The organism is Acinetobacter sp. HZNU-JH01 (assembly GCF_037996845.1).
In the GTDB taxonomy this organism is placed as follows: Bacteria; Pseudomonadota; Gammaproteobacteria; order Pseudomonadales; family Moraxellaceae; genus Acinetobacter; species Acinetobacter haemolyticus.
Window position 1 is genome coordinate 57672 of sequence record NZ_JBBMZX010000001.1, and the last position, 115343, is coordinate 173014.

111 protein-coding genes, 1 other RNA gene and 1 pseudogene (1 of these 113 only partly in view) are annotated in these 115343 nt (G+C 38.3%); 55 read left to right on the forward strand and 58 right to left on the reverse strand.

The genetic code is table 11. The features are described from left to right. Positions 1–74 precede the first annotated feature (74 nt). Positions 75–509, forward strand: coding sequence for an HIT domain-containing protein (locus tag AAC851_RS00275; RefSeq protein WP_004639438.1), 435 nt, complete (start codon positions 75–77; stop codon positions 507–509). A gap of 49 nt (positions 510–558) precedes the next feature. Next, positions 559–1998 carry an adenylate/guanylate cyclase domain-containing protein gene (locus AAC851_RS00280; RefSeq protein ID WP_005082689.1) on the forward strand — a complete coding sequence of 480 codons (1440 nt, stop codon included), beginning with the start codon at positions 559–561 and terminating at the stop codon, positions 1996–1998. A gap of 66 nt (positions 1999–2064) precedes the next feature. Here the strand turns inward: AAC851_RS00280 and AAC851_RS00285 are convergent. The 9 genes from AAC851_RS00285 to AAC851_RS00325 all read right to left on the reverse strand — a co-directional run bounded on the left by AAC851_RS00285 (position 2065) and on the right by AAC851_RS00325 (position 9716). Continuing rightward, positions 2065–3443 (reverse strand): IS3 family transposase gene (locus AAC851_RS00285; protein ID WP_340600307.1). Its coding sequence is split into 2 segments (ribosomal slippage): positions 2065–2913 and positions 2916–3443, totalling 1377 coding nucleotides; the frame shifts between segments, so codons are not numbered across the junction. An 86-nt stretch (positions 3444–3529) separates the two neighbouring features. Then, positions 3530–3868 (reverse strand): ISC system 2Fe-2S type ferredoxin, encoded by a 339-nt coding sequence (gene fdx, locus AAC851_RS00290; RefSeq protein ID WP_004639436.1) that lies wholly within the window; start codon positions 3866–3868, stop codon positions 3530–3532. A 17-nt stretch (positions 3869–3885) separates the two neighbouring features. After that, positions 3886–5745 carry a Fe-S protein assembly chaperone HscA gene (gene hscA, locus AAC851_RS00295; RefSeq protein WP_005082691.1) on the reverse strand — a complete coding sequence of 620 codons (1860 nt, stop codon included), beginning with the start codon at positions 5743–5745 and terminating at the stop codon, positions 3886–3888. A gap of 38 nt (positions 5746–5783) precedes the next feature. Beyond that, the gene (hscB, locus tag AAC851_RS00300) at positions 5784–6302 is read right to left on the reverse strand and encodes a Fe-S protein assembly co-chaperone HscB (RefSeq protein WP_005090085.1); all 519 of its coding nucleotides are present in this window, start codon (positions 6300–6302) and stop codon (positions 5784–5786) included. Positions 6303–6451: 149 nt separating this feature from the next. Beyond that, positions 6452–6772: an iron-sulfur cluster assembly protein IscA gene (iscA, locus tag AAC851_RS00305; protein WP_005082695.1), complete on the reverse strand. Its 321-nt coding sequence runs from the start codon at positions 6770–6772 to the stop codon at positions 6452–6454. Between the two features lie 29 nt (positions 6773–6801). Then, positions 6802–7188, reverse strand: coding sequence for a Fe-S cluster assembly scaffold IscU (iscU, locus tag AAC851_RS00310; RefSeq protein ID WP_004639432.1), 387 nt, complete (start codon positions 7186–7188; stop codon positions 6802–6804). Positions 7189–7267: 79 nt separating this feature from the next. After that, the gene (locus AAC851_RS00315) at positions 7268–8485 is read right to left on the reverse strand and encodes an IscS subfamily cysteine desulfurase (RefSeq protein WP_340600308.1); all 1218 of its coding nucleotides are present in this window, start codon (positions 8483–8485) and stop codon (positions 7268–7270) included. 1 nt (position 8486) lies between these two features. Next, complete coding sequence (locus tag AAC851_RS00320; RefSeq protein WP_004639430.1) at positions 8487–8960, reverse strand: Rrf2 family transcriptional regulator; 474 nt, start codon at positions 8958–8960, stop codon at positions 8487–8489. A 108-nt stretch (positions 8961–9068) separates the two neighbouring features. Further along, positions 9069–9716, reverse strand: coding sequence for a hypothetical protein (locus AAC851_RS00325; RefSeq protein ID WP_008941313.1), 648 nt, complete (start codon positions 9714–9716; stop codon positions 9069–9071). 213 nt (positions 9717–9929) lie between these two features. On the opposite strand from AAC851_RS00325, the gene AAC851_RS00330 reads away from it, so the two are divergent. The 4 genes from AAC851_RS00330 (at position 9930) to AAC851_RS00345 (ending at position 14168) form a co-directional block, all read left to right on the forward strand. Beyond that, positions 9930–10385, forward strand: a complete 456-nt coding sequence (locus AAC851_RS00330) for a phasin family protein (protein ID WP_004639427.1) — start codon at positions 9930–9932, stop codon at positions 10383–10385. Positions 10386–10554: 169 nt separating this feature from the next. Then, a complete protein-coding gene (locus AAC851_RS00335) occupies positions 10555–10827 on the forward strand; it encodes an HU family DNA-binding protein (protein ID WP_004639426.1) in 273 nt (90 codons plus the stop codon). 139 nt (positions 10828–10966) lie between these two features. After that, a complete protein-coding gene (locus tag AAC851_RS00340) occupies positions 10967–12838 on the forward strand; it encodes a SurA N-terminal domain-containing protein (RefSeq protein WP_004639425.1) in 1872 nt (623 codons plus the stop codon). Positions 12839–12942: 104 nt separating this feature from the next. Further along, positions 12943–14168 (forward strand): IS3 family transposase gene (locus AAC851_RS00345; RefSeq protein ID WP_340600309.1). Its coding sequence is split into 2 segments (ribosomal slippage): positions 12943–13282 and positions 13282–14168, totalling 1227 coding nucleotides; the frame shifts between segments, so codons are not numbered across the junction. Between the two features lie 57 nt (positions 14169–14225). On the opposite strand, the gene AAC851_RS00350 is transcribed toward AAC851_RS00345, so the two are convergent. Then, positions 14226–15020: a YbgF trimerization domain-containing protein gene (locus AAC851_RS00350; RefSeq protein WP_075315473.1), complete on the reverse strand. Its 795-nt coding sequence runs from the start codon at positions 15018–15020 to the stop codon at positions 14226–14228. 327 nt (positions 15021–15347) lie between these two features. On the opposite strand from AAC851_RS00350, the gene ffs reads away from it, so the two are divergent. After that, positions 15348–15444: signal recognition particle sRNA small type (ffs, locus tag AAC851_RS00355), an RNA gene on the forward strand. A 14-nt stretch (positions 15445–15458) separates the two neighbouring features. Here the strand turns inward: ffs and AAC851_RS00360 are convergent. The 4 genes from AAC851_RS00360 to AAC851_RS00375 all read right to left on the reverse strand — a co-directional run bounded on the left by AAC851_RS00360 (position 15459) and on the right by AAC851_RS00375 (position 18381). After that, entirely contained in the window at positions 15459–15941 is a 483-nt protein-coding gene (locus AAC851_RS00360) for a regulatory protein RecX (protein ID WP_005082704.1), read from the reverse strand. A 111-nt stretch (positions 15942–16052) separates the two neighbouring features. Continuing rightward, positions 16053–17096: a recombinase RecA gene (gene recA / locus AAC851_RS00365; RefSeq protein WP_004639421.1), complete on the reverse strand. Its 1044-nt coding sequence runs from the start codon at positions 17094–17096 to the stop codon at positions 16053–16055. Positions 17097–17267: 171 nt separating this feature from the next. Continuing rightward, positions 17268–17696 carry an RNA-binding S4 domain-containing protein gene (locus tag AAC851_RS00370; RefSeq protein WP_004639420.1) on the reverse strand — a complete coding sequence of 143 codons (429 nt, stop codon included), beginning with the start codon at positions 17694–17696 and terminating at the stop codon, positions 17268–17270. Continuing rightward, positions 17680–18381 carry an HAD-IA family hydrolase gene (locus AAC851_RS00375; RefSeq protein WP_160127016.1) on the reverse strand — a complete coding sequence of 234 codons (702 nt, stop codon included), beginning with the start codon at positions 18379–18381 and terminating at the stop codon, positions 17680–17682. The genes AAC851_RS00370 and AAC851_RS00375 overlap by 17 nt, the downstream gene beginning before the upstream one ends. A gap of 11 nt (positions 18382–18392) precedes the next feature. On the opposite strand from AAC851_RS00375, the gene AAC851_RS00380 reads away from it, so the two are divergent. The 4 genes and pseudogenes from AAC851_RS00380 to AAC851_RS00395 all read left to right on the forward strand — a co-directional run bounded on the left by AAC851_RS00380 (position 18393) and on the right by AAC851_RS00395 (position 24336). Beyond that, complete coding sequence (locus tag AAC851_RS00380; RefSeq protein WP_340600310.1) at positions 18393–19250, forward strand: 3'(2'),5'-bisphosphate nucleotidase CysQ family protein; 858 nt, start codon at positions 18393–18395, stop codon at positions 19248–19250. A 53-nt stretch (positions 19251–19303) separates the two neighbouring features. Next, entirely contained in the window at positions 19304–20038 is a 735-nt protein-coding gene (locus tag AAC851_RS00385; RefSeq protein WP_004639417.1) for a histidine phosphatase family protein, read from the forward strand. A 167-nt stretch (positions 20039–20205) separates the two neighbouring features. Next, a pseudogene (locus tag AAC851_RS00390) lies at positions 20206–22898 on the forward strand (M66 family metalloprotease). 163 nt (positions 22899–23061) lie between these two features. Next, positions 23062–24336: a hypothetical protein gene (locus AAC851_RS00395; RefSeq protein ID WP_340600311.1), complete on the forward strand. Its 1275-nt coding sequence runs from the start codon at positions 23062–23064 to the stop codon at positions 24334–24336. 92 nt (positions 24337–24428) lie between these two features. On the opposite strand, the gene rpsT is transcribed toward AAC851_RS00395, so the two are convergent. Then, positions 24429–24695, reverse strand: a complete 267-nt coding sequence (rpsT, locus tag AAC851_RS00400) for a 30S ribosomal protein S20 (protein WP_004639414.1) — start codon at positions 24693–24695, stop codon at positions 24429–24431. A gap of 213 nt (positions 24696–24908) precedes the next feature. On the opposite strand from rpsT, the gene AAC851_RS00405 reads away from it, so the two are divergent. The 4 genes from AAC851_RS00405 to AAC851_RS00420 all read left to right on the forward strand — a co-directional run bounded on the left by AAC851_RS00405 (position 24909) and on the right by AAC851_RS00420 (position 27364). Then, the gene (locus tag AAC851_RS00405) at positions 24909–25574 is read left to right on the forward strand and encodes an NAD(P)H-binding protein (protein ID WP_125503071.1); all 666 of its coding nucleotides are present in this window, start codon (positions 24909–24911) and stop codon (positions 25572–25574) included. 12 nt (positions 25575–25586) lie between these two features. Then, on the forward strand, positions 25587–26099 hold the full coding sequence (rraA, locus tag AAC851_RS00410; protein ID WP_004639412.1) for a ribonuclease E activity regulator RraA: 513 nt from the start codon (positions 25587–25589) through the stop codon (positions 26097–26099). 12 nt (positions 26100–26111) lie between these two features. Next, on the forward strand, positions 26112–26900 hold the full coding sequence (locus AAC851_RS00415; RefSeq protein ID WP_005090100.1) for a glutathione S-transferase N-terminal domain-containing protein: 789 nt from the start codon (positions 26112–26114) through the stop codon (positions 26898–26900). Positions 26901–27010: 110 nt separating this feature from the next. Further along, positions 27011–27364, forward strand: a complete 354-nt coding sequence (locus AAC851_RS00420; protein WP_004639410.1) for a hypothetical protein — start codon at positions 27011–27013, stop codon at positions 27362–27364. Between the two features lie 276 nt (positions 27365–27640). On the opposite strand, the gene AAC851_RS00425 is transcribed toward AAC851_RS00420, so the two are convergent. Next, on the reverse strand, positions 27641–29170 hold the full coding sequence (locus AAC851_RS00425; protein ID WP_004639407.1) for an acetyl-CoA C-acetyltransferase: 1530 nt from the start codon (positions 29168–29170) through the stop codon (positions 27641–27643). Between the two features lie 224 nt (positions 29171–29394). Between AAC851_RS00425 and AAC851_RS00430 the strand changes: the two genes are divergently transcribed. From AAC851_RS00430 to AAC851_RS00440, 3 genes are all read left to right on the forward strand, one after another. Further along, positions 29395–30786: a 3-oxoacyl-ACP reductase gene (locus tag AAC851_RS00430; protein ID WP_340600312.1), complete on the forward strand. Its 1392-nt coding sequence runs from the start codon at positions 29395–29397 to the stop codon at positions 30784–30786. A 65-nt stretch (positions 30787–30851) separates the two neighbouring features. Continuing rightward, complete coding sequence (locus AAC851_RS00435; protein WP_340600313.1) at positions 30852–31706, forward strand: MaoC family dehydratase; 855 nt, start codon at positions 30852–30854, stop codon at positions 31704–31706. 84 nt (positions 31707–31790) lie between these two features. Then, positions 31791–33044, forward strand: a complete 1254-nt coding sequence (locus tag AAC851_RS00440) for a serine hydrolase domain-containing protein (RefSeq protein ID WP_340601025.1) — start codon at positions 31791–31793, stop codon at positions 33042–33044. Here AAC851_RS00440 and AAC851_RS00445 read toward each other — a convergent pair. Beyond that, a complete protein-coding gene (locus tag AAC851_RS00445) occupies positions 33041–33619 on the reverse strand; it encodes a TetR family transcriptional regulator (protein WP_125503073.1) in 579 nt (192 codons plus the stop codon). The genes AAC851_RS00440 and AAC851_RS00445 overlap by 4 nt on opposite strands. Positions 33620–33746: 127 nt before the next feature. Here AAC851_RS00445 and AAC851_RS00450 point away from each other — a divergent pair, with 127 nt between their 5' ends. Further along, positions 33747–35237 (forward strand): SmvA family efflux MFS transporter, encoded by a 1491-nt coding sequence (locus AAC851_RS00450; RefSeq protein ID WP_340600314.1) that lies wholly within the window; start codon positions 33747–33749, stop codon positions 35235–35237. 80 nt (positions 35238–35317) lie between these two features. Here the strand turns inward: AAC851_RS00450 and AAC851_RS00455 are convergent, their stop codons facing one another. Beyond that, on the reverse strand, positions 35318–36007 hold the full coding sequence (locus AAC851_RS00455; RefSeq protein WP_340600315.1) for an FMN-dependent NADH-azoreductase: 690 nt from the start codon (positions 36005–36007) through the stop codon (positions 35318–35320). 116 nt (positions 36008–36123) lie between these two features. Between AAC851_RS00455 and AAC851_RS00460 the strand changes: the two genes are divergently transcribed. Continuing rightward, positions 36124–37011 (forward strand): LysR family transcriptional regulator, encoded by an 888-nt coding sequence (locus AAC851_RS00460; protein WP_340600316.1) that lies wholly within the window; start codon positions 36124–36126, stop codon positions 37009–37011. On the opposite strand, the gene AAC851_RS00465 is transcribed toward AAC851_RS00460, so the two are convergent. Both AAC851_RS00465 and AAC851_RS00470 read right to left on the reverse strand, forming a co-directional pair. Beyond that, positions 37008–37601, reverse strand: coding sequence for a Maf family protein (locus AAC851_RS00465; protein ID WP_340600317.1), 594 nt, complete (start codon positions 37599–37601; stop codon positions 37008–37010). The genes AAC851_RS00460 and AAC851_RS00465 overlap by 4 nt on opposite strands. Then, positions 37601–37984 (reverse strand): DUF2237 family protein, encoded by a 384-nt coding sequence (locus tag AAC851_RS00470; RefSeq protein WP_004639395.1) that lies wholly within the window; start codon positions 37982–37984, stop codon positions 37601–37603. The genes AAC851_RS00465 and AAC851_RS00470 overlap by 1 nt, the downstream gene beginning before the upstream one ends. Positions 37985–38123: 139 nt before the next feature. Between AAC851_RS00470 and AAC851_RS00475 the strand changes: the two genes are divergently transcribed. Next, positions 38124–39311: a phosphoglycerate kinase gene (locus AAC851_RS00475; RefSeq protein WP_005090121.1), complete on the forward strand. Its 1188-nt coding sequence runs from the start codon at positions 38124–38126 to the stop codon at positions 39309–39311. A 165-nt stretch (positions 39312–39476) separates the two neighbouring features. After that, positions 39477–39704 carry a hypothetical protein gene (locus AAC851_RS00480; RefSeq protein WP_005082755.1) on the forward strand — a complete coding sequence of 76 codons (228 nt, stop codon included), beginning with the start codon at positions 39477–39479 and terminating at the stop codon, positions 39702–39704. Between the two features lie 49 nt (positions 39705–39753). Here the strand turns inward: AAC851_RS00480 and AAC851_RS00485 are convergent, their stop codons facing one another. Next, the gene (locus AAC851_RS00485; protein ID WP_005082757.1) at positions 39754–40137 is read right to left on the reverse strand and encodes a hypothetical protein; all 384 of its coding nucleotides are present in this window, start codon (positions 40135–40137) and stop codon (positions 39754–39756) included. 216 nt (positions 40138–40353) lie between these two features. Between AAC851_RS00485 and AAC851_RS00490 the strand changes: the two genes are divergently transcribed. The 16 genes from AAC851_RS00490 (at position 40354) to ahpF (ending at position 56626) form a co-directional block, all read left to right on the forward strand. Then, positions 40354–40932 (forward strand): nitroreductase family protein, encoded by a 579-nt coding sequence (locus AAC851_RS00490; RefSeq protein ID WP_004639391.1) that lies wholly within the window; start codon positions 40354–40356, stop codon positions 40930–40932. A gap of 44 nt (positions 40933–40976) precedes the next feature. Next, positions 40977–42050, forward strand: coding sequence for an NAD(P)H-dependent glycerol-3-phosphate dehydrogenase (locus AAC851_RS00495; RefSeq protein WP_340600318.1), 1074 nt, complete (start codon positions 40977–40979; stop codon positions 42048–42050). Positions 42051–42179: 129 nt separating this feature from the next. Then, positions 42180–42635, forward strand: coding sequence for a SixA phosphatase family protein (locus tag AAC851_RS00500; RefSeq protein WP_109439860.1), 456 nt, complete (start codon positions 42180–42182; stop codon positions 42633–42635). A 39-nt stretch (positions 42636–42674) separates the two neighbouring features. Then, positions 42675–43814, forward strand: a complete 1140-nt coding sequence (gene gspL / locus AAC851_RS00505) for a type II secretion system protein GspL (protein ID WP_340600319.1) — start codon at positions 42675–42677, stop codon at positions 43812–43814. Beyond that, positions 43814–44293, forward strand: a complete 480-nt coding sequence (gene gspM / locus AAC851_RS00510) for a type II secretion system protein GspM (protein WP_005090261.1) — start codon at positions 43814–43816, stop codon at positions 44291–44293. The genes gspL and gspM overlap by 1 nt, the downstream gene beginning before the upstream one ends. A gap of 118 nt (positions 44294–44411) precedes the next feature. Next, a complete protein-coding gene (locus tag AAC851_RS00515) occupies positions 44412–45419 on the forward strand; it encodes a quinone-dependent dihydroorotate dehydrogenase (RefSeq protein ID WP_004639386.1) in 1008 nt (335 codons plus the stop codon). Between the two features lies 1 nt (position 45420). Continuing rightward, the gene (locus tag AAC851_RS00520) at positions 45421–46014 is read left to right on the forward strand and encodes a CvpA family protein (protein ID WP_004639385.1); all 594 of its coding nucleotides are present in this window, start codon (positions 45421–45423) and stop codon (positions 46012–46014) included. 40 nt (positions 46015–46054) lie between these two features. After that, positions 46055–47593 carry an amidophosphoribosyltransferase gene (gene purF / locus AAC851_RS00525; protein ID WP_005090262.1) on the forward strand — a complete coding sequence of 513 codons (1539 nt, stop codon included), beginning with the start codon at positions 46055–46057 and terminating at the stop codon, positions 47591–47593. Between the two features lie 94 nt (positions 47594–47687). Then, a complete protein-coding gene (locus AAC851_RS00530; protein ID WP_171456350.1) occupies positions 47688–49577 on the forward strand; it encodes a M48 family metalloprotease in 1890 nt (629 codons plus the stop codon). 17 nt (positions 49578–49594) lie between these two features. Then, positions 49595–50392, forward strand: coding sequence for a PaaX family transcriptional regulator C-terminal domain-containing protein (locus AAC851_RS00535; protein WP_035375233.1), 798 nt, complete (start codon positions 49595–49597; stop codon positions 50390–50392). A gap of 123 nt (positions 50393–50515) precedes the next feature. After that, positions 50516–51499 (forward strand): fatty acid desaturase family protein, encoded by a 984-nt coding sequence (locus AAC851_RS00540; protein ID WP_005090264.1) that lies wholly within the window; start codon positions 50516–50518, stop codon positions 51497–51499. A gap of 35 nt (positions 51500–51534) precedes the next feature. Next, on the forward strand, positions 51535–51948 hold the full coding sequence (locus AAC851_RS00545) for a PaaI family thioesterase (RefSeq protein ID WP_005090265.1): 414 nt from the start codon (positions 51535–51537) through the stop codon (positions 51946–51948). Positions 51949–52072: 124 nt separating this feature from the next. Next, positions 52073–52849, forward strand: coding sequence for a M3 family oligoendopeptidase (locus AAC851_RS00550; protein WP_161421929.1), 777 nt, complete (start codon positions 52073–52075; stop codon positions 52847–52849). Positions 52850–52861: 12 nt separating this feature from the next. Then, positions 52862–53992: a toxic anion resistance protein gene (locus AAC851_RS00555; protein WP_004639377.1), complete on the forward strand. Its 1131-nt coding sequence runs from the start codon at positions 52862–52864 to the stop codon at positions 53990–53992. 26 nt (positions 53993–54018) lie between these two features. Then, entirely contained in the window at positions 54019–54939 is a 921-nt protein-coding gene (locus tag AAC851_RS00560; RefSeq protein ID WP_340600320.1) for a hypothetical protein, read from the forward strand. A gap of 121 nt (positions 54940–55060) precedes the next feature. Then, positions 55061–56626, forward strand: coding sequence for an alkyl hydroperoxide reductase subunit F (gene ahpF, locus AAC851_RS00565; protein ID WP_340600321.1), 1566 nt, complete (start codon positions 55061–55063; stop codon positions 56624–56626). Positions 56627–56675: 49 nt separating this feature from the next. Here ahpF and AAC851_RS00570 read toward each other — a convergent pair. Beyond that, a protein-coding gene (locus AAC851_RS00570; RefSeq protein WP_340600322.1) for an IS3 family transposase occupies positions 56676–57901 on the reverse strand; the annotation gives its coding sequence in 2 pieces (ribosomal slippage) (positions 56676–57562 and positions 57562–57901; 1227 coding nt in all). Positions 57902–57985: 84 nt separating this feature from the next. Then, a complete protein-coding gene (locus AAC851_RS00575) occupies positions 57986–58159 on the reverse strand; it encodes a hypothetical protein (protein WP_167365849.1) in 174 nt (57 codons plus the stop codon). A gap of 240 nt (positions 58160–58399) precedes the next feature. Here AAC851_RS00575 and AAC851_RS00580 point away from each other — a divergent pair, with 240 nt between their 5' ends. After that, positions 58400–58657 carry a hypothetical protein gene (locus AAC851_RS00580; protein ID WP_340600323.1) on the forward strand — a complete coding sequence of 86 codons (258 nt, stop codon included), beginning with the start codon at positions 58400–58402 and terminating at the stop codon, positions 58655–58657. A 71-nt stretch (positions 58658–58728) separates the two neighbouring features. Here the strand turns inward: AAC851_RS00580 and metK are convergent, their stop codons facing one another. Beyond that, positions 58729–59895 carry a methionine adenosyltransferase gene (gene metK, locus AAC851_RS00585; RefSeq protein WP_125503311.1) on the reverse strand — a complete coding sequence of 389 codons (1167 nt, stop codon included), beginning with the start codon at positions 59893–59895 and terminating at the stop codon, positions 58729–58731. 382 nt (positions 59896–60277) lie between these two features. Between metK and tkt the strand changes: the two genes are divergently transcribed. Further along, on the forward strand, positions 60278–62266 hold the full coding sequence (tkt, locus tag AAC851_RS00590) for a transketolase (RefSeq protein WP_340600324.1): 1989 nt from the start codon (positions 60278–60280) through the stop codon (positions 62264–62266). 53 nt (positions 62267–62319) lie between these two features. On the opposite strand, the gene AAC851_RS00595 is transcribed toward tkt, so the two are convergent. Then, positions 62320–63545, reverse strand: a protein-coding gene (locus tag AAC851_RS00595; RefSeq protein ID WP_340600325.1) for an IS3 family transposase whose coding sequence is annotated in 2 segments (ribosomal slippage) — positions 62320–63206 and positions 63206–63545 — 1227 coding nt in all. Because the reading frame shifts where the segments join, the coding sequence is not laid out codon by codon here. 178 nt (positions 63546–63723) lie between these two features. Between AAC851_RS00595 and AAC851_RS00600 the strand changes: the two genes are divergently transcribed. Further along, positions 63724–64356 (forward strand): hypothetical protein, encoded by a 633-nt coding sequence (locus AAC851_RS00600; protein WP_340600326.1) that lies wholly within the window; start codon positions 63724–63726, stop codon positions 64354–64356. A gap of 36 nt (positions 64357–64392) precedes the next feature. Here AAC851_RS00600 and AAC851_RS00605 read toward each other — a convergent pair whose 3' ends face one another. Both AAC851_RS00605 and AAC851_RS00610 read right to left on the reverse strand, forming a co-directional pair. Continuing rightward, a complete protein-coding gene (locus AAC851_RS00605; protein ID WP_340600327.1) occupies positions 64393–64803 on the reverse strand; it encodes an OsmC family protein in 411 nt (136 codons plus the stop codon). 109 nt (positions 64804–64912) lie between these two features. Then, on the reverse strand, positions 64913–66004 hold the full coding sequence (locus AAC851_RS00610) for an AOC03_06830 family ribosome hibernation factor (RefSeq protein WP_340600328.1): 1092 nt from the start codon (positions 66002–66004) through the stop codon (positions 64913–64915). A 270-nt stretch (positions 66005–66274) separates the two neighbouring features. Here AAC851_RS00610 and AAC851_RS00615 point away from each other — a divergent pair, with 270 nt between their 5' ends. After that, positions 66275–66856: a YceI family protein gene (locus AAC851_RS00615; RefSeq protein ID WP_075315502.1), complete on the forward strand. Its 582-nt coding sequence runs from the start codon at positions 66275–66277 to the stop codon at positions 66854–66856. 79 nt (positions 66857–66935) lie between these two features. Here the strand turns inward: AAC851_RS00615 and AAC851_RS00620 are convergent, their stop codons facing one another. From AAC851_RS00620 to AAC851_RS00630, 3 genes are all read right to left on the reverse strand, one after another. Continuing rightward, positions 66936–67442 (reverse strand): GNAT family N-acetyltransferase, encoded by a 507-nt coding sequence (locus tag AAC851_RS00620; protein ID WP_227553867.1) that lies wholly within the window; start codon positions 67440–67442, stop codon positions 66936–66938. Positions 67443–67506: 64 nt separating this feature from the next. After that, positions 67507–67764, reverse strand: a complete 258-nt coding sequence (locus tag AAC851_RS00625; protein ID WP_004638831.1) for a YjhX family toxin — start codon at positions 67762–67764, stop codon at positions 67507–67509. Between the two features lie 258 nt (positions 67765–68022). Next, complete coding sequence (locus tag AAC851_RS00630; RefSeq protein WP_004638832.1) at positions 68023–68556, reverse strand: lecithin retinol acyltransferase family protein; 534 nt, start codon at positions 68554–68556, stop codon at positions 68023–68025. 159 nt (positions 68557–68715) lie between these two features. Between AAC851_RS00630 and AAC851_RS00635 the strand changes: the two genes are divergently transcribed. Beyond that, entirely contained in the window at positions 68716–69450 is a 735-nt protein-coding gene (locus tag AAC851_RS00635; RefSeq protein ID WP_075315504.1) for a phosphodiester glycosidase family protein, read from the forward strand. Between the two features lie 38 nt (positions 69451–69488). On the opposite strand, the gene AAC851_RS00640 is transcribed toward AAC851_RS00635, so the two are convergent. The 4 genes from AAC851_RS00640 to putA all read right to left on the reverse strand — a co-directional run bounded on the left by AAC851_RS00640 (position 69489) and on the right by putA (position 75479). Continuing rightward, positions 69489–69716, reverse strand: a complete 228-nt coding sequence (locus AAC851_RS00640) for a hypothetical protein (RefSeq protein WP_017394697.1) — start codon at positions 69714–69716, stop codon at positions 69489–69491. Between the two features lie 248 nt (positions 69717–69964). Next, complete coding sequence (gene trmA, locus AAC851_RS00645) at positions 69965–71050, reverse strand: tRNA (uridine(54)-C5)-methyltransferase TrmA (protein ID WP_340600329.1); 1086 nt, start codon at positions 71048–71050, stop codon at positions 69965–69967. A gap of 82 nt (positions 71051–71132) precedes the next feature. Then, on the reverse strand, positions 71133–71615 hold the full coding sequence (locus AAC851_RS00650) for a GrpB family protein (protein WP_340600330.1): 483 nt from the start codon (positions 71613–71615) through the stop codon (positions 71133–71135). Positions 71616–71714: 99 nt separating this feature from the next. Further along, positions 71715–75479: a trifunctional transcriptional regulator/proline dehydrogenase/L-glutamate gamma-semialdehyde dehydrogenase gene (putA, locus tag AAC851_RS00655; protein WP_340600331.1), complete on the reverse strand. Its 3765-nt coding sequence runs from the start codon at positions 75477–75479 to the stop codon at positions 71715–71717. Positions 75480–75679: 200 nt separating this feature from the next. On the opposite strand from putA, the gene AAC851_RS00660 reads away from it, so the two are divergent. Both AAC851_RS00660 and AAC851_RS00665 read left to right on the forward strand, forming a co-directional pair. Further along, complete coding sequence (locus AAC851_RS00660) at positions 75680–76171, forward strand: Lrp/AsnC ligand binding domain-containing protein (protein WP_340600332.1); 492 nt, start codon at positions 75680–75682, stop codon at positions 76169–76171. 121 nt (positions 76172–76292) lie between these two features. Then, positions 76293–77450, forward strand: a complete 1158-nt coding sequence (locus AAC851_RS00665) for an IS4 family transposase (protein ID WP_008942576.1) — start codon at positions 76293–76295, stop codon at positions 77448–77450. Positions 77451–77497: 47 nt separating this feature from the next. Here the strand turns inward: AAC851_RS00665 and putP are convergent, their stop codons facing one another. The 5 genes from putP to AAC851_RS00690 all read right to left on the reverse strand — a co-directional run bounded on the left by putP (position 77498) and on the right by AAC851_RS00690 (position 83479). Next, positions 77498–78994 carry a sodium/proline symporter PutP gene (gene putP / locus AAC851_RS00670; protein ID WP_125503163.1) on the reverse strand — a complete coding sequence of 499 codons (1497 nt, stop codon included), beginning with the start codon at positions 78992–78994 and terminating at the stop codon, positions 77498–77500. A gap of 568 nt (positions 78995–79562) precedes the next feature. Next, a complete protein-coding gene (gene gcvH / locus AAC851_RS00675; protein WP_340600333.1) occupies positions 79563–79937 on the reverse strand; it encodes a glycine cleavage system protein GcvH in 375 nt (124 codons plus the stop codon). A 96-nt stretch (positions 79938–80033) separates the two neighbouring features. Further along, positions 80034–81059 (reverse strand): AraC family transcriptional regulator, encoded by a 1026-nt coding sequence (locus AAC851_RS00680; RefSeq protein WP_125503161.1) that lies wholly within the window; start codon positions 81057–81059, stop codon positions 80034–80036. A gap of 129 nt (positions 81060–81188) precedes the next feature. Further along, positions 81189–81629 carry a MaoC family dehydratase gene (locus AAC851_RS00685; RefSeq protein WP_004638852.1) on the reverse strand — a complete coding sequence of 147 codons (441 nt, stop codon included), beginning with the start codon at positions 81627–81629 and terminating at the stop codon, positions 81189–81191. Further along, positions 81629–83479 carry an ABC transporter ATP-binding protein gene (locus tag AAC851_RS00690; protein ID WP_125503159.1) on the reverse strand — a complete coding sequence of 617 codons (1851 nt, stop codon included), beginning with the start codon at positions 83477–83479 and terminating at the stop codon, positions 81629–81631. The genes AAC851_RS00685 and AAC851_RS00690 overlap by 1 nt, the downstream gene beginning before the upstream one ends. Positions 83480–83669: 190 nt before the next feature. On the opposite strand from AAC851_RS00690, the gene AAC851_RS00695 reads away from it, so the two are divergent. Together AAC851_RS00695 and AAC851_RS00700 are read left to right on the forward strand one after the other, a co-directional pair. Beyond that, entirely contained in the window at positions 83670–85193 is a 1524-nt protein-coding gene (locus tag AAC851_RS00695; RefSeq protein ID WP_340600334.1) for a non-contractile tail sheath protein, read from the forward strand. A gap of 285 nt (positions 85194–85478) precedes the next feature. Further along, complete coding sequence (locus AAC851_RS00700; protein WP_155771039.1) at positions 85479–85655, forward strand: hypothetical protein; 177 nt, start codon at positions 85479–85481, stop codon at positions 85653–85655. A 150-nt stretch (positions 85656–85805) separates the two neighbouring features. On the opposite strand, the gene AAC851_RS00705 is transcribed toward AAC851_RS00700, so the two are convergent. The 10 genes from AAC851_RS00705 to AAC851_RS00750 form a co-directional block, all read right to left on the reverse strand. Continuing rightward, positions 85806–87065: a mechanosensitive ion channel family protein gene (locus AAC851_RS00705; RefSeq protein ID WP_075315510.1), complete on the reverse strand. Its 1260-nt coding sequence runs from the start codon at positions 87063–87065 to the stop codon at positions 85806–85808. Positions 87066–87182: 117 nt separating this feature from the next. Further along, entirely contained in the window at positions 87183–87719 is a 537-nt protein-coding gene (locus tag AAC851_RS00710) for a DUF2058 domain-containing protein (protein WP_100833708.1), read from the reverse strand. Positions 87720–87722: 3 nt separating this feature from the next. Then, on the reverse strand, positions 87723–88403 hold the full coding sequence (locus AAC851_RS00715) for a YoaK family protein (protein ID WP_004638863.1): 681 nt from the start codon (positions 88401–88403) through the stop codon (positions 87723–87725). Positions 88404–88409: 6 nt separating this feature from the next. Further along, positions 88410–89612: a serine/threonine transporter SstT gene (sstT, locus tag AAC851_RS00720; protein WP_075315511.1), complete on the reverse strand. Its 1203-nt coding sequence runs from the start codon at positions 89610–89612 to the stop codon at positions 88410–88412. A 192-nt stretch (positions 89613–89804) separates the two neighbouring features. Then, a complete protein-coding gene (locus tag AAC851_RS00725; protein WP_335963692.1) occupies positions 89805–91511 on the reverse strand; it encodes a SulP family inorganic anion transporter in 1707 nt (568 codons plus the stop codon). Between the two features lie 68 nt (positions 91512–91579). Beyond that, positions 91580–91897, reverse strand: a complete 318-nt coding sequence (locus AAC851_RS00730) for an ArsR/SmtB family transcription factor (protein WP_004638870.1) — start codon at positions 91895–91897, stop codon at positions 91580–91582. Between the two features lie 531 nt (positions 91898–92428). Next, positions 92429–92995 (reverse strand): TetR/AcrR family transcriptional regulator, encoded by a 567-nt coding sequence (locus AAC851_RS00735; protein ID WP_005080969.1) that lies wholly within the window; start codon positions 92993–92995, stop codon positions 92429–92431. A gap of 373 nt (positions 92996–93368) precedes the next feature. Then, positions 93369–93869, reverse strand: coding sequence for a hypothetical protein (locus AAC851_RS00740; protein WP_125503149.1), 501 nt, complete (start codon positions 93867–93869; stop codon positions 93369–93371). Between the two features lie 24 nt (positions 93870–93893). Further along, a complete protein-coding gene (locus AAC851_RS00745) occupies positions 93894–94955 on the reverse strand; it encodes a linear amide C-N hydrolase (protein ID WP_005090721.1) in 1062 nt (353 codons plus the stop codon). 226 nt (positions 94956–95181) lie between these two features. Next, the gene (locus tag AAC851_RS00750; RefSeq protein ID WP_125503147.1) at positions 95182–96345 is read right to left on the reverse strand and encodes a cupin domain-containing protein; all 1164 of its coding nucleotides are present in this window, start codon (positions 96343–96345) and stop codon (positions 95182–95184) included. 192 nt (positions 96346–96537) lie between these two features. On the opposite strand from AAC851_RS00750, the gene dnaX reads away from it, so the two are divergent. Next, positions 96538–98616, forward strand: coding sequence for a DNA polymerase III subunit gamma/tau (dnaX, locus tag AAC851_RS00755; protein ID WP_125503145.1), 2079 nt, complete (start codon positions 96538–96540; stop codon positions 98614–98616). Between the two features lie 42 nt (positions 98617–98658). Here the strand turns inward: dnaX and AAC851_RS00760 are convergent, their stop codons facing one another. The 3 genes from AAC851_RS00760 to AAC851_RS00770 all read right to left on the reverse strand — a co-directional run bounded on the left by AAC851_RS00760 (position 98659) and on the right by AAC851_RS00770 (position 101411). After that, a complete protein-coding gene (locus AAC851_RS00760) occupies positions 98659–99102 on the reverse strand; it encodes an acyl-CoA thioesterase (protein WP_125503143.1) in 444 nt (147 codons plus the stop codon). Beyond that, a complete protein-coding gene (locus tag AAC851_RS00765) occupies positions 99099–100259 on the reverse strand; it encodes an iron-containing alcohol dehydrogenase (RefSeq protein WP_125503140.1) in 1161 nt (386 codons plus the stop codon). The genes AAC851_RS00760 and AAC851_RS00765 overlap by 4 nt, the downstream gene beginning before the upstream one ends. A gap of 564 nt (positions 100260–100823) precedes the next feature. Beyond that, a complete protein-coding gene (locus AAC851_RS00770; RefSeq protein WP_125503138.1) occupies positions 100824–101411 on the reverse strand; it encodes a cytochrome b in 588 nt (195 codons plus the stop codon). Positions 101412–102317: 906 nt separating this feature from the next. Here AAC851_RS00770 and AAC851_RS00775 point away from each other — a divergent pair. Genes AAC851_RS00775 through AAC851_RS00790 form a run of 4 tightly spaced genes read left to right on the forward strand, consistent with a single transcriptional unit; the run spans position 102318 to position 106034 of the window. Beyond that, positions 102318–102824: a low molecular weight protein-tyrosine-phosphatase gene (locus AAC851_RS00775; RefSeq protein ID WP_004638887.1), complete on the forward strand. Its 507-nt coding sequence runs from the start codon at positions 102318–102320 to the stop codon at positions 102822–102824. Then, positions 102824–103870 carry a UDP-N-acetylmuramate dehydrogenase gene (gene murB / locus AAC851_RS00780; protein ID WP_257787231.1) on the forward strand — a complete coding sequence of 349 codons (1047 nt, stop codon included), beginning with the start codon at positions 102824–102826 and terminating at the stop codon, positions 103868–103870. Before AAC851_RS00775 ends, murB begins: the two co-directional genes overlap by 1 nt. 14 nt (positions 103871–103884) lie before the next feature. Beyond that, positions 103885–105006 carry a YdcF family protein gene (locus tag AAC851_RS00785; protein ID WP_340600335.1) on the forward strand — a complete coding sequence of 374 codons (1122 nt, stop codon included), beginning with the start codon at positions 103885–103887 and terminating at the stop codon, positions 105004–105006. Further along, a complete protein-coding gene (locus tag AAC851_RS00790) occupies positions 105006–106034 on the forward strand; it encodes an alpha/beta hydrolase (protein ID WP_005080949.1) in 1029 nt (342 codons plus the stop codon). Before AAC851_RS00785 ends, AAC851_RS00790 begins: the two co-directional genes overlap by 1 nt. Positions 106035–106062: 28 nt before the next feature. Here the strand turns inward: AAC851_RS00790 and AAC851_RS00795 are convergent, their stop codons facing one another. Further along, positions 106063–107733 (reverse strand): FMN-binding glutamate synthase family protein, encoded by a 1671-nt coding sequence (locus AAC851_RS00795; RefSeq protein WP_340600336.1) that lies wholly within the window; start codon positions 107731–107733, stop codon positions 106063–106065. 341 nt (positions 107734–108074) lie between these two features. On the opposite strand from AAC851_RS00795, the gene AAC851_RS00800 reads away from it, so the two are divergent. Beyond that, positions 108075–108554, forward strand: coding sequence for an SgcJ/EcaC family oxidoreductase (locus AAC851_RS00800; RefSeq protein WP_340600337.1), 480 nt, complete (start codon positions 108075–108077; stop codon positions 108552–108554). Positions 108555–108877: 323 nt separating this feature from the next. Then, the gene (locus AAC851_RS00805; RefSeq protein ID WP_340600338.1) at positions 108878–110050 is read left to right on the forward strand and encodes an MFS transporter; all 1173 of its coding nucleotides are present in this window, start codon (positions 108878–108880) and stop codon (positions 110048–110050) included. 2 nt (positions 110051–110052) lie between these two features. Here AAC851_RS00805 and AAC851_RS00810 read toward each other — a convergent pair whose 3' ends face one another. Then, positions 110053–111543 carry an amidase gene (locus AAC851_RS00810; RefSeq protein ID WP_075315524.1) on the reverse strand — a complete coding sequence of 497 codons (1491 nt, stop codon included), beginning with the start codon at positions 111541–111543 and terminating at the stop codon, positions 110053–110055. A gap of 197 nt (positions 111544–111740) precedes the next feature. Here AAC851_RS00810 and AAC851_RS00815 point away from each other — a divergent pair, with 197 nt between their 5' ends. Continuing rightward, positions 111741–112217 carry a hypothetical protein gene (locus tag AAC851_RS00815; protein ID WP_004638902.1) on the forward strand — a complete coding sequence of 159 codons (477 nt, stop codon included), beginning with the start codon at positions 111741–111743 and terminating at the stop codon, positions 112215–112217. Between the two features lie 47 nt (positions 112218–112264). Here AAC851_RS00815 and accC read toward each other — a convergent pair whose 3' ends face one another. From accC to AAC851_RS00835, 4 genes are all read right to left on the reverse strand, one after another. After that, complete coding sequence (gene accC, locus AAC851_RS00820) at positions 112265–113629, reverse strand: acetyl-CoA carboxylase biotin carboxylase subunit (RefSeq protein WP_004638905.1); 1365 nt, start codon at positions 113627–113629, stop codon at positions 112265–112267. A 17-nt stretch (positions 113630–113646) separates the two neighbouring features. Next, positions 113647–114066 carry an acetyl-CoA carboxylase biotin carboxyl carrier protein gene (gene accB, locus AAC851_RS00825; protein WP_004638908.1) on the reverse strand — a complete coding sequence of 140 codons (420 nt, stop codon included), beginning with the start codon at positions 114064–114066 and terminating at the stop codon, positions 113647–113649. A 25-nt stretch (positions 114067–114091) separates the two neighbouring features. Beyond that, entirely contained in the window at positions 114092–114541 is a 450-nt protein-coding gene (gene aroQ / locus AAC851_RS00830; RefSeq protein WP_100833697.1) for a type II 3-dehydroquinate dehydratase, read from the reverse strand. Positions 114542–115255: 714 nt separating this feature from the next. Continuing rightward, positions 115256–115343 carry the final stretch of an ABC transporter substrate-binding protein gene (locus AAC851_RS00835; RefSeq protein ID WP_100833696.1) on the reverse strand. The gene runs 947 nt beyond the window's last position, so 88 of the gene's 1035 nt are visible here — the last part of the coding sequence; its start codon lies off the right edge, out of view — the gene reads right to left on this strand; it ends in the stop codon at positions 115256–115258.

The following is a 115343-nucleotide window of genomic DNA, read 5'->3' on the forward strand; positions in this document are numbered from 1 at the left end:
ACTGATGAAGAATACTCACATCAGAACTGATGTGATAGTATTGATCATCATTATTCTGCATCATTTATAAAGATATGTTTAGTTTGCATCCACAACTTGCTCAAGATACATTTTTTGTAGGCGACTTCCCGCTTTCAACATGTCGTTTAATGAATGATATGCAATTTCCTTGGTTGATCCTTGTACCTCGTGTACCGGGTGTTACAGAACTTTATGAGCTAAGCCAAGCAGATCAAGAACAATTCTTACGTGAATCTAGTTGGTTATCGAGCCAACTATCTCGCGTATTCCGTGCGGATAAAATGAATGTTGCCGCTTTAGGAAATGTTGTACCACAATTGCATTTTCATCATGTTGTACGTTATCAAAATGACGTGGCATGGCCTAAACCAGTTTGGGGAACAGCAGCAGTACCATACAATAGCGATGTACTTGCACATATGCGTCAGACGCTGATGTTAGCATTACGTGGACAAGGCGATATGCCGTTTGATTGGCGCATGGACTGATCCAAAAATAGAAGAATAACAGTATTCTATAATAAAAAAGGAGGATAGAGTGCCGCTAGATAGGTTGATTGATAAAGAACCTAGACAGTTCGCATATTTTCATCGTTTGATGGGGTATTCGATCTTGTCACTTATTTTGGTAATTTATACATTTACCTCATCGACTGCTAACTATCAACTTTATATCCTCCCTTTATTATTGATTTATTTTTTGCTTTGTCCGCGCTTGGAAAAATGGCTGCAATACAAATACGATAAACAAACTGAGAAGAACGTATTTTTTGCCAATGAAGCAATCATCGTAGCAATTATTTTAGCCGCTTTACATCTGAGTCTAGTTCCAACTTTTGTTATTCTATTTGCCTTATTGTATGTTGGATTAAACAATAAAATCTCCTTAATGGTTTCTTGTTTAATTGGGCTGATCGGTGTTATTACCTTTTATTTCAGTACTTTCTTCATCTTTGGTGCTGAGCAATATTTTGAACCTACTAATCCAGAGTTGACTGTAGTGAGTTTGCTTGGGTTAATGGTTTTTATTGTGATTGGTAACTATTACCAGCATCGTCGTCTTAATATCCTCGGTCAACAGCGTCAGCATTATCATAATCAAATGACGCGTTATATTGCTTTTGCGAATCAGCTGAGTCGTTATGCACCACTGCAGTTATGGCAATCCATTATGCGTGGTGAGGCTGAAGCAAAAATTGAATATAAACGTAAAAAACTAACGATCTTCTTTTCTGATATCCAAGGCTTTACAGAGCTTTCAGAAACGCTGATTCCTGATGATTTAGCATTCTTGCTCAATGACTATTTAAGTCATATGACTGAGATTGCGAAGCAGTATGAGGCCACTGTTGATAAATTCATGGGAGATGCAATTTTAATCTTCTTTGGTGACCCGAACTCACAAGGAACAGAGCAAGATGCAAAATCCTGTGTAGAAATGGCGATTGCGATGCGTCAGCAAATGAAATTGCTACGTGAGCGATGGAAGAAAATGGGTTATCCAGCATTGCACATCCGGATGGGGATTAGTACAGGTTATTGTCACGTGGGTAACTATGGTGCTTCACATCGTATGGCTTATACCATTGTAGGTCGTGATGTAAACTTGGCGGCTCGTTTGCAGTCAGCTGCTGAAGTTGATGAAATTTTAATTGCAGATGACACACATCAACTGATTAAAAATGAATTTTTATGTGTACCTAAAGTGCCAATTTATTTAAAAGGGATTCAAGGTCCTGTTAAAACTTGGCAAGTGATGGAAAAATTCACTGGTAAGAAATCGGATACACAAAAATGGTTTGATTACGATTACAAAGGCTTCCATCTGGTATTAAATTTGGAAGAAGTACAGAATTATGAATATCCTGAACTTGTTGAAATCTTGGAAATGATGATTGATCGAATCAAGACTCAACAAAAGATCACCAATGCGCAGGGTGTTCCAAGGTTAAGTTTGGATGATGAAATAAAACCTTAACTTGTTAATACCCATAAAAAAACCTCATTGTATTATGATCTGACCCCAATAAGTTGGACGGTTTGATTAAGTCGCTTTTAAGGACTGGGTTCTGTACTGTACAGGACTCAGTCCTTTTAATTTAACCTTGATTCTTTCATGGTTATAATAGTGTATATATTCTTTCACTGTCTGTTCTAGTTCATCAACTGAATTAAATTTCTCTCCATAGAAACATTCAGATTTAAGTATGCCAAAGAAGCTTTCCATCACTGCATTATCCAAGCAGTTTCCTTTACGTGACATACTTTGTGTTAAACCATGCTGTTTCAATTGTTGCTGATAATGACGCATTTGGTATTGCCAACCTTGGTCTGAATGTAAAAGAGGCTTGTCATCGGGCTTGAGCTTACCTAACGCAGTGTCTAGCATGTTTTTGACTAGAGCATAATGTGGTCTGCGCTGGGTTTGAAATGCAATGATTTCTCCATTGAATAAGTCTATGACTGGAGATAAATACAATTTTTCACCACGTACATTAAATTCTGTCACATCCGTAGCCCACTTCAGATTTGGTTGATCCGCTTTAAATTGACGTTGTAATACATTGTCTACAATCTTACTCACTTGCCCTTTGTAAGAGCGATATTTCATCACCCTGATACGTGATTTAAGCTGCATAGACTGCATCAGCCGTTGAACACATTTATGGTTGATGATTCGTCCCATATTCCTTAAGGCAAGCGTAATCCTACGATAACCATATCGTCCCTTATGTTGATGATAAATCGCCTTTATTTGTTGTTTAAGATCACTATATTTATCTTCAAGTTTGCGTTGCTGTTCATGATAAAAATAGGTGCTTCGGGCCATTTGAGCTGCATGCAATAAATGCTTTAGCTCATGATCTTGCCTTAATCCTGATATAAGTTCTGCAAACGCTGCTGTTCGGCTGCTTCTTTTGCTTCTTGTTCCAGTCTTAAGGCTCTCCGCTTTTTTAAAAGTGCAACCTCAGCTCGTAGATATGCAAGTTCTTCAAGCAACTGTTCCTGTGTTTTATCGCGATCTGCTTGAGAATATTGAGTTCTGGTTCTTTGCGGCTTTGGCATCTGTTTGGCTCGTCCTTTAGGTTTGGCTTTTAAGCCATCTATACCATATTCATGATATAGATTTAACCATTGCAGAATGGTTGCTTTTTCTCTGATATGAAACCGTTGTGAAGCCTCTTTAGCTGAAAGTCCTTCATTTAAAAGGCTTTGTACAACTTGAAATTTAAATTCTTGAGAATAGTGGGATTTAGTGGTTTTTACACTTAAACCTGAAATACCATATTGTTCAAAAGCTGTAACCCATTTCTGAACATCCATATGGTCAACACTAAATTTTTGACCTGTAGCAGCCTTTCCAAAACCGGATAAGTAGTACTGGACAACCTCAAGTTTAAATTCTTGAGAATATTTAGCCATAGAAAAGCACCCTTCAAATTAGACTAAAAGTGTCCAACTTTCGGGGTGCAGTTCATTAATGAGGTTTTTTTATTTTTGAAAGTCAGTTAGTGATTTTCAGAAGCATGATTGATGGTGTATTTAGGAATCTCAATCTCTAGATCCTCGTCAACCACTATAACTTGACATGATAGGCGAGAGTCGGGCTCAAGTCCCCATGCACGGTCAAGTAAATCAGCCTCAACGTCATTCATTTCTTCTAAGCTATCAAAGCCTTTACGAACGACTACATGGCATGTCGTGCAAGCACATGACATATCGCATGCATGTTCAATTTTGATGCCTTGCTTAAGTAAGCTTTGGCACAAATTAGCATCTTGTTCTACTTCAAATTCTGCACCTTCAGGGCAAATTTGTGCATGAGGAAGAACTTTAATACGTGGCATATTGATCACCTATACCTTTAGTTTGAGTTTGACCAATCTTCAAGTTTTGTACCTTTTAAGGCATGGTCAATATGTCGGTTCATGCGAAGTGCAGCAAAGGCATCGCTGTGAGTTTTAAGTTGCTGAACAGCGTGTTCAATCGCTTCGAGTTCATCTGTTTTCAGACGAGCTTTTAACGCTTCAGCGGCAAGAATTAAATCACGTGCTTGCTGCTGAGAAAGTAAATCTTTATCTACTTTCAATGCTTGTTCTAAGGCTTCAAGTTCACGTTGCGCTTCAACTTTGGTTTCTTGCAAATGACGAAGATTTTTGTCTTCTTCAGCATGCTGGAAACCCTCTACTAACAATCGCTCCGTGTCAGCTGCGGATAAACCATAAGAGGGTTTTATATCAATCTGCGCTTGTACACCAGAAGTTGTTTCTTTTGCAGATACGGTGAGTAAACCATCAGCATCCACTTGGAAGGTAACTTCGATACGAGCTTGACCAGCAGTCATTGGAGGAATGCCATGTAACACAAAGCGTCCAAGAGAGCGACAATGCTCAACGAGATCTCGTTCACCTTGTACTACATGAATCAACATGGCAGTTTGCCCATCTTGATATGTGGTAAATTCTTGACGTCGTGCAACAGGAATCGCTGTATTGCGAGAAATTAAACGCTCAACTAAACCACCCATTGTCTCTAATCCAAGAGAGAGTGGGGTCACGTCTAGCAATAGTGAACCATCTTGACTATTACCAATCAATTGATTGGCAGTAATAGATGCACCGATTGCAACAACCTCATCTGGATTGATCGTACATAACGGTTCGCGCTTAAATAATTCACGTACTGAATTTTGTACAGCGTAAGAGCGAGTTGAACCACCAACTAACACAACATGTTCGATATCATCTAATTCAAGTTTGGCATCACGTAATACGCGTTTACATACACTTGCGGTTTTATCGAGTGCAACTTGAATAATTGATTCAAAAGTTTGGCGATCTAAAGTTAGACGATCATCTAATAACTTTAATTCAGTTGATTCGTGATCCGTTAAATATTCTTTGGCTTGACGCGCAGCAACCACGAAAACAGCATATTCTTCATCACTTAGTGTCGTGATGTTGAGCTGTTTTTTTGCCCATTTTACGATTAAGCGATCAAGGTCATCACCGCCTAAGGCAGTGTGTCCGCCTGTCGCGAGAACTTCAAAAACACCTTGTGAAAAACGTAATATTGATACGTCAAATGTGCCACCACCTAAATCATAAATCACATAGTTTCGATCGGTACTTAGATTGGTTTCTTGATCAAGACCATAAGCGACTGCTGCGGCAGTTGGTTCATTGAGTAGGCGTAAAACATTCAATCCTGCAAGTTGTGCAGCATCGCGTGTTGCTTGACGTTGAGCTTCATCAAAATAAGCAGGAACAGTAATCACCGCACCATTTATGGGATTATTTAGACTCGCTTCTGCACGGTCTTTCAGTTGTTTTAAAATTTCAGCCGAAACTTCAACTGGTGTTTTTCGACCAGCAATAGTTTCAAAAGCAGGCATTTCATTTTCTGCACCAACAAGTGTGTATGGGTGCTGAAACTTAATATCAGCTTGCGAACGACCCATAAAACGCTTTACAGAGACAACAGTGTTTTTGGGGTCAGTCAACATAAATGGTTTGGCTTCATAACCAAACGTAGTTGAGTCTTTCGCATAGTGAACAATAGACGGTAAAAGAACTCTGTCTTTGTCATCTTGTAGAACTTTCGGTTTTCCCGATAGCACTGTCGCCACTAAAGAGTGGGTTGTCCCTAAGTCGATACCGATCGCAATACGATGTTGATGCGGTGCGGTTGATTGACCAGGTTCAGCAATTTGCAAAAGTGCCATGCGTGAGATATCCCTTGAAAATAATCAGTAACAGCGGATTAAAAATCATCATCTAGATCAAAGCTTTCTTCTTCATCTAGCATACGATCTTCAGCTTTATCAATATCATTCATTACACGTTGGAAAAAACGTAATTTACGAACGGTATCTCGAGCTTCAGCCCAATCTTCATCGGCATAATCTAGTTTAAACTCTCGAATTAAGCCATCAATCCATTGCTGCACTTCGATTTTTAATGTCCGAAGTTGATCGGGCGATGCGGCTTCATCGAGTTGTTCGCGCATTTCAAGTGCCGATTGTAAGAACTCAAAATCACTAATGGACTGATCGAGGTGATGATCCTGCTTTTTTAAACTCAGCAAATATGCAGCGCGGCTATCAACCTGTGAAAGCACTTTATAGGCTTGATTGATGTCGCTAGACATAATCAAAGCTTGATCTTTATCACTCGCTTTGTCTGGATGATATTGCTGTTGCAAACTTAAAAATTGCTTTTTTAAAGCTGCTAAATCGATATCGAGTGCTTCTGGTAATTGGAACAACTCAAAATGATTCATGGGAGATGAATTCCGTTTTAAATCCCTCTCAACCTTCTTTACAAAAAAGGAAGGGCTTCACAAATTAAATGATGCTATATCATTTGTGGAAGTCCCCCTGTAAAAGGGGGATTCAGAGAGATTTTTGACTTTAGATAAAAATTGAATGATTAAACAGTAAATGATTCACCGCAACCACATTCACCTTTTTGGTTTGGGTTGTTAAACTCAAAACCTTCGTTTAGACCATTTTTTACATAGTCCATCTCTAAACCTTCGAGATAAACTAGGCTTTTTGGGTCTACAAAAACTTTGACACCAAATTGCTCAAATACTTCATCATGTGTGTCGACATCATCGACAAACTCAAGAACGTAAGCCAATCCAGAACAACCCGAAGTTTTCACACCAACACGAATGCCTTCACCCTTACCACGATTTTGCAGGTAATTGCTGATGTGAGTCGCAGCATTTTCAGTTAAATGGATCATGAAAACTCCAATGTATCTTCGGTAATCAATTAAGCTTTCGCTTTTTTGCCACGATAGTCTTCAATCGCAGCCTTAATTGCATCTTCAGCCAATACTGAACAGTGAACTTTTACTGGTGGAAGCGCAAGCTCAGTTGCAATATCAATATTCTTGATTGCTTGAGCTTCATCAAGCGTCTTACCTTTTAACCATTCGGTTACAAGAGAGCTTGATGCAATTGCAGAACCACAGCCGTAAGTTTTGAAGCGAGCTTCTTCAATTACACCATTATCATCAACTTGAATCTGTAAACGCATAACGTCGCCACAAGCTGGTGCACCCACCATGCCAGTACCTACATTTTCTGCATTTTTATCCAAAACGCCTACATTACGAGGGTTTTCGTAATGATCAATTACTTTTTCACTATAAGCCATGTCGCTTCTCCAAACCTCGGGGTCAGCCTAATATTAATATGAGGGTTTAAACGCTATTTTCAATGAAGAATTCAATGAATTAGTGTTCAGCCCATTCAACTGTAGAAAGGTCAATACCTTCTTTATACATATCCCAAAGCGGAGAAAGTTCGCGTAGTTTCTCTACAGCAGCTTTGGTGATTGTTAACACGTGGTCAATATCTGCTTCAGTCGTGTATTTACCAAAACTAAAACGGATCGAGCTGTGCGCTAACTCATCAGACAAACCTAAAGCACGTAAAACGTATGATGGCTCTAAAGTTGCAGATGTACATGCTGAACCACTAGATACAGCAACATCTTTGAGTGCCATCATCAATGATTCACCTTCAACAAAGTTGAAGCTGACATTAAGATAGTTTGCAACGTTGTGAGTCGGGTGACCATTCAAGAACACTTGTTCAAGGTCTTGTAAACCATTCCAAAGTTTGTCACGTAATTTGCGAATACGTTCTTGTTCTGCTTGCATCATTTTTCCAGCAAGCTCAAACGCTTCACCCATACCAACAATTTGATGAGTCGCTAAAGTACCAGAACGCATACCACGTTCATGACCGCCGCCATGCATTTGCGCTTTTAAGCGAACACGAGGGCTGCGACGAACAAATAATGCACCAATTCCTTTCGGACCATAAATCTTATGACCAGAAAAACTCATTAAATCAACCTTCATCGTAGAAAGATCAATTTCTACTTTACCAGCAGCTTGAGCAGCGTCGACATGGAAGAAGGTCTTGTTTGCGCGGGTGAGTTCACCGATTGCAGCAACATCTGTTACTGTGCCAATTTCGTTGTTCACCATCATTAGTGATACAAGGATAGTATCTGGACGTAAAGCCGCTTGAACTATTTCTGGGGTAATTAAACCAGTACGTGGTTCTGGCTCTAAATAAGTAATCTCAAAGCCTTGTTCTTCAAGTTCACGGCAAGTATCTAACACTGCTTTGTGTTCGATTTTACTTGTAATGATGTGTTTGCCTTTAGAACCGTAGAATTGAGCAATACCTTTTAATGCTAGGTTATCCGATTCAGTCGCACCCGAAGTCCAAACGATCTCACGAGGATCTGCTTTGATAAGATTTGCAACTTGTTCACGCGCATATTCTGCTTTTTCTTCAGCTTGCCAGCCATATGCATGTGAGCGCGACGCAGGGTTACCAAAAGTCCCTTCGAACGTTAAACATTCCATCATACGTTCTGCAACTTCAGGCAGTACAGGAGTGGTTGCTGCGTAATCTAGATAAATTGGACGTTTCATGTCAAATACCTGTAACCGATAGAAGGGCTGAATCTAAACTTGGTGAGTTCTGACGTAACGCAACAGTTTGAACATTGTCACGCGCAATCAGGTCAGCAAGAGTGATTTTCGCAAGATAATCGGCAATATGGTGGGAGAGGTCTTGCCATAAGTCATGCGTTAAACACATTGCACCATTTTGGCAGTTACCTTTATGGTCACAACGCGTTGCATCGACAGTTTCATTTACGGCTTCAATGATTTCTAGCACAGTAATTTCACTTGCATTGCGTGCAAGGTGATATCCACCATTTGCACCGCGAACGCTTGAAACTAACCCGTGACGCTTAAGTTTTGCGAATAACTGCTCTAAATAAGCGACTGAGATGGATTGGCGTGCTGCTATTTCCGCAAGCGTGATCGTTTGTTCAGTTGGCTGCAAAGCTAAATCAAGTAGAGCAGTCACTGCGTAACGACCGCGAGTTGTTAGGCGCATGATTCGATACACATGAATAGACTAGATGTCTAAATTTTATGAATTCCGACTAAAATAGTCAAGTTTTTTAATTGCCATTATGCGTGTGAAAAGTAAAATATTTTGGAATTATTGTATCCACATATTATATACAAAAATGGCAACTAAAATAAAGCTTAGTGTCACAAAAGCAATATTGATCATACGTTGACGTTTTTGAAGTCGATGAATGCGATTTTGGTATTGTTTTACCTCAACCAATAACGTGTTGATTTCAGAGCGTTGTTGATCGATTTTTTCCAAAAGAGGAGCGATTCGATGTTGGGATGCGATGGTGTCAGCATCATCATCAAATGCATTAAACCATTGTCTCCAGTTCACCAAGATACTAGATAAGGTAAAGTGAGGAATGAGATCTGTGAATTGTTCGGCTAAAGTCGAATCTCCTAAAATACGAAGATTAGAAATACTTTTTTGATTATTTAGAACAAAAATTTTAATCAAATCGATCAGCGTGCAATTGATTTCAAGGTCAATTTTTCGATCCAAGGCTTTCATGTCAAACAGTAAACCTTTTTCCGTGAACTGAATGTAAAAGTCAAAGAAAGGAATATAGCTGTTAATTCGAATAGTAATTTTATCATCAATTAGCTTTTTGGCTTGCAAACGTAGCCCAGCATCATGCGTCAAGATGAAGGAAAAAAAAGTTTCTAAAACAATGATGACAATGTTTAGCAACAAATGCGGATGTTTATGTCTTTGTTGCGTATCAATCATAAATCTCTTTTTCCTTGCCAAAAAATAAATAACAAAACATCAAGTCTAGTAAATCTTGAGTATCCTTACCCAATTGTTAAAAATAATTTACATGACTATATTGCTTTGTAGAACAGTTTTTTAAAACGATCAAGTCCTAACTTTGATATTATAAAAACATTTTTATGGTTAAATACGACATGCTGTTTGTAACGAGCTTAGGAGTGATGGTTCATGGATAATACAAATATAGACAATGCTAGTGAAGATACTGAAGCAAAAACTAAGTCAAAATCAAAGAGTTCTAAGAAATCTGCGCTCGATTTTAAAAAGTATACACAACAGATCTGGCTAGCTGGTTTAGGCGCTTTTTCGCGTGCAGAAGAAGAGGGCAACAAATTATTCGACTCTTTAGTCAAGGTGGGTGAGGAGCTTGAGTCTAAAACTGTCGATTTTGCAGATAATACTGTCGGTAAGGTAACCGAGAAAGCAAAAGAGTCGGTAACAGATACCAAAGATAAGGTCGAAAAGATTTTAGATAGTGGTGTAAATCACTCGCTGAATCGTATTGGTTTGGTGACACCAAAAGATCTTCAACATATCGAACAACTGTTAGTACAGCTTCACATTAAGGTGGACGCTTTAATTGAAGAAAATGATCAATTGAAGGCTAAATTGAATAAAAAGTAAAAAAATTGCAAGTAACTCGTCCGTTTATGTCGTATTTCGGTATTTATTTTAATTAAAAAAGCCTTTCTAGTATTGCGTTCTCCCCTAAAGCATTGCTATAAAGGCTGCATGGCCTTTTAAACTATAGCCTTGGATCTTAACAAACGATATTAAGAGGATATTTTTTATCATGAATAAATCAGAATTAATTGATGCGATTGCTGAAAAAGGGGGAGTGTCTAAGTCGGATGCTGGTAAAGCACTCGATGCGACAATTGCATCAATCACTGAAGCACTTAAAAAGGGTGATACGGTTACTTTAGTTGGTTTTGGTACTTTTAGCGTAAAAGAACGTGCTGCACGTACTGGTCGTAATCCTAAAACTGGTGAAGAGCTTCAAATCAAAGCAAGCAAAGTACCTAGCTTTAAAGCTGGTAAGGGTTTAAAAGATTCGGTTGCGTAATCTTTCTAAATCAATAAACGCACCATTTTGGGTGCGTTTTTTATTTATCCAATGAAAAAGTTAATTTGATCTTCATTCGGCATTCATTCACTTTGTTTTTTAAGTTAAAATTGCCCCGAAATTAAATATTGGAATATTTATGGAATCATTTCGTACGGTCATTAAAGGTTGGCTTGGCAAAGTCCTGTTAGTTTTGTTTTTGACCCCTTTAGCTCTTGTCGGTATTGAAGGATATTTTAGCGGTGGCAATAAAGCAGATGTTGCCAAATCGGTAAATGGTCAAGATATTTCTAATAAAGAATTAGAAAGTGCAATCAAGAATTATAAAGATCAATATTTGGCCTTGGTTCAAGGCGATGAGTCATTGTTGAATCTGTCAGCGATTCAAGAAAGAGCGATGGATGCACTTGTGGCACGTAGCTTATTGTCTCAGCAGGCTGAAAAACTGGGTATCTCTTTGAGTGATGCACAACTTGAACAGATGTTGGCGCAGCAACCAAGCTTTCAGCAAAATGGACAATTCTCGCAACAGCTTTATGAGAACTATCTACGCTCAGTTGGTTTAACGAATCAGGCACTCATCTCGAGTTTGCGTCAAGATCATGCTCTTAAAATGATCTCATCGAGTCTGATGGACAATGCATTGGTAAGCAAGTCTGATTTACAGCAACTTGCTAATTTGCAAACAGAGCAACGTACATTGCACTTGGCAAGCATCAAGCTAGATGATTATAAAAAGGGTGTTACAGCATCAACTCAAGAAATCACTGACTACTACAACAAGCATAAAAATGAATTCAAGCAAGTTGCAAGTGTTGATGTGGATTATGTGGTTTTAAGCCCAGCATTATTAGAACAAGCTAATTTAGCTGTTACTGATGCAGACTTACAACAGGCTTATGCAGCGTTTGTAGAAAAACAGCAGCAAAGTGTGAAGCGTGAAGTGAAGCATATCTTAGTAACGACGGATGAGCGTGATGATGCTGCAGCACAGAAATTGATTAATGATGTTTACGCGAAAATTCAATCGGGTATGACATTTGCTCAAGCTGCAAGCCAATATTCGGAAGATCCGAGTTCTAAAAATCAAGGTGGTTTGGTAAGTGCTTATGCGCCTGGAGCTTTCTCTGCTGATTTTGATAATGCTGTAAACACTTTAAAAAATGGTCAGGTTTCTAAGCCTGTAAAAACGCAGTATGGTTATCACATTATTGAAGTGCAGGTACCAACAGTAAATATTCCGTCATTTGAATCAGAAAAAGCACGTCTAACTGCTGAAGTTGAGAAAACTAAAGCCGCAAATCTGTTTAGTGATACGGTCAACAACTTAAACGAAATGGTTGTGGGGAGTGATTCACTAGAGGTTGTTGCACAAGAAGTCAAAGCTGCACGTGTTGAATCTGCAAAAGCGATTACTTTGGCAACACAACATCCTATCTTGAGTGATTTGAATGTTAAAGTGAAACTATTCAGTGATGATGTGAAAAATGGTGATCGTAACGCATCATCAAATATTCAATTGGCGAATGGTGATTCAATCTGGATTAAAGTTCGTGATTATCACTCAGCAGGAATTAAACCATTATCTGAAGTGACTACTGAAGTTAAAGCGAAGGTAGTAGAACAGAAAGCCTATAAAGCTGCTCAGGCAAAAATGGCATCTATCCTTGCTGATTTCAAAACTCAGCCTGCTGCACAAGTTGTTGCGAAGTCACAAGTCAATTTTGAGAATGCAGGTACTTTTGCTCGCTCACATGGTTTAAAGCGTGCGATTGAACGTGCTGCATTTAGCATTCCTGCGCCAAGTAAGGAAGGGATGTGGTCTGCAACAACGGCGAAATTGCCAAATGAACTCGTTATCGTTGCTGTTTCAAATGTAGACAGTAGTGTGGCGAGTAGCTTGCCAGAAAAAGAGTTGTTGGAATTAAAACAGTTGTATCAACAATTTCGTGGTCAGCAGGTTCTAGAAGACTACACGGCATATTTAAAATCTCAAGCCGACATCAAGTAAGCTTTATTTGATCGCGATAAAAAAGCCGGTTCAATGAACTGGCTTTTTTATAACTACTGTGTGTCCCGTCCTGAAATAAGTTTACCCCTTAAGAGGCTTATTTTATGGAATATGAAAAAGAACAACGAGTTAAACGAACACAACGAGATTACAGTTTTGCCTTTAAAATGCTGATTGTCCATGAGGTAGAAAAAGGGCAAATCACTTATAAACAAGCTCAAGCAAAATATGGTATTCAAGGAAGATCAACTGTGCTTACATGGTTACGTAAGTACGGACAACAAGATTGGACTTCTAAAGCTATGCCTTCCACTTCAAAACGCCAACTCACCCCTCAACAACGCATTCGCCAGTTGGAAAAACAATTAGCCGCAGAAAAGCTAAAAACTGAATTTATCCAAGATGTGATTTATCACATAGACAAAGAATGTGGGAGTGATCTTGGAAAAAAGTATACCGAGCACGTTTCAAAGATTGGCAAGCCCAAAGAAGACTAAATGTCTCACGTTATTGTGAGTGGATAGGAATCACCCGACAGGCTTACTATCAATCAGAAAAACGTGCTCAAATCAAAGCTCAGGAAACTCAGCAAGTACTTGAATTGGTTATGGAGTATCGTTATTTGATGCCAAGTATCGGTACGCGTAAACTCTATTGGCTGATCAAACCAAAATTGCTAGAACAAGGACTGAAGTTTGGTCGAGATCAGTTATTTAAGGTATTAAAAGAGAATGATTTATTGATACGCCCTAAACGTCGCTATACCAAAACTACAGATAGCAAACACTGGATGAAGAAACATCCTAATTTATTAAAGGATTATTCTCCAATACGGGCAAATGAAGTCTTTGTTAGTGATATTACCTATGTTGAAAGTGCAGAGGGTGTGCATTATCTATCACTTGTGACAGATGCCTATACCCGACAAATTAAAGGTTATAAGTTATCAAGTGATATGCGGGCAGAGAATGTTGTACAAGCCTTACATATGGCAATGAAGTCTATAAAAGATAGAGCAACAACTCTGATTCATCATTTAGATAGAGGTTCTCAATATTGCTCTGAATTATATCAATCGGCACTACAGCATTACGGTATAAGTCCCTCGATGACAGATGGAGGAGACTGTTACCAAAATGCTTTAGCAGAGCGAATCAATGGCATACTCAAACAGGAGTTCTTAACTACACGATGTAAAACGATGAAGGAGTTAGACCATTTAATTTCGGAATCTATAGTGATTTATAACTGCTACAGACCGCATTTAAGTTTAAATATGATTACTCCTAATCAGATGTATGAGAAAGCGAAAACCGAGCTAATTGCTTAACTCGGTTTTAAATGAAATACTGTCAATCTATTTCAGGACGGGACAGTGCTCGAGTTTTTATTTTTTCTGAATAAATTTTGCTTCTTCAGATTGAGGGTATTGAGCTAGTAGCTTGGTTCTATATTGGTTAGCTTGCGCTGTATTTTTATCGACTTCCTTTGCAATGCTGTAGAGCTGATATAAGGCACGAGATGCGCGAGCTGAGTTTGGGTATTGATTCACAACAGTCGTGTAATTTTGTTTTGCTGCTGTGTAATTTACGGGTTCTACTGCGAGATAAAATTCTGCAAGCCAGAAGTATGCATTACCGATATAAATCCCATTTGGGTGGTTTTTGATAAAGTTCTGCATCGGTTGGATAGCTTGTTTTGCACCGCCTTGTTTATAGGCATCTAACGCGACAGTGTACGCAGCTTTCTCTAGCTCGATTTGGTTGTTTACATTCATATTGGATGCAGCGGGGCTTGGCTGCGATTGTGCTGTCGTAGCTGTATTATTTGAAAGTGGCTGTGAAGCATCAATTGGCTCTTCAGTATTTTCTTCTGGTGGATCAATTTTCTGAGACAGTAGCTCTAAGCGTTGATCTAAATCGGTATAGCGGTTGGTAAGTTCCTTTTTTAATTGCTCAATCGCGTTGTCATGCTCTTCTAATTGACCACGTAATTTACGTACTTCTTCTTCGAGACGTTGATTTTTTTGGATGAGCTCCCAGTTTAAATTAGAGCCGACATTTGTGGTATTACTGCTGCTGGCAGTCTGCTGGCTAAGTGCACGAGATTCAATTGGAATATTGGCATATACATATGCACTGCTGAGTAACGCAACAAAGAGTACAGAATGCTTTTTTAGCATGAAAATCTATCCATTCAGTTGAAAATTAAAGCTGTGAGCGAATCAGTCTCCACTTTTTACAGACTAGCACACAGCAAATATGCATTTTGATTTAGTCATTAAAACAGCAACTCATTTAAATGCAATAAGCATTTACAATCTTCAAGCACTTTTGAAGAGAATTGCTTGGTTGTTGTTTAATCTTTGTACATTATTAAAGCTTACTAAATGAAAGCTTTAACTTATTGTTGAGTAATTAGGCAGTTGAACGGAAAAATCACTGAAAAACAGAGACAAGTCTTGCAACTCAAATAAAAATCTCTATACTTTGTCAGGCAATGGTAGCCCTGCTGGTAGCTTCGCAATTGTACTCTATGAACCCCGCCAGGACCGGAAGGTAGCAACGGTAGTAGAACTATGATGTGCCGAAATCTTGCTAGTAGGGTTGCCACCAATTATTTATTCTTCTTCGCTCGTTCGAGCAATTGCTTTTAAAATTACCCCCATATCAAAACCGCGATATTGTAAAAATCGAATTTGTTTTGCTTTGAGTTTTGGGTCTTTTGTAACGTCTTCACCAAATTTTTTTACTTTAAGTTGGTAGGCTTGATCTAGCCAATCCACTTCTTCAAGTTCTTCTGCTATTAATTCTGCATCTAGCTGTTTCGCCTTAAGTGCTTGTTTAATGCGTTGTAAGCCTTTTCCTTTACGAATTTGGCTTGATAGGGTTAAAGCTGCGACACGTTGATCACTCTGATAATTTTTTTCTGCTAGCTCTGTTACTAAAATTGCAACTTCATTTGGATCAATTGCATATTGATTTAGCTTTTCGGTTAATTCTGCTTGTGAGTAATCTCGACGTGTCAATAATGCAAAGGCATATGACCTGAGTCTTTGACCTGTGAGTGTTTTCGGTTTGTCATTTTTTGTCGTGCTAAACATGGCTATTAATTCAATGGTGATTTATTTACGGCTACTCGTGATTTATTCTGAGGCAGATTACCTTGGGTTTAAATGATAGACGAAAAGAAAACGCCCCGAAGGGCGTCTAGTTTAGCTTTCTAGGAGATCTAGCTCATCTTCTTCCACTGCTGCGGCTTCGTTGCTGTTCTTTGTTAGAAGCTGTTCACGAATAAGCTTTTCAATTTCTTGTGCCATTTGTGGGTTTTCTTCAAAATGGCGGATGACATTATTCTTACCTTGACCGATTTTATTGCCTTGATAAGAGTACCAAGCACCTGCTTTTTGAACGATATCTTGTTGAACTGCGAGATCAACCAGTTCACCTAGTTGATTTGTACCTTTACCATACATGATTTGGAACACTGCTTCTTTGAAAGGCGGTGCCATTTTATTTTTAACAACTTTAACGCGAGTTTCATTACCGGTGATTTCATCACCTTCTTTCACTGCACCGATACGGCGGATGTCTAAGCGTACAGATGCATAGAATTTAAGTGCATTACCACCAGTCGTTGTTTCAGGGCTACCAAACATAACGCCAATCTTCATACGGATTTGGTTAATGAAGATCACCATACAGTTTGAGCGCTTCGCATTACCAGTGATTTTACGCAATGCCTGACTCATCAAACGTGCTTGTAAGCCCATATGTGAATCGCCCATTTCGCCTTCAATTTCCGCTTTAGGGGTGAGGGCTGCAACGGAGTCGACAACGATAAGATCAATTGCGCCAGAACGAACCAGCATATCCGCAATCTCTAATGCTTGTTCACCGTTGTCAGGTTGTGAAACCAACAAGTTGTCAATATCTACGCCTAATTTACGTGCATATTCAGGGTCTAAGGCATGCTCTGCATCGATAAATGCACATGTACCACCAGTTTTTTGGCATTGAGCAATGGCTTGCAAAGTCATTGTGGTTTTACCAGAAGATTCTGGTCCATAGATTTCGATGATACGCCCTTTGGGTAAACCACCAATACCAAGCGCAATATCAAGTGTTAGAGAACCCGTTGATACAGCTTCAACTGCTTGTACGGTATTATCACCTAAGCGCATCACTGTGTTTTTACCAAATTGTTTTTCAATTTGGCTTAAAGCGGCTTGTAACGCTTTACTTTTATTATCATCCATCTCAAAACCTCAAAACTTTATATTCTTAACGACTAACCCAAGTGGATGTACTGAATCTCAACTTGTTGGGACTTGGGTATAGTGGCAGATTCTCGTTATTAATTCCACATCTGATCTATGTCAGTACGACACAAAATGACGCGCCCAAATTGAGAAAATCTCAATCCCATCTTATTCATCATGATAAGACCATGATTGAGCATTTTCATGTTTAAAACGATTGATATCACGACGATCTTTTTTACTTGGTCGGTGATCTGGTCGCGCTAGATTATGCAGCTTTCGCTGTGATGCATGCAACTCTCGGCGCTCAATACTTTCTGTTGTTTCTTCATAAAGCTGTTGTGCGATTGGGGCTCCACCACGAACGGACGAAAGTGCTTTGACTACTACGGTTTTTTTATCAAAACCTTGCTGGATGGTAAGCTGCATGCCAATACGTACATCGCGAGAAACTTTTACGCGTTCATTATTGTGATGTACCTTACCACCTTCGATAGCTGCTTTGGCGATAGAGCGTGTTTTAAAAAAACGTGCTGCCCAAAGCCATTTATCAATTCGCATGGCATCCATGCTTTCTGCTTCATGCTGTTTTGGCATCTGTTACCTGTGTGTCGGGTTCAAGATAATCAAGGAGTTCTGTGAGATGATCGAGAGCAAGATATTCTAGTTCTGTCGCGATGCGAGCGGGTTTACTGCTCGAAGGTTGTAAAATGCTATATAACTTTGTGATTCCAAATTTCTCAGCACCTCTTAATACAGCAACTGTATCATCAACAAAGACGGCATTTACTGGATCAAATGCGTGTCGCTGTTGTAGGGCTTTCCAGAAATTGACATCTTCTTTTGCAAAACCCAATTCTTCACTACTGATCATCACTTCAAAATAAGGGCTCAGTGCTACATTTTCAAGTTTCAGTTGTAAACCAGCTTGATCTGCATTGGTTAAAAGCCAACAACGATAGCCTTGAGCATTGAGCTGTTCTAATAACTCATGGCAACCAGAACGTGCTTTAATTTTTTCTTGATGTTCATACTGTAGTTGCAACGTGTCGACACCAACTTTGGTCGTCCAGTACGCCGAAGAATACCAAGATAGTGTATGCTTATGCTGTTGGTAAAATTGAAATAGTGTTTGTTGACTTTGTGCCAGACTACATTGATGGACTTGCGCATGTCGTTCAGGCAAACAATCGTTCCAGATAAAATCATCAAAAGCTAAATCAAGTAATGTGCCATCCATGTCAAACATGATGATTGGCTGTTGTAAATCTGAATATGACATAAGGTTAATCTATGTTTGTTAAAACGCTTGCCACACAAGACAACTTTATTTTGCAACTTGTCCCGGTTATGGCGCAGGCTAGTCAAATATTACTGGAAGAATATCAAAATTATTGTGCGGGTGGTGAGTTTAATATTCAGGAAAAAATAGATGATTCACCAGTGACACAAGCTGATTTAAAGGTAAATCGTTTTATAATCAAGAAACTTGCCGAACTAACGCCTGATTTGCCAGTATTATCAGAAGAAAGCGATTACTCAGCACGTAAAGACTGGGGACGCTGTTGGATGCTTGATCCACTGGATGGGACAAAAGAGTTTATTCATGAACGTGATGAGTTTACGATCAATTTAAGTTTGATTGAAAACCATGAAACGACATTTGCTATTATTGCAGTGCCATGTGAACAAGTCATGTATATCGGCTATCGATCACAATTACCCTATAAGTATAGTTTTAGTAAACAAGAATGGTTTCAGTATCAGGTGGAATCACATTCATTAACGACACCCGTACAAATCGGTTTGAGTCACAATAGCAAAAACCCTAAATATAAAAATTTTATTGAACCGATTTTACAGCACCGAGAAGTTACGCGACGTGAAGCTGGCAGTGCCTATAAATTTTGTATGATGCTTGAAGGTGAGATTGATATATATCCACGATTTCATCCAACCTCAGAATGGGATACCAGTTCAGGACAAGCATTTTTGGAAAGTATTGGAGGTGGTTTGATGACATTAGAAGGAAAACCATTTCAATACAATCAGCGTGAAACAGTATTAAACAATGGCTTCATTGCATTTAGAGATCAAGACTATAAAACAATTGCTTATGATGCATTGCGCCTGTCAGGTATTTTAGATTGAGTGTTATGCTGCTCATGGTATAGTGAGTTAAGTTCTCATTTAAACGATTGAATATGGCCTTGCACTTATTACCCAAAAGCATGTTTGAAGCGATTGATTTACTTCCAGAAGCTTCGACGCCTGTAACGCTATTTACGCGTCATTCTTTGCGTGAATTGGTGAATGGGAAGGGTTTGGCTGGCTACGATTTGCAATTGACTGAACAAGGGCGTGAACTTGCCTATGCTTGGGGGCAATATTTAATTAAGAATACGGATCGAGCGATTCAACATTGCATCTCAAGTCCTATTCAACGATGCGTGGATACAGCTGCTTTGATGATCGAAGGGGCAGATGTAGTTCATAAGTTAGTAAATACTCATACGATAGAGATCGTTGAGCAGCGTTTATTAGTCGAACCAGGTAGTTTTGTGCTTGATATACAGCAAGCAGCTCCTTATTTTCGTAAACAAGGGGCATTAGGTTTTATCAATAGCTTTGTGAATAACGCCTTGCCTGGCATGAAGCACCCAATCACAGGTGTTTTTGATGTGTTGGAGTTGCTATATCACACTCATCCTACACATCAGCATGGTTTAAGTTTAGCCGTCAGTCATGACACCATACTTGCAGCGATTATTGCAGTAATCTCAGGCAAGAACCAAATTGAGCAAGCGGATTGGCCAGATATGATGGAAGGTTTATTCGTGTGGTTTGAAGGGGAAGATTTCGCAAATAGCAAACTTAAATGGATTTGGCGTGGTCAGAGAGAAGAGTTGCTGATTAAGCATTTTCATGATCCTTCATAATCAATAAAACTATCATTTTAGAAATTAGTTTTCCTTAGTTTTTATTAAATTTCCCCTGTGGTTTGTTTTAGGTTGTATTGTTGTAACTATATGATTTTTATAAATTAAATAAATCACATAATTTGTTTTTAACGATAAGTTATCGTGTTTATATTTGGGGAAATGTGATGCAATTACGCCTAAAGTATTTAGCTGTTTGTCTGCTGCCTGCTACTTTATTTGCCTGTGGTGGAGGTGGAGGGGACGCAGGTGACAAAAATAAAAGTGAAAATACCACCATACCTCCTGTTATAAATAAATACCCTGAACCAACGAAAGATGTGGTCGATGATTCTATTATTGGGTTCTACGATTATGATAAATCTGAACAAACACGCGTATTAAGAAATGATTTAAATGGAGATTTCATGGCGATGGTGCAATTTGCACAAAGTCATGTGGTGAATCCAAAAAACAATGAAAAAGATTGGATGCCGAGACTTACGGCTGAAAAAGAAGCTCTTTTATTGGTTACACCTCTCGCTGATATGGGTGACATTCAAGCTTTACAAGCAGAGATTTATGATGGTCAGAAACGTTTAAGAACGATAGATTTAATTGAGCCGACACGAATTCCAGCATCAGATCAATCTAACGCCGATGGCCGCCCAAAGGTAAGCTATTCAAAACGAGCATGGAGTGCAGCATTAAACTGGGATGAAATTCGAGCAGGTTTAAACATCCGAATTATAGATCCTGCGAATAATCGTGCTGGTGATTTGCCAGCAGAAAATATTGATTTTGCTGTACCTGGTGAATTGGTGCTTCATAACATTCGACTGGGATTACTCACTGAGCCACCTAAATCAACAGGTCACTATATGTTATTAGAACCTGCAAAAGCGGGGACGGACTATTTTCAAACGATTCCAGCTGCACGTATGGTGGTCGCGAAGTATGATGATTTAAAGCTAGATAAAGTAATGGTTGCTAGTGGCGTTATTTACGATGCAGCTAGCGACACTACGGGTGACGTGTATAGTGGTGATATGCGTGAAAATACAGCAAAATCTACTTTTGGTGTTGGTATTAATCTCGCTAACTGGGGGATTACCAGTGCATCCATGGCAAGCCAAGAACAACCACAACTTACGCAAAGCGTTGTTGCTCACCATGCTCGTGGTAAATATAGCAATGGTGATGTCACACACGGTTTGAGTGGCGGAAACGGTATGCTGACTTTGATTGATTCGATTGGTAACGAATTTAGTCATGAAATTGGACATCACTATGGCTTGGGGCATTATCCGGGTTCTGTAGGAGACAATATGTTTTGGGCAGCGCATCATGCGGACAGTGGTTGGGGATATATTGCTTTTCGAAATAAGATGCGTGGTAATTTAAATTGGACGTCGACTAAATTATCTGATGGTAAAAATGGTGTACCTAACTTCTTGAATCAATATGCTTATGGTTGGGATGCAATGTCAGGTGGTGGTAGTGCAAGCAGTATCTCAAAATATACGCACTATACTGGTTATAGTACCTATTCAAAGATTCAACCTGCTTTTGATCGTCATGTTTGGGATGAGTCTTCTCCAACAGGTTATAAAAAATGGAATACGATAACTCGACAAATGGAAGTATCACAGCCCAAAGTGCCTTCTTCGAAAAATGTTTGGTATAACAGCAAGGATGGGAACTATTTGAAACCACGGTTGTTTGGTGTTCCTGTTTATACGATCTTAGGGGGGGGTATGATCCAGTCAATCAGGTCGGATTGATTTATCCTGCGGCTAAAGGTAATTGGGGAAATGTATTTAACTTATCAGAAGTTGATACAAATGCTAAGTCGGCAAATTGTTGGCTTAATATTCAATTTCCTAAAAGTTCTCAGAATATAGCTTTAGCGCCACAGCGCGTAAATGCTGGAAGTAATGCAAATAAATTCCACATTAATCTTGCACAAGTTGATGCACCTCAAACTGTGAATTTGTATTGTAGAAAAGCAAATGAAGATGCAACACTACTATCAAGTATTACAATACCCGCATATGAGGTAGTATCAGATCCGTATGTGGAAATTGGCAAACAAGCTGGTTATTCGGCGCTTAGGGCAATTGAGTTACCACGACTTGAACAGGCTTTGCTTGCCAATAAAGGTCGAGTGGTGATGACGCTTTCGGCTGAGTCAAAGTTATTGCTAGAAACCTATCAATCATTTATAGGGCAATTGTCTGCTGACGCTCAGAAGGAAATGCTTCGTTATAATCAGCAGCAAGAAAAAATGTATCGCTTGAATCGCTGGATGAATGTTTATTCTTCAGACTTGCATAAGACTGAACCTGAAGCTGTACAGGCCTTCAATGCATTTGTTGAGAAACTTGGCTTAACCAATGATTTAGAACTCGGTTCTGCGACTCCATTGATGAATAGAACCCATTGCCTTAAAGCTGAGCAATTAGAAAGTGGCGTCTTAAATACTTATATAAGTGGTGCAGTTGGCTGTTCAGGGGATGATTCTGAAAAATGGATCTATGATGCCAATGGCAAAATTCATAATAAGAAATATATAGGCCAATGTTTAACTACTAGTGCGGGTAATGTTGTTAATTTATTGCCATGCGGTAATTTAGCAAATCAGATTTGGACGGTTGATCCTACTGCACAGGCCATCAAACAATCCAACCAATGTTTCGATTTGGAAGGTGGTTATTTGACTAATAATCGAGCACGTCTGATTCGCTATGCTTGTACGGGAGGTAGCAATCAAAAGTGGACGATTCCATTGGTCAACAATAGCTTAATACTTGCAGAGTTAACTGCAAAAAATTTAGTGTTAGCGGAACCGTTGTTAAGAAAAGATGGATTAAAAAAATAGAAGTTTTTTATCCATCTTAGGATGAATCATAGTTGCAAGCAGGGTCTATTTAAGTATGAATAGACTCTGCTTATAAAATTAAAAAATTACTTTTAAAAAAACAAAAAATTCGTCATTATGTATCAATAAAAAAGATAAATTAGACACATAACTGGATAAAAACATGTCATCAAACATGATTTATTTGTGGGAACCTGAAATATTTACGGGTAAAGTTCCTGCAGAAGATGATTCTTATCAAGTGGTATTTGAATTGCATCAACAATATTGCCATACGCCGAGTCATGGCAGAACATTGCTCAGATGGTTGGATTATGTTGCTGATAAGATTAGTGATCCCCAATATCAATGTTTTTTTTCAGTACAAGTTCAACAATGGTTGGATCATGTTCAGCAACAATTTTCCGAGAACTTATGTGCGATTATGCCGATCGATGGGTTTATGTTGGATACGACTCAAAACGATGCGATATATCGTGTTTTTTATGAGGCAGTACATGAAACTGGTGTAGGGTTTTATGAGCCTAATTTTAATATTTGGGCAATTGGTGAATTGCAGTCACCTGAAAATGCTGTAGAGCATATGCTACAACCTTATTTATTAGAACCATTAGATGTGCAAAGTCTAAAACTTGAACAAACAGAGACAGTTGCAGCTTGGCAAATGCCTGATTTTCAAATCCCGCATAATATGGCTGCTGCTGAACAATTCATGTGTCAGTGGTTTGAGCAGCAGACATACACTAAAGATCTAAAACTCGATGTTTTTAATATCGCGCATGATTACATTTCTAATTGGGGTAATATTGGGCGACCTGAATTAGCATTGGATACAGGGTATCGTTGTTTTTTATTAACACAAAAACAGATTGGTGTTTTTTATCAATTAAAAATGGTGCTTAGAAAGCTAACGGTCAGTCCAATGCTATCTTTTGCTATGGACTTTACAGATCGTTTTATTTCGCAGTATTTACAGGAACAGTTATCTGAACGCTTGATCTTTCGTTTACGCTCTATGGATATTTATCATTATTCAGAAGATAAAGGGCGCTCAGATTTATGTTTTTCTTTGATTGGACGTTGGGATACTGTTTCGGATATTCAGGATTTTCTTAAAAATTTAGATGCGTATATTAATTTTATTTTTTTCCATTTGGGCCAAGGTAAGTTAGATGCATTACAGGCTTGGGCATATGGTGATATGCCTGCTGGTTTGATGATTGATATGGATTTTCGTTTTGAGCTAATGATGTTTGCATTGAGCTTGGATGAGGAATATCTAATTGAACGTTATGAAGAATACAGGGAACAATTTACACGAAGTAATGCGCGCGCACATGATCTAGGTCTATTGGAAGAGAGTTATAGTTTTTGTCAAAAGTTAATGAAAATTGTAGAAAGTGAGGGGACTGCTTTAAAACCTTATGTTCGAGGATAATAAATTTAAGCTTAGACACTTAATCAGCTATTTTTACTAAAATTAAAACAATAAAAAAGTCCGATAATTCGGACTTTTTTATATGCAGCAAATTAGTTAGCTAATGCTTTAATTTGAGCATTTAAGCGGCTCTTGTGACGAGCAGCTTTGTTTTTGTGGATGATGCCTTTATCAGCCATACGGTCGATTACAGGAACAGCTGTTTTATAAGCTTCTGAAGCAACAGCATAATCACCAGCAGCGATCGCGTTTACTGTACGCTTGATGTAAGTACGAACCATAGAACGCAAGCTTGCGTTGTGTTTACGTGCTTTAACGTTTTGACGAGCACGTTTTTTAGCTTGAGCAGAGTTTGCCACTCGTGCACTCCTTGAAAATAAGTTGGTCTGGGCGGGCTGAAGTTAAAACCAATACAATATTAGCAACATTCACCAGCCCGTAAACAAGTGCCATATTTTGAGGAAACTATGCCGTGAAGTCAAGTCTTGTCATGTTTTTAAGTGCATTTAACAGGTGATAATCTTAAAAGAAAACGTTACATTAATCTCAATGATCAATCGGAAGAACTATAAATGAGCAAAGCAGATAAAAAAGCAATTATTATTGGCGCAACTGGCTTGGTTGGTCAGGCATTGGTCAGTGAGTTGCAGCAGTCAGATAGTTTTGAAACTATAACGGTTGTTGTTAGGAAAAAATTAGATACATTAGATAGTTATAGTAAAGTTAATCAACTAGTGATTGAAGATTTCTTGTTGTTGAATGATGAAGATGTGAATACATATACGCACGCATTTAGTTGTTTGGGGAGCACGATCAAAAAGGCAGGATCTAAAGAGGCTTTTTATGCAATTGACTATGAGATCAATGCGCATTTTGCAGATTTAATTCAAGATAAAAATATTCATTTTTTGATTGTAAGTGCCTTAGGTGCGAACGCAAATTCACCTGTTTTTTATAATAAAGTCAAAGGTGAATTAGAAGATTATTTAAAAAGTCTGTCAATTTTTAAGCTTTCGATATTTCAACCTTCACTTTTGATCGGAAAACGTAGTGATGTACGATTGTTAGAAGATATGGCACAGACGGCTTTTAAACTGATCGAAAAAAAATGGACGAAGCCGTTTAAATTTAAGCCTGTAACAGCCGAACAATTGGCGCATACTATGGTGGTTGCAGCACGAACACAGTCCGCTGTATTTAAACTGTATGATAATTTAGCGATACAACAAACCCAATAATGGAGAGCTTAAATGACAACTGTACCTTTTGTAACGTGCGATTTGTTAGATGATAATCCTGAAAAGAACTTACAAGTGGTGATTCCTTCTTTAGATGGTAAATTCTTTAAAAGTTATGGAGCACGTAAAAGTTTTGGTGGTGAAGTTGTTACGGTTAAATGCTTTGAAGATAACTCAAGAGTGAAAGAGCTATTGGCAACAGAGGGTACTGGTAAAGTGCTCGTTGTAGATGGAGGAGCTTCAATGCGTTGTGCGTTGATGGGAGATATGATCGCTGAGTCTGCCGTAAAGAATAAGTGGAATGGTGTGGTGATTTATGGTTGTGTGCGCGATGTAGATGCACTCGCAGAACTTGATTTGGGTGTTCATGCATTGGCAGCAATCCCTCAAAAAAGTAATCGTAAAGGCATTGGTGAGGTTGACAGTACGCTGTATTTTGGTGGTGTAACAATCAATTCTGGTGATTATATCTATGCAGATAACAATGGAATTGTGATTGCCAAAGAAAAATTAGTCGACTGCTAAAAGGATAAAAGTATGCTTAAAATGGTGAGCCATCAATTTAAAGTTTTACAATCAGTAGCTGCAACACTTATCGAAGGTGGGCGTGGTGTGTCAGGAACACCATTTCCGAATCAGCCTGAAAAACCAATCAAGCTATATGAATTTGAAGGTTCACCATTTTGTCGACGTGTTCGTGAAGTCATTACGCTTCTGAATTTGGATGTTGAAATCTATCCATGTCCTAAAGGCGGCGAAAAATACCGTCAAATCGTAAAGCAAAAAGGTGGAAAAAAGCAGTTTCCATTTTTAATTGATGAAAATACAGGTGATCAGTTATACGAATCACAAGACATTATTCATCATTTATTTAAGCATTATGGAAAAACGGGGCAAACTCCAAAAAAATATAGTCATTATCCTAAATTACCGTATGTTTCGACTTTGGCTACTGTTGCAAATGCAGCTCGTGGTGTTTGGATTAATAAGAAAATTACTCATCGTCCAGCGCCAGAACAGCTTTTAGAGCTGTGGAGCTTTGAGGCGAGTCCATATACACGTTTGGTTCGTGAAGTATTGTGTGAATTAGAATTGCCTTATGTTTTACATAATGTACCGAAAGAGCGCTGGCAAGATATGGGACCTGCGGTTTTGCGGTTAAAACCAGGAAAATATATTCCATTGCCAAATGGTAAGCGTGAAAAGACTGTTGAAATCATGGGGCGTGATATTCAGGTTCCATATTTGGTTGATCCGAACACGGGTGTGAAAATGTTTGAATCAGCTAAAATTGTTGAATATCTAAAGAAACAGTACGGACAATAAGCTTTGAAAAAGCACCTTTAAGAAGGTGCTTTTTTGTATCATTTGGTTGTTGCATTCATGATTGTTTTGCAGCTTAAATACTTTAGTAAATATTGTGATGTGAACAACTCATGTTAAGTCAGTTATCTAGTTTATTCAAAAGCTCAAAAGAAACACCAGAACAATTGTTTTTGAAAGAGCATGCTTTAGCCTTTGATACGGAACATGGCACTATATTAAATGGTGTAAAACTGAATGAATTGGGTTTTCGCCTTGAGTATTTTTCAAATCGAAAATTAGATCACTTTGATGATTTGGCAAAGTTGTTTGAAATCAGCCCACAGATAAATGAAAAAATTGATTTAGAAATTCATTCGCAACGTTTTGTTGAACGTTTGGGGAATACAGAAGAAAATCTCAAAGAGTTGAAACAAATGATCAAAATTTTGAATGATTATTACGTGAAGTTTAAAAGAGCTAAATAGTTTGGTTTTAAGCCTGAATTAATCAATATATTTTCATATTTACGATAACTAGATAGGCTGTCTTTACCTTTACTTTTCATAGATGAAAAGTAACAAAAATCTTTTGTTGGACTGACGGTACATCCTTGTTACCGCAGTCCAACGAGGCGGCGTCCATGCCGCCAACCACGATAGTAAATGAAAGTTTAAATTTAGATGAGTGAATTTTTTGTAGCTCAGAATATAAAAAAGGGATTAAATCCAAAGATTTAATCCCTTTTTGTGTCAGGCTAGCAGTTATTTTTCAATAATAGCCGTTACACCTTGACCACCAGCAGCACAGATCGAAACTAAGATACGACCTGAACCTTTTTGGTTTAAGATCTTCGCAGCAGTTGCGATGATACGACCACCAGTAGCAGCGAATGGATGACCAGCAGCTAGAGAAGAACCTTTAACGTTTAACTTGCTACGATCAATCGAACCTAAAGGTGCATCTAAACCTAAACGCTCTTTACAGAATTTTTCATCTTCCCATGCTTTCAAAGTAGAAAGAACTTGTGATGCAAATGCTTCGTGGATTTCATAGTAGTCGAAATCTTGAAGTTTAAGACCAGCACGCTCAAGCATACGCGGAACTGCATAAGCAGGCGCCATCAATAAGCCTTCTTTCTTACCAACGAAATCAACTGCAGCTGTTTCAGAGAAAGTTAGGTAAGCAAGAACTTCGTGACCATTTGCTTTAGCCCATTCTTCAGAGGCTAAAAGTACACATGATGCACCATCAGTAAGTGGAGTAGAGTTACCCGCTGTCATCGTTGCAGCTTCGCCTTTACCAAATACAGGTTTTAATTTAGCTAATTTCTCAGCTGTAGAGTCAGCACGTAAGTTGTTGTCACGGCTTAAACCTAGGAATGGTGTAATTAGGTCATCGAAGAAACCTTCTTCGTATGCTTTCGCCATTTTTTGGTGAGAAGAAGCAGCTAAAGCGTCTTGATCTTCACGTGCAATACCCCACTCAAGAGCAGTAATTGCTTGGTGATCACCCATAGACAAACCAGTACGTGGCTCACCATTTTTAGGCGCATCCATAAGATCTTTAATGTTGATTTTAGATAAAGCTTTTAAACGATCTTTACCAGTTTTAGCGATGTTAAGTTCAAGCAAAGCTTTACGTAAACCATCACCGAAAGCGATTGGAGCATCAGATGTTGTATCAACACCACCAGCGATACCCACTTCGATTTGACCTAAAGCAATTTTGTTTGCGACTTGGAATGCTGCTTGCAAACCAGTACCACAAGCTTGTTGAAGATCACAAGCTGGAGTTTCAGGAGCAAGTTGAGTGTTTAAAACACACTCACGAGTCATGTTAAAGTCACGACTGTGTTTTAATACCGCACCAGCAACAACTTCACCTAAGCGTTGACCTTGTAGGTTGAAACGCTCAACCAAACCGTTTAACGCAGCAGTAAACATGTCGATGTTCGAAGCTGTGAAATATGCGCCGTTAGAGCGAGCGAAAGGAATACGGTTACCGCCGATAATGGCTACACGACGAACGGTGTTTTGGCTCATGGTTTTATCCTGTTGAACAGAAGGTTTGGTTGTTTTAGCTGTAGCTGCTTTTGTGGTTGCAGAAGAAGCAGTGCTTTTGGTGCTACGGCTACTAGTTGAACGAGTGCGAGTCGTTTTAGTTGCCGTACTTGCTGCTTTAGGAGTTGTGCTCGTACTTTTACTTCTAGTCGAAGTTGCTTTTGATGTATTTGACACATTCTCTTCAGCAGAATTCTCGACTGCTGGATTTTCTTGAGTTGTTTTGCTCATAAGGCTTTTCCAAGCATAATAGGGATATTCTTAATATAACCATAGCATATTTCAAATATTGCTGTATTGACTAGAATGACGCTTTAGACCACATTCAGGTCAAGACATCTAGACATGAACTCAAGTATGATTTGCTATGAGTCAATCAAACATTGATTTTATGTTATATACCAAACAAAAATCACTTGTTTGTAAAAAATTCATTTGTATGAGAGATAATAACCATGACCGATCAATACCAAGCATTTACACAATCACCTTTGGGTAAATTTGTTGTAAAAAATCTAGGCTTACCATCACCTGTAGTTCTAGATCGTTTTGAAAATGCTCAACCTGTTGTGAATGGTGCAGTATTGCTTGGCGCAGCACCTTCAAGTACAAATTCTGCTGCGATTGCTCAGGTTCTTAGCAATATTCATGCGGATAGTTACGTAGGAAACAATGTTGAATTGCAACAAACAGCTGCAAAAGTAGGTTTGAATCTTCGTCCATTAAATGCAGATGACAAAGAGTCAAAATTTAAAGCAGTTGTATTCGATGCTTCTGGCATTCAGGATTCTGAACAGCTTAAAGCGTTGTATGATTTCTTTAATCCAATCGCTCGTCAAATTTCAAGTTCGGGTCGAGTTATCGTTGTTGGTACAACACCTGAAACGGCTAAAACAGTAAAACAAGCAATTGCACAACGCGCACTTGAAGGTTTTGTCAAATCTGTTGGTAAAGAGTTTAAAAAAGGTATTACTGCTCAAGTTGTATATGTTGATCAAGGTGCTGAAGCGAATCTAGAATCTACGATACGTTTCCTAATTTCTCCACGTTCAGCTTACGTATCGGGTCAAGTGATTCGTGTTTCAAAAGCAGGTGTTGTAGATATTGACTGGGCAAAACCATTGGCAGGTAAAACTGCGCTAGTTACAGGTGCAAGCCGTGGTATCGGTGAGGCAATTGCACAAGTTCTTGCTCGTGATGGCGCGCATGTAATTTGCTTAGATGTTCCACAACAACAAGCTGATTTAGAGCGTGTTGCTGGTTCAATTGGTGGTTCAGTATTGGCAATTGACATCACTGCTGCGGATGCGGGTGAAAAAATTAAAACTGCTGCTGCCAAGCAGGGTGGTTTGGACGTGATTGTTCACAACGCTGGTATTACTCGTGACAAAACTTTGGCAAATATGAAGCCTGAGCTTTGGGATCTTGTAATCAACATTAACTTATCAGCAATTGAGCGCGTTAACGATTACTTACTTTCTAATGATGGTTTAAATGCAAATGGTCGTATCGTTTGTGTATCATCTATCAGTGGTATCGCTGGTAACTTAGGTCAAACCAACTATGCTGTTTCCAAAGCGGGTGTAATTGGTTTGGTGAAGTTCACTGCGCCTACATTAAAGAATGGCATTACCATCAATGCTGTTGCACCAGGTTTTATTGAAACTCAAATGACTGCTGCGATTCCTTTTGCGATTCGTGAAGCAGGTCGTCGTATGAACTCAATGAATCAAGGCGGTTTACCTGTAGATGTCGCTGAAGCGATCGCTTGGTATGCATCAACCGGTTCAACAGGTGTGACTGGTAACGTTGTACGCGTTTGTGGTCAAAGCTTGTTAGGTGCTTAAGCATTAAGGTTTTGAAGAGGGGTGCTAGCGCATCCCTTTTTTATAAAAATATAGAAAGGTTTATTATGAATACACGTCATTTTAGTCAATTACCAAAACCTTATTTAGCTTATCCAAAAGTTATCCAAGGTTTAATTTTCAAAAAGCCGAAAGGTGAAAAAGTTTTGCCACAAGTTGAATATGTGGTTGATACACTCAAGATTGATACAAAACATTTAGAAAGCTACAACGAAATTTGTGGTTTTAAAAATGATGGATTCGTACCTGCAATTTACTTGGCAGTATTATCTCAAAGCTTGCAAATGCACATGATGACGAGTGAAGCGTTCCCATTTGCGATTTTAGGTTTGGTGCATATTCGTAACCAGATCAAACAAACACGCAAAATTGGTGTAGATGAACAAATTACATTGTCATGTAAATTTGGTGAGTTGCAACCACATGATAAAGGCTTGCAGTTTGATTTCATCACAACTGCAAAAGTAGGTGGTGAAGTGGTGATGGAAAGTCTAACCACTTACTTATCTCGCCAAAAAACTGAGAAAAAAGCTGCTGAGAAAGCGAAAGAAACCAAAGAGCCAGCTTATCAGTCACAAGCTGAATGGAATATTTCTGAAAATACAGGTCGCCGTTATGCCGTAATTTCAGGTGATTTTAACCTGATTCATATTCATGCTGTGACTGCGAAAGCATTCGGTTTTAAACAAGCAATTGCGCATGGTATGTGGAGTAAGGCAAAAGCATTAGCTAGTATTGAATTGCCATCAGCTTATGAAGCGGATGTGTGGTTTAAATTACCAATGTATTTACCATCAACAGTTGAGTTTTTAACAGCGAATGAAGCGAAGCAAACTGAATTTTTGATACGTAATTTGAAATCTAAAAAGCCACATGTCGCTGGAACAGTAAAAGCAATTTAAGCTTTAATTAATTCCTTAGATTTACATCTCTTCTGTTCGCAGGAGAGATTGTCTTACAATAAAATGATTATAAGGATGCGTACTTTGATTAAAGAATTCCTTTTGGCCAATACTCAAAACTATGATGGCACTGTTGATGAACGATTCCTAGATTTAGCAACTCAATTTAGCCGATTTCAAGATGCAAGAAGCCATCAGGGTGGAGCAGCTTTAGTTGTCTATTTTCAAGGTCAAAAAGTTGTCGATATCTTTACAGGTAAAAAATCTCAGAATGAAGCGTGGCAAGCTGATACTTTGTCGATGTGCTATTCAACTGGCAAAGGAATTTTAGCTACACTTGCTCATATTTTAGTGAGTGAAGGTTTGCTTGATTATGATGAGCCGATTGCAAAATATTGGCCGGAATTTGCTCAAAATGGAAAGCAATATATTACTTTAAGACATGTCCTATCTCACCAGACAGGTTTATTTGATATTCGAAATCTCATCGAGACAGCAACAGAAATGCTCGATTGGTCGCATATGCTGGATGTAATAGCCAAAGCTACACCGCGCTTTGCCGCTGGGAAAGGCTTTGCTTATCAACCATTGACCTATGGTTGGATTCTTGGTGGTGTGATTGAAAAGGCAGCCAAGCAACCATTGAGCTGGCTAATGCAACGTTATTTGGTGCAACCACTTGGATTAAATGGAGCGTATTTTGGTGTTCCAAGTTCTGAATTGGATCGTGTAGCTCGTTTAATATCCAAACCTAAAACTTCTGTTGCTTCGAAATCTGAAAATAGAAAAAGTACTCAAACACGAAAACCGTCATTATCAGAAAAACTGTTAGAGTTATCAGGACAAAGTCCACAAGATTTCAAAGATGCAATGATTCCAAAAGGAATGGGTAATTTTAGCTTTTTTAGTGATGCTGGTTTGCAGGCCGTTATTCCTGCTGCAAATGGTGTATTCACTGCCGATAGCTTAGCTAGAGTATACACTATGCTTGCTAATAAAGGTCTGTGGAATGGTGAACAGTTGATCAAGCCTGAAATTTTCAAGCAGTTAGGGACTGTACAATCGAAAGGACGTGATCGTGTTATGCCAATTCCAATGCATTGGCGTTTGGGTTATCACCGAATTCTTACTATGGGAAAACGTGCACCACACGGTTTTGGTCATGTTGGCTTTAATGGTTCTGGTGCATGGTGCGATTCCGATCGAGAGCTCAGTTTTGCTTACACACATAATTTTAATATTACCTCCGCAACAGGTGATTACCGCTTATGGGGTTTGAGCCAAGAAGCTTTAAGATGTGCAGATCAAGTCTTAAAGGGGAGAAAAGGATGGTTTTAAAATAACTCCGCCTGAATAATCGCTTCTACGTGGCGTTTAAAATCGGCTTCATTTAAACCATTGAGGCCGAGTTTATAAATCCCTTCTAGACCACATACAAATGCGATCAATCGCCAAGCAATGTCTCGACTCTTTGAATCGAATTTAAACTCTCCCTTATCTTTTCCTTCATCAATCATAGCAACTATGGATTGATGCCAATCTTGCATCGCGATGTTGTATGCATTCTTGATTTCTTGGTCTTGCTCAATGAGAACTTCAGCTTCATTCCATAGGCGCAGATAGGGTTGAATTTGCTCAATATTTTCACAACCTAAAAACAAGGATAGACGCTGTAAATAGCTGTTGGTCGTTACTTGATTTTCGATTTCATCTAATTGTTGCATCAGTTTAATAAATGCTTCGGCTTTTAAATGAGAACTAGAAGCAAAGTGATGATGCACTTGTCCTGTTGACGTTTGAGCTTCGGTTGCAATACGACGCACAGTCATTGCCGAGAATCCTTCATTCAAGGCAACTTGCATTGCAGCTTGAAGAATCATTTCACGACGTTGTTCTCGATTTAAATAGGCCATTTCTAAAAATCCGATGAAATTGTAGCGGAAGCTGCAACAAACTAACTTAAATTTTAAAATTGGACAAGTGTTCAATTTCGATTATAATAGTTGAAATTGAACATCTGTCCAAATTTAGAGGCATTTTATGTCACGCAAGTGGTTAATTCTTGCAATCATCGCATTGATCTATCTTCCCGTTGTTATAGATGCAACAGTCCTACACGTTGCTGCGCCAACACTCATTGATGCGTTGTCACTATCAAATAATGAGCTGTTGTGGATTATTGATATTTATTCTTTAGTCATGGCTGGGCTCATTTTACCAATGGGTGCGTTAGGAGATCGGATTGGGTTTAAACGCTTAATGATGATCGGTGCAGCTCTGTTTGGTTTAGCATCATTGATGGCTGCATTTTCATCTACAGCTTGGATGTTGATTACATCTAGAGCACTTTTAGCTGTGGGCGCGGCCATGATTTTACCAGCGACGCTCTCAGCTGTACGTAATACCTTTTTGGATGAAAAACAGCGCAATATTGCACTTGGTATTTGGACGACGGTTGGGGGCGGTGGTGCAGCCTTCGGTCCCTTATTTGGTGGGTTTTTACTAGAGCATTTTCATTGGGGGGGCGTATTTCTAATCAATATTCCAATCGTTATATTGGTATTGATCATGGCCTACTGGGTGATTCCAAAACAGCAAGGACAACCTAAACAAAGCTTAAACTTAATACAAGCCTTGGTGCTGGTGGTTGCTATTTTGTGCATCATTTATGCAGTAAAAACAGCAATGCATGCTTTCAGTATGAGTGTGGTTGTGATGTTTGTTGTGGGCTTTGGCTTATTAATAGGTTTTATCCGTACACAATTAACGGCTACATCACCAATGATTGATATTCAATTATTTAAGCATCCTGTGATTGCCACAGGTATGGTGATGGCAGTCGTCTCAATGATGGCTTTGGTTGGTTTTGAATTACTGATTTCTCAGGAGTTGCAGTTTGTTTATGAGCTATCGCCATTGGCAGCAGGGATGTTTATTTTACCCTTCATGCTAGCATTTAGTTTAGGCGGACCTATTGCTAGTATTTTGGTCAATCGCTTTGGTCTACGCTTAATAGCAAGTTTTGGAATGTTGATGAGTGCTATCAGTTTGTGGGGATTAGCCAATACAGACTTTATGCAAGCAAAATTGCAAGCTTGGGCATGGATGGGAACATTGGGATTGAGCGTTGAGATTGCTTTGCTTGCGTCTACCTCTGCAATCATGTCATCAGTGCCACCAACTAAGGCGAGTGCTGCTGGTGCGATTGAAGGAATGGCCTATGAACTTGGTGCTGGTTTCGGTATTGCTTTCTTTGGGTTATTGCTCTCTTGGTTCTATGCTCAAGCAATCATAATACCAAGCGAAGTTCCTCAATCATTGATGGCTCAAGTTAGTGCTTCTATTGGTGAGGCTGTGCAAGCAGCTAAACAGGTATCGCCAATCGTTGCTGATCAAGTGATTTCTGCGGCTCAACATGCTTTTAGTCAATCGCATCGTGCTGTATTAGAAGTGGCAGCAACCTTCTTTTTGGTGTTGACTGTATTCATTTGGTTTGCTTTGCCGAAGAAAGTGATTACGGTGGAAGAATAAGTTGGTTCCCCTCATTCAAGAAGATATTTGAGTGAGGGGAACGCCAGTGTAGATACAATTGGTTGAAATGTTAACCAGTTTTAAGCAGTTAGTTTTGCTTTGGATTGATCCTGAGATAACTCTACAACGAGTTGTCTAACTTGATGTTTTGCAGCATTAAGGGAGTCAAGATGCCTCTGATCACCGAACTCCTGATATTCAGATCGAATTTCAAAGAATTGATTTACACCCAAGTAATGACTAAGCACTTTGATGTGTGTACCCAGATGATTCATGTGTTCTCTAATTTCCCCATCACCAAAACCAAACTCTCCACATGAATTGAGTAAAATTAAGGTTTTATTTGAAAATATAGGTGCCAAAGGAAAATCACCTCTAGCTAAGACAAAAGTAAAGGTTTTATTGATTCTTATAATTTGATCAAACCATGCTTTTAGGGCAGCAGGCATCCCATAATTATACATTGGCGTCGTAATTAAGATGATATCTGCGATTGCGACTTCATTAATATATTGATCAGATTCACTTAGTATCATTTTATGAACTTCTGTTCTTTTTTCTTCAGGCGTAAATACTGCTCCCAGCCAGTCTTGGGAAATAAAATTTGGTGTATGTTCTGCTAGATCTCGATACGTGATTGGATCGTGAGGGTGTTGTTTTTTCCAATCAGTGATAAAGAGATGTCCTAACATTTTAGAAATTGAACTATGTTTCTCACCTTCGCCAAGGAATGAGCGGACACTGGCATCAATATGTAATAAGTTAGTCATTTTAATTGTACTCGATTTGATTACTAGATCTCCAAGGTAGAGGATTTTGTAATCTGCTGACAAATGACATTATTTGTGTGTAAGATGAGTTTTTCTCATCTTTAAAGAAGTACAGGATGTTGAAGCGATTACCATCACTAAATAGTATAAAAGTGTTTGAGGCAACTGCACGGTTAGGTAGTTTTAAAGCTGCAGCGTATGAATTAAATGTTTCACCCACTGCGATTTCACATCAGATTAGTGAATTAGAAAAAGAGTTGGGAATTAAGCTATTTATTCGAGGATTCAGGATCGTAACTTTGACGGATGAGGGTAAAAAGCTCGCTGAAGTGAGTATTCGATTAATCTCAGAATTGAAACAAACACTATTAGAACTCACAACATATTCCAAGCATATTACCATCAGCACCACAAATGCTTTTGCGGCAATGTGGTTAGTTCCTCAATTACATGTTTTTAAAACACAATATCCAGATATTGAAGTGCAGGTCAAAGCAGATGATCGATTAATTGATATCGATCATGATCTAAAATTTGATATGGCCATTCGTTATGGCTTTGTTGATAAAAAACATATTCAGGTGAGCAAGATTATAAATGACCAATTTGGTTTATTTGCGACACAACAATATTGGCGTGATAGAGAGGAGGAAAATTCTGATGTGAAATTGCTAGTGACTCAATGGAAAAATGAGAATTTATTAAAACATGATCAGTCTGATATTTTATTGCAGCGATTTGGTCAAGTTTGCCCCACGGTTGAGTATTTTGAAGATGAGAATCAAGTCATTCAAGCCGCACTTGCCGGTCAAGGGGTAGCCTATGTGAGTAAGATTCTAGTACAGCAAACTGTTACTCAAGGTTGGTTGTTAGAGAGTCCATCTTTTCAAATTGAGGGCATGGATAATCTTTGTTATTACAGTGTTATTCCTAAGCGAAGTCTCAATCATCCGAGTGTAATTGCTTTTCAGAACTGGATAATGCAACGACTCGCGACTGTTTAGGGCGCATTTATCCCAAATTCACGTAAGATCTTACAAAGCTGAATCATGGGTAGACCCATTAACGTGGTTTGATCATCACCAAGCATTTTTTCAAATAAGCTAATGCCCAAGCTTTCACACTTAAAACTGCCTGCACAATGCAAGGGTTGATCAATTTCAATATAGCGTTCAATTTCACTGAGTGTCAGATGACGAAATTTGACTTGATAATGTTGAACTAGCGTCGTTTCAAAACCAGATTGGATATGTTGAACACTGAGTCCAGTGCTGAAGAAAACGGTGTTACCAGAGTTGGCTTGTAACTGTTGGATCGCATTTTCAACAGTAAGTGGCTTCCCGATAAAATCATAAGGCGCATGTTCTCGCCATGCGACTTGATCTGAACCGATCACAATTGCGTTTGGATATTGTTCTGCAATCACACGGGCTTTTTCATAAGCTAAACGCTTTGCCAAATCATCAGCATGTAATTCACCGTTTGCTGATTCATCAATATCAGGTGAAATACAACGATAGTTCAATCGTAAACGGTCCATGAGTTCTTTGCGGGTTTGGCTACTCGATGCCAAGATGAGTTCTACAGTCATCATTAAACAGCATATTCCGCAAGCACATTGAGAGGGACGTAGTGCAAGACAGCATTGTGACAAGCATTTAATTTCACAGGCGGAGCGTGACCAGCTTGATAAGCTTCTACCCAACGCGTCACACAAATGCACCAAAAGTCACCTGGTTTTAAACCTGGGAATTCGATTTCAGGCAAAGGTGTAATCAAATCATTGCCCATTTTTTGAGAAAAATTTAAGAAATCTGAGGTCATTTGCACACACATGGTGTGTTGGCCTAGATCACTGACCGCTGTATGGCAAAAACCATTGCGAAAATAACCAGTAATCGGGTCAAAGCAACAACTTGCTAATGGCTCGCCGAGAACGTTCAAACGATTGATTTTTGGATCTGGATGAATAGACATAATTCTATAAAAATTCAGTGGTACTCATTATCATAATCAAAAGTGACGCTTTCGGCAGCTTTTCTGTAAAAAAACTCACCTTTATTTTTGATAATCATTTAAAATTGTGCCGTTTTTTAAATCAACTAGAGAGCCATCCATGAATTTTCAGCGCATGACTGACCTTGATTTAGCAGGTAAACGTGTTCTTATTCGTGAAGACTTAAACGTTCCTGTAAAAAATGGGGAAATTACGAGTGATGCACGTTTACGTGCTGCATTGCCTACTATCAAAGCGGCTTTAGAGAAAGGCGCGGCTGTGATGGTGTTTTCTCATCTTGGTCGTCCTGTAGAAGGTGAGCCAAAACCAGAACAATCGCTTGCACCTGTAGCGGCGTATTTAACCAAAGCTTTAGGGCAAGAAGTAAAGCTATTTACAGACTACCTAGAGGGTGTTGAAGTTGAAGCGGGTCAAGTGGTTTTACTTGAAAACGTTCGTTTCAATCATGGTGAAAAGAAAAATAATGAAGCGCTTGCGAAAAAATATGCAGCGCTTTGTGATGTATTCGTGATGGATGCATTTGGAACTGCACACCGTGCCGAAGCATCAACTGAAGGTGCAGCACGTTTTGCTCCAATTGCAGCAGCGGGTCCATTATTGGCTGCTGAGTTAGATGCACTTGGTCGAGCGATGCAAACACCTGAAAAGCCAATGGTTGCAATTGTTGCTGGTTCTAAAGTTTCAACTAAGCTAGATGTACTTAATTCACTTTCTACAATCTGTGATCAGTTGATTGTGGGTGGTGGTATTGCAAACACCTTCTTGGCTGCTGCTGGTTTCAATGTCGGTAAATCATTGTACGAAGCGGATTTGGTTGAGACTGCAAAACAAATCGCTGCCAAAGTAAGCGTACCTTTACCAACTGATGTTGTGGTTGCAGATGCAAGCCAAATCAATTTCGAAGATTTCTTAGGTTCTTTGGCAAATGCACAAGCAGTTGTGAAAAAAGTAGAAGACGTCGCTGATACAGATATGATTCTAGATGTTGGCCCTGAGACTGCAAAATCATTTGCTGAAATCTTGAAGTCATCTAAAACGATTCTATGGAATGGTCCTGTCGGTGTATTTGAGGTTGATCAGTTTGGTGAAGGAACAAAGACACTTTCTTTAGCAATTGCTGAGTCAGCTGGTTTTTCTATCGCTGGCGGTGGTGACACATTAGCGGCGATTGATAAGTATCAAGTTGCTGATCAAATTGGCTATATCTCAACGGGTGGTGGTGCATTCTTGGAGTTTGTTGAAGGCAAAACTCTACCAGCCGTTGCTGTTTTGCTTGAGCGTGCATAAGCTAACTAGTTAAATCAATATTAATAATTGATTTAGTTATATATTCTAAAATTGAGTCGATGAATGTCGGCTCTTTTTTTGATTAAATTTCGTCTTAGTCATAAAAATGTCATATTGTTGCAATATGATTGTCATCAAACTAACCAGTTATGATGGGAAGCTGTAATGAATTTGAAGTTAACACTTATTGCTTTAATGGTAGCACCAACTGTTATGTTAACAGCGTGTGCAAAAAAAGAAGAAGCAAAAAATGCTGAACAAGCAGCAGAGGTTGAATCAGTTCAAACATCGCCAGAACAACAGGCAGCTATTGATGCAATTGATAAACCGATTTTAGATGAAAAGAATACTGATGTTGAGGATGCTGAAGTAGCAGCAAGTGAAGCTCAATAGGATTCAGATAATAAAAAAGCCGATGTTTCAAACATCGGCTTTTTTTCGTTTACGAATTGGCTTTACAGTAAAATGTCAGCGTGGTTTGATAGTCATCATCTTTAGCTAAAGATGCGTTTCGTCCTGTAATGGTGCCAATCACACCAGCAGCAGCTTCAACCAGTTTTCCAGTCTCTTCATCCACAACACCTTTAAGTACACCTTGATAGGCAACTTTCTCGTCAACTAAGACTGGTGATGTGTTTCGTGTACAGGTTTTTTGAGCAGCACTGACAGCATTGTTTTTAGCAATTAAGCTGGTTTTGCCTATACCCGTTACTTCATAATGATTATTTTCTTTCTGAATGGCTAAGGTGTGGGTAGGGGAAGATGCACATGCCGTAAGTCCAAGTGCAACACTACCTAGTAAGCTAAAAATTAAAGTTTTTTTCATTGCTTTTCTCTAGTCAAAAAGTTATTTGATTATTTGAGCATAGAATTTTCAATTTCTTTGGCAGCTTATGTACAGTTTGTTGTGAAACTTAGTAAGAAAAGTAATTGATAGGGTGTTGTAAACCATGAATATACATCAAGCCAAAATTACCCATAGTGAAAAAGAATAAGATTATGCTAATCTAGCGAAATCCTTGTGCTAGTTAGATTTATATTAATGGCGGACTCCAAAATAGAGACAATTCATCAAAATATTCATCAACGTCAATCTATTGGGCAATTAATTGAACCCGCACCAGATACTCAACAAATCGAAAAAGCAGTTCAGGCTGCTTTAACTGCGCCTGATCATCATCGTTTGAAACCAACACGTTTTGTCATTGTGGGTACTGATCAACGTGCTGCTTTTGGTGAGTTTTTAGCAAATGCTTTAGCAGACTTAGGCGAAACTGAGCCTGCACATTTGGAGCGTGTTAAACATCATCCCTTTCGTGCGCCTATGTTGGTTTTAGCACTCACAACACTGCAAGACCATCCTAAAGTTCCTCACTTCGAACAAATTTTAAGTACGGGTGCTGCGGTACAGAATTTTTTATTATCTCTTCAAGCTCAAGGTTTTGCCACGATGTGGCGTTCTGGAGCGGTTGTAGAGTCAAATTGGCTTAAGCAGCAATTGGGTTTAAAAGAACAAGATCTGATCTCTGGTATTATTTATGTTGGAACAGCGGCCAAAGCAATTCCACCTCGTGCAGAAATAGATAGCCAAGCTTTTGTGACAGTATGGCAAACCCCTTAGTTATATCTTAAATGATTAAAGAATAATGAGTTTCAGGATAGAAAATGGCAGAGTTAAAATTTACTGATTTGGTTGAACCTGTTGCAGTAGATCAAAAAACAGCGTTGAGAATCACGATTCTCGGTGGCGGTAGTTTTGGTACTGCTATGGCGAACTTGGCAGCACGTAATGGCTGCGATACCATGATCTGGATACGTGATGCGGCAGTAGCCGAAGAAATTAATCAAACACATATTAATAAGCGTTATTTGCCAGACTATACTTTGGAGCCTGCTTTACACGCAGTTGCTGACTTAGAGTTAGCTGTACGTGATCGCGATATTATTTTGGTTGCGATACCAAGTCATTCTTATCGAGATGTACTTAAGCAAATTGCACCATTTATCAGCGCACAAGCCGTTGTGTCTCTAACGAAAGGGATTGAAGCAAAAACTTTTAGCTTTATGAGCGAGATTATTCGTGAAGAGTTACCCGAAGTTCCTTATGGTGTTCTATCTGGTCCAAACTTAGCCAAAGAAATCATGGCAGGTATGCCATCGGGTACCGTGATTGCAAGTGAGTCAGAGTTGGTGCGTTATGCGGTTCAACACGCCTTGCATAGTGCATTATTCCGTGTTTTTGGTAGTGATGATGTGCATGGTGTTGAGCTAGGTGGTGCGTTAAAGAATATTTATGCTGTTGCGATGGGAATGGGTGCTGCCTACAACATCGGTGAAAATACTAAGAGTATGATCTTAACTCGTGCTTTGGCAGAAATGAGCCGTTTTGCAGTAAAACAAGGTGCAAATCCACTTACATTCTTGGGGTTATCAGGTGTAGGCGATTTATTTGCGACTTGTAACAGTCCGTTGAGCCGTAATTACCAAATTGGTTATGCATTAGGATCAGGCAAAACATTAGATCAAGCAACCAAAGAATTAGGTCAAACAGCCGAAGGTATTAATACGATTGTTCAAGTGCGTACCAAAGCTGAAGAGCTAGATGTTTATATGCCAATTACCAATGCACTTTATGAAGTGATTTTTGAAAATGCACCGCCAATGACAATCGCACTTTCTTTAATGAAAAATGGTCATCGGAGTGATGTCGAGTTTGTCTTGCCTCATCATGAAGTTTAAAGATTTTTTGCATGATGATTGGCATGGTTTAGCCATTACCAAGACGAGTATTTAATATATAGCCAGATCGATTTATTAAATTGTCATCTTGCATAGTTAAGATATCAATATAAAGAATAAGGTAGTTTTATGCAGTTAACTTTAGTCCGTCACGGTGAAGCGTCTCCAGCAGTGAATGGAAACGATATGCAACGCCCTTTAACACAACGTGGGCATCAACAAGCTGAACAAACAGGGCTTTTTTTGAAAGATGTTATACGCCCTGAAATTTTTGTAGTTAGTCCATTATTGCGAGCTCAAGAGACTTTGGCACATATACAAACACATTTTCAGGGTATTCCTGTTTTAATGTGCGATAAAATTAAACCAGATGATGATGCCAAAGATGCAATTGAATGGCTATCAAAACTGCCATATGAGTCGATTGCGGTGGTTTGTCATATGAACGTTGTGGCGCATATTGCTGAACAATTGACGCATGAAAATTTCCAACCATTTGCATTGGCTGAAGCTCGTATATATGATCAGGCAGTGATAGCTAACGGTTTATCGACACAGAAGAACCGTTTTATTCCAACGATCTAGATCTTTATGTCCGCAATAAAATAAGAGTATAAAACAACGATGTTGTATATATGGATGCCCGAAACCAATGGAACATGGTATTGGTCGACTGGGGAAAATTGGGTGCAGGCGAGTAGTCTTGAACAATTAATTCAAGATTTACAGGCGTACCATGGGAAAGAGGCGGTTGTCTATTTTCCTAGCTGTAATGCACAAATATTGCAACAAACAATGACCAAGATGCACTATAAGCAATTGGGTTATGATGGTGTCAAATATTTATTAGAAGAATACGTGACCTTACCTATTGATCAGATGAAGGTTGTTCATCACTTTCATAATGATCAATTGAGTATTCTTGGGGTAGCACAATCGGCTGTAGAAACATGGCAACATGCGTTGAGTTTGCTACCTATTGAAATTGTTGCATTCTTACCAGATTTCTTGATTTTACCAGAACCTGAAATAGATCAAGTAGTGATGGTTAACTTGTATGAGCACTTGTTGGTTCGAGAAGGCGCATATATAGGCAACTCTGTGGATGATCTCGCGCTATTTTTAGAGTTTCAGCCATCAGAAATGAATTATCAATTTGCTAATTTAAATGCAGATCAGCTCGATCATTTGGCAAATGTTTCGGATCGTGACCATCGTACCGAATTTAGCTATCAGTTCGTTCAACCGATTCGTGCTAAGCAACATCCTTTTAATGTATTCCCTAAGGCAAAAAACTCAAATGTAAAGTGGTCAGGTTACTGGAAAGCCGCTGCAATTGTCTTCATGGCAGTGATCGTTGTACAGTTAAGTTATGATGCATTGCGTTGGTCGAAATTGAAGCGTGTTGCTGATCAAACTGCATTACAAGCAGTGGATCAGTATAAATCTTGGTTTGGTGAAAATAGTCGTGTGACTGAGCAAAATATTAAAAGCCAATTTGAAAGTCAGTTGCGAATGAGCAAACAAGGGGATGCGCAAGCACTATCATTATTAAGTCGAGTTGGACCAATTTTGATGCAAAACAGAATTGTTGCTCAGCAAGTGAGTTTTGATGCTGCTGTTTTATCAATGGCATTAAAGGCAAATGCAGCCAATGACTTACAAACATTGGTGCAGCAATTAAATCAACAAGGTTTCCAAGCAGAATTGGGGAATGTACAAGCAGATAGTGTGGGTGCTATCGGGACGGTAAAAGTAAAATAATGAAAGCACTTACACAATTACAAAACTTTGTGGATCAGAAAGTAGAACTGATTGATCAATATTTACAAAGATTATCACCACGTGAAAGAGTGATGGTTATATTCACTACTATTTTTGTGGTTGTCGTGATGATTGGAACTGCGCTTTGGCAAATGCATAGCAAGGCAAACCAGCAGCAAAAGCGTCTAAATGAGTTAAAAGATTTAACCGTATGGATGCAAAGCAATGCTGCAACGATGAAGCCTGCGAATGATCTTGAGCTTTCTGCGGCAGACAAAATCCAGCGCGCGGCACAACAACAGGGAGTTGCTGTTTCATCACAGCAAAATGGTGAACAACTGCAACTGGTTGCAGAACATCGGAACTATGCCGTATTGGCCAATTTCCTTATGCAATTATCTCAAATGGGGTTAAGCATTGTAAAAATGGACATGGTTTCTAACAATAATCAGATCAAATTAACGGCAACAGTTCAATAAATCATAATCTATGGTTGAAATGTCAGCAGACTTTAAAATAACTCCATGCCAAGCATGGTGTTTTCACGAGCCTATGCCTATAATATGGTTACTTGAAAATCAGTAGACTGTGATTGGTATGTTATATTCATTGGCTCGCCCTTTGTTGTTTACTTTAGCACCTGAACGTGCGCACGAAGTCACACTTTCTATGCTGGATAAAGCGCATAAATTGGGTCTAATGCATCAAAAAGTCGAAACAAAACCTGTGACATGTATGGGGATTCAATTTCCTAATCCTGTCGGTCTTGCAGCAGGTTTGGATAAAAATGGCGCGCACATTGATGCCTTAGCAGCATTAGGTTTTGGGTTTATTGAAATTGGTACAATCACACCACGCCCACAAGCTGGCAATCCACAACCTCGCTTATTCCGTATTCCTGAAGCGAAAGCAATTATTAATCGTATGGGATTCAATAATGAGGGTGTTGATCAACTGGTTGAAAATGTCAAAGCTTCAAAATTTAAGGGAATTCTTGGTATTAATATTGGTAAAAATGCCGATACACCTGTAGAAGATGCCGTTTCAGATTATTTGATTTGCTTAGAAAAAGTTTATAACTACGCTTCATACATTACAGTCAATATTTCCTCACCAAATACTAAAAATCTCCGTAGCTTACAAAGTGGTGATGCATTAACTGAGTTGTTACAGACTTTAAAAGATCGTCAGTTAGAACTTTCGCAACAATACAATCATTATGTGCCATTAGTATTAAAAGTTGCACCAGATTTAACGACAGAAGATATTCAGTTTATCGCGAATCAATTATTGAGTTTTAAAATTGACGGTTTGATTGTGACTAACACAACTTTGGGACGTGAGGGTGTTGAAAACTTAGCACATGGCGATGAGGCAGGTGGTTTATCTGGCGCGCCAGTCTTTGCGAAAAGCACTGAATGTTTACGACAGTTTTCAAAAATTCTAAAAGGCAAAATCCCACTGATTGGTGTTGGTGGTATCTTGTCTGGCGAAGAGGCTGTTGCCAAACAACTTGCTGGTGCTAGTTTAGTACAAGTATATAGTGGCTTAATTTATACAGGCCCAAAACTTGTAAAAGATTGTGTTAGTGCGATGACTGTGTGAAATGAACACGCTTGATATCATTATTCTGATCATCTTGCTCATTGGAGGGCTGAACGGTTTGCGTCAAGGATTTATAAAAGCCTTTGCGAACTTGATCGGATGGATATTCGCATTGATCGTTGGGGCAAAATACGCTGTGGTGTTCGCACCTGCAATGGCTGGTTTGAGTCAAGATCCAGTCGTGCAAAAAATTGCAGCTTTTGCTTTTATTGTTTTGATCATTGTTGTGTGTACATGGATTGTTTCTGCATTTTTGAATGGGCTCTTGAAAAGTCTGAAATTGGGCCCATTAAATCGTTTAGCAGGCGGTGCTTTTGGTTCTTTAAAAGGATTATTAATTGTCCTCATTACCATGCAGGGTTTAGGTCCTTGGGTTGAGAGTTCACCGCACTGGAAACAATCTAAATTTGTACAAGTTTTACTGCCTTATGCACCTTTGGCAACTGAGTTATCGAAAGATGCTGCCAATGAAGCATTACATCAAATGACATCTGAAGGTGCGTTATTACACCGTCCTTCAAGCAAAATCAATGAATCGGAGCGGGTATTAGTCAATGAACGTTCTGATCATTCAACCAAAAATCCGTTTTATTAATCGGGGTTAAACCCTGTTCCTAGCTTGTCGCGAGGTTGCTATGTGTGGAGTTGTTGGGATTGCCGGTAAATCGCCAGTAAACCAAATGTTATTTGATGCTTTAACGATGTTGCAACATCGAGGACAAGATGCAGCGGGGATCGTGACTTGCCATCAAGGGCGATTATTTCTCCGAAAAGATAATGGAATGGTGCGTGATGTATTCCATACCCGTCACATGCGCGCATTACTGGGAAATTATGGAATCGGTCATGTGCGTTATCCAACAGCGGGTTCATCAAGCAGTGCTGAAGCACAACCGTTCTATGTGAACTCTCCATACGGTATTACCTTGGCGCATAATGGTAACTTGACTAATGCGATAGAAATTCATGATGACCTGTTCAAAACAGACTTACGTCACATGAATACCGATTCTGATTCTGAAGTTTTACTCAATGTATTTGCGCATGAGTTGCAGAAAATTGGTACATTAAATCCAACGCCAGAAGATATTTTTCATACCGTTTCGCGTGTACATGAACGTTGCAAAGGTGCTTATGGTGTAGTCGCTATGATCACTGGGCATGGCTTGGTTGGCTTCCGTGATCCAAATGGTATTCGTCCATTGATCTATGGTTCACGTGAGACTGAGCAAGGTACAGAGTATATCATTGCGTCTGAATCGGTTGCGATTACTGCACTTGGTTTTAAAATTGAACGTGATATTGCACCAGGTGAAGCAATCTTTATTGATAGCGAAGGTCAGTTATTCTCGAAGCAATGCGCAGTAAATCCAGAATACCGTCCATGTATTTTTGAATACGTTTATTTTGCTCGTCCAGATGCAACAATTGACGGGATTTCAGTTTATAAAGCTCGTTTAAAAATGGGTGAAAAGCTTGCTTATAAAATCCTCAAAGAATGGGGTGAAGAGCATGACATTGATGTTGTGATTCCTATTCCTGATACGAGTCGTACGTCTGCTTTAGAGTTGGCTAATATTCTTGGGGTAAAATTCCGTGAAGGTTTTATGAAAAACCGCTATATCGGTCGTACCTTTATTATGCCAGGTCAACAACAGCGTAAAAAATCTGTACGTCAAAAATTAAACCCAGTTGAACTTGAGTTTAAAGACAAGAATGTTTTATTGGTGGATGACTCAATTGTACGTGGTACAACGTGTAATGAGATCATTCAAATGGCACGTGATTCTGGTGCGAAGAAAGTATTCTTTGCCTCTGCTGCACCTATGGTGAAATATCCAAACGTGTATGGTATCGATATGCCAGCTAAATCAGAATTAATTGCTTCTGAGCGTAGTGTAGAAGAAATTCGTGAAATTATTGGTGCTGACCGCTTAATCTTCCAAGATTTAGAAGATTTGAAAAATGCAGTGCGTACCAGCAAAGTACCAGACTTAAGAGAGTTTGATTGCTCTGTTTTTGATGGTGTGTATGTTGCAGGTGGTATTAATCAACAATATCTGACAGATCTTGAGCAAAAGCGTAATGATACAGCCAAGAAAAATGCAGATGGCTATATTGATGTGAATATTGATGCAGCTTCCGTTGATTTAACAGGTATTCGAGAAGCATAATTTGTTATGTTTAGAAAAGCGGGAAATTCCCGCTTTTTTATTTTATGATAGATGTTGAATTTACCTATAAACAATGTAATCAGGAAAATTTACATTGAAAGAAATGAGCCATTATTTAATTGAAAATAAAAGCATCGCATGGTCAATGAGTTTTTGTTGGCTTGCGATGCTGTTGACAGTTTTTATTCTCAATTTAATCTTAGGTTTAGTGGTTCATTTTTTTGATTATACACAGCAAATTTGGTGGCATGTCCTTAGCCCATATTTTATTGCGCTATTGTTTCTTGTGCTGGTTTGGTCCGTTGGGGCTGAATTCTATGTGTTACGTGAAGGCGGTCATTCTCTTGCTAAGCAATTAAAAGCCCGCCGTTTGGTTTATGAGGAAAGTACACCTGAAGAAAGTACAGCCTTAAAAGTTGCTGAACAAGTCGCAAAAAGTTTTGCAATAGAAACGCCTGCAGTTTATGTTCTGCCTGATGAAGTTGGCGTAAATGCTTTAACAGCAGGCTTCAAGTCTCAAGATATTGTGATTATTTTGACTTGGGGAGCTTTGCAGAATCTTGATGAGTTAGAACTTTATGGTTTGTTAAGTTACGAGTTCAATCAAATCTTATCAGGTGAAGCGGTAGAAAATACCAAACTCAAAATCTTATATAGCGGCTTAACTACTTTTAGCCAATGGGGAAGTAAATTAGCCCAAGCTGGCTATAATCCCTATGCAACGAATCGTCGCAATAAATTCGAGACAATCTTTGTGGCAATTGGAGGCGTGATTTGGCTAATCGGCAGTTTAGGGATACTAATTACACGTTTTATTAAATATCTAACCCTGAGTGGTCGTACTTTCCGTAATGATTTGAAGACAATGCATTTAATGAATAACAATGCCAATATTCAGACGTTATTACGTATCTATGTGCATCACTCGGGTTCTCAGATCCATAGTGCATATTCTGAATCTATTTCACATATGTGTTTTGCGAACTCTCTTAGCCCTCAAAGCTGGATGAATATTCATCCTAGTATTAAAGACCGTATTTATGAGTTAAATCCTACTTTGCTACAGGACTTACAATTAGAAAATTTACGAAAGTTACGTAGTCGTCCACTGTTTAGTTTATTTCGCTCATTAGAGGAGGAAATAGCAGATGCGACAACACCTTGGAGCTCTCCTCAGCCATTACCATTGTTGCGTTTGTCTCCGATCAGCTTTGCTTTAAATGATGCGATTAAACCGTTAAATCCTGAGCTGCGAAAAAATAAGAAGCGTCCTGAACTGATTCAAAGAGCCATGCAAACAGCGACAGGCTCTCGTGAAGTTATGGTTGCGATTTTAATGATTCGTCAATATCGTGAATTTATTCCACAAGATGCACCTGTAAGCCATGCGATTGTCGGTGCATTACTTCATCTTGATGGTCGTATTCATGTGCAGATTTTCCACGATGCTTGTAAGAACATTGGGCATATGCCAGCGAGTATTGCACGTCAGTTTTTAACCAAACTAGCCAATATTATTCAGGCCGATGGTGAGGTTGGTCTATTGGATGCTTTGTTGTTGGAAAAAGTGAAGCATGAATTGAATTTGATGCCTGCTCATTTACCTACATCATTTGAGGAAGTAAAGTCTCAGATTGTTCATTTGATCGATGCTTTATTGCATGTGCAGCAAATTAATAGCCCTAATCAGTTAGAAGTCCGCGAGCGTATTTTAAGATTTATCTTAACTGACGATGAAATGCAGATTTATGCTGATATTTCAGATGAGCCTTTAGATTTAGCTGAGATATTGAATGACGTGTCTGGGCTGTTGCTACGTGATCGTCTGAATATTCTTTCAATCGCAGAGCGCTGCTTATGGAGTGATCGAATTATTACTCAAGATGAACTTGATGTTTTGGAGTTGTTATATTGGCGTTTAGGTTTTGACACACAAGAAGTCGTTGAGCAAATGCTTAAGAAAAATAGTTTAATGATTATTTAGTTGATTATATGGAAAACATGATATTAATAAAAATGAATGCCCGTGATTTGATTGTCGATTTACTTTTAGGTTCACAAGGACGAGCAATTTCAATCAAACAGATTATTATCGCCGCAAAACTGTTTGAGATTAGTGAAAATAGTATTCGAGTGGCGGTAACTCGTTTGTCTAGCGAGGGTGTGATTGAAGCTATCGAGCGTGGTGTGTATCAATTTACACATCGATCTCATGAGTGGGCTGATGTCATGTTGAATCGAAAACGTGGTATTAAGCACACTAAAGTTTGGAATCATCAATATCTTGCGGTTTTTACCGGTGGGCTTGGGCGTGTTGATCGGACGGCACTACATCGTCGTGAACGTGTTCTGAAACATTTCGGCTTTAAGGAACTGGAACAAGGGATTTTTATCCGTCCTGATAACTTGGCGATTGAATTTGATGATTTGATCATCGAACTCAGAAACTCTGGTCTGGAGGAAAATGCAAGAGTCTGCCAAATCAATCACTTTGATGCGCATACAGCATCGAGTATCCCAAGCTTGTGGCCCACTGAAATCTTAAATCAGAATTATAAAAAATATAGTCAAATGATTCAGGAGTGGTTGCTCAATGTGCAGCAATTAGATTTGGAAGAAGCAACCAAAGAGTCTTTATTGTTAGGCCGCCAAACAATTTCTTTATTGATGAATGACCCTTTATTACCAGAAGATTTTGTGGATGTGGCTGGTCGTAATCAATTTGCAGCAAGTGTACAACAACTTGACCAAACAGGCTTGGCGCTTTGGGCAAAGTTTTATGAGCTAAATACAGCTTAATTTTTTATCTAAAAATATTACAATAAATCTATTTTTAATTTATTGACAGAAATATTGCATGGTTTAAAATAAAATTAATATTTATGTAAATACAAAAATAAGATGTGAAGGACGGATGGGAATATGAATACACAAGTCGCGATTAGTGATTTATTTAGCCGTGATGAAATCACTGATTTGACCAGCAAATCAGATTTGCATGGTAGTTGGGCTGTTTTTTCAACTTGGGCCGTAATTGGTGGTACCTTTGCTGTTGTTGCAAGTTCTTGGGAATATTTACCAAATTGGGGGAAGTTATTGTTGTGTATTGCCGCCTTAGCAGTTTTGGCTGGGCGTCAGTTAGCACTTGCCATTATTATGCATGATGCTTCACATCAGAGTTTATTTAAAACAAAATGGTTGAATGACACTTTAACGGATTGGTTATGTGCACGTCCGATCTGGAATGATTTGCATAAGTACCGTGCTCATCACATGCGTCATCATAGTAAAACTTCGACAAAAGATGATCCCGATTTATCGTTGGTCGCTGGCTTTCCAACCTCAAAAAAATCCTTGATGCGTAAGTTTGCACGCGACCTTGCTGGTATTACTGGATTCAAGTTTGCAGTCGGACGAGTTCTGATGGATATTGAAAAAATGGAGTGGACGGTTTCGAATGATCGTCGTTGGATTTCACAAGAAGGCAGGCATTGGTCAGATTATCCGAAAGCTTTTTTTAAGAATAGTGGTGGAGCGATCATCACGAACGCAGCTTTATTTTCAGCGTTATGGGCAGCAGGTCATCCTAAATTATACGGGCTATGGATACTCGCATATCTAACACCGTTTCCATTATTCTTGCGTGTACGCTCTATGGCCGAGCATGCAGGGATGCCAAGTAGCAAGAGTGCTTTGATGAATACTCGTACGACTCAAGCAGGTTATATTGCACGAGCTTTGGTTGCACCGATTCATGTCAATTATCATAAAGAACACCATTTGATGGCAGCAGTACCTTATTTTAAATTGCCTAAAATGCATCAAATGTTGCGTGAGCGAGGACATGTATCTGAACCACCGACATATTGGCAAGTATTGGATGAGCTTTCTAAAAAAGAAGATTAAGTCGAAAACCAAAGATTTGGGTTGAGGGTTACAAGATGGCGAGTAAGCAAGAAATTATTGAGTTTTTAGCTCAAGAATTTCCACAAGCACTTAGAAAATGCACTATTGAAGCGATTACGGATAAGGGCGCTGAGTTGAACTATCAAGTCGATCAGGATGATTTACGTCCTGGTCAGACTGTTTCAGGTCCAACCTTAATGTTGGTAGCAGATTTCGTTTTATATGTCGCTATCATGGGACATATGGGCTTGGTCGCGATGGCTGTCACAACCAATATGACCATAAATTTTTTTCGAAAACCCAAAGCAGGTCAGAATATACGAGCCGTTTGTAAACTGATTAAAGTGGGAAAAACATTAGTTACAGGTGAGGTTTGGATATATTCAGGAGAAGAGGAAGAACCAGTAGCGCATGTGATTGGGACTTATGCACTTCCAAACAAACCCTAACCACATTTATGGCTAACAATATGAAATATCTAAAAACATAACAACATTATAGTATGCGGATGAGTCAGAACATGCTAAAACTAAGGATGTTCAAATTTATTTGTTCTGACATTATTCGGTAAACATGACCACTTCGCTAGACCTCATACCATTATCGCAAATTGAAGTAGACCCAGAACGTATCTTGGCAATCAAGCGTAATGATTTACTGCCTTTATTTAATGATCCTCATCATTTGAATCATTATGCTGATCATTTGGTGCAAGCTCAAAGTGTGTTATTAAATGGGGTTGATCCTAAATTAAACCAGCAGTTGAGTGAAGTGATTACACAAATCATTACTCAGTTATCGCAATCTAAAAAATATTTGGGTGGACGACGTTTTAACGCAATACAAAAATGGTTGGGAATTGATATTGAATATGATGCGGGTCAGGTCAAATACCTTAAAGATCTAGATCAGCTAATACAACAAGCCAATCATTTAAGCCAAAAATTGCAGATCGAAATCCAAAAGTCTCAAGCGAGATTGCAGCAGGTATTAGGATTGAGAGAGCAGATGGCGGTTTATATTGTCGCGGCAGAAGAGTTTCTAAACGAATATCCAGAGTTTAGTAAACCTCAGAGCTTGGATCATTTTGTAGAACGCCTTTCAAAAAAAAATAATACTTTGCAAACGCTACAAACCAGTAATGATATCGCAATAAAACAAATGCAATTGTCTCAACATTTATCTTTTAGTCTATTAGATCGTTTTAAAGAAGCACAGCAAGTTTTAATCCCTGCTTGGCAATACCATTTAAAGCAAAGTCGTGAATCAAACTCATCGGCAGTGCTTGAACAGCTAGATAAGAGCAGAGAAAATTTAATCCAAAATCTCAAAAAGTCATTACAGAAATAAAGAGGGGACATCATGTCAAATTCAGAATTGATACAGTCATCGAATGAGCTGGTGGAAAAACCAGAACAACGATTTGAACGACTAAATTTAAAAGAATTAGGCTTACAACCGCAAGATCTTGCTGAAGTGATGAATGCACACAAAGAGCTTGCTGAGATCAATACTACTGTTGTGGCTGAATATGGCAAAAATATAGCGACTAAAACTTCCACTTATACGGATGAGTTGCTTAATCTTGTGCAAAACAAGGATTTGGATGCCACAGGACAAAAATTAAATGAAGTGGTGCAGGTCGCACAACAATTGAATACATCGAGTATTTTAAATAAGTCCAAAAGCTCAGGTTTTTTTGGAGGGTTGCTCAGTAAAATTAAAGGAGCTAAGCAAAGTTTTGATCAGCACTTTAATACAACTAAAGAGCAAATTGATGCATTAGTTAAAGAAATTGAAAGCTCTCAGTCTGGTTTGAAAGCCCGTGTAGGCACACTAGATAAAATGTTTGATGCTGTTCAAGAGGAATATAAACAGCTTGGGGTCTATATTGCAGCTGGACACCTGAAGCAGCAAGATATTCAGCAACAAATTTCGACGCTGACGACGCTGGAGCAAGATCAAAAGACGACCCAGCAAATTTATGATTTAAATCATTTAGCGAACAATCTTGAAAAACGTGTAAGCGATTTACAGATTCTACAGCAATCTGCGATGCAGACTTTACCGATGATTCGTATTATTCAATCGAATAATTTAATGTTAGTCGATAAGTTCTACGCGATTAAGAATATTACGCTACCCGCTTGGAAAAACCAGATTAGTTTGGCAATTTCATTGCAAGAACAAAAGAATAGTGTGCAGTTGGCGAAAGCAATCGATGATACGACCAATGATTTATTACGCCGTAATGCTGAGTTATTGCATCAAAATTCTGTGGATACAGCGAAAGCTAATCAACGTTCAGTGATTGATGTTGAAACCCTTGAACATGTACAAAACACCCTCATTAATACTGTGAATGATGTGATTCAAATCCAAAAAGAGGGTATGCAAAAACGTGCAGAAGCAACAACGCGATTACGGGTGTTGCAAGAAAATTTGAATCATTTGGTTTTAGAAAATAGTGGGCATAATCCACCTAAAGTCTAATTTTTCTCGTATGAAAGGAAAGATCATTGTCACCTATAGATGATTTAAATGTTCAACCGATTGAGCAACGTTTAGCAGGTTTGCGACAGAGACAGCGTCATTTGACGATTTGGTTTGTGTGCCTTACTACATTTGCACTCGTTATGGTTGCTTCTTTGTTTTTGCAAAAAGAATTTATCTATCGGTTCTTTGATCTTTCATTACATGTTCAAGCTTTAGATTTACCTTATAGCATTCAAGAATTTATTCCATTCAAGCAACCAGTCGACTATTTTTTTAATTTATTGTCTTGGGTGGGCTGGTTGTTTTTAAAGCTTTTAGTCTCCTTTATTGGTGCTTTCTTGTTACTGAGTTGGATAAAAAAAATTGGCTTTTTTCAACGCCGCTTACAAGCTTGGTCACAGCGTATTCTGGCGTGGATCATTGCTTTTATCTTACTTTGGTCAGCTTTGAGCTATCTGCAATATGATTGGAAAGATGAAACTGAACAAGCCTATCAACAGTGGATGAGTTATAAGAATAATATTATTGAAAGTCAGATTGCCCAAGATTTGCAGCAATCTCGTGTCTCCTCAGCAGAAAAAGCTTATGTTCTGGCTCAAGTCGCTTTAATGCATCGACCTGTAGACCGAAAAACAGCAAATGTTTATGTCAATCAGCTGATTAATATAGAAAAAAATAATCCAACTCAGTTCAAAGATTATAATTTTAAGCCTGAACAATTATGGGCAATGCAACAACAACTGTATGGAAAACGTGTTACGCCAGTAACCCAATCATTGGAACCTCGTGTTCAAAAAGCCGAAAAAACGTCTCAGATTGTTAATCTGTTGCTATTGGTGTTGAGCTTTATCTTTATCAGTTTAAGCATATTTTTATTTATATTGGCGATGCATTTAAAAACTCGTCGCCAGCGTATCGAGCAAACACTACATCGCATTGATTGAAATTCAAAAAACCGATTGAACTCATAAAAACATACTGTTTCCTCTATGCTGAACTTTTGCGTACTATAGCCCCATGAAATTAATTTAGCCGACTTGAACTGCTTAGAATTTGGAGATTTGCATGTTAGATCAAAATATTAAAACTCAATTAAAAGCTTACTTAGAACGTTTAGAAAGTCCAATCGAGTTGGTAGCTGCTTTAGATGATTCAGATAAAGCTGCGAAAGTAAAAGAACTCGTGACTGAAATTGCTGAGCTGTCTGATCAAGTTACGGCGCGTTTTGACGGTTCAAATGCTCGCCGTCCGAGTTTTGGTGTTGCCAAAGCAGGTGAACAACCGCGTGTGTTCTTTGCGGGTTTACCAATGGGACATGAGTTTACTTCTTTGATCTTGGCTTTATTACAAGTCTCAGGTTATGCCCCTAAAGTTTCTGATGACGTTTTAAATCAAATTAAAGGCTTAAATCTTAAAGCCAACTTTGATGTGTTTATTTCATTGAGCTGTCATAACTGTCCAGATGTGGTTCAGGCCTTGAACTTGATTGCGATCTATAACCCAAATACCACAACCACCATGATTGATGGTGCGTTTTTCCAAGATGAAGTGGAGCAACGCAAAATCCTGGCTGTACCAATGGTGTTCCAAGATGAGCAACATATCGGTCAAGGTCGCATGACTTTGGAAGAAATCATTGCCAAGTTAGACACTAACTCAGCAGAAAAAGATGCTGCAATCATCAATGCTAAAGATGCATTTGATGTCTTGGTAATTGGTGGTGGTCCTGCGGGTGCAACTGCAGCAATCTATGCAGCACGTAAAGGGATCAAAACAGGTATCGTGGCTGAGCGCTTTGGTGGTCAGGTGATGGATACCATGGATATTGAAAACTTTACCTCAGTACAAAAAACCCAAGGTCCAAAGTTTGCGGCTGAAATGGAAGCACATGTCCGTGAGTATGATGTCGATATCATGAATCTTCAACGTGTGAGCAAAGTGACTGGTGCGGATCAAACAGCAACGGGCTTGGTTGAGGTTGAACTGGAGAATGGTGCCAAACTAGAATCCAAAACCATTATTCTTTCAACTGGTGCACGTTGGAGAGAGATGAATGTACCGGGTGAAGCTGAATATCGTACCCGTGGTGTCGCTTATTGCCCACACTGTGATGGTCCATTGTTCAAAGGTAAACGTGTTGCTGTAATTGGTGGTGGTAACTCAGGTGTGGAAGCTGCAATTGATCTTGCAGGGATTGTTGAGCATGTGACATTGGTTGAGTTCGACACCAAACTTCGAGCGGATCAAGTGTTACAAGATAAGTTAAACAGCTTATCTAATACAACAGTGATCATGAATGCATTGAGTACTGAAGTGCTTGGTGATGGTTCACAAGTCACAGGCTTGAAGTATAAAGATCGTGCTACAGATCAAGAACATGTGGTTGAGCTTGCAGGGATCTTTGTTCAAATTGGTTTATTACCGAATACAGATTTCTTGAAAGACAGCACTGTTGAATTAAGCAATCGTGGTGAGATCATGGTGAATGATCGCAACGAAACCAATGTGAAAGGTGTCTTTGCTGCGGGTGACTGTACTACGGTACCTTATAAGCAAATCATCATTGCCACAGGTGAAGGCGCGAAAGCTTCGCTCTCTGCTTTTGATTATATGATTCGTTCTGGTGTTTAATAAATGTCCCGTCCTGAAATAGATTGACAGTATTTCACTTCAAACCGAGTTAAGCAATTAGCTCGGTTTTCGCTTTCTCATACATCTGATTAGGAGTAATCATATTTAAACTTAAATGCGGTCTGTAGCAGTTATAAATCACTATAGATTCCGAAATTAAATGGTCTAACTCCTTCATCGTTTTACATCGTGTAGTTAAGAACTCCTGTTTGAGTATGCCATTGATTCGCTCTGCTAAAGCATTTTGGTAACAGTCTCCTCCATCTGTCATCGAGGGACTTATACCGTAATGCTGTAGTGCCGATTGATATAATTCAGAGCAATATTGAGAACCTCTATCTGAATGATGAATCAGAGTTGTTGCTCTATCTTTTATAGACTTCATTGCCATATGTAAGGCTTGTACAACATTCTCTGCCCGCATATCACTTGATAACTTATAACCTTTAATTTGTCGGGTATAGGCATCTGTCACAAGTGATAGATAATGCACACCCTCTGCACTTTCAACATAGGTAATATCACTAACAAAGACTTCATTTGCCCGTATTGGAGAATAATCCTTTAATAAATTAGGATGTTTCTTCATCCAGTGTTTGCTATCTGTAGTTTTGGTATAGCGACGTTTAGGGCGTATCAATAAATCATTCTCTTTTAATACCTTAAATAACTGATCTCGACCAAACTTCAGTCCTTGTTCTAGCAATTTTGGTTTGATCAGCCAATAGAGTTTACGCGTACCGATACTTGGCATCAAATAACGATACTCCATAACCAATTCAAGTATTTGCTGGGTTTCCCGAGCTTTGATTTGAGCACGTTTTTCTGATTGATAGTAAGCCTGTCGGGTGATTCCTATCCACTCACAATAACGTGAGACATTTAGTCTTCTTTGGGCTTGCCAATCTTTGAAACGTGCTCGGTATACTTTTTTCCAAGATCACTCCCACATTCTTTGTCTATGTGATAAATCACATCTTGGATAAATTCAGTTTTTAGCTTTTCTGCGGCTAATTGTTTTTCCAACTGGCGAATGCGTTGTTGAGGGGTGAGTTGGCGTTTTGAAGTGGAAGGCATAGCTTTAGAAGTCCAATCTTGTTGTCCGTACTTACGTAACCATGTAAGCACAGTTGATCTTCCTTGAATACCATATTTTGCTTGAGCTTGTTTATAAGTGATTTGCCCTTTTTCTACCTCATGGACAATCAGCATTTTAAAGGCAAAACTATAATCTCGTTGTGTTCGTTTAACTCGTTGTTCTTTTTCATATTCCATAAAATAAGCCTCTTAAGGGGTAAACTTATTTCAGGACGGGACATATAAACAAACGACAAAGCACACTTCAAAATAGTGTGCTTTTTATTGCTCATCTTTTGATTTAAGTGGTTTTTCTTCTGATTCTGAGGTGGTTTTGGGGATTTGAGGTTGGTATTGGCTGGTTGTGAGCGTAGTCACTTTATTTTCCGATTGTTTGTAACTGCGACTACGATTGGCGCGCTCTCGAAATCCGCCTTTGTTAATCAGTTGGGTCATCAGATTTGATCCTGTGTTCAAGTTTTAAAAAAGTATTTTAGCAAACAATTGCTTTGTAATCACATTGAGTACAGTTCTGTATGCAAGTCAAATATCACATAAAATTGTCATAAAATTTTGTTACTTTGATTTTACATCTGAGTAATCTTGATTGAATTCTTATTTTTTTTCTCATAGGATGAAGTTATGGTCGTAAAACTGCTACCAAATGAAAATAAAAAATAAGAAGTGGGAGGATAAATGATGTTATCTCAATATCATTGTGCGTGTTGTGAGAAGGTTGTTGCATCGACAGACAAAGAGTGTCCGTATTGCGGTTCACAACATATTCGTAGTCCATATGGCTTATGGATGTTTTGTATTGCTGCTTGTTTAGTTGTGGTGGTGATTGCCAAAGTTGTACATGTTTATGTTCAGCAGAACCATGAAGATCAAGTCATGCAAAAAAATTCACTATTTGAAATTTTTAAACATGAAAATACACATCCCAAAAACTAGATATTTTTACTAGGAATAAAAAAAGCTCACAGCTTGTACTGTGAGCTTTAAGCTACTCTAAGATTTGAGGATTACAATCCTGCGGCATCTTTTAGGATGTCAACTTTATCTGTTTTTTCCCATGTAAATGCAGTATCAGAGCCTTCACGACCGAAATGACCATAAGCTGCTGTTTGCTTGTACATCGGTTGAATCAGATTTAGCATACGTGTAATGCCATAAGGACGTAAGTCAAAATGTTCACGAACCAATTGCACGATTAACTCGTCTGATACATTGCCTGTATTAAAAGTATTGATCGAGATAGACGTCGGTTCTGCAACACCAATTGCATAACTTACTTGGATTTCACATTTGTCAGCTAAACCAGCTGCAACAATGTTTTTTGCAACATAACGGCCAGCATAAGCAGCCGAACGGTCCACTTTCGATGGATCTTTACCAGAGAAAGCACCGCCGCCATGACGTGCCATACCGCCGTAGGTATCTACAATAATTTTACGACCAGTTAAACCACAGTCACCAACAGGACCGCCAATCACAAACATACCCGTTGGGTTGATGTGGAATTTAGTTCCAGCATGAAACATCTCAGCAGGAATGATTGGTTTAACAATTTCTTCAATCACTGCTTCTTTGAGTTGAATTTGTGAAATTTCGGGGTCATGTTGAGTTGAGAGTACAACTGCATCTAAGCGCACAGGTCTGCCATTTTCATAAGCAAATGTTACTTGACTTTTCGCATCTGGACGTAACCAAGGTAGAGCACCTGAACGGCGTAATTCAGCTTGGCGTTCCATTAAACGGTGTGCATAAGAGATTGGGGCAGGCATGAGTACATCTGTCTCACGGCTTGCATAACCAAACATAAGACCTTGGTCACCAGCACCTTGATCTTCTGGCTTTTGACGATCAACACCTTGGGCGATCTCAGGAGATTGTTTACCAATCATATTGATGACAGCACAGGTTGAACCATCAAAACCTAAATCTGAGTGGTGATAACCAATACCATTTACGGTTTGACGTACAATCGCTTCAAAGTCGACATTTGCAGTTGTTGTGATTTCACCAGCAAGAACAACCGCGCCTGTTTTTACTAATGTTTCACAAGCGACACGCGCATACGGGTCTTCTTTTAGGATTGCATCTAAAATCGCATCACTAATCTGGTCAGCCATTTTATCTGGATGACCTTCGCTTACAGATTCTGAAGTAAAAACAGCATACTCGCGCATGAACGTCCTATCATTGGTATTTTCAAAAAGACAGAGTATGTTACATCGACTTGGCGGATAGGACTAGCATAAGCTGACCAAAAAGCATGAATTTATTTCATTTTCATTGTGTTTTTATTGATATGTGTATCAGAAAAACTAATATTAAAGCTTTAATTGATAAAGTTTTTCTGAATTGCTGATGTACTTTTTTGAAAAAATACCTTTGAACAAATGTTTATCCTGTGAGCATTTACATAAAGAATTGTATTTGAACGATCAAAATATAAGAAATATCGTGTATTGCACTTTACCCCATCTTGTTTTTTTAAGACAATAGTCGCAGTTTTTGAAAGATGTTTTCTCATCTTCTTTTCTTATTGATTTAATCGGATTCTGACTTATGACAACCCCTTTAAATGAACGTCGTATTGCAAATGCAATTCGTGTCTTGGCTATGGATGCTGTGCAACAAGCAAACTCAGGGCATCCTGGTGCTCCAATGGGGATGGCAGATATCGCTGACGTAGTTTGGCGTGAATTTTTAAATCACAACCCGACAAACCCACAATGGGCAAACCGTGACCGTTTCGTATTGTCAAATGGTCATGGCTCAATGTTGCAATATGCGTTGTTACATTTGACGGGATATGATTTGTCTATTGAAGATTTAAAACAATTCCGTCAATTACACTCTAAAACTCCTGGTCATCCAGAATTAGGCTATGCACCGGGTATTGAAACGACAACTGGTCCGTTAGGTCAGGGTATTGCCAATGCAGTTGGTTTTGCTTTAGCTGAAAAAACTTTAGCTGCACAATTTAACAAAGATGGTTTAAACGTTGTTGATCACTTCACTTACTGTTTCTTAGGTGATGGCTGCTTGATGGAAGGTATTTCACATGAAGCATGTTCACTTGCAGGGACTTTAGGTCTTGGTAAGCTTGTTGTTTACTATGATGACAATGGTATTTCGATTGACGGTGAAGTTGAAGGTTGGTTTAGTGACGATACTGAACAGCGCTTTAATGCTTATGGCTGGCAAGTACTTCGTGTAGACGGGCATGATGCTGATGCGATTCGCCAAGCAACTGTTGAAGCGAAAGCAGAAAGCAATAAACCAACGATCATTATCTGTAAAACGATTATTGGCTTAGGTTCACCGAATAAACAAGGTAAAGAAGATTGCCACGGTGCACCACTTGGTAAAGATGAGATTGCTTTAACTCGTGAAGCATTGGGCTGGAACGAAGATGCATTCGTAATTCCTGAAGATGTTTATGCAGCTTGGGATGCAAAAGCAAAAGGTCAAACTTCTGAAGCCGCTTGGAATGAATTGTTTGCTCAATACCAAGCAAAATATCCAACTGAAGCGGCTGAATTATTACGTCGCATCAATGGTGATTTACCTGCTGATTTTGCTCAAAAAGCAGATGCTTTCATTGCTGAAGCTAATGCTAAAGCTGAAACCATTGCGACACGTAAAGCAAGCCAAAATACATTGCAAGCATTTGGTCCATTACTTCCTGAATTATTGGGTGGTTCTGCCGATTTAGCTGGTTCTAACTTAACACTTTGGAAAGGTTGCCAAGGCGTACAAGAAAATCCAGCGGGCAACTATGTTTACTATGGTGTTCGTGAATTCGGTATGACGGCAATTGCAAACGGTGTAGCTTTACACGGTGGTTTTGTTCCTTACGTTGCTACATTCTTGATGTTTATGGAATATGCACGTAATGCAGTGCGTATGTCAGCATTAATGAAGCAACGCGTGATTCATGTTTATACGCATGACTCAATTGGTTTAGGTGAAGATGGTCCTACGCATCAACCAATCGAACAAATTGCATCATTGCGCGGTACACCAAACTTAAATACTTGGCGTCCATGTGACACCGTTGAAGCTGCTGTTTCTTGGAAATCTGCGCTTGAGCGTAAAGATGGTCCGACAGCACTCATTTTCTCTCGTCAAAACTTACCATTCCAAGCACGTAATGAAGCTCAAATTCAAAACGTTGCAAAAGGTGGTTATGTGCTTGCTGAAGAAAAAGGTGAGTTGAAAGCAATCATCATTGCGACTGGTTCTGAAGTTTCATTGGCAATGGAAGCATATGCACAACTTGAAGGTGTGCGTGTCGTGTCTATGCCATGTGCTGAAGAATTCATGAAGCAAGATGCTGCATACCGTGAAGCTGTATTACCAGCACATATTCGTGCACGTGTAGCGGTTGAAGCGGCTCATGTGGATTACTGGTGGAAATTTGTTGGTTTAGATGGCAAAGTGATCGGTATGACCACTTACGGCGAATCTGCACCAGCAAAAGACTTGTTCCAGTTCTTCGGTATCACGACTGAAGCTGTTGTTGCTGCGGTTAAAGAACTGACTGCTTAATTGAATTATGTCCCGTCCTGAAATAGATTGACAGTATTTCATTTCAAACCGAGTTAAGCAATTAGCTCGGTTTTCGCTTTCTCATACATCTGATTAGGAGTAATCATATTTAAACTTAAATGCGGTCTGTAGTAGTTATAAATCACTATAGATTCCGAAATTAAATGTTCTAACTCCTTCATCGTTTTACATCGTGTAGTTAAGAACTCCTGTTTGAGTATGCCATTGATTCGCTCTGCTAAAGCATTTTGGTAACAGTCTCCTCCATCTGTCATCGAGGGACTTATACCGTAATGCTGTAGTGCCGATTGATATAATTCAGAGCAATATTGAGAACCTCTATCTGAATGATGAATCAGGGTTGTTGCTCTATCTTTTATAGACTTCATTGCCATATGTAAGGCTTGTACAACATTCTCTGCCCGCATATCACTTGATAACTTATAACCTTTAATTTGTCGGGTATAGGCATCTGTCACAAGTGATAGATAATGCACACCCTCTGCACTTTCAACATAGGTAATATCACTAACAAAGACTTCATTTGCCCGTATTGGAGAATAATCCTTTAATAAATTAGGATGTTTCTTCATCCAGTGTTTGCTATCTGTAGTTTTGGTATAGCGACGTTTAGGGCGTATCAATAAATCATTCTCTTTTAATACCTTAAATAACTGATCTCGACCAAACTTCAGTCCTTGTTCTAGCAATTTTGGTTTGATCAGCCAATAGAGTTTACGCGTACCGATACTTGGCATCAAATAACGATACTCCATAACCAATTCAAGTATTTGCTGGGTTTCCCGAGCTTTGATTTGAGCACGTTTTTCTGATTGATAGTAAGCCTGTCGGGTGATTCCTATCCACTCACAATAACGTGAGACATTTAGTCTTCTTTGGGCTTGCCAATCTTTGAAACGTGCTCGGTATACTTTTTTCCAAGATCACTCCCACATTCTTTGTCTATGTGATAAATCACATCTTGGATAAATTCAGTTTTTAGCTTTTCTGCGGCTAATTGTTTTTCCAACTGGCGAATGCGTTGTTGAGGGGTGAGTTGGCGTTTTGAAGTGGAAGGCATAGCTTTAGAAGTCCAATCTTGTTGTCCGTACTTACGTAACCATGTAAGCACAGTTGATCTTCCTTGAATACCATATTTTGCTTGAGCTTGTTTATAAGTGATTTGCCCTTTTTCTACCTCATGGACAATCAGCATTTTAAAGGCAAAACTATAATCTCGTTGTGTTCGTTTAACTCGTTGTTCTTTTTCATATTCCATAAAATAAGCCTCTTAAGGGGTAAACTTATTTCAGGACGGGACATTAAGTAGTATAAAAAAGCGTCCTGATTAAGGACGCTTTTTTTACATATTGAATTGAGTTTCTTAAAACAATAGTGATAGAAAGTTAAAGAAATTATTAAATATTCTTTTGTTCTATAGGTGAATTATAATTATTATGAGTTACATATACCCACATTTATTTTCAATAATTTGTAGAATCGCTGCCAACCGTACTTATTATTTTGAGTGTGATGACTGGCGTTTAAAACTTAGAGAAGCTTTATTTGAACAAAGTACCATGGCTGATCTCGGTATAGGTTTTGATACAGAAATACTTTTTACAGAAGATCCAAAACAAAATTTATGTAAGTATCAACTACTTAAATATACAGACAATTTAATTCAGAGTTTGAAAGATATAGAAGATTTATCTGCTTGGCGATTCTTTGGGATAGAGTGTATTGATGAATATGAAACACGATCTTTAAAGTTGGCAAGCTTAGAGCTTGTTCAGTCTTTTGAAAAAACAGAAATTTTTCCACTACATAGGTCTAAAATTATAGAAATGATTAACATGCTTCTAATACATAAGTATGGTTATGAGTTAAGAAGCGTTGATGAAAAATATATTAAACTGGACGAAAAGCAGGGAGTATTCTACTGTCCAGATGACGAGAGTGAAGTGAATTGGTATGACTTAACGTATATGGTTATAAGTTTAGAAGCAAAACAAGTTATTCCTATAAATATATTGAATGAATTCAAATGTCAGGAACTGAATTATCAGTTTAATATTAGTTTTTTATAAATATGGTTTTTAAAATAAAAACCATATTTATATTGCTTACCCGATGCTTAATTCACTCTGAATCGAAATATTTGACGTTAATAACTTATGAATCGGGCAGCTTTCCGCGACTTTTAATAAACGTTTGTGCTGATCGTCAGTAAATTCACCTTTAAGCACAATTTTACGCTCGATATTGTTATGACCTGATTCAGGTTGACCATTTGGGTTTAAACTCAAATCAACTTGAACGTGGTCAAGTTTAATTCCTTTATGTTTAGCGTACATTTCCAAGGTAATGGTAGTGCAAGCACCTAAAGCAGAAAGTAAAAGCTGAACAGGGTTGGGTGCTGTATCTTGACCACCTTTATCAGCAGGCTCATCCGCATGCCATGTATGACCAGATTCATCAGTCAGTGTTACGCGATAAGGGGTCAAAGTGCTTTCAGCTTGTACAGAATAAGTCATGATTTACCTTATTGTTGGTATAAATGATTAAGCATATCTCAAAAGTGTTGCTTATTGGATGAAAATAAGGACATTAAAGCCCTTATTTTCAATGAGTTTGAGTATTTTATTAATAGCGCGCCTTGGCTAATAGGTTAGCATTTTGATCTAAAAACTCAGCATCTAAGAAATGAGCTTTACCACCATGATGGATTACCGTCGATAATATATCATCTACTATATCATCAGTCGTCGTCGTACCAGTATCAAGTTCAACAGTAGACGTTGCTGAATCAATATTCGCTGGCTGTATGTAACCTTTTTTAATAAAGATTTGGTCAAGGCGACCCTCATTTGCAGCACGGTAAATTGATGATAAATCCTCAATCAATAAATTCTGACTCTTTGCTTGATTGATTTCAGTTTGAGCAACTTCCTGAAGTTTGGTTCGGTATAAATTTACTTGCTCTTGGGCTTCTTCAATAATCAGGCGTGCTTCTGCTTCTAAGTTTGCACTGTTAGTTACAGTTGCCACAATTGCGCTTGGATTGTCACAGACTTGTTGATAAAAAGAGACGGTCCGTTCATCACCAACGACAATAATTGGTAAAGGATTTTGTTTATAGATTTCTTGGACACTTTTATCAACACGATTCAGAAACTCTTTAATATAGTTTTCTTCTTTCGTGGCATTTGAGCGATCATTTGAGCTCGTTGTATAAAGATGTGTATTTTCTATTGGAAACTCAAGGTTTTGTAATTCATCTTCTTCATTAAACTCATGAACCAATTGATCATTGAAAACTTCAAATAACCGTCCATTTGTTCTTGAAACAATCACCATATAATAATGAACGGAGCTATTCAATTCTCGAAGAATATCACGAGTTGCGAAATGTCGATCAATAATCACACGTGGTTTAACTTTGAACGGGAAGTTGAAAATTTGAGTACTTTCTGGTGTTGAGAAGATTGCTAAAGTATCGAGATTATAATTGTGATCATGCTCCGAAAGCTCTTTCTCAATTTGCTCTAATCGCGTCTGAACCTCACGCTTATCATGGGTTTCAGATAAGCGAGTTTCTAATTCCTTGAGTGCGTTTTTTAATGCAATTGCATCTTGTTGATTGTCAGGGAAAGTACGATGCGTTGGGGCAAAAATGCTGATTGCTGGATTGGCTTGAATTGTGTTTAGTTCATCAAATACTTGTTGTAAATTCATGGTGTTTCCTCTAATGAAAATATTAAAATTTTTTAAAGGTGATTAATTTTTATAACATCGTTTGTAAATAATCATGGTTAAAAAATGATAAGTTTTGTATAGCGCGAATTTGTGTAAGTTATGCTTTATTGTCGTTTTTGTGATTTTTTTATCTCTATAGCTCAGAAGTCGTTGCAAAAATAAAACACTGTGTCATAAATCAACCGCAGTTTATTCCTACACTTTTCTACTACAATCAATGAAATTTTGAAAAAATGATTCGAGGATGCCATGAACACATTAAAAACGTTATCTCTAGGTGTATGTTTAGTGTTAGGTTCAACACTAGTACAAGCGAAGGCTGTTGATTACAAAATTGATCCAACTCACACAGCGACTGTTTTTAGCTGGAACCATTTCGGTTTTTCTACACCAAGTGCAAATTTCACTGATATTCAAGGTGTAATTAAAGTTGATAATGCAAAACCAGAAAATTCTTCAGTAAATGTGACGATCCCAGTTAGCAGCGTAAATACAAATGTTGTTGCACTGGACAAAGAATTCCAAGAAGAAGCTTGGTTTAATGCAGCAAAATATCCAAACATCACTTTTAAGAGTACTAAAGTTGAAACTAAGGATAAAAAGCACTTCAAAATTACAGGTGATTTGACTGTTAAAGGTGTGACCAAGCCTGTGGTCTTGGATGCGGTATTGAATAAACAGGGTGAGCATCCAATGGCAAAAGTTCCTGCGATTGGTTTTAATGCAACCACTTCATTTGATCGTTCAGCATTTGGTATTGGAAATTACGTACCGAATGTTGGTGACAAGATCACTGTAAATATTACAACTGAAGCAACTGCGGCTAAGTAATATTCAGGAAATAAAAAGCTCAGGTGAATACCTGAGCTTTTTTGCTTTTGATGGAGAAAAATTTTAATGCTTAGCTCGATTATTCTGTCGCATTGAATGCATCCGAATATGTAACTTTCCCAGTTGGTGTATGATCATAAAAAGGCAAAACTTGAAAATATTCAGCAGGCACACCATCCAAAATCAGCTTTGGATCTGCTTTAAATCCAAATCGACCATAATATTGAGGATCTCCAAGCAATACACAGCCCAAAGCGTCTAGATCTTTTAATGCTTCAAGGCCTGCATGTATTAACTTCGCTCCAATACCTTTACCCTGAAAATCAGGCAGTACCGAAATAGGCCCTAAACCATACCAGCCAGCTGTAGCATCTGATATTTGAACAGGCGAAAATGCAATATGCCCGATAACCTGATGATCACTTTCAGCAACCAGTGAAAGTGTTAGTTGGTTAGAATCTCTTAATGCATTTACAATGAACTGCTCTGTATGACTCGAATACTCCTCACGTTCAAAAGCTAATCGAGTTAAATCAAAAATAGCATTTATATCGGTTGGATTTTCATCACGAATAATTAGATTCATATTCATTTTCTCTTGAGTGTCTTGATCTAACATGTCACAAATTTGTTCGATCAAAGGTTTTATATTAACGATTGTCTAATTGTGGGCGCACTGATCTAAGCCCGTGTAAATTGATTTGATAGGGCTGTCCATTAAGTGATTTGATCAGTTTCTTCTTTTTTAACTTATTGAAAGTTTCAAGACTACAATCAGACAGCAAGAAACCTTCTCGGCTGTAACACTCTACAGCGATAGTTTGACCAGCGTCATTACGAAGTTTTACGATTTTTCCGCCTTTAGCTAAGACGTGTAATGTCCTTTGTTCGGACTTAGATAGGTTCATGTTGTATCCAGATGTAAGTAATCATAAGCAAAGTTAAGCTTTTAAAAGCCAATAAAATCGCGTCGATAACCTATTTCAATATGCTATTGAAATACGATTATCAGATTACTGCTATCTCCAACATAAAATCCTCGATGAGAAGTAGATTGATACGAAATGTACCGAATGAAAGTATTTTATAGAAACTGATAATAGAAGTAAATATCGATGTGCATATAGCCTATGCTTGAAAACCCGTTTTCAACACCAGTTGAACTATTATTTTTTCGAATTTTTTTCTTTAAGTTGTAAGTAGATTGGGATAGGTTTCTTTGCTTGCTTTTTCAGCATGAGTTTAATGTATAACGCAATCGCAAAGCACGCTGTTGCAACTGTAAGCATAAGGCTATTCATATAACTCATCAGTGAGCTTACATAACCAATCGTCGTTAGTCTTCGTTGCATACGCTCAACCTGGGTGCTGGACTCAATCCCTGTGATTGCCCAAGTGCATAGATGTTCGCAATTGTTGATAATTAAATGATAGTTATTTTCATGCATGCGAGAACGCATCCGTTTTACAACAACTTTTGCTTTATAACGAGGTGAGGGGTAATGTCGAATGTAAATGGGTTTACCACGAGCAAAACGCTGAAGGGTTGTCATTTCAATCGGGTGTTTTTTAAAGATATGAGCAAAACCAGAGTAATGAATCACACGTCCACGGCCCGCATAGATTCCATGATGGCTGTAGCCAAAATGTTTGACAATGAGGTGAGCGCCGAGCGGAAAGCGTCGATGTTTTTGTTGCATGCGGATACAAGGTCTTTGTATTTACATTTGTATTCTAATCAAAAAAAATGAATCAATCGAGTACCTTTGTGGATTGATTGGCATGAATGTGTTTGGAGATTGTATCTGGGGGTTTGCGTTATATTGAGCGAGTTGTATTTATTCAAAATAGAGATATCTATGAGAACAGGTTTTTTGATATTACTCACATTATTGGCTATGCCGAATGCTTTTGCTATGCAGCATCACGTTTATCAATTTGAACGTGTTAATTATAGCGTGGTAGAGGTTCAAGACCTCAATGCGTTGAAGCTCTATTTAAAAAGCCCAAAAACTAATCGTTATTATCACAAGTTTTCTAATATTCAAAGTGAGTTACAAGCGTGCGAGCGTTTAGACTTTGCCATGAATGCGGGCATGTATCATTCAGATTTTCAACCTGTTGGCTTATATATAGAAGATGGAAATGAAGTGGTTGCATTAAATGAAGATCGTGGTTTTGGAAATTTCTTTATGCAGCCGAATGGCATGTTGGCTTGGAATCAAACACAAGCAATCATAAAAACAACATCTGAATATAAACAGCACAGCTTTGATGCCATATATGCAACTCAGTCTGGTCCGATGTTGGTTTATGATGGAAAGATAAATCCTAAATTTTTGCCTGATTCAAATTCTTTGAAAGTTCGTAATGGTGTGGGCATCAAAGACAATACATTGTATTTTGTTATATCACAGCAACGCGTGAGTTTTTATCAGTTTGCACAATTTTTCAAACAACAATTGTCAGTAGAGGATGCTTTATACCTTGATGGTTCTATTTCAAGTTTTTATTCTGCAAAAACAAAACAACATGATCGTTTGATGAATTTAGGGCCGATTGTGGCGGGGGTAAAGCGAGATGAATGTAGGTAGTACCTAATCCCTTTATGAGAAAGGGATTAGGTTTTGCTTTATTGAATTGGTGGGTTGATCATTTCAAGAAGCTCTTTACGGCTGTAGCCTCGAGAAATAAGTACCTTTTTGATGCCTTTAATTACGTCTTCATCTCTTGCTTTAACCAGAGCTTCCAATAATTGTTCGTTTGTTTTACATGAGCAATCATTTTCGACGCAAGCAATTTGATTCTTATGTTCATTGTGCTGTTGTTCAGCAGAGAACAGTTTTTCCCAAAAACTCATAGAGCCTTTCATATTCGGTTTAACATAGATCGAAATATAATCAATCTAAAATAAAATACAAGCCAGAAATAGTGATAAAAGCAGCAGTTAGACTCTGATTTTTCCGATGGTAATTGGTGAAATCAACGAAAATATGCCATTGTTATGACTTGATATTTAAAGAATAATATTTTTCATTTTTAAAAGTATTTAGAAATTAAAGAGTTAAAATTCTCTTTAATTTCTAATGTTACATTGACATAAATTGTTTAAATTTTTTCGAGCAAAACACCTGACTCAATATGGTGCGTAAATGGGAACTGATCGAATAAAGCAAATTTGCTGATACGATGGGTTTGAGTCAAAGTTTTTAAATTATCATGCAGCGTGTCAGGGTTGCATGATATGTAGATAATTCGTTCGAATCCTTGCATAAGCGCCAAAGTTGCATCATCAATGCCTGCACGTGGTGGATCAACAAAGATCGTATCAAACTGGTAGCTTTGAATGTCTATATTTGCTTCTTGTAAGCGTCTAAACTCACGCTCACCTTCATAGGCTTGAGTAAATTCTTCAGCTGAAAGACGAGCAACTTGGATATTTTCAATCTGATTTTGTTCAATATTCCATTGTGCTGCATAGACTGAGCTTTTTGCGAGCTCTGTTGCAAGAACACGATTAAATTTTAAGGACAGAGGCAGAGTAAAATTGCCATTACCACAATACAATTCTAATAAATCTTTTTGTGAGTTTTGTGCTGCATCACACGCCCATTCAAGCATATGTTTGCAAACTTGTGCATTCGGTTGGGTAAAACTACTTTCGATTTGTTTGTATTTAAATATGCGTCCATGAACATTGAGTTGTTCAACAACATAGTCATCACCAACAATCACTTTTTGACCGCGGCTACGACCCATAATTTTAATGTTTAACTTTTCAGCTAAAGTTTTTGCAGCAGCTTCCCACTCACTATCTAAACGACGATGATAGATGAGCGTCACTAACATTTCTCCGCTTAAGGTTGCGAGAAAGTCAGCTTCAAAAATACGTTGTGATAAGATTGGGACTGCTTTTAATTCCTCTAATAGACGAGGCATTAAGTCATTAATGCTTTGGTCGGCAATAGGAAACTCATCAATACGGATAACAGTTTTTTGTTTACCATCTTCAGCACGCTCAAACATGGCATAGAACAGATCATCATCAGTATGCCACAGACGAAATTCGGCACGCATACGGAAATGTTGTTCAGGTGATTGAAATACTTCTAAAGCAGGGGGATTGAACGGTGCAAATTGTGCAGTAATTCGTTCAACTTTCTCTTGAAGTTGCTGTTGATAAGATACGGTCATAACTACCAAAAATACAAAACAAATTTAGCTGTGAATGGTAACAAAAAAGCTGCATGAGGTGCAGGGAAATTGCGAGTTTCATTTATTTAATATCGTTATTCATCTTTAACACTCTTTGGATAAATTCAGCTTTTAATTCACGGTATCGATCTTGGGGGATTCCTGTGCAACTGCGCTTTAAAGCATTATATTGCTCAACAAGATCAGGTGATTCTTTTAACCTATCTCGGAAAATTAAAAAAAATCTAAATACTGATCCACTCGTAACAATTTGAAGAGCGACATCATTATCTAATGATTCCAGCATACAAAGTTCATTGGTACGCAAGGTATCAAGCTTTTCTTTAAAATTGAGCTTTTTAAGATTATCAATTGTTTCTAAGAAGTATTTTGGGGGAATTTCAATATAAATATCTAAGTCACCTTTTGAAACAGCGTTAGGGATTGCAGATGAAACTATGTGTTCAACGATTGCGTATGGGGTAAGGTTAAGTATTTGATTTTTGTATTTTTCAAAAAGTTGTTGGCAATGCTGTTGGTATTGATCGGGTGGAAAGAATTGCATATAGACGTTCTCATTTTTGTGAATATTTTTAAGTCTAGAAAGTAATAAAAAACCCGAACCATGTAAACATGATTCGGGCTAGGAGATTGAGGACTAAAACTAGTCTTCAGATAAAGTCATCAAACTTGCATTACCGCCTGCTGCTGCAGTATTTACGCTAATGGCACGTTCGATGACGAGGCGTTCTAATGGAATCTGCTCACCTGTTTGAAGATGAGTAATACCAACGATAGCTCCTGAACGATTCGCAATTTTATGCTGTAAGGTTTGAAGCTGTTCTACTGAACCTTGATGTAATACAGCATCAAAGTGATCTGTTTCAACACGTGCAATGACTTTGATTGCTGCTAAAACTTCTTTTGGTAAAGATGCTTGATATTTAGCCAAGAATACGTTGTCTTTTAGCACTGCTGCTGAACTACCAACTGCAAAAATTGCAAGAAGTTGTTGTAGCTGAGCTGCTTCATCATTGGCAATTGAAAGCACACGATGACGAGGTAAGATAATGTATTGGTTGCTTTCACCCGTAGGGCCTTGCAACTCATAGAACTTACCTACACCAAATGCAGGAATCGTTGTAATTGCTTGAGGCATATTTTGGTTTGCCCAAGACAATAAGCTTTGATAAGCAACATTTGATACCGCATCAAATTGAGAAATTTCTGCTTTCACCGCAAATGGTGTAGCCAATACTTTCTCAGAACAATGTTCCATCAAACGGTACATATAAAGTGGGCCGCCCGCTTTCGGACCAGTACCAGATAAGCCTTCACCACCAAATGGTTGTACACCTACCACTGCACCCACGATATTGCGGTTAATATATAAGTTACCTACTTCCGCACGTTGGATCACAGTATTGATGGTTTCATCGATACGTGTGTGTAGACCCATGGTTAAGCCATAACCTTTGGCATTGATTCGATCGATCAATTGCTCAAGTTCACCATACTTATAAGTGATGATGTGCAATACAGGACCAAATACTTCACGCTCAAGGTCATCAAGGTTTGGTAATTCAATCGCAGTTGGCGGTACAAAAGTCCCTTGCGTAAGTGTTTGTTGGCTTGCAGTATCGTTAAACATCAATTGATGAACAGGGTAACCCTTAGATTTCATCTTTTGGATGTGGGTATCGATGGTTTGTTTTGCTTCAGTATCGATTACAGGACCAATGTCAGTTTTTAAGATCGCAGGGTTACCGACGATCAACTGTTGCATTGCGCCTTTTAACATTTTGATGACGGTTGCCGCGCTATCTTCTTGTACGCACAAGATACGAAGTGCAGAACAGCGTTGACCCGCACTGTCAAATGCAGAACTTACAACATCTAGAACCACTTGTTCAGTAAGTGCTGAAGAATCCACGATCATCGCATTTTGACCACCAGTTTCCGCGATTAACGGGATAGGCTGACCATTTGGAGATAAGCGTTTTGCCACAGTCTTTTGCAAGATTTTTGCAACTTCGGTAGAACCTGTGAACATGATGCCTTGAATACGATCATCTTGGCTCAGTTGAGCACCTACAGTTTCACCACGACCAGGAAGGAGTTGAACAGCACCATGTGGTACGCCAGCTTCCCACAAAATTTGGACAGCTTGTGCTGCAATAAGTGGTGTTTGTTCTGCAGGTTTAGCAATTACACAGTTACCGCTTACTAATGCTGCTGCAATCTGACCAGAGAAAATTGCAAGAGGGAAGTTCCATGGACTGATACAAAGAACGGTACCTAATGGTTTTACTTGTGCATGTGCAGGTAAATTCTCAATTTGAGTTGCGTAGTAACGTAAGAAGTCTACTGCTTCACGTACTTCAGCAATTGCATTGGCATAAGTTTTACCACTTTCACGGCAGAGTAAAACCATCAATTCCTGAATACGAGCTTCCATCAAATCAGCTGCACGTTTTAAGCAAACAGCACGATCAGTTTTATTTGTTGCAGCCCAGCTTTGCTGTGCTTGTACTGCTGCTTCAAGTGCAAGTTGTACATCAGCACTCGTTGCTTCATTCACATAGCCCACAATTTCACTGTTTTGTGCAGGGTTTGTAATTGCAAGTGCATTACTTTCATCGTGAACAGTGGATTCAAAGCCCAGTAACGGTGTGCTTTTCCAAATGTGGTGACGTAGCTTTTGTGCTGTTGCATTTAGATCAGCAAGTGGCGTGTCATTATTTAGGTCAAAACCATTTGAGTTTGGACGCAATGGGTATAAATCATGTGGAAGAGGAATTGCTGGGTGTTTTAATCCAAGCTGGCCTTCTTCTTTTGCAGCAGCTTGAATGTCTTTGATCGGTGATTGAATTAAATCATCAACTTTCAAAGTTTTGTCTGCGATACGGTTTACAAACGATGTGTTTGCGCCATTTTCAAGTAAACGACGAACTAAGTAAGCCAACAATGTTTCGTGGTTACCTACGGGTGCGTAGACACGACATGGAATACCGAGTTTATTCTCTTCTTTTGAACCTACGACTTGCTCGTACAATGGTTCACCCATTCCATGCAAGCATTGGAATTCGTATTGACCAGGGTAGTATTTGCTTGGATCAGCAAGATTGTAGATCGTCGCAAGTGATTGCGCATTGTGGGTTGCAAATTGCGGATACACTTGGTCTGGAGCAGCAAGAAGTTTCTTCGCACAAGCGATGTATGACAAATCGGTGTGTACTTTACGGGTAAACACAGGGTAGTCAGTCATACCGTCAATTTGAGCTTTCTTGATCTCGCTGTCCCAATATGCACCTTTCACCAAGCGGATCATCAAGCGTTTGTTACTGCGTTTAGCAAGGTCAACGATATAATCAACCACATAGAAACAACGCTTTTGATAAGCCTGAATAACGAAACCAATTCCTTTCCAATTGGCAAGTTTTGGCTCAAAACATAAACGCTCAAGTAATTCGAGTGAAATTTCTAAACGTTCAGATTCTTCAGCATCGATGTTTAAGCCGATATCATATTGTTTTGCTAAGCATGCAAGCTCAAAAACTTTGTTATAAAGTTCGTGATGAACACGGTCAATTTGGGCACGTTGGTAACGTGGGTGCAAAGCAGAAAGCTTAATTGAGATACCAGGACCGTCATATACACCACGGCCATTTGATGCTTTGCCAATTGCATGAATCGCTTGAGTGTAGTCGTTGTAGTAACGTTCAGCATCATGTTCAGTAAGTGCTGCTTCACCTAGCATATCGTACGAGTAGCGGAAACCTTTATGTTCTAATGGTTTAGCATGTTCAAGTGCTTCTTCGATGGTTTCACCGGTTACAAACTGTTCGCCCATCATACGCATGGCAACATCCACCGCTTTACGAATGATACCGCGACCACTACGTGCCAGAAGTCCAGTTAAAACACTAGATAAACTCGTTTGCTTTGGCGTTTCCATCAGTTTGCCTGTCAGCATCAAGCCCCAAGCAGCAGCGTTTACGAACATGAGGTTACTTTGACCGACATGCTCTTTCCAGTTACCTTGGTTGATTTTGTCGCGGATCAATAAATCACGTGTCGCTGTATCTGGAATACGAAGCAATGCTTCAGCTAAACACATGAGTGCAACACCTTCTTGAGAAGAAAGTGAAAACTCTTGAAGTAGACCTTGAACGATACCTGCTTTACCAGCTGAGCTTTTACGCTCACGTAAATTGTTTGCTAAGTTAAAAGCGAGTTCATAAATTTTTTGATCAAGATCAGGGGAGATATTGGCAGCTTCAGCAAGTTCTGCCACTGATTCAGGTTCTGCACGTCGCCAAGCAGTATTAATGCGTTGCTCAAACTCACTTTTTTCTTTAAATTCGGTGATGTAAGCACCGCTATTTTGAGTTGTGTCCATGTCTAGGCGGGTATCCAAAGTATTCATGCTAAATTCCGATAACAATCTTGAAGTTCTATCGATATTTGATGCCTTGCTTGATGCAGTTTTAGTTTGCAGCGCGGTTAACAAATAAAATACCAATAGACTCTATCTCTATTGAGTAGAGAGGTTTAGATAATTTATCATTACAGAATAAAACCCGTATAACTCACTATATTTCGACCATTTTTTAGAGGAAAATTCAGTTGGATAGCCCAATTTATACTTTAGATCGAACTGATTTGAAAATTCTGGATATTCTTCAAACACATGGAAGAATATCAAACAGTAAGTTAGCTGAATTAGTGAACTTGTCTCCGACTGCGGTAATGGCGCGCGTGCAAAAGCTGACAAAAGATGAATTTATTCTTGGTTACGAGGCAAAGCTCAATCCGAACAAGCTGAATGCAAATTTTTTGGTATTTGTTGAAGTGCTTTTAGATAAAACGACACCAAATGTTTTAGATGATTTTATTGATGCTGTGACTCAACATCCTGAAATCGTTGAATGTCATATGGTGAGTGGAGGTTTTGATTTTTTGATTAAGTTGCGTAGTGCTGGCATGGAGGAGTTTCGCCGTATAGCAGGGCAAATCCTATGGCAACTCCCTGGTGTCAAAGAGACGCGGAGCTATCCAGTGATGCAAGTTGTAAAAGACAGCTCTAAAATCAAGATTAAATCACGCGCAAAATACTAGATCAAAAAAAAGGGGCTCGAAAGCCACTGCTGTCCCATAGTTTTGTTTAAATAAAAAACCTGAGTCCAAAATAGTTAAAATATAAGTGCGAACAAACACTTTAACTACAAGGACTCAGGTTTTGTCACATCAGAATACCGTATTTCATCAATTACTTAAACCTATTTCACGATGTGATTTTGAACGTCTTGCCAAGCAGCATCATTGTGGACAAAAATTAAGATCAGCCACACGCTGGGATCAGTTTATTGCCATATTGATGTCCCAGCTGTCCTGTCGGCAAAGCTTAAGAGATATTCAATCCAATCTCGAATCACAGCAGGAAAAGCTCTATCACCTCGGTGCTAAGACTATTGCACGAAGCACCTTGGCAAGAATCAATCAAGAACAACCTGCCAGCCTATATCAGCAATTATTTACTCAGTTACTTCGGCATTGTGAAAACACAAAGATTGCACATAAATTTCGATTTAAGAATCCGCTGTATTCACTTGATGCAAGCCACATTGATCTTTCACTGTCCTTATGCGAATGGGCAAAAGTACATGAATCCAAAGCGAGCATTAAACTGACAGTTGGATTAAATCACAGCAATACGATTCCTGAATTTGTTGCACTCGGAGATGGTATTGAAAATGATATGGTGCAAGGCAGATTACTCAAATTTCCACCTGGAAGTATCGTAGTTTTTGACAAGGGGTATGTTGATTATCAGTGGTTTGCAGAGATGACTGACCGAAAAGTCAGCTTTGTGACACGGCTAAGACCGAAGACGGTTTATGAAGTAAAGTCAAAACGTGAAGTATACGCTTGCAAAGGAATTCTTGCGGATGAATATATTGAGTTGAGCAGTGATTATGCTAAAAAGCGTGGTGCACCGAAGCGATTAAGACGAATAGAATTTTATGATGTTGAAAAGAAAAGGACATTTGAATTTCTAAGTAACAACTTTCATCTAGCTGCATCGACTATTGCAGCAATTTACAAAGATCGTTGGAAAGTAGAATTATTTTTCAAAGCGATTAAACAGAATTTAAAATTGAAATCATTTCTAGGTCGAAGCCGAAATGCCATACAAACTCAAATATGGATTGCATTAATTGCCTATTTATTAGTGAGTTTTGCAAAACATATGGCTCATGAGGGATGGACTGTCCAGAGATTATTAAGAATTATTCAGGTCAATTTATTTGAAAGAAAACTTCTAAAGGCATTATTTTTACCCGATAAGAAGTGGCGAAAACAAGAAGAACCTCAATTGAGGTTCTTCTTGGAATAATTGTGGGACAGCAGTGGCTCGAAAGCCCCTTAAATTTTATTGAAAAATTATTTCATTTCGCGTGCATAGATTTCATCAGCTTGTTCAAAGCGATTTGTAACATTCGCATTTGGCGCTTTACCAAGTAAGCTGACAACAACAATGCTGATAAATGCAAATACAAAACCTGGAATGATCTCGTAAATACCTGTATCGCCAAAGAAGTTTTTCCAAACGATAACCGTTACAGCACCAACGATCATACCTGTCAATGCGCCGTTTAGTGTCATACGTTTCCAGAACAATGAAAGAATAATCAATGGACCAAATGCGGCACCAAACCCTGCCCAAGCATAAGCAACTAAGCCAAGAACTTTACTTTCAGGATTTTGTGCAAGGAATAACGCAAGCATAGCAACCACAAGTACCATACCACGACCGATCCAAACCAACTCTTTTTGAGAAGCATTTTTACGGATAATGCCTTTGTACAAATCTTCAGTTAAGGCACTCGAACAAACCAATAGCTGGCAACTCAAAGTACTCATAACCGCAGATAGGATTGCAGCAAGGATGATACCGACGACCCAAGGGTTGAATAGGATTTTAGTTAATTCCATAAACACGGTTTCAGGGTTAGCGCTAACTGCAGCGGCAAGTTCTGGATGTTGTTGGAAATACGCGATACCAACAAAACCAGAACCAACAGCACCTGCTAAACATAAAATCATCCATGTCATGCCGATACGTCGAGCAGCAGGGATTGATTTCACTGAGTCAGCCGCCATGAAGCGAACCAAAATATGAGGTTGACCAAAATAGCCTAAACCCCATGCCGCTGCTGAAAGAATCGCAACCAAACTTAAATTCGAAGCAAAATCATAAGCATGAGGGCGAGCTGTTTCTACTAAAGCAGCAAATTCTGCAGCACCAGCATCCAATGAGAGGTAGGTGATAATTGGGAGCAGCAACAACGCAAAAATCATCAAGGCTGCTTGGAAAGTATCTGTCCAACTGATCGCTAAGAATCCACCAATACAAACATAACCAATGGTTGCAAATGCACCGAGCATCAAAGCAGTGCCATAAGGTATGTCGAATAATGTTTCAAATAAACGTGCACCAGCGACCATGCCAGAAGCACAATAAATTGCAAAGAAGACCAAAATAATCAAAGCGGATGTTACGCGTAAGATTTTTTTCTGATCATCGAAGCGACCGGTAAAATAATCAGGTAGGGTGAGGGCATTATTTTGCACTTCGGTGTGTACACGTAACCGTCCTGCAACCAAATACCAGTTGAGCCATGCACCAATAATCAAGCCGATGGCGATCCATGATTCAGATAGTCCTGCCAAGTAAATCGCGCCGGGTAAACCCATGAGTAACCAACCACTCATGTCGGATGCACCAGCGGATAACGCGGTGACAAAACTGCCTAAACTCCGTCCTCCAAGAATATAATCATCAAGACTTTTGGTAGAAAAATAGGCGTACAGACCTATACCCAACATGGCGGTAATATATACCACGAACACAACAACAGTGGGATTAGAGAAATTCATAATGGATGCTTATCCTTATATATCCATAACGGTACAATCCCATCTGAATAGCCAAAAATTGATTTACTATTCTAATAAGACTGATAAGGTCACAGATTCAAGCATGAATGTTTTTTGAATTACTGTTATTTTTATGTTTGTTTATTGTGTGTTTTCTGTAAATTAAATTAAGTGTATGAATATTAATTCCTTTATCTACAAATCAAGTGTTTTTCTTGCTTTTAAAAACCTGTAAAACTCATTTCTTTATATAGAAATATTGCTTGTAGTTACAAAAGCCTAAATTTTTTAGAGTTAAAGTGATTAATTTGAATATAAAAATCCTAAAAGTACAAATGTAGAATAATTATTTTGAATAAAAAGTGAGTGTTTAAGTGAATTCATGGCTCATAGGGGTAGAAATAATACTGATTTTTACTGCGGATGAATTTTACTTGAAAAGTATGCAATTCTGATTTATGGGAGGATTTGGGGTCTGTTTCACAACCTGCTTTTAGAGCTATAAATCATTCAGTGATCCATAAAAAAGCCCAGCATGTGTGCTGGGCTGATTCAGGTTAGTATAAAGTTATAAACCCGACTCATATTCACTATTGGATAGAAGTTTTTCCACATCAGCCATATTGTCTGGCTTAATTTTGTAAATCCAACCTTTGCCATAAGGCTCTTCATTGACGAAATCAGGATCATCTTCAAGGTCTAAATTCACTTCAACGACAGTGCCAGAAACGGGAGCATGAATATCTGAAGCTGTTTTTACAGATTCAACGATACCGGCTTGTTCAGTAGCAGTGACTTTGCTACCAACTTCTGGGGTTTCAACATAGACTAAATCACCCAACTCATCTTGTGCATGGTCAGTAATACCAGTTACAACCAAGTCATCTTCGACTCTTACCCATTCATGCGTACGCGCATATTTCAAATCCGCTGGATGATTCATGACAACTCCTTAACAATTTGTCGTATCATTTTTTCTAGCTTTATACAGGTTTTTCAATAAAAACAAAAGCATCGATCAATGAAGCAATTTAGAAAATTATAAATATGGATCTTTACGCCAGTTACTTGGGCTACGACCACTCCAACGCTTAAATGCACGGCTGAAATTGGCAACATCCGAATAACCTAATTCATCAGCAATTTGTTCTAGACTATAATCTGTACGTGAAAGCAGCGATGTGGCATGGCGATAACGGACTTCATCTACGAGTGTCGAAAAAGAGGTGCCTTCAGCTGCCAGTTGGCGCTTGAGGGTTCGATCAGACATATGCAAACGTTCAGCCACATTCTCGATACTCAGGTAATGTTGTTCTGAATTGGTCAAAATGTCACGTACCCGCATCGCCAAACGACGTCTTTCACCTAGTGCTGATAATTCAGTTTCACACTGGTTGATCGCGATTTGACTGGCGATTGGGTCGGCATTTACCATTTTTAAGCCGAGATATTTTTTGTCAAAACTTGAAATGAGATGAGGTTGATTAAAATGAATCGTACTACTTAACTTATCTTTATACTTTTCAAACCCTGTAGGCTCAGGGAAATCTAGATCCACTTCACCTCTTAAATCCTCAATCCCTGTTAGGGCTTTTGCCATGGTCATGATCCCGATGGTCAAGCCTAAGATGATTTCGGTGCGTAAAGGCTCAACTTCAATGTCACATTGCAGTTGTAAAGTTGCTTTTGGCCCAAAGGTTGAAAAATATAATTGTAGAAATGGTAAACGCAATTGAATGAATCGACTGGCGAGCGCAATTGCATCGGTAATGTCATGCGCTGTCATGATGGCATAGCCAATAAATCCATGAATTGAAATACGCATTTGGGTTCCGAGATGAAAGCCTAAAGTGCTTTCACCTGTTAGACGCAATGCATGCTTCACCAATTCATTTGCAATAGGTGTAGGAATTCGATAATTCGGATCAGCCAGTTGTTCGCTTGTTAAATGAAATGGAGCGAATAAAGTTTCATCGTTATATCCCCAACGAGAAACAACATCTAATAGCAATAAGCCATAGACGCCTGGTATACCTTGATCTTGACGAGTTGAAGTTGTTTTCATCTGCTTTCCGTGGCGCTCATCAATTTTGCCAATATCTTTTAAACACTAAAGTCTTAATCATCTTTACATGAAATAAAATAATCAATCATAAAAATTGTTGGACAAGCGGGTCATTGCTCATTCAAAACATTAAGTCGGCTTTGTAAATACCATAATTTTGGTGGTAGATATTAATAACACATCACCGTTTTGGTTCAAAGCTTGTGTGACGTAACTGACAATACCACGATCAAGTTTGGTTTTAGAGGGTACAATTGCAGTAATTTCAACTTCAACATGAATTTTGTCGCCCGCACGAGTTGGTCTAGGCCAGCGTAGACTTGACTCAGTCCCTAATAAACCACCTGCGATTGGAAAACATTCAGTCCATAAGCGCATCGTAACAGCAGATGTATGCCATCCACTGGCTGCTAGACCTTGAAACACAGGGTGTTGTGCGGCAGCTTGTTCATCTAAATGAAAAGGTTGCGGATCGTATTGACTTGCAAATTGCTTAATTTCTTCGAGTGTCATTTCATATTCGCGACTAATGAAACGATCACCAACATTTAAATCTTCTAAATACAACATTATTCAGTATCCTGAGCCACCACGCGTTGTTCCACTAAAAAACCACCTGTTTGGCGTTTCCATAACTGGGCGTATAAACCATCATTTGCAATCAATTCTTCATGTGTGCCTTGTTCAGCAATTCGGCCTTCATCTAACACAATCAAACGATCCATCTGAGCAATAGTAGATAATCGATGCGCAATTGCAATGACCGTTTTGCCAACCATTAAGTCATTTAAACTGCTTTGGATTGCTGCTTCGACTTCAGAGTCAAGTGCGCTGGTTGCTTCGTCTAAAATTAGGATAGGTGCATCTTTTAGAAAAACCCGTGAAATCGCAATACGCTGACGTTGACCGCCAGAAAGTTTCACACCTCGTTCACCAACGAATGCATCAAATCCAACACGTCCTTTTTGATCGGTGAGTTGGGGAATAAACTCTTCTGCTTTTGCTTTTCTTACAGCTTGTTGAATTTCAGCTTCAGTCGCATTTGGGCGACCATACTTAATATTTTCTGCAACAGTGCGATGTAATAAAGAAGTATCTTGAGTAACTAATGCAATATTGGCACGAAGACTGTCTTGAGTGACGTCATTAATATCTTGACCATCAATCAGTATACGACCTTGGTTGATCTTGTAAAAATGTAGAAGTAATTGAATGAGGGTTGACTTTCCAGCACCTGAACGACCAACTATTCCAATTTTTTCGCCAGGTTTTATGGTTAAATTCAAATGATCAATTACATTTTTCTGATTATAAGCAAAGCAGACATTTTCAAAGCGAATTTCACCATGATTGACTTTTAATTCTGTTGCATCTTGTTTGTCTTGAATTTGAATCGGTTTACCTAAAGTTTTCATACCATCTTGAATAGTACCGACATTTTCGAACAGCATGGTGACATGCCACATGATAAATTCTGCCAAACTATCGAGTTTGAGCACCATTGCTGTGGTCGCTGCAATTACACCTAATGCAGCTTGTCCTTGCGTCCATAACCAAACTGAAGTTCCGATGACACCAATAAAGAGAAATGCGCTGAGTAGACGAATACTAATTTGATATTTTACGCCTAGCCGCATTTGCTTATAAACAGTGACCATAAACTCTTGCATCGACTCTTTGGCGTACTGGCTTTCACGTCCAGCATGAGCAAATAATTTCACCGTTTGGATATTAGTATAAGCATCTGTTACACGACCAGTCATAATTGAACGTGCATCCGCTTGCTCCTGAGAGACTTTTCCTAAACGTGGAATAAAGTAACTGGCAATGAGAATAAACAAAACCAGCCATATGATTAACGGAACGATTAGTATAGGAGAGATTGAACCCAGTACGAGGCTGATGGTCACGAAATAGATGAAAACATAAACCACCATATCACCGAGAATCATCCAGAATTCTCGGACAGCCAATGCAGTTTGCATGACTTTGGCTGATAGGCGACCTGCAAAATCAGTGTGGAAGAAATCTAAGCTTTGTTGTAGAAGTAAATTATGAAATCTCCAACGCATGCGCATTGGAAAATTACTAAATAAAACTTGATGTTTAATGATTGCTTGCAAGCTGACAAAGAAAATATTGGCAAATAATATGCTTATTAAAATCGTAAGATTTTGTTGATTGGTTGCGAAGAAACTATCGGGTTGACTGCTACTGAGCCAATCAACTAGTTTACCTATATAAGCAAAGAATAACGCTTCAAAGCAAGCAGCCGCAGCCGTACAAGCAATTAACAAAAATAAATATGGTCGAATCCCTTGAGTCGCTTGCCAAACGAAAGCAAAAAAAGTGGTTGGTAGAGGTTTGTTTAAGTCTTTGGTGGGGTATGGGTCGACTAATTTTTCAAACCACTTCAACATTGTTTTTTCCTCAAGACGTAGACTTAGATTCAATGACTAAATGCTTTGCTATTATCTAAATGTATGTATAAAGTTTTAGCTTTAGCTGTATAGGATAGCAGAAAAATAAAGTAATTAATGATAATCAAACAAACACAATTTTATTATTTCTTAATATTAATAATTATCAATAACACTTGAGAAAAACCACATGCAACAATATTCTGATTATTCACAAAGTCCTAAATTAAAGATTGAGACTACTCAAATTGATCGTTTTAATCCAACGTATTGGCGGGTTGATGGTCCGCAAACCATGTCTTTTGCAATTACCAATTACTTAAATGGTTTTGAAGTGGTATTTAGGTCGCGTACCACAACAGATCTTGCTGGAATTGTTTGGGACTCACACGATGCAAAAGATCATAAGTTTCTGGCTTATGAAACGAAATATGATTACTCAGGAATGATCTGGGATTTTGATCTTGAGCTTTCAGCTTCCATGCCAGCTTTAAATAACGAAGCATTAACCCCAACATTGACTGTGCATTACCGTGAGCAAGGTCAAGATAAAATTGCTTATATCGTATTGTTTAATTATGCCGATCAACCTGCTTCACGAACTGCACATATTCAGATTAACTGGGATACGGTAAAAGCTGGTTTTTCGGCAACGGACTCTTTTCCCGTAACTCATATTAAACGGATCTCATTTTCTGCATTTACGATGAGTTATAACGGTCATTCGACACTTGCTTTGCCTCAAGCAGAGGATGGTTATATTCGAATAATCAATTCGGTTACTACAGGGGTGAATGCAAAATTAGCATTGAAGCGAGTCATCGTGGCACCACACCAGCATGGCATTTGTACCAGTTATGACGATCACTATGACTTAAACCCTCAGCGTTTGGTGGATAATATTGAGGCCTTGGGTTATCAGGGATTGATGAACCATTATTGTGGTATGTCCAAATACCCAGAGATGAAATGGCGCAGTGATCTAAATACTTGGCAGATTCCCGACACGCTTGTGAGCAATGAAAATGTTGTGAATCCATGCGCGCTGGCATTTCATGCGGATACAGGATTATACGCACCAGATGTTGGAACCATCTATGAGGCTATGCATAAAACGGGGACACCTTATGATGAATTCAAAGCATGGCTGAGAAATAAGTTAGGCCAAACATGTCAAGATCTACGCACTGTAATTAAAGCAAAGCATCCAAATGCGAAAGTTAGTCCGTTAATTTTCTTTCCGACGATACGAACACCAATAGAAACACTTGTGACAGATATTAATTATCCAAGTCATCACTATGCGTATCCAAACTTCGATTATATTACAACTGAGTCTTATGATTGGATTTTAGAGGCGAAATTAAGTTTGGCACATCAGGTTCTCTCTGAAATTCCAGTACAAGAATTAAACTACCCAGCTGACAAGATTGCCTATTTGGCAGGCTTTGTACCAGATGCCTCTATTGCTCATCTTTATGGTTTTGATCGTACTAAACCTTATCAAACACCGATTTGGCAACGTATTTTTGGTGACATGGAAAATAATGATGTGTTGGGATTGTTGAAGCAATTTATTTGGGCTTATCCGCAAATTATGTCGGATTCAATCACTATTGATATTGAACAAGCACCGGAAGGTTTTTTTATTCAGCAGGAATATCATTTACCTGTGAATGACGACACACCTTATCCGCCAGAAATTTACTTATAACTTGGTTCTTTTTTTTGCAGCAATTAGCTTTAAATTAAGATGTATGATCATCTGATTTTTAGTTGATTGCTGGGTAATTTAATTTGGAATATATATTTCTAATAATGTGAATAGTAAATTAAAAATTAGTTAATTACTTTTAAAGAGGTCAGTTACGAATTTTTTAATTGTTTTTTATGATCATAGACAAGATAAATGGTTTAAATTGAGCGATAATCGCACTGGATTTTTTGCAAAAAACGTGGATAATTGTGACTTGTTACACATTTATACGGAAGTGAAAAGTTGAAAAGAGTTGGAAATTTAGGCGCTTGTTTATTGTTCATCGCTGGTGTTTTTTTCTTGGTTATGGGGATTCCTTCAACCGATTTTGTTCTCATCGCAATTGCAATTGCACTGATGGTTACTGCTTTCTTATTAATTTATGAGTTTAATCTAAATTTATTTAAGTGGACCAAATAACATTATCCAGTATAAGAGAGGCTCTTTAAGAATAAATTAAGAAAAAAGATTAAGGGTTTAGATATTTTTCCCATTATAAGTCAATTTAACCTACCTATGGCTTGAGTCTTTGCCGCATAGAATTTAGTAAAAACTCAAGCCATTAAAAATTTAACTCACATTTTTAGTGTCTATATGGTCGTTGTTAAGGTTTTGAAAATCATATCCAGACGGTGCTTGGTAAATTCTTAATCCAAACTCTGGGATAATTGCAATTAAATGATCGAAAATATCAGACTGAATTGCTTCATAAGAAGCCCAAGCAATTGTATTGGTAAATGCATAAATTTCTAAAGGTAAACCTTCACTGGTTGGTTGCAGTTGGCGAACCAAGATCGTTTGATTTTGAGCAATGCCACTATGTTGACGCAAGTAGAACTCAACGTAAGCTCTGAAAGTCCCTAAATTAGTTAAGCGTCTTTGGTTATATCGAGATTGGTTACTTAGGTGATTATTAAATTCTTGTATTTCAGATTTTTTAGAATCTAAGTATTGATCCAATAATAAAAAGTCTCTCAGCTTTTGTTGCTCTTCTTCGCTCATGAAATGAACACTACTTTGATCAATGAACAGTGAGCGTTTCATACGGCGACAACCTGAGTTACTCATGCCACGCCAGTTTCGAAAAGTATCTGTAACTAACTTATTCGTTGGAATGGTGGTGTAGGTTTTATCAAAGTTTTGAACAGTCACAGTATGTAATGACATATCAATGACATCGCCATCAGCATTTAAAGATGGCATTTCAATCCAGTCTCCAATACGAACCATATCATAAGATGCGATTTGTACACTCGCTACCAATGAAAGAATAGTGTTCTGGAAAACCAACATCAACACGGCTGCCATTGCACCAAAACCAGCGAGTAGGGTAAATACATCTTTTTTAAGAAAAGTACCCAAGATCATTAGACCACAAACCACAAATAAGATCAGCTTAACAAGCTGTAAATAACCTTTGATCGGTTTGTTTCTTGATTTTGGATTACGTTGATAGATCAGATTAAAAATATTAAGTGCTTCACTCACTGTCAGTGCAAGTGTAAGGAAAATGAAAGCTTGCGCGCCCATTTGCACAAAACTGACTACTTTCTCTGGTAGATGAGGGACAGTCGTAATTCCATTCATAATAACAATGGCTGGAACAATATTGGCAAAACGGCGGGTAACACTATGTTGTGCAAAAATAGACTGATTTGGGGATTTAAGTTTGGTAATTAAGCGTCGTATTCCACGAACAATGATTCGTTTAGCAATAAAATTTGCCAGTGCTGCAAATAATATTAGAATTGTTAAAGCAATCAACATTTCCAATAAAGGATATTGACTCAACTCAACTTTTATTTCACGGATAAAATCTAAATAATTCAAACCCAAACACCTTACGATTCTTTAAGCAAGAATTGTAAGGTGGAATTGTGGGGATATTATTTTAAATCACAGTTTATATACGATTTGTAAGGCATTTTTACATAATATGTGCAGGATTTACCACATGAGATCATCAGGAATAACATAGGCTGCATACGGATCATCTTCGTCGGTAGTTTCATTATTTTGTTCGCTGTTGTTCACCAAGATAAAGCCCTGCATTTTTTGATTGATTTTATCTGCCAAGGCTTTAGGGAGATAGGCGTAACTTTCTTGATCTTTTGCAATCACAAGTGAACCTGAAACAAGCGCGTTATATACTTGTTGAGATAGATAAACTTTTTTAATTTTATTGTCATCAATAAATTGGTAGGCAATATCACCTTCAGTTTGTAGAACTTTGTGTTGTTTGATCATTTGAATGATCGATGCCTTTAGTGCTTTTTCTTCTAAAATACGTTGTTTTTCTGAGTTTAATGCTTGGTCTTTGGCGATTTTTTCTTGTTTAGCTCGATCAATATCGGCCTTTAATGCAGCGTCATCATTTTGTCCAAGACGTTGTTCATGCTGAACTTGTTTAGTGAGCTTTTTCGCTTTTTTATTATCCACCAAACCTGCTTTTAATAACTGAGCTTGAAGTGCATTTTTAACCATGATTTAGTCCGAATTTAAATTTGATGGAGAACGAAAATAATAAATCCAATATGCCACACTCATTATTAAGCTCAAAGCTGTAGGAATGAGGAAGGTTTGTAATTGTAGGTAAGGATAGAGCATGCTGGCAAGCACACCACCGACTAAAAAACCGAAAAAAATAAGTAAGTGAAGAAAAATGCGACGTCTTTCTACATGCAATCCACGGGCTTTATAACCTAATGCTAGGCCGATATCTGTGAGTACGCCTGATAGGTGGGTAGTACGAATAATTGCACCCTTATAGTGGCTGACCATTGCATTTTGAACGCCCATGGCGACGCATGCCCAAAGTAAACCATATCGTGGAAAATAAGGAATAAGTAACCATGTTAGAAATAGGAAAATCGCGACTAGACTTAATGGAAAGCCGTAATGGCGACCAAGCGCTACATTGCCATTGCCTAGAATCAGTCCACTATAAAATGAACCAATCACATAACAAATCAAAACGAGGCTGAGATAAAGAAGGTGATCTGGCTGCCAATTTACCAAGCTCATTGCGAGTAGGCTGGCATTTCCTGTCATGTGGGAAACAGACTGGTGAAGTACGGTGAATAAACCGAGAACGTTTACCATCCCTGCATTCAATGCCAATAAAAAAGCACCCAGTTGAATCCAGTTTGGTAAACGTTGAAAAGGCATACTGACCTATGAGTCTTGGCGGTTTCTAAAATCTACGGCTGCAGTAAATAGAACGTCAGTCGATGAGTTAAGTGCAGTCTCAGTTGAGTCCTGCAATACACTAATAATCATACCAATCGCGACGACCTGCATAGCAATCTCAGATGATATACCAAATAAGCTACAAGCAACAGGGATGAGTAACAATGAACCACCAGCAACACCCGAAGCACCGCAAGCAGAAACTGCTGCAACGACAGATAAGATGAGCATAGTGCTAAAGTCTACGTGAATACCCAAGGTATTTACCGCAGCTAAAGTTAATACGGTAATGGTTACTGCTGCACCCGCCATATTAATGGTTGCACCAAGCGGGATAGATACACCAGCAGTTGCTTCATTTACACCTAAACGTTGCGCAAGATCCAAGTTCACAGGAATATTCGCAGCTGAGCTACGCGTAAAGAATGCAGTAATACCACTTTCTCTTAAGCACTTAAATACCAATGGATATGGATTTGCACGCATAGTGATCGCAACTAAAATAGGGTTAATCACCAGTGCAACGAACAGCATTGTGCCGATTAACACCATGAGCAAATGTGCATAACTTGCTAAAGTCGCAAAACCTGCGCTTGCAAAAGTTACTGCAACTAACCCAAAAATACCGATAGGCGCAAAGCTAATGACAGTATGAATAATTTTATTCACGGCATCAGCAACATCAGTCAATACTTGCTTGGTTGTATCTGAACTATGGCGCAAGGCAAGGCCTAAACCAATCGCCCAAGCCAGAATTCCAATAAAGTTTGCTTCACTGATCGCTTGAACAGGATTGGCAATAAAGCTAAGCAGTAGATTTTTTAAGATCTCAGCTAAGCTGCCAGGTGCTTGTAAATCTGATTGAGCTGCTAAGTGTAAGAACAGCTGGCTAGGAAAAACAATACTCGCAATCACCGCACTAAAAGCGGCAAGAAGCATACCTGCTACATATAACACCATCACTGGTTTTAAATTAGAATTCTGTCCAACTTGGAAATTGGCAATTGAAGAAAGCACAAGAACAAAAACGAGAATAGGGGCAACCGATTTCAACGCTTTAATAAATAATTCACCTAATAAACTAAGATAAGGTGTAACGTTAGGAAACAGCAAAGCCACGCCAATCCCCCAAATAATAGCGATAATAATTTTGCTAACTAGACTTAAGTGAGACAATACACTAAACATATAAAGGCCTTACAAACCTATGCACGGTTTAAGGTTAAACAAGCGCCGTATTCTATACCTAAGAACTGTGAATATTAAAATTTTTTTTGCAAGCGAATTGCTTTAAAAATAATTTAAAAAATAACACAATGTTTTTAAAAAGTATTTTTAAAAAATATGCCATATCTTTTTGAATAAAAAAAGAGCTATAAATTACTTTTTTGTCGCGCTGCTTTCCGAAAGTTGTTGTATCGCTTGGTAATGCGTTAGAAAAACTTGTCCAGACAATTCCTTGATCAAAGCTGATTTGATTAGCTTTTCCATCACAGGACTTTTGACTTCGGAAAGGTGTAGTTGAATATTTAAAAGTGATAACTCTATGTTTATTTCCTCCAACATTTCAAGCGCACTCAGATCGATGTTGCTAATGCTTGAGCAATTAATGACAACGTGCTGTAGTTGAGGGTTTTGACTCACCTGAGTAATGATGTAGCCTTTCAGTACATGTGCGTTGAGAAAGCTTAGATTTTCATCAACACGAAATGAAATGATATCAGGCGAGGTAATTACTTTATAGTGAGATATATTTCTAAAATGCTGCGTGCCTTCTACTAATCCGATCACCGCGATATGTGGGCGGCTGACACGCCACAGTAATAGTACAAACGTTAAAATAATTCCAATGATTAATCCTGTCGTGATATCAATACAGGTTACGCCGATAAAAGTTGCCCACATTGCCAAACCATCTGCTTTTGAATATCGCCATGTCTCAATGAAAGGACTCAGTGTTATCAACTTCCAGATAGAAACAAAAATGGTTGCGGCCAAGACTGCTAAAGGTAGATTTTGAAAAAATCCAGTAAAATATAAGCTGACAACGATCATCAAGATGGAAGATAGAACACCTGCCATAGGGGTTTTTGCGCCAGCATCAGCATTGACTACAGTACGAGATAAACTACCTGAAACTGCAAAACCAGAGTTTATGCCAGCAGCGATATTGGCTAAGCCAAGAGCGATCAGTTCTTGGTTGCTGTTTAGATCGTCACGTTTTTTTAGCGCAGTTGCCTGTGCTATGGCCAGTGACTCAATAAAGCTAATCATGGCGATCATAAAAGCACTTGGGAGTAATTGTATTACCAAATTCCAGTTCCAAGATGGAAAATGAAAACTGGGTAAAGCTGAGGGGATGACACCAACCGTTTGAATTGAATAGTGACTGCTATTAATGATAAATGTCATGATGAGAATAGAGCAAAGTAGAATCAACAATGGAATGATTCTGTTTATAAAACCTGATCGAATTAATTTAGGCAATAAGAACAGTAAGACAATTGAAATAATTCCGATACTAAAGTTACTTAAACTGATTTGATGAAAATTTTGTTGAAGACTAATAATAAACTCAGGAATATTGTTCGCTTGTAAAGGAATAGCAAATAAGAACTTAAATTGTCCCAAGGCAATTAATAAAGTAGACGCGATGATAAAACTTTTGATCACGGGGTGGCTAATCAGTTGGATTAAAAATCCAAAACGGAAAATGCCAAGAACAAATGAGATCAAACCAACTAAGACGGCAAGTAGGCAGGCTGCTTCAATATAGGCTTGAGATCCCACTGTAAATAGGGGATTCAATGCTGCAAAAACCATCATTGAAATAATGGCAACAGGACCGATTGAAAGTGTTGAACTACTGCCCGTAAAGGCATAAATGATCATTGGCAAAATACTTGCGTATATACCCATGATTGGAGGTAGTCCTGCTAACATTGCATAAGCCATGCCTTGTGGGACAAGCATAGCAAGTACGATTAAGGCTGCGACTAGGTCAGCCTTAAAACTTGCTGTTTGATAATGACTCAACCATTTACGAGCTGGAAATAATCTATCAAAGTCAGGCATTAGCAGTTTCATGCATAATATTCTAAATCATAAATTTATATATATTATGCAGAAAAAATGCTAAACAAAGGAGAGATAATTTAAACTTCTACTTGGGGACAATAATGTTTATATAAGGTTTCTAAAAGAATACTGAGTTTGGGATCAAGGATAGAGTAAAAAATTTGTTTACCATCTCTGCGAGTAGATACTACTTTACTTTTACGCAACATCATCAGTTGTTGTGAAAGTGTGGGTTGAACAATTTTTGTTACTTCGGCAATTTGAGAAACATTGAGCTCTTTTTGAGTTAGATGACACAAAATGATTAATCGATCAGTATTTGCAAGAGATTTAAGTACATTTACAACGATATCAGCAGACTCTCTCATTGCCTCAATTTCAAGATCCTTTTGCATACGCTCATCACTACCAGAAAACCGGGTCTAGTATAAGGTGAGAAATGGGAAAAAATGTAGTAAAACTGCATAATTGCAATGGATTTTAATGACATATCATATCAAAAAATCTAATAAGTATATGTGTTTTTGTGATTTATATCTCAAAAATAATGTTTATTATAGATGTAATTCACAAAATAATTTTTATTGCTTAAAAACGGATCAATCCATTCTGATGTAAGTAGTAATTATTAATTTTTGTTAAACAATAAAATTAAGTTGTTAATATATCTAAAAATATGCAAAAAATTAAAATAATGATTGTGCTTTGTGAAAAATTGTATACAATTGCCAATAAGACAGAATAATCTGTCTGCATAAAAAGGATCGGAGATGTGAAAACATAACCGCCAGAGGGTAATAATACTTATTATTCTTTTACACTCAGACGCAAGCGTGAGCCAGAAAAATAATTATAAATCACGCTTTATTTTTTTATCACATTATTTTTTATAAGCTATCCCTCTATGACTAAAGGGATAGAGCTGTTTATGTTAGTGCTTGCTCAAAACTGATTAATTGATTTACACGTTTCCAATACTCATTAATATCGACTGAGCTTTTGTTGACATGTGCCTGTATTGTCATACCATCAAGTATGCTTACAATGAGTGTTGCCAGATGGATTGGATTTTGAATCCCAAGATTCGCAAGCAAGTTTTCAATGAGTGCCGTCAACCAAATTTTATATTGTGTTGCTGGTTCCAAAGTCGAAGGGTAGATTTTAATAACTTCATCGAGTGCTTTTTGGAACATGCAGCCGTTAAAATCGTCACTATTGAACCATGCTGAATACCATTCAAAAATTGCTCTAAGCTGTCCCAAATGATCTGTTGGGTCACACTCTGCTAGTGTTAAATTTAACGAGGCTTGTAAATTTTGATTGCGTTGGATCAGACATTCTTGAATTAATTTTTCCTTGGAAGGGAAATATTTGTAAAATGTCATTTTTGCGACATTAGACTCGCTTATGATCCGATCAACCCCAACCGAATTGTAACTATGCGAGTTAAACAGTCGTAATGCTGTGGTAATAATATCTTCTTTTTTTGACATATAACGCCTCGAGTTTGCTCGTCATCAAGAGCATCTTTTTGCATTTCATCATGCAATTTTGGCGAATAGTCTACACCGTATCAAATAAATATCATAGCGAAAAATAACAATATTTATTTGATTGATTTTAAATTTTACAACGAAATAGACCAGTTAAAAATAACAGCATGAATTTATAATATTAATATCGAAACTGTATATATGAGTTAATAAGAAAATATAAAAAAAATAAATTGTAGTTAACTTTAGTTTATATAAATAGTGAGTAAATAACTAAGCATATAAATTTAAATAATAATCATTTGCATTTTTTAAATTAAAGATCAACTGTAGCAATACAATTGATCTCTAATTATGTGTAAACAAGGAGGGATTAGCGGGTGAGTTCCGTTATGAGTTGTGCAAAGTTATGGTAAAGCATAGATTGTTGTGTTGGGGTATAAACTGAACGTTTAATTACGCCTTTGTTGGTCTCTATAGCGAGATCCACATTTTTGGCATTTCTCAACTCATACAAAAATGAACTCGGAATAACGAAAGTGTTGGATGAGCGCTTTGGAATCAAACGGTTTATATATTTTTGCTGGGTCGGTCCTATAGGTGCATAGGTAAATGTTTTGCCATCGATGGTAAAAATAATGTTACCGATATCATAATAGTCATAACTACTAGTCAGTGCGACATCAAGCTTAAGTTGTTGTTTGTTTTGCTTGTCCCATTCAACAACCACACTCGGACAAAGTTCATTCGCCTTACAGGTTAAAGAACCTGCTGTTGCTATAAGATCATTGCTGTTACTACTTGTTGATGTTACTGGTGTGACACAACCAGCAAGTGTGAACGAAAGACCAATTAAGACAATGATTTTTTTCATATCTGAATTCTCTTGGGTGAATTTTTAACGTGAATGGTGTAGCTGAGGACCAAGAAACTCAAATGGCTTGGCAATTTTAAATTGATTCGTGGCATCACCAGCAAAGGTATTCTGTTGATCTTTGCCAAGATCAAGTTTACGCGTTATTCCATCTTTAAAATTAATTTTCTTTAAATCTATCCAAAAAACATTTGGTGAAACTGCAGATTCGAAGAAATATAATTGCTGTTTATGATCTGCTACAGTTCTCCAGCGTGTTGAAGAGATATTCGGTTCTTCTGCTGTATTTAAACCATAGGGTACAGATGCATTACGAATAACACTAAATACAGAGGCGATTGCATCTTTTGGATTATCATTTTTAGGAATTGCATTGATATAGAATGATGCGCGTGCAAATCGATCCGCAGCACGATTTGTACCAGGTAACATAACGGTTCCACCTATTTGCTGCCAATAGGTATTCAATGCAAGTTGCTGGTCAAAGGTTGGTGAATTGGTCATCACTTGATATTTTTTATTATGATGGATGACTTGCTTACCCCCAATATATTCAACAATCGCACTATCACCAGTTTTATCTGAAATCGACAAGTGTAATGTTGTTAGGCGTTGCTCACCAGGAACGTTGTCTGTAATTAAATCAAATGGTTCTTTCTCTAAGGTTTTAACTGCTTCAGCTACTGTTGAGAAATTATCAAGTACGTATTGTGCCCAAGCGGAGATACTTAATTGTGGTTTGTTCGATTTTTTAGTGTCAGGATATTGAGATTCTACTAACCAAAGCACATTTGCCACTAAGCCTGCTTCATTCATTCCATCTGTTGTCGAAATATCATAGCCAGTTGCGATCACACTACCGTATTTGGATTTCCATTTCAGTGATTTTGGTCCAGCATTGCTATCGCGTTCGATACCACTTGGCATAATCCAAAGGTTTGTTCCGACATCAACCTTCCAATCCATTGAGCGGGCAGTAATAATATGATCATTATTGCCTAAATACACTGCTCTAGTACAAGCGTGAACTGTCTGAAGAAAGAGGGAGGATGCAATAAATGAACAAACTAAGGTTTTTTTAAGCATGGTGATGACTCCGTTGTAATCAAAAAATAATTAGCTTTAATGTATGTTTAATATTATTAATAAACAGTTTATAAATTTTTTATTGTTATTCAAATATTAATATGTAATTTTTATACCAATAATTGGATTACAACTTTCGAGTATAGTTAATGACCTGTAATAAAACGACATAGTTGATGTGTTTCATATACTTCCATAAATTTACTCGAAAGTCGTTTCTAACAAATTAGTTTGGAGGCAAAAGCATCACGATTGCACTATTGAGCAATTGAGCTATATCTTCTAAAACTTCATGTTGATTGAATTGCTCATTAAACTCTAAGCTTTCACCATCCGCGATTTTCTTTAATTCATTTTCGAAATTTTTGGACACACATACATTTTCACTGTTTGCCCAGAAATCTAAACTGTCTCCTTGTTCTCTGTAGAGCAGTCTCGATGCTGGTTCTAAAATTAACTGATAACCAGTCCCAATGACCTCCAGTAAATCTTCTGTTGTAATTTCTTCAGGTTCAGGAATGCTATTCGGGTAATTTGACTCACTCATATAAGACATGATTGCCGCCTCAAACTCAGGGGCTTGAGTAAGATAATCTAACAATTGCGCTTTTAAATAGGCAAGTTCAGTACTGTTGATCTTACCGATTGGAGCAGTGTGTTGACGTGCAATGTCGATGAGTGGTTTTTTAAGTGTTTCATTTTCAGCAAACTTATCACTGACCTGATCAATCATTTCTGAGAGGTTTGGCATACGGAAGCCAAAAGAAAATGTTAAACAGTCATCTTCTGCAACACCATAATGTGCAAGTCCTGGTGGAACGTAAAGTAAATCGCCAGGTGCAAGCACTTCGTCAAATTCAACATGCATGTCCGCGAGAAGTTTTAGTGGCTGATCAGGAATAAGCGCAGTTGATTCATCACATTTTTGGCCCAACTGCCAACGGCGATGACCATAACCTTGTACTAAGAAAACATCATAAAAGTCAAAATGTTTACCAACAGATCCTCCTTTAGGTGCATAAGACACCATAATGTCATCACGTCGCCACTGTGGAATAAAAGGAAATTTTTTCCATAATTCTGCGATATCAAAAGAGTAGTGGTCTACTGCTTGTACCAAGAGCGTCCAAAGATTCGGTAGTTTTTGGAAGTCACCTTTGGTTAGTGGCGATGATTTGACATGCCATTCATTTGGATTTTTATTTTTTTGACGGATTAAGCGAGCGGTAACATCTTCCTCTAATGCGAGTTCCTGAACATCTGCTGGTTCTAATAGACCAATGATCTCAGGCATCGCATTGCGTACAAGTAAAGGTTTCTTTTGCCAATATTCGGCAAGAAATTGTTCTGCAGTAATACCGCCTAAAACCGTCAAAGATTGTTGAGACATAAGGAGAAAACCAAAACGTATAAGTTTGAGGTGTATTGTCTATGCAGTTGAGGATTGGTGCAAGCATTGTCGCGATGTAATCATTGTGGAAATAAAAATGATGGAATGTATTTAATCTTGATCAATTAGCAGCGTATTCGTTCACAGTCTTTCAAAAAAACAGTATGCTTAAGATGCAAAAAGGGAGCATACATGTATCAAGTACTGGCAAGAAAATACCGTCCTCGTAATTTCAATGAGTTAGTGGGGCAAAATCATGTTTCTCGTGCGTTAACCAGCGCTTTGGAGCGTGGACGTTTACACCATGCTTACTTATTTACAGGAACGCGTGGGGTTGGTAAAACCACGATTGCACGTATCTTAGCCAAGTGTTTGAATTGTGAAACTGGTGTAACTTCAACACCATGTGAAGTATGCGCTACTTGTAAAGCGGTGAATGAAGGTCGTTTTATTGATTTGATCGAAATTGATGCAGCATCACGGACTAAAGTCGAAGATACCCGTGAACTGCTTGATAATGTTCCTTATGCACCGACACAAGGTCGATTCAAAGTTTACTTGATTGATGAAGTGCATATGCTTTCTACGCATTCTTTTAATGCTTTACTTAAAACATTGGAAGAACCTCCTGAGCATGTAAAATTTCTATTTGCGACGACTGATCCACAAAAGCTTCCAATTACTGTGGTTTCACGTTGTTTGCAATTTACGTTGCGCCCTCTGGCTGTAGACGAAATTACTGAACATTTAACAGCGATCTTGGCTAAAGAGCATATTGATGCGGATCAAGATGCAATTTGGCAAATTGCGGAGTCTGCACAAGGTTCTTTGCGTGACGCATTATCTTTAACTGACCAAGCAATTGCCTATGGCCAAGGTGTAGTGCATCATCAAGATGTCAAAGATATGTTGGGCTTGATTGATCGTACGATTATTTATGATTTGATTTTAGCTATTCATCAAAATCAGCAGGCGCAAGTGAGTCAATTGCTGATGCAATTTAGACAACAAGCATTAGATGTTTCATTGGTTCTCGATCAGTTGGTTTCAACATTGCATGAATTGGCCATGTTGCAGTATTTGCCTGATCTTGCCCTAAAATACAGCGAAGAAATTAATCAGAAAATCTTACATCTTGCTCGTTTAGTTTCAGCACAAGATTTACAACTTTATTATCAAATCGCATGTAAAGGTCGTGCAGATTTGCAGTTGGCGGTCACACAAGAACAAGGTTTTGAAATGTGTGTTTTGCGGATGCTTGCATTTAGACCATTGAGCATAGGTGAAGTCACCGTCAGTGATCAGTCAACTGTAATTATTGAAACATCATCACTGCAATTCACCCAAAGTTCAGGTGTTGAACAGCAGCTTGCAGTAGATGCTAAAGTAGTTAATGTTGAACCTGAACCTGAACCTGAACCTGAACCTGAACCTGAACCTGAACCTGAACCTGAACCTGAACCTGAACCTGAACCTGAACCTGAACCTGAACCTGAACCTGAACCTGAACCTGAACCTGAACCTGAACAGAAAAATGCTGATCTAATGGTTTTTGATGCTGAGAATGGCCAGCTTATCGGATTGGATACATCAGTTGATCAGCAACATTTTCAGTTAGATATTACTAAGTCAGAAGATGTTTTAGTTTTTTCAGTTGAGTCAAATACCCAAGTTCAATTGAGTGAGCAAATCGTTGAGCAGGTACAGGATGATCATTTCGATTTAGTGGTGGATGATACTCAACCTGTCGATGTGGCTATTCCTGAGGCAGTTATAAAAGAGACTGGCGATGATAGCGAAAAGCCAGATGTATTTATGACGCAACAGGATGAGGTGACACCAACAGATTTAATGCCTCAGGACATTCTCAAACTGCCTATGCAGGTGTTAGAAGGAGAGTGGGATTTAGCAAAATGGGAATATTGGTTTAGAACCAGTCAATTGTCACCAGCAGTACAAGAGCTCGCACAGCATGGCGTGATGCATGGGCAAATTAATGGTGCTTCTATTTTTCATATTCCACAGCAATATGAGGGGATGTTGTCTCAATTGCAACATGGTTTAGAGGAAGCATTGAAAGCACAATGGCCGAAGACTCAGTTCAGTGTAGAGTATGGTGATGTAAGCTCCAGTACTCCTTTGATTTTGCAAAACTCACGTAAGGAAAAAGCATTTAATCGTGCAGTAGAGTTGTTGCATCAAGAGCCAACGATTAAAAGTTTAGTGGATACATTTGATGCTGAGTTGCAAAATATCCAATTGAAACCTTAGTCTACTTAACCAAGGCAAAGTTTTTTCACTTTGCCTTGGTTGCTATTTTTCTATCAGTAGATATTGATTAAGTACCTCACGCATATTTTGAGGAATTGCTGTACTTTTGCGATTTTTTCTATCGACAAATACATGAACAAAATGCCCTTGAGCAGCAGCTTGTATTTGATGCTGTTTAAAAATTGCTAACTCATAACGTAAGGAAGAGTTACCAATTTTTCCAATTGCAACACCGACTTCAATGATTTCTGGAAAAGACAATTCTTGGAGGAAGCTGCATGCTGAGTCAACGACTAATCCAATAATTTCGCTGTTGTGAATGTCAAACCCTGTTTTCTGAATGAGGAGTGAGTTTGCGGCAGTATCAAAGTAACTATAATAGGTCACATTATTGACGTGACCATAAATATCGTTATCTGCCCAACGTGTTTGAATGTTAAAAAAGAATTTAAATTGTTCACGTGTTCTTAAAGTTGGTTTAGTCATGCATAAATCGCCTGATAAATTTGTAAAGCATCTTGCTCCGTCATCTCTCTAGGATTATTTTGCAATAATCGAGTTTGTAACATCGCATCTTTTGCAAGTTGTGCTAATTGTGATTCTGCAATATTCAAATCTTTTAGTTTTAGCGTCAAACCACTGTGGTCTAAATGATTTTGCATATGATCAATGAGCAAATCGCATAGGCCATCGATACAGCCTGTGCTTCGAGGATCTAATAGTTGCATTAATTCAGCATAATATTGTTTCGCTTTTGGCGCGTTGAATTTTAGAACTTCAACAAGAACCAGTGCATTAGTATGGCCGTGTGAAAGATGAAAATGTCCACCCAATGGATAGGCTAAGGCATGCACTGCACCTACGGGTGCATTAGCAAATGCTTGACCAGCCAGCATTGAACCTACCAGCATATTTTGACGTGCCTCTAGATCTGATCCATTCTTAAGTACTTTGGCTAAATTATTGTTGAGTAACAATAATGCATTTTTAGCTAACATATCTGCATAAAAGTTCTTTTTAAGCTGTGATGTGTAGGCTTCTATCGCATGTACCATTGCATCTATCCCTGTTGCGGCAGTGATATGTGCTGGTAACGCTTGGGTAAATGTTGCATCTAAAATTGCCACATCTGCATAAAGAATAGGAGAGACAACGCCCATTTTGGTCGTTGCACCCGTAGTGACAATTGAAATAGGGGTAACTTCTGAGCCTGTGCCGGCTGTAGTTGGAACAAGGATTAAAGCCAAACGAGGTGCTTTTGCCTGATTTACGCCATAAATCTCAGTGAGATGTTGCTGCTGCTGCGGGTGTGCAAGTAGTGCAATTAATTTAGCGACATCCATGGAGCTGCCACCTCCAAAACCGATCACAACATCAATCTGCTCCTGTTTGGCGAACTCAACTGCTTCTAATACAAGGTGTTCTGGAGGGTCGGCTTGTATATCTGAATAAATAATATAGTCCAAGCCAATTTGATCTAAAATTTTTAAGATGGGTAGGTGAAGCTGATGCTGAATCATTCCCTGATCAGTAACTAAGAGCGCTTTATGATAATTCTGTGATTGCAGAATACTGCCAAGTTCATTGATAGAGCCCAAGCCTGAAATAATGTTGGAAACGGTCTGAAATTGAAATGAGTTCATACTTGTGTCCTTTCTGCTTGGAAAATCTAATTGTTTTCATTCTGCCACGTGTATTTGGGAATGTCAGTATTTCTCTATACGTATCCGACATAGTCTAAAAACATCGTTAAATTGTTAATAAAACTCTACAAATGCAAAATTTTAATTTGAGATTGCTATAAGTTTCAGAACACAAATAAATTAACATTAGATGCTGTTTTGAGTGTGTAACTCTGAAGAAATTATGCCATCTAAAACGCCCAATTAGGGTGTTAGACGGTTAGATGTGTGTAAAGGATTTTGTTGCAGAAATATACCAAAGCTGAGTTGTGCTCAAACCATACGTGAAAAATCCTTTGCGGATAATATATCGCCCTATAATTTAATATGATATAGCTTGGTTTGCCTTTGAGTGTACTCATTGTTGCGTTCTAGGGTCAAAAACTATTTTTTATATTTATCAGTATCTTATGATAATAAGACCAATTGGTATACGATATATTGTAGACATTGGCTTATTCATATAAGAATTATATTGTTGAATAAGCCTTTAGAAATAGGTTTGTGTAACAAAGTCTTTGTAAACTATTTACTACTTGTCATTTTAATCAATGTCTGGTCTTTTTTAACGTAATGATGGTATAAGGCGGCACCAGCATGACCTGCAATTAATATCCAAATTAGCCATTTACCCAAAATTTCCTTGTGAATAAAATCAATAGGTTTTTCAAATGCTTCAAAACTTATTCCTAGTCCATTATGTATCCAGTTTTGGAAGATATAGGTATCTTCAAATTTTGGAATATTAAAAAGGAAGAAGTACTCTGTATCTACGCCTGTACCTAGATATCCAGTAAGCGGTGTAATGATCATAATGGAATACAAGGCAAAGTGACCTGCGTGGGCCGCTAAATGGGATAGTTTACTTGCGGGCTCTAGTTTAGGTTGTTGATTTTTAAGACGCCATATAATCCTGAGTATGATGATCACACCAATACTGATGCCTACCGATAGATGTAACTGTAGTGCAGTAAAGTTTTCAGGTGTCCCTCTTTCTGTAAACCAATGTCTGTAATAAACAGAGCAATATGCTGCTAGAAATAACAGTGCTGTTCCCCAGTGAAACCATTTAGCAATGGTTCCATAGTCTGTGGATGTATTATGTAACGGCATGAGTGATTCTCCGAAGGTTAAATAACTTAAGCTGGCTGAAAAGGAATTATTTGTGTTTAGAGTTTTTACAAACTCCAAATCACCAAATAAATGACTGATATAATTTAATTTTTTATTGTTTGTTTTGAGGGAGTGGAAATATATTCATAGCGCATTCGATATTTCGCATTCATAAATAAATCATCCTTCTGGTTCTGTTAAGAATTAGGTCTAAGAACAAGACTGCTAATGGGATAGATAGGATAGATATATGAGCAACTATTTATATTATTCATATGCTTACATTGGATAATTTTGGTTCGTATGAAACTATACGAAATTAATTATTAAGATAGTATTAAAACATTTATTATTTTTATTATAAATTTATCTAAAATTGGGTTAGTGGTTAGTGGTTAGTGGTTAGTGGTTAGTGGTTAGTGGTTAGTGGTTAGTGGTTAGTGGTTAGTGGTTAGTGGTTAGTGGTTAGTGGTTAGTGGTTAGTGGTTAGTGGTTAGTGGTTGAAGTTCAAGCCTCTATATCTGTTTGGAACCAAACCCAAGCGAGCTCATTGGTACTCTACAAGCTGATCAGTTGCAATTAGAATTAGACTATCAAGACAGTTAAGATGTCAGCTTGATATTCAAAAGTTAGTCAAATAAATGTAATTGTTGAGCGCGGCTCCAAGCTATGCACCCGTAGTTTGCACACTTCATTTATTTCCAAAAAGTAAACATCTAAGAAGAATAATCATTACTAATAAACATTATTTCCTTTCAAATCAATGCAAGTTTTGACAAAATACCTGATGTCAGAATGGTCAACTCATGCATAATGACATTTAATAGTTTTGCGTTTATTTTGCAGGAATTTTGCATGTCATATAACTATCTATTCAAAATACAAGCTGTTGGAGTGTTTTTTTAAATGAAAACGCCCTATAAGGTGTTGTGTGTCTGTTTAGGAAATATTTGCCGCTCACCAACAGCAGAAGTTGTTTTTAGACATCATTGTGATGCGCATGGCCTGAATGTAATCGTCGATTCGGCAGGTACCAGCAATTATCACCCGAATAAAGCTCCAGATCGCCGTAGTCAGCAACATGCAAGTCAACGAGGCTATGATCTTTCTGCATTGAGGGCGAGACAAATGATCTTGACAGATTTTATTGAGTTTGACTTGATTCTTGCCATGGATCATGAAAATTACCATGATATTCAATCGCTCATGTCTGAAGCTATCACTGAGTTCGGTGCGCATAAAATTCGTGCCAAAATTGCTTTAATGAGTGAACATGATCCTCGATATTCCCAGCAGGCTGTTCCAGATCCCTACTATGGTGGAGCTGATGGTTTTGAGCGTGTACTTGATCAGTGTGAATCGAGTAGTCAAGCTTGGGTAAATATTCTAAAAGAACAAATGAGCGTTGCGTAATTAAGGTTAAATGTCATATGCAAGTAAAACAACAGGTTCAACTTCAACATTTAAATACCTTAAATCTTGATGTAGTCGCTTCTCATTATGTTCAGCTTAATCAATCCAGTGAAATCGTTGATGCTTTGGCATTTGCTAAACAAGAAAACTTGAATGTTCTCATTTTGTCTGGTGGTAGCAATTTGCTTTTGCCACAACATATTCATGCTTTGGTGATCCATCTCAATATTCAGGGTATCAACGTGCTGAGTGAAGATGATCAAACTATTGCGGTAAAAGTTGGTGCGGGTCAGGTTTGGCATGATTTCGTATTATATTGCACCAAGCAAAACTGGTTTGGTCTACAAAACCTTGCGTTAATTCCAGGTTTGGTAGGTGCTTCACCAGTGCAAAATATAGGTGCTTATGGTGTGGAGGTGGGGGAGTTTATCGAATCCGTGCAAGTCTATGATCGCCAACTGAAGCAATTTGACACCATTGCTGCTCGTGACTGCCATTTTTCTTATCGCCACAGTATTTTTAAAGATCATCCGCAGCGTTATATCATTGTGAGTGTTACCTTTAGATTGTTAAAGCATGAAAATCTAAAGTTAAGTTATGGTGATCTAAAACAGGCAGTAGCTGATGACTTAACTGCTGAAAATTTGCAGAATCAAGTGATTCAGATACGCCAAAGTAAGTTACCAGATCCAAAAGAATATCCAAATGTCGGTAGTTTTTTTAAGAATCCTATATTAACAGAAATTGAATTTGACAAAATTACTCAACAATTCCCAAACATTCCACATTATCCTCAAGGCAACGGCAGTGTTAAAGTTGCAGCAGGTTGGTTGATTGACCAAGCAGGCTGGAAAGGAAAACAGCTTGGTCCAGTGGGTATGTTCCATAAACAGGCGTTAGTCTTGGTGAATTACTCAAATGCCACCTTAGTTGATGTTCAGCGTACATACAAAGCGGTACAGCATGATGTAAAACTGAAATTTGGTATTCAGCTTGAACCTGAACCTGTGTTGTACAGTGATCAAGGTTTAATTCAATCACATTAGAGTTGAGGAGATATATGAAGAAAGTGCATTGGATGGTCAGTTTGGTGCGAATCATTACGATACTTTTCGTGCTATTGGGCTGCTTTGTGCTTTTTTTATATTCACCTTTTTATTCTCAAGTAATGGTCAAAGGTTTAAATCATTTTGTCTCGTTCAATGTAAATGAAGTCGCTGCTGAAAGCCAAAAATCGGCGGCTTTGAGTGAACATGAGAGCCTAGAACCTGGTTCAAATTTATGGATCGCGCGGCAAGCATATTTTAAGTTGTTGGATAATAAGGATAAACAACGAGATGCTGAGGATCTTAGAGTCCTTCAAGCACGTTATAAGGTGTTACAACAGCTGATTGTTGAAGAACAAGAGAAAGCACCAGAAGATCCAAACAAAAAAACAAGTTTGCCAGAACAAGCTTCCGAGCAAGAGCATATGCTTGCAGCAAGTAGCCCAGCTGATTTTTTGCAACATACGACTACCGAGAATCAGGCTTTGATGGATGCATATCTTAATTTTCTAGATACTTATCCTATACCATTACCTATAGATGAAGAATCCGAGTCATTACTGAGTAAGGATTTACTTGAGTCTAAAAAAAATAAACAAGATGATCGTGGTGATTTAAAAGATACAAGTCAACCTTATGCAATTGTTGTTCTGGGTGGGGGCTTAACACTTGGCGCAAATGGCAAAGATATTGTTGTGAATAATTATACAAGACTTCGTTTAGAACGTACGTTGGAAGTTGAAAAGCAATATAACTTGCCTATTGTTTTAAGTGGTGTGGAAGCGCCTTATATGCAAGCTTGGTTAGAAGAACGTGGCATTAAAGCCAAACTATTAGAAAATAGAAGTATGAACACATGTGAAAACACACGTTTTAGTTCTTTACTGCTGCAAAAGAAAGGTGGTGCTCCTAAGGTTATTCTCATTACAGATGAGTATCATATGCCGCGAACTCGACGTTTATTTGCATTAAATGGAATCGAGACGGTTCCTGTTGTTGCGCCGATGCCAACTAAATTAACAAGTTGGCGTCCAAGTGAAAAGAATTATGACCATAGTCGTCGTGCAAATTATGAGTTACTTGCCACGATCCGTGATGTGTTGTTTGGTTCAAGTGATTGTCGGGAGATACCATAATGTCAAATATTCCTTTTCTAAATCCGACAATTTTAAAGCAACTGGATCTACCTGTACCTAATCGTGAGACAACACCTCAGCTACTTGAAGTATTGGATCTGAATAAAACGATTGAACCACCAAAGGCACTTTTGGCTTATCGTAAATTGTATGGATTGGACTCATTAGAATGTGAGCATTGGCAAGGCTATGTTGAAATGCCTTTGTTTCGACTACATGTGCAAGTATTTCAACCTTTAAGAGATCGTGTGCAAGGTACAGTGTGTTTATTACATGGTTATTTAGAGCATAGCGGTATTTATCAACCTATTATCAAAGAGATTCTTGATCAAGGTTTTAGTGTGTTGACCTATGATTTGCCAGGACATGGTTTAAGTGATGGCTCTGCTGCCAGCATCCAGAACTTTGATCATTACCAACAAGTACTTCATGCAGTTTATGATGCGGTACGTGATGCAAAACAATTACCTAGACCTTGGTTAGGCATTGGACAAAGTACGGGTGGTGCGATCTGGATGCATCATTTATTGGAATTTGCTGAACGTCGAGAAGATCCAATCGTAGATCGGGTATTGTTATTGTCACCTTTGATCCGACCTGCAAAAACGGCATGGTGGCACAATTCAGTTGGATTAGGCATCATTCGTCGTATTAAAAGTCAAGTACCACGACATTTCCGCCGTAATAATCACAATCCCGAGTTTTTGCGTTTTATTCGACTGAAAGATCCATTACAACCTCGTATGATGGGTATGGATTGGATTCTGGCGATGTCAAAGTGGATGCTAGAAATGGAGCAACGTCCGGCTTGTCGTATCCCAGTATGGTTAGCCCAAGGTGCACTTGATCAGACCGTGGATTGGCGATACAACATTGAATATATTCGCCGTAAATTTAGGTTACAGACATTATTGATGTTAGAGGAAGGCTCGCATCAATTAATTAATGAGCGTGCTGATATTCGTGCGGCATTAACAGGATTAATTCCAGCATTCCTACATGCAAAACCAAATCACCACTATTATTAGTGGTGATTTCTATCAAACAATTTAAGAATTAAAAGCTTTTGGCATCTGCCATTTTCCACATGCGATAATAAAAATTCTCATCATCATGTAGCTCATCTTGTAACAGTTCTTTCTCTTTGAGGAAGAAATGGATCTGTGCGTAGTTTTTGATTTCACGATCATTCATACGTTGAGCTAAATGATGTGCTTTGATGTCGGAAGGGTGTTGTAAGCCTGCTGCGGCAATCATTTCAGAAAGGGCGTGCAATGTATTTTTATGGAAACTAAATACGCGCTCTGCTTTGCTTGGTACATGAATTGCCTTTTGACGGTCAGGATCTTGTGTGGCGACTCCAACAGGACATTGGTTGGTGTGACAGCTTTGAGCTTGAATACATCCTACAGCAAACATAAAACCGCGTGCAGAATTCACCCAATTGGCCCCGAGTGCAAAAGTGCTGGCAATATCAAAAGCACTAATAATTTTTCCACTCGCGCCAATTTTGACTTGGCTACGCAGACCAGCACCTACAAGTGTGTTGTGTACGAAACGTAAGCCTTCTCGTAGAGGTGTACCTATATAATCACTAAATTCTATCGGGGCTGCACCAGTACCACCTTCGGAGCCATCCACTACTACAAAATCAGGAACAATCTTGGTTTCTAGCATTGCTTTTACGATACTCATGAATTGCCAAGGTTGGCCAATACATAATTTAAATCCAACTGGCTTTCCACCAGAAAGTTCTCGAAGTTGCTGAATAAAATGCATCATTTCAATGGGTGTATTAAAACTTGGATGCTTAGAGGGGGAAACACAATCATGTTCTCTCGAAATGCCACGAATGCGTGCAATTTCTTCGGTGATTTTATGTTTTGGCAGTATACCGCCGTGACCAGGTTTCGCGCCTTGAGAAAGTTTAACTTCGATCATTTTGATTTGTGGGTTTTTAGCCTGTTGAGCAAATTTTTCTGGATCAAATAAACCGTCAGGTGTGCGGCAGCCAAAATAGCCACTGGCGATTTGCCATACAATATCACCACCATTTTCTAGATGATAAGGACTCAAACTTCCTTCGCCTGTATCATGATAAAAATTGCCTAATCGAGCGCCTTGGTTTAACGCACGAATTGCATTTGCACTCAAGCTACCAAAACTCATTGCAGAGATATTCATGATAGAAGCACTATATGGCTGGCTACATTGTGCGTTTCCAATATGTACACGGAAAGTTTTGGGATCAGCAGGTGGACATGGTGTAATTGAATGAACGATAAAGCGATAGTTGGGTTCATACACATCAATGATGGAACCGAAAGGTTTATCTGCGTTTTCATTTTTAGCCCGTTGATAGACGAGGCTTCGTTGCATACGTGAAAATGGCAGCGCATCTTGATCGGCTTCAATAAAATATTGTCGGATTTCAGGGCGAACATCCTCAAATATAAAACGGAAGTGTCCAAGGATTGGATAGTTTCTTAAAATGGCATGTTTCTTTTGTAATAAGTCGTGCAGACCAATTAAGCTGAGAATACCTGTTACTAACCATAAGCCGTTAAGTATAGTATCCGATATAAAATAATAAATGGTATGCGGGGTGTGGGTAATCTTAAACCATGTAATCGTTAAAGCAGTAAAAATACATAAGAACCAAATCGAATGTCTTGAAAAAAAAGTATTAAGTAGTTTGTGTCGTATAGCTTGTGCTGGACTAGCCATGTGTTTCAATTTCCAGATATTTCACTAGTTGTAACCTTGCCAATACTGACAGAGAAGTACAAGTGAGGAATTGTTAGTAGAGATAATGATTCTAAATAACGATCTACTTTAATATAATATGTTTATAATAATTAAGATCTATAATTGAATTTTATATTATGTGGTCTTAATTTATTTAACTATAAATTAATATGATACAGATAAATAACAAAAAAGAGATTTAATGCCAATCCAGAATTTAAAACTAAACTTAAAATGTGGGGGATTTATTAAATGGTCTAAATATAAGTTCCATTTTATGAATTGAATAAGATAATTATTTAACTATAAGGAGGTAAAAATTGAAACTGGTTTCTGTTTCTGTGTTATTTGGCGGTGTTTTATCAGGTTGTGTGAGTGTGAGTAAGTTTGATGATCATTCTGCACACCAAATAAAAGCATGTAAAAGCACAAATGATCAAGAAATTAGCGCATTATTTGAAAAATGGAATCAAGATTTACAAAGTGGAAAACCTGAAAGCATTGTAAAGCTTTATGCCCAAGACTCGGTTTTACTTCCAACTTTATCTAATAAATTGAGATTTACCCCTGCTGAAAAGGAAGATTATTTTAAGCATTTTATGGAAAATGCACCTTCGGGAAAGATTGAAACACGATTTATCGATATTGGCTGTAATACTGCATTGGATATAGGGGTCTATACGTTTTCTTTTGCAAAAACAGGAGAGTTTGTAAAAGCCCGTTATAGTTATACCTATCAATGGAATGGTAACCAGTGGTTAATTACGAGTCATCATTCTTCGTTAATGCCAGAGATTTAATAAAATAATATTGTATTAAAAGATGTTTATATAAATTAGAGATAGAATGATATTTATCTCTAATTTTAAATATTAATTTTAGAGTGTGGAGATATAAGGAAGATGCTTGATGTTAAAATGCATCTCAAATTTTTAATACATATTCGCTACTTGATTCTATGTTTCTTGCTGCATGCTCATGATTTTCCTTAGATCCATTTGTTTTATTTGAAAATATTTTAGCTAAATTGATTTATTGATTGCTCGGTTAAGTTACAATTTATGACTCAGCTTAGCAAAATGATTTGATAAGTCAGTGTATTGAAAATGTGAAGGTCTATAACTTGTCCCAACTTCTTACAATCCAAACACGATTAGGTGGTTTTTACCTATTTTACTACGCGATCGTGGGGACGTTTATGCCTTATTGGAATTTATATCTTCAAGATCAGGGCTTTGATTACCAAGAAATAGGAATTTTGTCTTCTATTGCGATTATCACTCGATTTTTTGCACCATTGATTTGGGGCTGGATTGCTGATAAATCGGGTAGACGTATGCTTCTCGTTCGAATTGCAACGTGGATGGAGGCCTGTATTTGGTTTTTAATTTTTATTATTCCAAATAATTTTCAGTCTGTTGCGTTGTTGATGCTGATTTTTAGTTTTTTTCAGAATGCAATTTTAGCCCAATTTGAAGGGGTAACATTATTTTGGTTGGGAGAGAAACGAGCAGAGCTTTATGGGCGAGTGCGAAAATGGGGTTCTGTAGGCTTTATTGTTGGTGTATTTGCTATTGGGGCAATACTTGAAATTATTCCAATATCAATGTTGCCGATCTTACTTCTAGCAATTTCATTTCTTGCTTTCTTATGGTCATTTACAATCCATGAGCCTAAGCATGCACCGAGTTCACAGAAAAAATTAGAACCATTGTGGCCAGTATTAAAGCGGCCAATGATTGCAGCATTTTTTACCATTGAATTTATTTTGTTGTTTTCTCAGGCACCATTTTATAGCTTTTATAGTAATTATTTACATGAGGTCGGATATAGCACTACACAGATTGGAAGTCTGTGGGCGACAGGAGTTATCGCTGAAATCATCATGTTTGCTGTAGCTCATAAACTTTTCTTTAGTCGGTTTTCATGGCGAATATTGGTTGCTGTTTGTCTAATTATGACAAGTGTACGTTGGTTTTTGGTTGGAATCTTTGAAACGAACTATATGGGGCAATTATTGGCGCAATGTTTACATGCATTTAGCTTTGGTTTGTTTCATTTAATTGCGATGAAAGTAATTTTCCAAAATTTTTCAGCAGGCCAACAGGGGCGCGGGCAAGCTTTGTATAGCACGATGTGGGGCTTGGGAGTGGCATCTGGAAGTTTGTTGGCTGGACATTACTGGACGCTTTTATCGGGTGCGACCATTTTCTTGTGTGCAGGTATTATTGTGCTGTTCGGTTTGATCTTGATTTATTGGTTGCCGAATCAGCTTGAGACGGCAACCCAGAAATAATATTAAAGCGATATTTTCTTGTATTGAGGCATCCATGGTTGAGCTTGTTCTAATTGTGCTGCAAGTTGTAACAAGCGATCTTCCCGCCCAAACGGAGCGATAAACTGACTACCAAGTGGTAAACCATGCTTATTCCAATATAAGGGCACTGACATGGCAGGTAAACCTGTAACATTTGCCAGTTGTGTGAATGGCACCCAGCTTAAATTGTCTTGTACCATTTTTTCAACCAGTTTCCCTTGTGCAAGATAATGTGCTTTTCCGAGTTTTAGTAAACCTTTTAGAATGGGTTTCTGCCACGCAGGCGTAGCAATCTCACCATTTTTTGGTGCAACTGAAGCCGTGGTTGGAGTCAAATAAAGGTCATATTTCTCAAAGAAAATGTTCATTTGAGTGCTATAAAGTCCCCAGTTATTGAGGTTGTGAATATATTCAGTTGCTGTTGTTTTAGCACCAAATGCAGCCAAAGCAATGGAGTCAAGCTCAAAGTCCTGATCTGTAGAGCCGGTCATTTGTTTGATTTGTGCTTGCATATAGGAGAATTGGCTAAACCATGTCGTAATAAAGTCTTTTGCTAAAGCAAGTCCATCGATTTTGGGGCGATCTTCCACCACAATATGTCCAAGTGACTCTAAAAGTTTGGCGGTCTGTTGAATGGCTTGAATAGCATCTTTAGATACTTTAGTGCCAATAGGTGATTGGGTGTTAAATGCGATTTTAAGTTTTTTAGGGGATTGCTGGATGATATCCAGATATTTTTGATCGGGCGCCTGAATGGTAAAAAGTGAGCTTTGTTCAGGACCTTGCACTGCATCGAGCATAGCAGCACTGTCACGAACTGTTTTGCATAAAACATGTTGCATCGCTGCACCATGCATGGCTTCACTATATTGTGGTCCCCATGGTGTACGACCTCGACTTGGTTTAAGCCCAAACAATCCACAATAAGATGCGGGAATGCGGATTGAGCCTCCACCATCTCCAGCACCTGCGATCGGTACAATACCACCTGCCACTGCTGAAGCAGATCCACCCGATGAACCACCACTATTATGTTTTAAATTCCATGGATTATGGCATGCCCCCCAAGCATCGGGTTCCGTAATTCCTTTGATTCCGAACTCTGGTGTATTGGTTCGACCAAAACTAATGATTCCTGCTTTTTCCCAACGGTTTACAATTTCTGCATTAAAATCCGGGGTGTAATTGATTCTTTTTAATGAATGGCTGCCATAAGAAGTGGGTACACCTTGATATTCTTGAAATAAATCTTTTACTAAAAAGGGAACGCCTGCAAATGGTCCCGATAGATTTTGTTTAGTGCGTTGCTTGGCTTGTTCATGCATCGGGATGATAATTGCATTGAGTTTGGGATTAACTTGAGCACTCCGTTCTAGGGCAAGTTCTAATAACTCTACTGCTTGAATTTCTTTATTTTTTACAAGCTGAGCTAAACCAAGACCATCATATTGGACGTATTCAGAAAATTTCATGGCTTTGATCCCTAAAGCTAAATTTTTACAGTAAAATTTCGTTCAAATTGAACTTAGCATACCTTAAAAAAGTAAAATCAATAAATAGATTGCACCAGAAAAATATTGTGTTGATATGGTTATGAAGCAGTGTTTTTATTGAAAAATATGCTAAGTTAAAGCCAAGGAATGTTTAGATGATAACTTAAATTAAATCTATGAAAAATATTTATATTATTGGATTCTTGTGTGCTTGCTCAACATGGACATTGGCTGAAACGACAGCAAATACGAGTGTTGTGAACACCCCCCAAATGGCAACAGCGAATAGCATTCGTGTAACAAATCGTCCTGAAATTATGGGGCTTTGGGGAATGGAAATACCAAATAATAAAAAATGTGTTGAGTACTACAATTTTCGTGGTGCAAATGAAGTTGTAATTAGAAGTGGTAAAGAGTGGTCTTATGGAATGTATGACTATCAGCCTTCTGACAATCAATTAGAGCGTTTACCCGCACTTATTTTACAAATCAAATATGATAATAATGAAGTTGATTGTTCAGGCCAGCAAGTTGATCAAACAGGTGAGGTTTCTCAATATTTTGTCAAATGGGCTAATCCTCATACGATAGATTTTTGTGCCAATGAAAAAGGCGACAAGTGCTTTGCAACTTTACGCCGTGTTTTGCCATAAAATATTGATATAAAAAACCTCTTATTCGTAAATAAGAGGTTTTTTATTTAAGCAGTTTCAGCTTTTGGTTCAAGCTGTTTTAGCAAATGCTTTTCAAGGTAATGAATATCCATTGCTTGTTCGCAGAAGTTTTTGTCCTTCAAGATCAAATCTTTATGTAATGGGATATTGGTTTTAATACCTGTCAAAATCATTTCATCGAGTGCTTGGCGCATACGTGCAAGTGATGTTTCGCGATCTTTACCATGAGCAATTAATTTTGCAATCATTGAATCATAGTATGGGGGAATGCTGTAGCCTTGATAAATATGAGAATCTAAGCGAATACCTGCACCACCTGGCGCGTAGAAACTATTGATTTGACCTGGTGATGGTAGGAAGGTCGTTGGATCTTCAGCATTGATACGGCATTCGATCGCATGACCTTTCACTTCGATCTCATGTTGTTCAAGGTTTAGACCTAAACCACCAGCAATACGAAGTTGTTGTTCGATGATATCGACTCCAGTCACCATCTCGGTCACAGGATGTTCAACTTGAACACGTGTGTTCATCTCGATAAAGAAGAACTCACCATCTTCAAATAAGAATTCGAATGTACCTGCACCACGATATTGCATGAGCTTACATGCATTTACGCAAGCTTCGAGAATATCAGCACGTGCTTGTTCTGGAAGATTTGGCGCAGGTGCTTCTTCTAATACTTTTTGATGACGACGTTGGAGCGAACAATCACGATCATATAAATGAATTGCATGACCATTTCCATCACCAAGTACTTGAACTTCTACATGGCGAGGTTTTTGTAAAAAGCGTTCCATGTAAACGGTGTCATCACCGAACCACATTTCAGCATCACGTTGGGCAGCTTGAACAGACTCAAGTAATGTATCAACACGCTCAACGATACGCATACCACGACCACCACCACCAGCAGCAGCTTTAACAATCAGCGGGAAACCAATTTCTTTGGCTTCTGCAAGCGCATTGTGGATAGTTACTGCATGGTCACAGCCTGGAACAGTAGGTACGCCTGCCTTTTTCATCGCAATAATCGCCGATACCTTGTTGCCCATGAGGCGGATATGCTCAGGGCGAGGACCGATGAAAATAAAACCAGAATTTTCTACAATTTCAGCAAACTCAGCGTTTTCTGAGAGAAAGCCATAACCAGGATGAATTGCATCAGCACCTGTGATTTCTGCGGCAGTAATAATGGCAGGAATATTTAAATAGCTTTCACTTGTCGTGCCCGGTCCAATACAAACCGCTTCATCTACGAAGCGTAAGTGCATTAAATCTTTATCTGCATCGGAATATATACCAACAGTTTTAATGCCAAGCGTTTTGCAAGCCCGAGTAATTCGTAATGCGATTTCACCACGGTTTGCAATGAGTACTTTTTGCAACATAGAAATCCCCAGACTGATTAAGCGCGGTAGCGGAATAATGGCTGACCAAATTGGATTACATCACCATTTTTCACTAGGATCTCTTCGATAACGCCGCTTTGAGTTGCCTCGATTGGGTTCATGATTTTCATTGCTTCGATGATCCCAAGTGTTTCACCAGCAGAAACCGTCTGACCTACTTTTACAAAAGGTGCCTCACCAGGACTCGGCGCTGCATAGAACACACCTACCATTGGAGATGGTTCAACTGCACCACGCGGTGTTTTTGCAACTGGCGCAGCTGCTGCAGTAGCCGCAGGGGCAGCAACAGGCGCTGCTGCATAAACTGGTGTTGGGCGAGTCAATGAGATGGATTGATCACCTTCCTTAACTTCAATCGCTTGTAAGTCAGATTCAATCATCAAGTCGATGAGCTTCTTGATTTTACGGATATCCATGAGTGAGCATTCCTGAAGGTTTAAATTAATTAGAAGATTGAATTTTTTCGATAGCGTAGTTGAGTGCAAAGGAATAACCTTGTGCACTTAAGCCACAAATCACGCCGATGGCTTTGTCTGATAAATATGAGTGGTGACGAAATGATTCACGCGCATGAACATTTGACAGATGAACCTCAATAAATGGGATCGCAACACCGAGAAGGGCGTCACGTATAGCAACAGAAGTATGGGTGAGTGCAGCAGGGTTAATGATAATGAATTTAACGCCTTCATTTTGCGCCTGATGGATACGATCGACGATCGCACCTTCCCAGTTACTTTGAAATGTATCTAATATCAGTGATGCATGTTTAGCTTGAGCAGTGAGCTGTTGGTTAATATCATCGAGAGTGAGATAACCATAAACTTCTGGTTCGCGCTTTCCTAGTAAGTTTAAATTCGGTCCGTGAATTACCAAAATGGTTGAGCTCATTCAGCCTGCTCCAATTTTAAAACTGCAAATGTTTTTTGCAAGATGTCTGCAAAGTTTGCTTATTATGGCACAAAATTCTGCAATTTTTTATAATTTCATTTAATCGATGAAGAAATTTGCATACCAAGCATGCTGCATATAATGAAAACTTTGCAAGGAAATGGCAATGTTAAAATATGACAAATTTTTCGATATTTTTAAAGTTTCATTATTTTAAACTGAATCGGCTGAAATGGTTCATGGCATTTGTGTAACTCAGCAGTCATTACTGTAAAGTGTTGATTTCGATCATGGGTTTTTCATGATCTATAAATAGTGGATAAGTGTTATAAATATTCAGATTTATTTTTTTTGAAAGATACTAATCTATTGTTTTTATTTTGATTTCTATATTTATATTTGTTTTTTAATTTCGTGTTGATGACATGAGGAAATGCATTGCAATAAAGTTTTGATTTCAAAGTTAGTTTGATTCTTGGCATATTTTTAATGTTATAAGAAATTGTTTATTCTCTAAGCGGTTTGAGAAAATATGGAATTGGCAAAAGTGATGTGTTTTTATATTTTTGATGGCAGTTAATGACATAAAAATGTCCGAAAAAGATATGCTAGGTTTCGCTAAGATCATCTGACTTAAAAGGCTATATTGATTGGCTTAGCCTTTTTTGGGTCTTTCAAAGCTGTCTTTACTATAAAGACAGCTTTTTTTTGGGGCTAAATGTTGCTGTTGAAGCTGATTGCATTTTGATAAGTCTCTAGCAAAAGACAGTCTTGTGCTAGATCCAGTTCGGGTCTTTGAGTA

What these genes read in the sequence shown, in the direction of transcription:
- AAC851_RS00275 (WP_004639438.1), top strand. Translation starts at nt 75, where the DNA reads ATGTTTAGTTTGCATCCACAACTTGCTCAAGATACATTTTTTGTAGGC.
- fdx (WP_004639436.1), bottom strand. Translation starts at nt 3,868, where the DNA reads ATGCCACGTATTAAAGTTCTTCCTCATGCACAAATTTGCCCTGAAGGT.
- hscA (WP_005082691.1), bottom strand. Translation starts at nt 5,745, where the DNA reads ATGGCACTTTTGCAAATTGCTGAACCTGGTCAATCAACCGCACCGCAT.
- hscB (WP_005090085.1), bottom strand. Translation starts at nt 6,302, where the DNA reads ATGAATCATTTTGAGTTGTTCCAATTACCAGAAGCACTCGATATCGAT.
- iscA (WP_005082695.1), bottom strand. Translation starts at nt 6,772, where the DNA reads ATGATCCATTTAACTGAAAATGCTGCGACTCACATCAGCAATTACCTG.
- iscU (WP_004639432.1), bottom strand. Translation starts at nt 7,188, where the DNA reads ATGGCTTATAGTGAAAAAGTAATTGATCATTACGAAAACCCTCGTAAT.
- AAC851_RS00315 (WP_340600308.1), bottom strand. Translation starts at nt 8,485, where the DNA reads ATGAAACGTCCAATTTATCTAGATTACGCAGCAACCACTCCTGTACTG.
- AAC851_RS00320 (WP_004639430.1), bottom strand. Translation starts at nt 8,960, where the DNA reads ATGCGCCTAACAACTCGCGGTCGTTACGCAGTGACTGCTCTACTTGAT.
- AAC851_RS00325 (WP_008941313.1), bottom strand. Translation starts at nt 9,716, where the DNA reads ATGATTGATACGCAACAAAGACATAAACATCCGCATTTGTTGCTAAAC.
- AAC851_RS00330 (WP_004639427.1), top strand. Translation starts at nt 9,930, where the DNA reads ATGGATAATACAAATATAGACAATGCTAGTGAAGATACTGAAGCAAAA.
- AAC851_RS00335 (WP_004639426.1), top strand. Translation starts at nt 10,555, where the DNA reads ATGAATAAATCAGAATTAATTGATGCGATTGCTGAAAAAGGGGGAGTG.
- AAC851_RS00340 (WP_004639425.1), top strand. Translation starts at nt 10,967, where the DNA reads ATGGAATCATTTCGTACGGTCATTAAAGGTTGGCTTGGCAAAGTCCTG.
- AAC851_RS00350 (WP_075315473.1), bottom strand. Translation starts at nt 15,020, where the DNA reads ATGCTAAAAAAGCATTCTGTACTCTTTGTTGCGTTACTCAGCAGTGCA.
- AAC851_RS00360 (WP_005082704.1), bottom strand. Translation starts at nt 15,941, where the DNA reads ATGTTTAGCACGACAAAAAATGACAAACCGAAAACACTCACAGGTCAA.
- recA (WP_004639421.1), bottom strand. Translation starts at nt 17,096, where the DNA reads ATGGATGATAATAAAAGTAAAGCGTTACAAGCCGCTTTAAGCCAAATT.
- AAC851_RS00370 (WP_004639420.1), bottom strand. Translation starts at nt 17,696, where the DNA reads ATGCCAAAACAGCATGAAGCAGAAAGCATGGATGCCATGCGAATTGAT.
- AAC851_RS00375 (WP_160127016.1), bottom strand. Translation starts at nt 18,381, where the DNA reads ATGTCATATTCAGATTTACAACAGCCAATCATCATGTTTGACATGGAT.
- AAC851_RS00380 (WP_340600310.1), top strand. Translation starts at nt 18,393, where the DNA reads ATGTTTGTTAAAACGCTTGCCACACAAGACAACTTTATTTTGCAACTT.
- AAC851_RS00385 (WP_004639417.1), top strand. Translation starts at nt 19,304, where the DNA reads ATGGCCTTGCACTTATTACCCAAAAGCATGTTTGAAGCGATTGATTTA.
- AAC851_RS00395 (WP_340600311.1), top strand. Translation starts at nt 23,062, where the DNA reads ATGTCATCAAACATGATTTATTTGTGGGAACCTGAAATATTTACGGGT.
- AAC851_RS00405 (WP_125503071.1), top strand. Translation starts at nt 24,909, where the DNA reads ATGAGCAAAGCAGATAAAAAAGCAATTATTATTGGCGCAACTGGCTTG.
- rraA (WP_004639412.1), top strand. Translation starts at nt 25,587, where the DNA reads ATGACAACTGTACCTTTTGTAACGTGCGATTTGTTAGATGATAATCCT.
- AAC851_RS00415 (WP_005090100.1), top strand. Translation starts at nt 26,112, where the DNA reads ATGCTTAAAATGGTGAGCCATCAATTTAAAGTTTTACAATCAGTAGCT.
- AAC851_RS00420 (WP_004639410.1), top strand. Translation starts at nt 27,011, where the DNA reads ATGTTAAGTCAGTTATCTAGTTTATTCAAAAGCTCAAAAGAAACACCA.
- AAC851_RS00425 (WP_004639407.1), bottom strand. Translation starts at nt 29,170, where the DNA reads ATGAGCAAAACAACTCAAGAAAATCCAGCAGTCGAGAATTCTGCTGAA.
- AAC851_RS00430 (WP_340600312.1), top strand. Translation starts at nt 29,395, where the DNA reads ATGACCGATCAATACCAAGCATTTACACAATCACCTTTGGGTAAATTT.
- AAC851_RS00435 (WP_340600313.1), top strand. Translation starts at nt 30,852, where the DNA reads ATGAATACACGTCATTTTAGTCAATTACCAAAACCTTATTTAGCTTAT.
- AAC851_RS00445 (WP_125503073.1), bottom strand. Translation starts at nt 33,619, where the DNA reads ATGGCCTATTTAAATCGAGAACAACGTCGTGAAATGATTCTTCAAGCT.
- AAC851_RS00450 (WP_340600314.1), top strand. Translation starts at nt 33,747, where the DNA reads ATGTCACGCAAGTGGTTAATTCTTGCAATCATCGCATTGATCTATCTT.
- AAC851_RS00455 (WP_340600315.1), bottom strand. Translation starts at nt 36,007, where the DNA reads ATGACTAACTTATTACATATTGATGCCAGTGTCCGCTCATTCCTTGGC.
- AAC851_RS00460 (WP_340600316.1), top strand. Translation starts at nt 36,124, where the DNA reads ATGTTGAAGCGATTACCATCACTAAATAGTATAAAAGTGTTTGAGGCA.
- AAC851_RS00465 (WP_340600317.1), bottom strand. Translation starts at nt 37,601, where the DNA reads ATGATGACTGTAGAACTCATCTTGGCATCGAGTAGCCAAACCCGCAAA.
- AAC851_RS00470 (WP_004639395.1), bottom strand. Translation starts at nt 37,984, where the DNA reads ATGTCTATTCATCCAGATCCAAAAATCAATCGTTTGAACGTTCTCGGC.
- AAC851_RS00475 (WP_005090121.1), top strand. Translation starts at nt 38,124, where the DNA reads ATGAATTTTCAGCGCATGACTGACCTTGATTTAGCAGGTAAACGTGTT.
- AAC851_RS00480 (WP_005082755.1), top strand. Translation starts at nt 39,477, where the DNA reads ATGAATTTGAAGTTAACACTTATTGCTTTAATGGTAGCACCAACTGTT.
- AAC851_RS00485 (WP_005082757.1), bottom strand. Translation starts at nt 40,137, where the DNA reads ATGAAAAAAACTTTAATTTTTAGCTTACTAGGTAGTGTTGCACTTGGA.
- AAC851_RS00490 (WP_004639391.1), top strand. Translation starts at nt 40,354, where the DNA reads ATGGCGGACTCCAAAATAGAGACAATTCATCAAAATATTCATCAACGT.
- AAC851_RS00495 (WP_340600318.1), top strand. Translation starts at nt 40,977, where the DNA reads ATGGCAGAGTTAAAATTTACTGATTTGGTTGAACCTGTTGCAGTAGAT.
- AAC851_RS00500 (WP_109439860.1), top strand. Translation starts at nt 42,180, where the DNA reads ATGCAGTTAACTTTAGTCCGTCACGGTGAAGCGTCTCCAGCAGTGAAT.
- gspL (WP_340600319.1), top strand. Translation starts at nt 42,675, where the DNA reads ATGTTGTATATATGGATGCCCGAAACCAATGGAACATGGTATTGGTCG.
- gspM (WP_005090261.1), top strand. Translation starts at nt 43,814, where the DNA reads ATGAAAGCACTTACACAATTACAAAACTTTGTGGATCAGAAAGTAGAA.
- AAC851_RS00515 (WP_004639386.1), top strand. Translation starts at nt 44,412, where the DNA reads ATGTTATATTCATTGGCTCGCCCTTTGTTGTTTACTTTAGCACCTGAA.
- AAC851_RS00520 (WP_004639385.1), top strand. Translation starts at nt 45,421, where the DNA reads ATGAACACGCTTGATATCATTATTCTGATCATCTTGCTCATTGGAGGG.
- purF (WP_005090262.1), top strand. Translation starts at nt 46,055, where the DNA reads ATGTGTGGAGTTGTTGGGATTGCCGGTAAATCGCCAGTAAACCAAATG.
- AAC851_RS00535 (WP_035375233.1), top strand. Translation starts at nt 49,595, where the DNA reads ATGATATTAATAAAAATGAATGCCCGTGATTTGATTGTCGATTTACTT.
- AAC851_RS00540 (WP_005090264.1), top strand. Translation starts at nt 50,516, where the DNA reads ATGAATACACAAGTCGCGATTAGTGATTTATTTAGCCGTGATGAAATC.
- AAC851_RS00545 (WP_005090265.1), top strand. Translation starts at nt 51,535, where the DNA reads ATGGCGAGTAAGCAAGAAATTATTGAGTTTTTAGCTCAAGAATTTCCA.
- AAC851_RS00550 (WP_161421929.1), top strand. Translation starts at nt 52,073, where the DNA reads ATGACCACTTCGCTAGACCTCATACCATTATCGCAAATTGAAGTAGAC.
- AAC851_RS00555 (WP_004639377.1), top strand. Translation starts at nt 52,862, where the DNA reads ATGTCAAATTCAGAATTGATACAGTCATCGAATGAGCTGGTGGAAAAA.
- ahpF (WP_340600321.1), top strand. Translation starts at nt 55,061, where the DNA reads ATGTTAGATCAAAATATTAAAACTCAATTAAAAGCTTACTTAGAACGT.
- AAC851_RS00575 (WP_167365849.1), bottom strand. Translation starts at nt 58,159, where the DNA reads ATGACCCAACTGATTAACAAAGGCGGATTTCGAGAGCGCGCCAATCGT.
- AAC851_RS00580 (WP_340600323.1), top strand. Translation starts at nt 58,400, where the DNA reads ATGATGTTATCTCAATATCATTGTGCGTGTTGTGAGAAGGTTGTTGCA.
- metK (WP_125503311.1), bottom strand. Translation starts at nt 59,895, where the DNA reads ATGCGCGAGTATGCTGTTTTTACTTCAGAATCTGTAAGCGAAGGTCAT.
- tkt (WP_340600324.1), top strand. Translation starts at nt 60,278, where the DNA reads ATGACAACCCCTTTAAATGAACGTCGTATTGCAAATGCAATTCGTGTC.
- AAC851_RS00600 (WP_340600326.1), top strand. Translation starts at nt 63,724, where the DNA reads ATGAGTTACATATACCCACATTTATTTTCAATAATTTGTAGAATCGCT.
- AAC851_RS00605 (WP_340600327.1), bottom strand. Translation starts at nt 64,803, where the DNA reads ATGACTTATTCTGTACAAGCTGAAAGCACTTTGACCCCTTATCGCGTA.
- AAC851_RS00610 (WP_340600328.1), bottom strand. Translation starts at nt 66,004, where the DNA reads ATGAATTTACAACAAGTATTTGATGAACTAAACACAATTCAAGCCAAT.
- AAC851_RS00615 (WP_075315502.1), top strand. Translation starts at nt 66,275, where the DNA reads ATGAACACATTAAAAACGTTATCTCTAGGTGTATGTTTAGTGTTAGGT.
- AAC851_RS00620 (WP_227553867.1), bottom strand. Translation starts at nt 67,442, where the DNA reads ATGAATCTAATTATTCGTGATGAAAATCCAACCGATATAAATGCTATT.
- AAC851_RS00625 (WP_004638831.1), bottom strand. Translation starts at nt 67,764, where the DNA reads ATGAACCTATCTAAGTCCGAACAAAGGACATTACACGTCTTAGCTAAA.
- AAC851_RS00630 (WP_004638832.1), bottom strand. Translation starts at nt 68,556, where the DNA reads ATGCAACAAAAACATCGACGCTTTCCGCTCGGCGCTCACCTCATTGTC.
- AAC851_RS00635 (WP_075315504.1), top strand. Translation starts at nt 68,716, where the DNA reads ATGAGAACAGGTTTTTTGATATTACTCACATTATTGGCTATGCCGAAT.
- AAC851_RS00640 (WP_017394697.1), bottom strand. Translation starts at nt 69,716, where the DNA reads ATGAGTTTTTGGGAAAAACTGTTCTCTGCTGAACAACAGCACAATGAA.
- trmA (WP_340600329.1), bottom strand. Translation starts at nt 71,050, where the DNA reads ATGACCGTATCTTATCAACAGCAACTTCAAGAGAAAGTTGAACGAATT.
- AAC851_RS00650 (WP_340600330.1), bottom strand. Translation starts at nt 71,615, where the DNA reads ATGCAATTCTTTCCACCCGATCAATACCAACAGCATTGCCAACAACTT.
- putA (WP_340600331.1), bottom strand. Translation starts at nt 75,479, where the DNA reads ATGAATACTTTGGATACCCGCCTAGACATGGACACAACTCAAAATAGC.
- putP (WP_125503163.1), bottom strand. Translation starts at nt 78,994, where the DNA reads ATGAATTTCTCTAATCCCACTGTTGTTGTGTTCGTGGTATATATTACC.
- gcvH (WP_340600333.1), bottom strand. Translation starts at nt 79,937, where the DNA reads ATGAATCATCCAGCGGATTTGAAATATGCGCGTACGCATGAATGGGTA.
- AAC851_RS00680 (WP_125503161.1), bottom strand. Translation starts at nt 81,059, where the DNA reads ATGAAAACAACTTCAACTCGTCAAGATCAAGGTATACCAGGCGTCTAT.
- AAC851_RS00685 (WP_004638852.1), bottom strand. Translation starts at nt 81,629, where the DNA reads ATGTTGTATTTAGAAGATTTAAATGTTGGTGATCGTTTCATTAGTCGC.
- AAC851_RS00690 (WP_125503159.1), bottom strand. Translation starts at nt 83,479, where the DNA reads ATGTTGAAGTGGTTTGAAAAATTAGTCGACCCATACCCCACCAAAGAC.
- AAC851_RS00695 (WP_340600334.1), top strand. Translation starts at nt 83,670, where the DNA reads ATGCAACAATATTCTGATTATTCACAAAGTCCTAAATTAAAGATTGAG.
- AAC851_RS00710 (WP_100833708.1), bottom strand. Translation starts at nt 87,719, where the DNA reads ATGGTTAAAAATGCACTTCAAGCTCAGTTATTAAAAGCAGGTTTGGTG.
- AAC851_RS00715 (WP_004638863.1), bottom strand. Translation starts at nt 88,403, where the DNA reads ATGCCTTTTCAACGTTTACCAAACTGGATTCAACTGGGTGCTTTTTTA.
- sstT (WP_075315511.1), bottom strand. Translation starts at nt 89,612, where the DNA reads ATGTTTAGTGTATTGTCTCACTTAAGTCTAGTTAGCAAAATTATTATC.
- AAC851_RS00725 (WP_335963692.1), bottom strand. Translation starts at nt 91,511, where the DNA reads ATGAAACTGCTAATGCCTGACTTTGATAGATTATTTCCAGCTCGTAAA.
- AAC851_RS00730 (WP_004638870.1), bottom strand. Translation starts at nt 91,897, where the DNA reads ATGCAAAAGGATCTTGAAATTGAGGCAATGAGAGAGTCTGCTGATATC.
- AAC851_RS00735 (WP_005080969.1), bottom strand. Translation starts at nt 92,995, where the DNA reads ATGTCAAAAAAAGAAGATATTATTACCACAGCATTACGACTGTTTAAC.
- AAC851_RS00740 (WP_125503149.1), bottom strand. Translation starts at nt 93,869, where the DNA reads ATGAAAAAAATCATTGTCTTAATTGGTCTTTCGTTCACACTTGCTGGT.
- AAC851_RS00745 (WP_005090721.1), bottom strand. Translation starts at nt 94,955, where the DNA reads ATGCTTAAAAAAACCTTAGTTTGTTCATTTATTGCATCCTCCCTCTTT.
- AAC851_RS00750 (WP_125503147.1), bottom strand. Translation starts at nt 96,345, where the DNA reads ATGTCTCAACAATCTTTGACGGTTTTAGGCGGTATTACTGCAGAACAA.
- dnaX (WP_125503145.1), top strand. Translation starts at nt 96,538, where the DNA reads ATGTATCAAGTACTGGCAAGAAAATACCGTCCTCGTAATTTCAATGAG.
- AAC851_RS00760 (WP_125503143.1), bottom strand. Translation starts at nt 99,102, where the DNA reads ATGACTAAACCAACTTTAAGAACACGTGAACAATTTAAATTCTTTTTT.
- AAC851_RS00765 (WP_125503140.1), bottom strand. Translation starts at nt 100,259, where the DNA reads ATGAACTCATTTCAATTTCAGACCGTTTCCAACATTATTTCAGGCTTG.
- AAC851_RS00770 (WP_125503138.1), bottom strand. Translation starts at nt 101,411, where the DNA reads ATGCCGTTACATAATACATCCACAGACTATGGAACCATTGCTAAATGG.
- AAC851_RS00775 (WP_004638887.1), top strand. Translation starts at nt 102,318, where the DNA reads ATGAAAACGCCCTATAAGGTGTTGTGTGTCTGTTTAGGAAATATTTGC.
- AAC851_RS00785 (WP_340600335.1), top strand. Translation starts at nt 103,885, where the DNA reads ATGAAGAAAGTGCATTGGATGGTCAGTTTGGTGCGAATCATTACGATA.
- AAC851_RS00790 (WP_005080949.1), top strand. Translation starts at nt 105,006, where the DNA reads ATGTCAAATATTCCTTTTCTAAATCCGACAATTTTAAAGCAACTGGAT.
- AAC851_RS00795 (WP_340600336.1), bottom strand. Translation starts at nt 107,733, where the DNA reads ATGGCTAGTCCAGCACAAGCTATACGACACAAACTACTTAATACTTTT.
- AAC851_RS00810 (WP_075315524.1), bottom strand. Translation starts at nt 111,543, where the DNA reads ATGAAATTTTCTGAATACGTCCAATATGATGGTCTTGGTTTAGCTCAG.
- AAC851_RS00815 (WP_004638902.1), top strand. Translation starts at nt 111,741, where the DNA reads ATGAAAAATATTTATATTATTGGATTCTTGTGTGCTTGCTCAACATGG.
- accC (WP_004638905.1), bottom strand. Translation starts at nt 113,629, where the DNA reads ATGTTGCAAAAAGTACTCATTGCAAACCGTGGTGAAATCGCATTACGA.
- accB (WP_004638908.1), bottom strand. Translation starts at nt 114,066, where the DNA reads ATGGATATCCGTAAAATCAAGAAGCTCATCGACTTGATGATTGAATCT.
- aroQ (WP_100833697.1), bottom strand. Translation starts at nt 114,541, where the DNA reads ATGAGCTCAACCATTTTGGTAATTCACGGACCGAATTTAAACTTACTA.